Annotated in this window: 112 protein-coding genes, 2 tRNA genes, 1 other RNA gene and 2 pseudogenes (2 of these 117 only partly in view); 61 read left to right on the top strand and 56 right to left on the bottom strand. The window is 52.6% G+C overall.

What is annotated here, in order from left to right:
* Window positions 1-461, top strand: the end of a protein-coding gene (gene hpxD / locus ACS0RQ_RS12045) for a molybdenum cofactor-independent xanthine hydroxylase subunit HpxD (protein ID WP_271848907.1). Its footprint begins 577 nt before the window's first position; only the last 461 of its 1038 coding nucleotides appear in the window; its start codon lies off the left edge, out of view; its stop codon occupies window positions 459-461.
* A gap of 8 nt (window positions 462-469) precedes the next feature.
* Window positions 470-1435 (top strand): PDR/VanB family oxidoreductase, encoded by a 966-nt coding sequence (locus ACS0RQ_RS12040; RefSeq protein ID WP_271848908.1) that lies wholly within the window; start codon window positions 470-472, stop codon window positions 1433-1435.
* Window positions 1436-1540: 105 nt separating this feature from the next.
* Here ACS0RQ_RS12040 and ACS0RQ_RS12035 read toward each other — a convergent pair whose 3' ends face one another.
* The 6 genes and pseudogenes from ACS0RQ_RS12035 to argC all read right to left on the bottom strand — a co-directional run bounded on the left by ACS0RQ_RS12035 (window position 1541) and on the right by argC (window position 7776).
* Window positions 1541-3079, bottom strand: a complete 1539-nt coding sequence (locus ACS0RQ_RS12035; RefSeq protein WP_271848909.1) for a methyl-accepting chemotaxis protein — start codon at window positions 3077-3079, stop codon at window positions 1541-1543.
* Window positions 3080-3506: 427 nt separating this feature from the next.
* Window positions 3507-4055 (bottom strand): annotated as a pseudogene (locus tag ACS0RQ_RS12030) (uroporphyrinogen decarboxylase/cobalamine-independent methonine synthase family protein); the annotation flags it as partial.
* Between the two features lie 57 nt (window positions 4056-4112).
* Window positions 4113-5081, bottom strand: a complete 969-nt coding sequence (locus ACS0RQ_RS12025) for an IS5 family transposase (protein WP_023279773.1) — start codon at window positions 5079-5081, stop codon at window positions 4113-4115.
* 31 nt (window positions 5082-5112) lie between these two features.
* Window positions 5113-5604, bottom strand: a pseudogene (locus ACS0RQ_RS12020) (uroporphyrinogen decarboxylase/cobalamine-independent methonine synthase family protein); the annotation flags it as partial.
* 27 nt (window positions 5605-5631) lie between these two features.
* Window positions 5632-6618: a DUF1852 domain-containing protein gene (locus ACS0RQ_RS12015; protein ID WP_271848910.1), complete on the bottom strand. Its 987-nt coding sequence runs from the start codon at window positions 6616-6618 to the stop codon at window positions 5632-5634.
* Between the two features lie 234 nt (window positions 6619-6852).
* Window positions 6853-7776, bottom strand: a complete 924-nt coding sequence (argC, locus tag ACS0RQ_RS12010; RefSeq protein WP_271848911.1) for an N-acetyl-gamma-glutamyl-phosphate reductase — start codon at window positions 7774-7776, stop codon at window positions 6853-6855.
* A 112-nt stretch (window positions 7777-7888) separates the two neighbouring features.
* Here argC and ACS0RQ_RS12005 point away from each other — a divergent pair, with 112 nt between their 5' ends.
* Window positions 7889-8776: a LysR family transcriptional regulator gene (locus ACS0RQ_RS12005; RefSeq protein ID WP_041851507.1), complete on the top strand. Its 888-nt coding sequence runs from the start codon at window positions 7889-7891 to the stop codon at window positions 8774-8776.
* Window positions 8777-8902: 126 nt separating this feature from the next.
* Here the strand turns inward: ACS0RQ_RS12005 and tcp are convergent, their stop codons facing one another.
* Window positions 8903-10567 carry a methyl-accepting chemotaxis citrate transducer gene (tcp, locus tag ACS0RQ_RS12000; protein WP_271848912.1) on the bottom strand — a complete coding sequence of 555 codons (1665 nt, stop codon included), beginning with the start codon at window positions 10565-10567 and terminating at the stop codon, window positions 8903-8905.
* A 439-nt stretch (window positions 10568-11006) separates the two neighbouring features.
* On the opposite strand from tcp, the gene umuC reads away from it, so the two are divergent.
* Window positions 11007-12260 (top strand): translesion error-prone DNA polymerase V subunit UmuC, encoded by a 1254-nt coding sequence (gene umuC / locus ACS0RQ_RS11995; protein WP_271848913.1) that lies wholly within the window; start codon window positions 11007-11009, stop codon window positions 12258-12260.
* A 7-nt stretch (window positions 12261-12267) separates the two neighbouring features.
* Here the strand turns inward: umuC and smrA are convergent, their stop codons facing one another.
* Window positions 12268-12831: a DNA endonuclease SmrA gene (smrA, locus tag ACS0RQ_RS11990; RefSeq protein WP_334633024.1), complete on the bottom strand. Its 564-nt coding sequence runs from the start codon at window positions 12829-12831 to the stop codon at window positions 12268-12270.
* 556 nt (window positions 12832-13387) lie between these two features.
* Between smrA and ogt the strand changes: the two genes are divergently transcribed.
* The 3 genes from ogt to uspE all read left to right on the top strand — a co-directional run bounded on the left by ogt (window position 13388) and on the right by uspE (window position 15959).
* The gene (gene ogt / locus ACS0RQ_RS11985; protein ID WP_271848915.1) at window positions 13388-13903 is read left to right on the top strand and encodes a methylated-DNA--[protein]-cysteine S-methyltransferase; all 516 of its coding nucleotides are present in this window, start codon (window positions 13388-13390) and stop codon (window positions 13901-13903) included.
* Between the two features lie 208 nt (window positions 13904-14111).
* Window positions 14112-14864 (top strand): fumarate/nitrate reduction transcriptional regulator Fnr, encoded by a 753-nt coding sequence (gene fnr / locus ACS0RQ_RS11980; protein WP_061495443.1) that lies wholly within the window; start codon window positions 14112-14114, stop codon window positions 14862-14864.
* A gap of 144 nt (window positions 14865-15008) precedes the next feature.
* On the top strand, window positions 15009-15959 hold the full coding sequence (gene uspE, locus ACS0RQ_RS11975) for a universal stress protein UspE (protein WP_071195317.1): 951 nt from the start codon (window positions 15009-15011) through the stop codon (window positions 15957-15959).
* A gap of 45 nt (window positions 15960-16004) precedes the next feature.
* Here uspE and ACS0RQ_RS11970 read toward each other — a convergent pair whose 3' ends face one another.
* Window positions 16005-16880 (bottom strand): LysR family transcriptional regulator, encoded by an 876-nt coding sequence (locus ACS0RQ_RS11970; RefSeq protein ID WP_041851513.1) that lies wholly within the window; start codon window positions 16878-16880, stop codon window positions 16005-16007.
* A gap of 102 nt (window positions 16881-16982) precedes the next feature.
* Here ACS0RQ_RS11970 and ACS0RQ_RS11965 point away from each other — a divergent pair, with 102 nt between their 5' ends.
* Window positions 16983-17438 carry a multidrug/biocide efflux PACE transporter gene (locus ACS0RQ_RS11965; protein WP_271848916.1) on the top strand — a complete coding sequence of 152 codons (456 nt, stop codon included), beginning with the start codon at window positions 16983-16985 and terminating at the stop codon, window positions 17436-17438.
* A 21-nt stretch (window positions 17439-17459) separates the two neighbouring features.
* Here the strand turns inward: ACS0RQ_RS11965 and ACS0RQ_RS11960 are convergent, their stop codons facing one another.
* From ACS0RQ_RS11960 to pntA, 3 genes are all read right to left on the bottom strand, one after another.
* Complete coding sequence (locus tag ACS0RQ_RS11960; RefSeq protein WP_271848917.1) at window positions 17460-18581, bottom strand: mechanosensitive ion channel family protein; 1122 nt, start codon at window positions 18579-18581, stop codon at window positions 17460-17462.
* Between the two features lie 90 nt (window positions 18582-18671).
* Window positions 18672-20060, bottom strand: coding sequence for a Re/Si-specific NAD(P)(+) transhydrogenase subunit beta (gene pntB, locus ACS0RQ_RS11955; protein ID WP_271848918.1), 1389 nt, complete (start codon window positions 20058-20060; stop codon window positions 18672-18674).
* Between the two features lie 10 nt (window positions 20061-20070).
* The gene (pntA, locus tag ACS0RQ_RS11950; RefSeq protein WP_071195322.1) at window positions 20071-21603 is read right to left on the bottom strand and encodes a Re/Si-specific NAD(P)(+) transhydrogenase subunit alpha; all 1533 of its coding nucleotides are present in this window, start codon (window positions 21601-21603) and stop codon (window positions 20071-20073) included.
* A gap of 527 nt (window positions 21604-22130) precedes the next feature.
* Between pntA and ydgH the strand changes: the two genes are divergently transcribed.
* From ydgH to folM, 3 genes are all read left to right on the top strand, one after another.
* On the top strand, window positions 22131-23075 hold the full coding sequence (ydgH, locus tag ACS0RQ_RS11945) for a DUF1471 family protein YdgH (RefSeq protein ID WP_041851518.1): 945 nt from the start codon (window positions 22131-22133) through the stop codon (window positions 23073-23075).
* Window positions 23076-23259: 184 nt separating this feature from the next.
* Window positions 23260-24642 (top strand): amino acid permease, encoded by a 1383-nt coding sequence (locus ACS0RQ_RS11940; protein WP_271848919.1) that lies wholly within the window; start codon window positions 23260-23262, stop codon window positions 24640-24642.
* Between the two features lie 38 nt (window positions 24643-24680).
* The gene (folM, locus tag ACS0RQ_RS11935) at window positions 24681-25403 is read left to right on the top strand and encodes a dihydromonapterin reductase (protein WP_271848920.1); all 723 of its coding nucleotides are present in this window, start codon (window positions 24681-24683) and stop codon (window positions 25401-25403) included.
* Here the strand turns inward: folM and ACS0RQ_RS11930 are convergent.
* Window positions 25400-25735, bottom strand: coding sequence for a GlpM family protein (locus ACS0RQ_RS11930; protein ID WP_271848921.1), 336 nt, complete (start codon window positions 25733-25735; stop codon window positions 25400-25402). The two genes, folM and ACS0RQ_RS11930, sit on opposite strands and share 4 nt — an antisense overlap.
* Window positions 25736-25864: 129 nt before the next feature.
* Here ACS0RQ_RS11930 and rstA point away from each other — a divergent pair, with 129 nt between their 5' ends.
* The 3 genes from rstA (at window position 25865) to tus (ending at window position 28908) form a co-directional block, all read left to right on the top strand.
* The gene (rstA, locus tag ACS0RQ_RS11925; RefSeq protein WP_271848922.1) at window positions 25865-26584 is read left to right on the top strand and encodes a two-component system response regulator RstA; all 720 of its coding nucleotides are present in this window, start codon (window positions 25865-25867) and stop codon (window positions 26582-26584) included.
* Window positions 26585-26610: 26 nt separating this feature from the next.
* Window positions 26611-27900, top strand: coding sequence for a two-component system sensor histidine kinase RstB (gene rstB, locus ACS0RQ_RS11920; RefSeq protein ID WP_271848923.1), 1290 nt, complete (start codon window positions 26611-26613; stop codon window positions 27898-27900).
* Between the two features lie 78 nt (window positions 27901-27978).
* A complete protein-coding gene (gene tus, locus ACS0RQ_RS11915) occupies window positions 27979-28908 on the top strand; it encodes a DNA replication terminus site-binding protein (protein ID WP_271848924.1) in 930 nt (309 codons plus the stop codon).
* On the opposite strand, the gene fumC is transcribed toward tus, so the two are convergent.
* Window positions 28905-30305: a class II fumarate hydratase gene (gene fumC, locus ACS0RQ_RS11910; RefSeq protein ID WP_271848925.1), complete on the bottom strand. Its 1401-nt coding sequence runs from the start codon at window positions 30303-30305 to the stop codon at window positions 28905-28907. The two genes, tus and fumC, sit on opposite strands and share 4 nt — an antisense overlap.
* A 145-nt stretch (window positions 30306-30450) precedes the next feature.
* Window positions 30451-32097, bottom strand: a complete 1647-nt coding sequence (gene fumA / locus ACS0RQ_RS11905; protein WP_271848926.1) for a class I fumarate hydratase FumA — start codon at window positions 32095-32097, stop codon at window positions 30451-30453.
* A gap of 198 nt (window positions 32098-32295) precedes the next feature.
* Here fumA and manA point away from each other — a divergent pair, with 198 nt between their 5' ends.
* From manA to add, 4 genes are all read left to right on the top strand, one after another.
* Complete coding sequence (gene manA, locus ACS0RQ_RS11900) at window positions 32296-33474, top strand: mannose-6-phosphate isomerase (protein ID WP_271848927.1); 1179 nt, start codon at window positions 32296-32298, stop codon at window positions 33472-33474.
* A 98-nt stretch (window positions 33475-33572) separates the two neighbouring features.
* Complete coding sequence (locus ACS0RQ_RS11895; protein ID WP_271848928.1) at window positions 33573-35129, top strand: YdgA family protein; 1557 nt, start codon at window positions 33573-33575, stop codon at window positions 35127-35129.
* A 205-nt stretch (window positions 35130-35334) separates the two neighbouring features.
* Complete coding sequence (uspF, locus tag ACS0RQ_RS11890) at window positions 35335-35769, top strand: universal stress protein UspF (RefSeq protein WP_271848929.1); 435 nt, start codon at window positions 35335-35337, stop codon at window positions 35767-35769.
* Between the two features lie 205 nt (window positions 35770-35974).
* Window positions 35975-36976, top strand: coding sequence for an adenosine deaminase (gene add / locus ACS0RQ_RS11885; protein WP_334633031.1), 1002 nt, complete (start codon window positions 35975-35977; stop codon window positions 36974-36976).
* Window positions 36977-37007: 31 nt separating this feature from the next.
* Here the strand turns inward: add and ACS0RQ_RS11880 are convergent, their stop codons facing one another.
* On the bottom strand, window positions 37008-38048 hold the full coding sequence (locus ACS0RQ_RS11880) for an oxidoreductase (RefSeq protein ID WP_041851531.1): 1041 nt from the start codon (window positions 38046-38048) through the stop codon (window positions 37008-37010).
* 215 nt (window positions 38049-38263) lie between these two features.
* On the opposite strand from ACS0RQ_RS11880, the gene blr reads away from it, so the two are divergent.
* From blr to nth, 10 genes are all read left to right on the top strand, one after another.
* Window positions 38264-38401: a division septum protein Blr gene (gene blr, locus ACS0RQ_RS11875; RefSeq protein ID WP_041851532.1), complete on the top strand. Its 138-nt coding sequence runs from the start codon at window positions 38264-38266 to the stop codon at window positions 38399-38401.
* Window positions 38402-38641: 240 nt separating this feature from the next.
* Window positions 38642-38857, top strand: coding sequence for a transcription modulator YdgT (gene ydgT, locus ACS0RQ_RS11870; protein WP_041851533.1), 216 nt, complete (start codon window positions 38642-38644; stop codon window positions 38855-38857).
* A gap of 74 nt (window positions 38858-38931) precedes the next feature.
* Window positions 38932-39369 carry a DUF2569 domain-containing protein gene (locus ACS0RQ_RS11865; protein ID WP_271848931.1) on the top strand — a complete coding sequence of 146 codons (438 nt, stop codon included), beginning with the start codon at window positions 38932-38934 and terminating at the stop codon, window positions 39367-39369.
* Between the two features lie 77 nt (window positions 39370-39446).
* Window positions 39447-40028, top strand: coding sequence for an electron transport complex subunit RsxA (gene rsxA / locus ACS0RQ_RS11860; RefSeq protein WP_041851535.1), 582 nt, complete (start codon window positions 39447-39449; stop codon window positions 40026-40028).
* Window positions 40028-40606 carry an electron transport complex subunit RsxB gene (rsxB, locus tag ACS0RQ_RS11855; RefSeq protein WP_041851536.1) on the top strand — a complete coding sequence of 193 codons (579 nt, stop codon included), beginning with the start codon at window positions 40028-40030 and terminating at the stop codon, window positions 40604-40606. Before rsxA ends, rsxB begins: the two co-directional genes overlap by 1 nt.
* Entirely contained in the window at window positions 40599-42806 is a 2208-nt protein-coding gene (gene rsxC / locus ACS0RQ_RS11850; protein ID WP_271848932.1) for an electron transport complex subunit RsxC, read from the top strand. The genes rsxB and rsxC overlap by 8 nt, the downstream gene beginning before the upstream one ends.
* On the top strand, window positions 42807-43859 hold the full coding sequence (gene rsxD / locus ACS0RQ_RS11845; RefSeq protein WP_271848933.1) for an electron transport complex subunit RsxD: 1053 nt from the start codon (window positions 42807-42809) through the stop codon (window positions 43857-43859).
* A gap of 9 nt (window positions 43860-43868) precedes the next feature.
* Entirely contained in the window at window positions 43869-44489 is a 621-nt protein-coding gene (gene rsxG / locus ACS0RQ_RS11840; protein WP_271848934.1) for an electron transport complex subunit RsxG, read from the top strand.
* Between the two features lie 2 nt (window positions 44490-44491).
* Window positions 44492-45184 (top strand): electron transport complex subunit E, encoded by a 693-nt coding sequence (locus ACS0RQ_RS11835; protein ID WP_041851540.1) that lies wholly within the window; start codon window positions 44492-44494, stop codon window positions 45182-45184.
* A complete protein-coding gene (gene nth / locus ACS0RQ_RS11830; protein WP_041851541.1) occupies window positions 45184-45819 on the top strand; it encodes an endonuclease III in 636 nt (211 codons plus the stop codon). The genes ACS0RQ_RS11835 and nth overlap by 1 nt, the downstream gene beginning before the upstream one ends.
* A gap of 11 nt (window positions 45820-45830) precedes the next feature.
* On the opposite strand, the gene ACS0RQ_RS11825 is transcribed toward nth, so the two are convergent.
* Window positions 45831-46262, bottom strand: coding sequence for a HemJ family protein (locus tag ACS0RQ_RS11825; RefSeq protein WP_271848935.1), 432 nt, complete (start codon window positions 46260-46262; stop codon window positions 45831-45833).
* 742 nt (window positions 46263-47004) lie between these two features.
* Between ACS0RQ_RS11825 and dtpA the strand changes: the two genes are divergently transcribed.
* Window positions 47005-48513, top strand: coding sequence for a dipeptide/tripeptide permease DtpA (gene dtpA / locus ACS0RQ_RS11820; RefSeq protein WP_271848936.1), 1509 nt, complete (start codon window positions 47005-47007; stop codon window positions 48511-48513).
* A 104-nt stretch (window positions 48514-48617) separates the two neighbouring features.
* Window positions 48618-49220: a glutathione transferase GstA gene (gene gstA / locus ACS0RQ_RS11815; RefSeq protein WP_271848937.1), complete on the top strand. Its 603-nt coding sequence runs from the start codon at window positions 48618-48620 to the stop codon at window positions 49218-49220.
* A gap of 70 nt (window positions 49221-49290) precedes the next feature.
* Here the strand turns inward: gstA and tyrS are convergent, their stop codons facing one another.
* The 4 genes from tyrS to anmK form a co-directional block, all read right to left on the bottom strand.
* Window positions 49291-50565 (bottom strand): tyrosine--tRNA ligase, encoded by a 1275-nt coding sequence (tyrS, locus tag ACS0RQ_RS11810; RefSeq protein ID WP_041851545.1) that lies wholly within the window; start codon window positions 50563-50565, stop codon window positions 49291-49293.
* Window positions 50566-50689: 124 nt separating this feature from the next.
* Window positions 50690-51346 (bottom strand): pyridoxamine 5'-phosphate oxidase, encoded by a 657-nt coding sequence (pdxH, locus tag ACS0RQ_RS11805; protein WP_041851546.1) that lies wholly within the window; start codon window positions 51344-51346, stop codon window positions 50690-50692.
* Between the two features lie 57 nt (window positions 51347-51403).
* The gene (mliC, locus tag ACS0RQ_RS11800) at window positions 51404-51727 is read right to left on the bottom strand and encodes a C-type lysozyme inhibitor (RefSeq protein WP_041851547.1); all 324 of its coding nucleotides are present in this window, start codon (window positions 51725-51727) and stop codon (window positions 51404-51406) included.
* A gap of 95 nt (window positions 51728-51822) precedes the next feature.
* Window positions 51823-52947, bottom strand: a complete 1125-nt coding sequence (gene anmK / locus ACS0RQ_RS11795) for an anhydro-N-acetylmuramic acid kinase (RefSeq protein ID WP_271848938.1) — start codon at window positions 52945-52947, stop codon at window positions 51823-51825.
* Window positions 52948-53227: 280 nt separating this feature from the next.
* Between anmK and slyB the strand changes: the two genes are divergently transcribed.
* Complete coding sequence (gene slyB / locus ACS0RQ_RS11790; RefSeq protein ID WP_041851549.1) at window positions 53228-53695, top strand: outer membrane lipoprotein SlyB; 468 nt, start codon at window positions 53228-53230, stop codon at window positions 53693-53695.
* Between the two features lie 87 nt (window positions 53696-53782).
* Here slyB and slyA read toward each other — a convergent pair whose 3' ends face one another.
* Entirely contained in the window at window positions 53783-54223 is a 441-nt protein-coding gene (gene slyA, locus ACS0RQ_RS11785) for a transcriptional regulator SlyA (protein ID WP_041851550.1), read from the bottom strand.
* Between the two features lie 177 nt (window positions 54224-54400).
* Between slyA and ACS0RQ_RS11780 the strand changes: the two genes are divergently transcribed.
* The 3 genes from ACS0RQ_RS11780 to ACS0RQ_RS11770 are packed head-to-tail and all read left to right on the top strand — an operon-like array spanning window position 54401 to window position 57515.
* Complete coding sequence (locus ACS0RQ_RS11780) at window positions 54401-54637, top strand: DUF1656 domain-containing protein (RefSeq protein WP_041851551.1); 237 nt, start codon at window positions 54401-54403, stop codon at window positions 54635-54637.
* Between the two features lie 2 nt (window positions 54638-54639).
* A complete protein-coding gene (locus ACS0RQ_RS11775; protein WP_271848939.1) occupies window positions 54640-55503 on the top strand; it encodes an efflux RND transporter periplasmic adaptor subunit in 864 nt (287 codons plus the stop codon).
* Window positions 55500-57515 carry an FUSC family protein gene (locus tag ACS0RQ_RS11770; protein WP_271848940.1) on the top strand — a complete coding sequence of 672 codons (2016 nt, stop codon included), beginning with the start codon at window positions 55500-55502 and terminating at the stop codon, window positions 57513-57515. Before ACS0RQ_RS11775 ends, ACS0RQ_RS11770 begins: the two co-directional genes overlap by 4 nt.
* Here the strand turns inward: ACS0RQ_RS11770 and sodC are convergent.
* From sodC to ACS0RQ_RS11755, 3 genes are all read right to left on the bottom strand, one after another.
* Entirely contained in the window at window positions 57505-58026 is a 522-nt protein-coding gene (sodC, locus tag ACS0RQ_RS11765; protein WP_271848941.1) for a superoxide dismutase [Cu-Zn] SodC, read from the bottom strand. The two genes, ACS0RQ_RS11770 and sodC, sit on opposite strands and share 11 nt — an antisense overlap.
* Before the next feature lie 78 nt (window positions 58027-58104).
* A complete protein-coding gene (locus ACS0RQ_RS11760) occupies window positions 58105-59001 on the bottom strand; it encodes an aldo/keto reductase (protein ID WP_334633040.1) in 897 nt (298 codons plus the stop codon).
* A 48-nt stretch (window positions 59002-59049) separates the two neighbouring features.
* On the bottom strand, window positions 59050-59289 hold the full coding sequence (locus ACS0RQ_RS11755; protein WP_271848943.1) for a DUF1289 domain-containing protein: 240 nt from the start codon (window positions 59287-59289) through the stop codon (window positions 59050-59052).
* Between the two features lie 113 nt (window positions 59290-59402).
* Here ACS0RQ_RS11755 and ACS0RQ_RS11750 point away from each other — a divergent pair, with 113 nt between their 5' ends.
* The 4 genes from ACS0RQ_RS11750 to rnt all read left to right on the top strand — a co-directional run bounded on the left by ACS0RQ_RS11750 (window position 59403) and on the right by rnt (window position 62387).
* The gene (locus ACS0RQ_RS11750; protein ID WP_271848944.1) at window positions 59403-59999 is read left to right on the top strand and encodes a TetR/AcrR family transcriptional regulator; all 597 of its coding nucleotides are present in this window, start codon (window positions 59403-59405) and stop codon (window positions 59997-59999) included.
* Window positions 60000-60052: 53 nt separating this feature from the next.
* Complete coding sequence (locus ACS0RQ_RS11745; protein ID WP_041851558.1) at window positions 60053-61147, top strand: alkene reductase; 1095 nt, start codon at window positions 60053-60055, stop codon at window positions 61145-61147.
* Window positions 61148-61236: 89 nt separating this feature from the next.
* Entirely contained in the window at window positions 61237-61644 is a 408-nt protein-coding gene (gloA, locus tag ACS0RQ_RS11740; protein ID WP_041851559.1) for a lactoylglutathione lyase, read from the top strand.
* Window positions 61645-61736: 92 nt separating this feature from the next.
* On the top strand, window positions 61737-62387 hold the full coding sequence (gene rnt, locus ACS0RQ_RS11735) for a ribonuclease T (RefSeq protein ID WP_041851560.1): 651 nt from the start codon (window positions 61737-61739) through the stop codon (window positions 62385-62387).
* A 37-nt stretch (window positions 62388-62424) separates the two neighbouring features.
* Here the strand turns inward: rnt and grxD are convergent, their stop codons facing one another.
* Window positions 62425-62772, bottom strand: coding sequence for a monothiol glutaredoxin 4 (gene grxD, locus ACS0RQ_RS11730; RefSeq protein ID WP_041851561.1), 348 nt, complete (start codon window positions 62770-62772; stop codon window positions 62425-62427).
* A 341-nt stretch (window positions 62773-63113) separates the two neighbouring features.
* On the opposite strand from grxD, the gene ACS0RQ_RS11725 reads away from it, so the two are divergent.
* Window positions 63114-63950 (top strand): C40 family peptidase, encoded by an 837-nt coding sequence (locus ACS0RQ_RS11725; protein WP_041851562.1) that lies wholly within the window; start codon window positions 63114-63116, stop codon window positions 63948-63950.
* Window positions 63951-64070: 120 nt separating this feature from the next.
* Window positions 64071-64652: a superoxide dismutase [Fe] gene (gene sodB / locus ACS0RQ_RS11720; RefSeq protein WP_271848945.1), complete on the top strand. Its 582-nt coding sequence runs from the start codon at window positions 64071-64073 to the stop codon at window positions 64650-64652.
* A 28-nt stretch (window positions 64653-64680) separates the two neighbouring features.
* On the opposite strand, the gene ACS0RQ_RS11715 is transcribed toward sodB, so the two are convergent.
* Both ACS0RQ_RS11715 and cydH read right to left on the bottom strand, forming a co-directional pair.
* Window positions 64681-65850, bottom strand: coding sequence for an MFS transporter (locus ACS0RQ_RS11715; protein WP_271848946.1), 1170 nt, complete (start codon window positions 65848-65850; stop codon window positions 64681-64683).
* A gap of 166 nt (window positions 65851-66016) precedes the next feature.
* On the bottom strand, window positions 66017-66106 hold the full coding sequence (cydH, locus tag ACS0RQ_RS11710) for a cytochrome bd-I oxidase subunit CydH (protein ID WP_193793635.1): 90 nt from the start codon (window positions 66104-66106) through the stop codon (window positions 66017-66019).
* Window positions 66107-66404: 298 nt separating this feature from the next.
* Between cydH and purR the strand changes: the two genes are divergently transcribed.
* Window positions 66405-67430, top strand: a complete 1026-nt coding sequence (gene purR, locus ACS0RQ_RS11705; protein ID WP_041851565.1) for an HTH-type transcriptional repressor PurR — start codon at window positions 66405-66407, stop codon at window positions 67428-67430.
* Between the two features lie 16 nt (window positions 67431-67446).
* Here the strand turns inward: purR and punR are convergent, their stop codons facing one another.
* Window positions 67447-68358: a DNA-binding transcriptional activator PunR gene (gene punR, locus ACS0RQ_RS11700; protein ID WP_079498094.1), complete on the bottom strand. Its 912-nt coding sequence runs from the start codon at window positions 68356-68358 to the stop codon at window positions 67447-67449.
* 113 nt (window positions 68359-68471) lie between these two features.
* On the opposite strand from punR, the gene punC reads away from it, so the two are divergent.
* Complete coding sequence (punC, locus tag ACS0RQ_RS11695) at window positions 68472-69671, top strand: purine nucleoside transporter PunC (protein ID WP_271848947.1); 1200 nt, start codon at window positions 68472-68474, stop codon at window positions 69669-69671.
* 301 nt (window positions 69672-69972) lie between these two features.
* Window positions 69973-71121 carry a cyclopropane fatty acyl phospholipid synthase gene (gene cfa, locus ACS0RQ_RS11690; protein WP_271848948.1) on the top strand — a complete coding sequence of 383 codons (1149 nt, stop codon included), beginning with the start codon at window positions 69973-69975 and terminating at the stop codon, window positions 71119-71121.
* Between the two features lie 142 nt (window positions 71122-71263).
* On the opposite strand, the gene ACS0RQ_RS11685 is transcribed toward cfa, so the two are convergent.
* Both ACS0RQ_RS11685 and ACS0RQ_RS11680 read right to left on the bottom strand, forming a co-directional pair.
* Entirely contained in the window at window positions 71264-71905 is a 642-nt protein-coding gene (locus ACS0RQ_RS11685) for a riboflavin synthase subunit alpha (protein WP_271848949.1), read from the bottom strand.
* Window positions 71906-72034: 129 nt separating this feature from the next.
* Window positions 72035-72643, bottom strand: a complete 609-nt coding sequence (locus ACS0RQ_RS11680; protein WP_271848950.1) for a class I SAM-dependent DNA methyltransferase — start codon at window positions 72641-72643, stop codon at window positions 72035-72037.
* A gap of 482 nt (window positions 72644-73125) precedes the next feature.
* On the opposite strand from ACS0RQ_RS11680, the gene mdtK reads away from it, so the two are divergent.
* From mdtK to ACS0RQ_RS11640, 8 genes are all read left to right on the top strand, one after another.
* A complete protein-coding gene (gene mdtK, locus ACS0RQ_RS11675) occupies window positions 73126-74499 on the top strand; it encodes an MdtK family multidrug efflux MATE transporter (protein ID WP_271848951.1) in 1374 nt (457 codons plus the stop codon).
* 118 nt (window positions 74500-74617) lie between these two features.
* Window positions 74618-74902 carry a hypothetical protein gene (locus ACS0RQ_RS11670; RefSeq protein WP_271848952.1) on the top strand — a complete coding sequence of 95 codons (285 nt, stop codon included), beginning with the start codon at window positions 74618-74620 and terminating at the stop codon, window positions 74900-74902.
* 149 nt (window positions 74903-75051) lie between these two features.
* Complete coding sequence (locus ACS0RQ_RS11665; RefSeq protein ID WP_271848953.1) at window positions 75052-75993, top strand: 2-hydroxyacid dehydrogenase; 942 nt, start codon at window positions 75052-75054, stop codon at window positions 75991-75993.
* Window positions 75994-76259: 266 nt separating this feature from the next.
* Window positions 76260-76336: transfer RNA gene (locus ACS0RQ_RS11660), tRNA-Val, on the top strand.
* 10 nt (window positions 76337-76346) lie between these two features.
* Window positions 76347-76423, top strand: a tRNA-Val gene (locus tag ACS0RQ_RS11655).
* Between the two features lie 228 nt (window positions 76424-76651).
* The gene (locus ACS0RQ_RS11650) at window positions 76652-78157 is read left to right on the top strand and encodes a T6SS phospholipase effector Tle1-like catalytic domain-containing protein (RefSeq protein WP_271848954.1); all 1506 of its coding nucleotides are present in this window, start codon (window positions 76652-76654) and stop codon (window positions 78155-78157) included.
* Between the two features lie 23 nt (window positions 78158-78180).
* Window positions 78181-78783, top strand: a complete 603-nt coding sequence (locus tag ACS0RQ_RS11645) for a hypothetical protein (RefSeq protein ID WP_271848955.1) — start codon at window positions 78181-78183, stop codon at window positions 78781-78783.
* Window positions 78783-80225, top strand: a complete 1443-nt coding sequence (locus ACS0RQ_RS11640) for a S1 family peptidase (protein WP_271848956.1) — start codon at window positions 78783-78785, stop codon at window positions 80223-80225. The genes ACS0RQ_RS11645 and ACS0RQ_RS11640 overlap by 1 nt, the downstream gene beginning before the upstream one ends.
* 39 nt (window positions 80226-80264) lie before the next feature.
* On the opposite strand, the gene ACS0RQ_RS11635 is transcribed toward ACS0RQ_RS11640, so the two are convergent.
* Window positions 80265-81320, bottom strand: coding sequence for an NAD(P)-dependent alcohol dehydrogenase (locus ACS0RQ_RS11635; protein WP_271848957.1), 1056 nt, complete (start codon window positions 81318-81320; stop codon window positions 80265-80267).
* Between the two features lie 311 nt (window positions 81321-81631).
* Between ACS0RQ_RS11635 and ACS0RQ_RS11630 the strand changes: the two genes are divergently transcribed.
* The 4 genes from ACS0RQ_RS11630 to ACS0RQ_RS11615 all read left to right on the top strand — a co-directional run bounded on the left by ACS0RQ_RS11630 (window position 81632) and on the right by ACS0RQ_RS11615 (window position 84877).
* The gene (locus ACS0RQ_RS11630; RefSeq protein ID WP_271848958.1) at window positions 81632-82423 is read left to right on the top strand and encodes an inositol monophosphatase family protein; all 792 of its coding nucleotides are present in this window, start codon (window positions 81632-81634) and stop codon (window positions 82421-82423) included.
* 257 nt (window positions 82424-82680) lie between these two features.
* Window positions 82681-82905, top strand: a complete 225-nt coding sequence (ynhH, locus tag ACS0RQ_RS11625; protein ID WP_418904026.1) for a protein YnhH — start codon at window positions 82681-82683, stop codon at window positions 82903-82905.
* Between the two features lie 14 nt (window positions 82906-82919).
* Window positions 82920-84332 carry a pyruvate kinase PykF gene (gene pykF / locus ACS0RQ_RS11620; RefSeq protein ID WP_041851575.1) on the top strand — a complete coding sequence of 471 codons (1413 nt, stop codon included), beginning with the start codon at window positions 82920-82922 and terminating at the stop codon, window positions 84330-84332.
* Between the two features lie 308 nt (window positions 84333-84640).
* Window positions 84641-84877 carry a major outer membrane lipoprotein gene (locus tag ACS0RQ_RS11615; RefSeq protein ID WP_007374746.1) on the top strand — a complete coding sequence of 79 codons (237 nt, stop codon included), beginning with the start codon at window positions 84641-84643 and terminating at the stop codon, window positions 84875-84877.
* Window positions 84878-84945: 68 nt separating this feature from the next.
* Here the strand turns inward: ACS0RQ_RS11615 and ldtE are convergent, their stop codons facing one another.
* From ldtE to zinT, 10 genes are all read right to left on the bottom strand, one after another.
* Window positions 84946-85962 (bottom strand): L,D-transpeptidase LdtE, encoded by a 1017-nt coding sequence (gene ldtE, locus ACS0RQ_RS11610; RefSeq protein WP_271848959.1) that lies wholly within the window; start codon window positions 85960-85962, stop codon window positions 84946-84948.
* A 95-nt stretch (window positions 85963-86057) separates the two neighbouring features.
* Complete coding sequence (sufE, locus tag ACS0RQ_RS11605; RefSeq protein WP_271848960.1) at window positions 86058-86474, bottom strand: cysteine desulfuration protein SufE; 417 nt, start codon at window positions 86472-86474, stop codon at window positions 86058-86060.
* A gap of 13 nt (window positions 86475-86487) precedes the next feature.
* On the bottom strand, window positions 86488-87708 hold the full coding sequence (gene sufS / locus ACS0RQ_RS11600; protein ID WP_271848961.1) for a cysteine desulfurase SufS: 1221 nt from the start codon (window positions 87706-87708) through the stop codon (window positions 86488-86490).
* A complete protein-coding gene (gene sufD / locus ACS0RQ_RS11595; protein WP_271848962.1) occupies window positions 87705-88976 on the bottom strand; it encodes a Fe-S cluster assembly protein SufD in 1272 nt (423 codons plus the stop codon). The genes sufS and sufD overlap by 4 nt, the downstream gene beginning before the upstream one ends.
* A complete protein-coding gene (gene sufC / locus ACS0RQ_RS11590) occupies window positions 88951-89697 on the bottom strand; it encodes a Fe-S cluster assembly ATPase SufC (protein ID WP_271848963.1) in 747 nt (248 codons plus the stop codon). Before sufC ends, sufD begins: the two co-directional genes overlap by 26 nt.
* A 16-nt stretch (window positions 89698-89713) precedes the next feature.
* Window positions 89714-91198 carry a Fe-S cluster assembly protein SufB gene (gene sufB, locus ACS0RQ_RS11585; RefSeq protein ID WP_041851581.1) on the bottom strand — a complete coding sequence of 495 codons (1485 nt, stop codon included), beginning with the start codon at window positions 91196-91198 and terminating at the stop codon, window positions 89714-89716.
* Between the two features lie 8 nt (window positions 91199-91206).
* Window positions 91207-91575 (bottom strand): Fe-S cluster assembly scaffold SufA, encoded by a 369-nt coding sequence (gene sufA / locus ACS0RQ_RS11580; protein WP_271848964.1) that lies wholly within the window; start codon window positions 91573-91575, stop codon window positions 91207-91209.
* A 376-nt stretch (window positions 91576-91951) separates the two neighbouring features.
* Window positions 91952-92560 carry a histidine phosphatase family protein gene (locus ACS0RQ_RS11575; protein ID WP_271848965.1) on the bottom strand — a complete coding sequence of 203 codons (609 nt, stop codon included), beginning with the start codon at window positions 92558-92560 and terminating at the stop codon, window positions 91952-91954.
* Window positions 92561-93062: 502 nt separating this feature from the next.
* Window positions 93063-93701 (bottom strand): leucine efflux protein LeuE, encoded by a 639-nt coding sequence (leuE, locus tag ACS0RQ_RS11570; protein WP_271848966.1) that lies wholly within the window; start codon window positions 93699-93701, stop codon window positions 93063-93065.
* A gap of 116 nt (window positions 93702-93817) precedes the next feature.
* Entirely contained in the window at window positions 93818-94468 is a 651-nt protein-coding gene (zinT, locus tag ACS0RQ_RS11565; protein WP_271848967.1) for a metal-binding protein ZinT, read from the bottom strand.
* A gap of 229 nt (window positions 94469-94697) precedes the next feature.
* On the opposite strand from zinT, the gene ACS0RQ_RS11560 reads away from it, so the two are divergent.
* A complete protein-coding gene (locus tag ACS0RQ_RS11560) occupies window positions 94698-94865 on the top strand; it encodes a hypothetical protein (RefSeq protein WP_271848968.1) in 168 nt (55 codons plus the stop codon).
* Window positions 94866-95049: 184 nt separating this feature from the next.
* On the opposite strand, the gene lpxP is transcribed toward ACS0RQ_RS11560, so the two are convergent.
* From lpxP to ydiJ, 3 genes are all read right to left on the bottom strand, one after another.
* Entirely contained in the window at window positions 95050-95967 is a 918-nt protein-coding gene (lpxP, locus tag ACS0RQ_RS11555; RefSeq protein ID WP_041851587.1) for a kdo(2)-lipid IV(A) palmitoleoyltransferase, read from the bottom strand.
* Window positions 95968-96176: 209 nt separating this feature from the next.
* A complete protein-coding gene (gene menI / locus ACS0RQ_RS11550; protein ID WP_271848969.1) occupies window positions 96177-96587 on the bottom strand; it encodes a 1,4-dihydroxy-2-naphthoyl-CoA hydrolase in 411 nt (136 codons plus the stop codon).
* Window positions 96584-99640 carry a D-2-hydroxyglutarate dehydrogenase YdiJ gene (ydiJ, locus tag ACS0RQ_RS11545; protein ID WP_271848970.1) on the bottom strand — a complete coding sequence of 1019 codons (3057 nt, stop codon included), beginning with the start codon at window positions 99638-99640 and terminating at the stop codon, window positions 96584-96586. The genes menI and ydiJ overlap by 4 nt, the downstream gene beginning before the upstream one ends.
* A gap of 194 nt (window positions 99641-99834) precedes the next feature.
* On the opposite strand from ydiJ, the gene ydiK reads away from it, so the two are divergent.
* Window positions 99835-100947, top strand: a complete 1113-nt coding sequence (gene ydiK / locus ACS0RQ_RS11540; RefSeq protein WP_041851590.1) for an AI-2E family transporter YdiK — start codon at window positions 99835-99837, stop codon at window positions 100945-100947.
* A 174-nt stretch (window positions 100948-101121) separates the two neighbouring features.
* Window positions 101122-101229, top strand: an RNA gene (rprA, locus tag ACS0RQ_RS11535) — antisense sRNA RprA.
* Between the two features lie 136 nt (window positions 101230-101365).
* Here the strand turns inward: rprA and ACS0RQ_RS11530 are convergent.
* The 4 genes from ACS0RQ_RS11530 to ppsA all read right to left on the bottom strand — a co-directional run bounded on the left by ACS0RQ_RS11530 (window position 101366) and on the right by ppsA (window position 105037).
* Complete coding sequence (locus tag ACS0RQ_RS11530; protein WP_271848971.1) at window positions 101366-101749, bottom strand: hypothetical protein; 384 nt, start codon at window positions 101747-101749, stop codon at window positions 101366-101368.
* Complete coding sequence (locus tag ACS0RQ_RS11525) at window positions 101746-101949, bottom strand: hypothetical protein (RefSeq protein WP_271848972.1); 204 nt, start codon at window positions 101947-101949, stop codon at window positions 101746-101748. Before ACS0RQ_RS11525 ends, ACS0RQ_RS11530 begins: the two co-directional genes overlap by 4 nt.
* The gene (locus ACS0RQ_RS11520) at window positions 101946-102161 is read right to left on the bottom strand and encodes a hypothetical protein (RefSeq protein ID WP_271848973.1); all 216 of its coding nucleotides are present in this window, start codon (window positions 102159-102161) and stop codon (window positions 101946-101948) included. Before ACS0RQ_RS11520 ends, ACS0RQ_RS11525 begins: the two co-directional genes overlap by 4 nt.
* Before the next feature lie 497 nt (window positions 102162-102658).
* Complete coding sequence (gene ppsA / locus ACS0RQ_RS11515; protein WP_041851594.1) at window positions 102659-105037, bottom strand: phosphoenolpyruvate synthase; 2379 nt, start codon at window positions 105035-105037, stop codon at window positions 102659-102661.
* 332 nt (window positions 105038-105369) lie between these two features.
* On the opposite strand from ppsA, the gene ppsR reads away from it, so the two are divergent.
* From ppsR to hemP, 3 genes are all read left to right on the top strand, one after another.
* Window positions 105370-106203, top strand: a complete 834-nt coding sequence (gene ppsR / locus ACS0RQ_RS11510; RefSeq protein ID WP_041851595.1) for a posphoenolpyruvate synthetase regulatory kinase/phosphorylase PpsR — start codon at window positions 105370-105372, stop codon at window positions 106201-106203.
* Window positions 106204-106355: 152 nt separating this feature from the next.
* Complete coding sequence (aroH, locus tag ACS0RQ_RS11505; protein ID WP_271848974.1) at window positions 106356-107402, top strand: 3-deoxy-7-phosphoheptulonate synthase AroH; 1047 nt, start codon at window positions 106356-106358, stop codon at window positions 107400-107402.
* A gap of 134 nt (window positions 107403-107536) precedes the next feature.
* Window positions 107537-107728: a hemin uptake protein HemP gene (gene hemP / locus ACS0RQ_RS11500; protein ID WP_271848975.1), complete on the top strand. Its 192-nt coding sequence runs from the start codon at window positions 107537-107539 to the stop codon at window positions 107726-107728.
* A gap of 4 nt (window positions 107729-107732) precedes the next feature.
* Here the strand turns inward: hemP and selO are convergent, their stop codons facing one another.
* The 7 genes from selO to ihfA form a co-directional block, all read right to left on the bottom strand.
* Window positions 107733-109175, bottom strand: a complete 1443-nt coding sequence (selO, locus tag ACS0RQ_RS11495) for a protein adenylyltransferase SelO (RefSeq protein WP_271848976.1) — start codon at window positions 109173-109175, stop codon at window positions 107733-107735.
* A gap of 61 nt (window positions 109176-109236) precedes the next feature.
* Complete coding sequence (locus ACS0RQ_RS11490) at window positions 109237-109947, bottom strand: EAL domain-containing protein (RefSeq protein ID WP_271848977.1); 711 nt, start codon at window positions 109945-109947, stop codon at window positions 109237-109239.
* A gap of 323 nt (window positions 109948-110270) precedes the next feature.
* Window positions 110271-110732: a C40 family peptidase gene (locus tag ACS0RQ_RS11485; RefSeq protein WP_071195364.1), complete on the bottom strand. Its 462-nt coding sequence runs from the start codon at window positions 110730-110732 to the stop codon at window positions 110271-110273.
* Window positions 110733-110808: 76 nt separating this feature from the next.
* Window positions 110809-111555, bottom strand: a complete 747-nt coding sequence (gene btuD / locus ACS0RQ_RS11480; protein ID WP_420372474.1) for a vitamin B12 ABC transporter ATP-binding protein BtuD — start codon at window positions 111553-111555, stop codon at window positions 110809-110811.
* Window positions 111555-112106, bottom strand: a complete 552-nt coding sequence (locus ACS0RQ_RS11475) for a glutathione peroxidase (RefSeq protein ID WP_271848978.1) — start codon at window positions 112104-112106, stop codon at window positions 111555-111557. The genes btuD and ACS0RQ_RS11475 overlap by 1 nt, the downstream gene beginning before the upstream one ends.
* A gap of 219 nt (window positions 112107-112325) precedes the next feature.
* Window positions 112326-113306: a vitamin B12 ABC transporter permease BtuC gene (gene btuC, locus ACS0RQ_RS11470; RefSeq protein ID WP_041851602.1), complete on the bottom strand. Its 981-nt coding sequence runs from the start codon at window positions 113304-113306 to the stop codon at window positions 112326-112328.
* Window positions 113307-113405: 99 nt separating this feature from the next.
* A protein-coding gene (ihfA, locus tag ACS0RQ_RS11465; RefSeq protein WP_006820203.1) for an integration host factor subunit alpha crosses the window boundary here: on the bottom strand, window positions 113406-113512 show its end. 193 nt of this gene lie beyond the right edge of the window; only the last 107 of its 300 coding nucleotides appear in the window; its start codon lies off the right edge, out of view; its stop codon occupies window positions 113406-113408.

Genomic DNA, 113512 nt, shown 5'->3' with positions numbered 1-113512 from the left:
TCGTCCCCGATTATAACCCGCAGGAAACCGAGTTCGGGTTTGTCGCCGATTACTGGAGTTCGGTAGGCAATTATCCGGCAAGCTCCCAACATCAGGCGCCGGACGGCTTTCAGTGGCTGCGTCATTTCGAAATGCATCTGCCGTTTACCGCCACGCTGACGATCCATTTTCCCGGCGAGGCGCGGCTGGTGATCATGAATGCCGCATCGCCCGTCTCATCACGTGTGACTCGCATGTTCGCGCCTATCGCACGTAATTTCGATCTGCATGTCCCCGTTGAGGATGTCCATGCCTTTAACCTGCGCGTATTTGAAGAAGACCGTCTGATGGTCGAAACCCAACGCCCGGAAAGGCTGCCGCTGGATCTGACGCTGGAAGCCCATATTCCGGCAGACCGAAGTTCGATTGCCTATCGCCGTGGCCTGAAAAAAATGGGCTTTGGCGAGTTTTTCCTGGTTTGAGGTGCGCCATGAACGAGATGCTGAACGTGGTGGTTGACGGATTATGGTGTCAGGGTGACAGAAGTCTGGCCGTACGGCTGGTTAGCGCCAGTGGCGAGCCCCTGCCCGGCTGGGAGCCCGGTGCCCATATTGATGTGCATCTGCCCTGCGGCCTGATCCGCCAATATTCCCTGACTGGTGACAACAGAGCGGGGAGTTACCTTATCTGCGTGGCGCAGGAGCGCGCATCGCGTGGCGGTTCACGCTATATCCACCAGACGCTACGCCCCGGCCAGAGCTTACTGATTTCCGCACCGCGCAACCTGTTTGCCCTGCGCGATGATGGCCCGGTTCTGCTGCTGGCGGCAGGAATTGGCATCACTCCTCTGTATGCAATGCTGCTGCAACGGGAGACCACAGGCAGGCCATTTATATTGCACTATTTCGTCAAACGCCGTGAAGAAGCCGCATTTTTGCGCGAACTCTCCCGACCACTTAAACACGGTGTTTGCGTGGTGCACTGTTCTGCTGAGGGGGCGAGCCCACGTCAGTGGCTGGCAACCCTGCTTCCCGCCCCCGGCGACGAACAGCGTATTTACACCTGTGGACCCGAGGGGTTTATGGCGGCGGTCAGGGACGCTGCCCTGAAAAAAGGCTGGCCGGAGACGCACATCCACAGCGAGGCCTTTGCGCCTGCTGCCCCGACTGCGACTGCGCAAGATGCAGCGACCTTTACGATTACCCTGGCGTCCAGCGGGGAGAAATGGCCGGTACCGGCGAATAAGAGTATCGCGCAAGTGCTACAGGATAATGGCGTGGCGGTACCGCTTTCCTGCGAGATGGGGATCTGCGGGGCTTGCCTGACGCCGGTTATCGACGGCGTTGTCGATCACCGGGATACCGTGCAATCGGCAGCAGAGAAATCCGCCGCCGCGCAACATATCGCGCTGTGTTGCTCCCGTAGCCACTCCGGGGAACTGGTGATTGACTTATAGTTACCACTGAGTCGCAGCCTGATCTCCGGTAAACAGGCCTGCCCCATATTTTATTGATGTCTGAAACGAAACAGGGGCAGGTCTGTTGTGGCGATAAGGTGTACTTTACAGGTTGAACGCTTCAACTTCTTTCAAGAGCGTACTGGCCTGCTGACTCAACGAGTTTGCCGCAGTGGCCATCTGCTCTACCATCGCCGCGTTCTGTTGCAGGTTACTTTCCATTTGGCTTACTGCAATATTAACCTGTTCGATGCCATAACTCTGCTCGCCGGAAGAGTGGTTTACCTGATTAATAAGCTGTGTCGTTTCATCTACCATTCCCAGCGCATTATTCATCTTCGTTGTCACACTTGCCGCATACACGACGCCTTTGTTGATATTTTTCAGCGCCTCTTCAATTAAGTCGCGAATATCGCGTGCAGCAACGGAGGAGCGCTGGGATAAAGAGCGCACTTCTCCTGCCACTACGGCGAACCCTTTACCCTGCTCACCGGCACGCGCGGCTTCCACCGCAGCATTGAGCGCAAGAATATTGGTTTGAAAAGCGATACCGTCAATGATGGATGTAATTTCTGCAATCTTGCTTGAGGATAACGAAATATCGTCAATAGACCCTTTCAGCGCACCGAGTTCCTGGTGGCTTTCATTGACTATCGACTGGACCTGCCCAATATACGCATTCGCTTGTTTGGCATTATCCATGTTGTGACTGACGGTAACTGACAACTCATTCATGCTTGCCGCCGTCTCCTCCAGAGAAGAGGCCTGAGATTCAGTCCGTGAAGAAAGGTCGTCGTTACTGACCGCAATTTCATTCGCAGCGGTATCGACTTCTTTACTTGCATCTTTTACGCTTGATAATGCCCCTCTGATTTTTTCAACCAGACCGTTAAAACTTTTAGCAGTAATACCCAGCTCATCGTTTTTATCAATATTTAATCGCAGGGTGAGATTCAGGGTATCGCTGATGGTTGCCATGCTTTCCTGAAGAGTACGCAACCCTTTTTTCAGATAGGTCAGGATTTGCCATGAGAAAAGGGCAATAAGGGCCACCGCAACAATAATGATGATACTCAAAAACCACACTGTTTCGTGATATTGATTGTGGTTCTCTTCGGCATAATTAACAGCGATTTTATAGTTATATTCCAGCATTTCTTGTATCGCCGCGCTAAGCGCCACAGAAGCGGTGGCCGTAACTCCTCCATCGGAGACCATTAATCTCGCCGCATCAATACCTTCTTTCTCATAGACACTTTTCATGTCCATCACTTTTACTTTATAGTCTTCAAACGCGCGGATGGTTTTTTTAATTAATTCACCATCATGTTGGTCTGAAATCAGATTTGACTGGTATTCATTTAATATGCTTTGAACTTTATTTAACTCACTGGTTGCTGTACCTATGTGTTTTTCAAATACATCTATCTGGTTTACCAGCAACGACATAAGAATCTGACGCCTCGCCTCTTCCCTGTGTAGCAACCCCTCACTGAGTTTACTGATACTCGGCATACTATTTGTTGTCACATATTCGAATCTGTTTTGTGCGTTGTTGAGCGCTTTCAGACTAAGTCCACCCAGGGTGATCATTATCACAATTGAAAAAATAAATATTAAGGTCAGTTTTTTAAGAATGGTCATGTTCAGCCTCATCAGCGCATATACAGTTTTATTTTTATCGGCGCCGGTGGGCTTATCTTTATATCTGCAATAGATAAAATTTTAGTTAAGGAACCCTTACTTAGTATTAAGCAAGGTTAAATAGTTTTGAATGTTATTTATTTCATAAAGAAAAATCACATATAAAACAGGTTATTATCGAAAAGGGAGGCATTAAATAAATTATCGCCCGGTGAGCGAGCACAACAATCACAACGGGATAACAAAAATATATTATATAAATACTGCTTGCAGATTTAAGCAATCAAAAAGTGATAGAGTAGCCGTGCTACATCTTTTAGCGCGGCCACCACAGATATTGCATAGTCCGGTTATTCAGTCAAGGACGATATTTATCCCCTCCCCTGACCCGGACTGCATTCTTTAAATTCACCAATAACGGGTGACATTATTTTCCCGCAAGTTCCCGGCGGATAATTTCCGCACCCGCACTTAATGCGTTGAGCTTACCATTGGCGACCCGACGCGATAACGGCGTCATGCCACAGTTAGTCGAAGGATAAAGCTTATCGGCATCAACAAACTGGAGAGCTTTACGCAGCGTACTGGCGACCTCTTCAGGCGTTTCGATGGTCGAAGTCGCCACGTCAATCGCCCCTACCATCACTTTCTTACCGCGAATCAGTTCCAGCAGATCCATGGGAACACGCGAGTTATGGCATTCCAGTGAAATGATATCGATATTCGATGTTTGCAGTTTGGGAAACGCCTCTTCGTATTGCCGCCACTCAGAGCCCAGTGTCTTTTTCCAGTCGGTATTGGCCTTAATGCCATAGCCGTAACAGATGTGTACCGCCGTTTCGCATTTCAGCCCTTCAATGGCTCTTTCTAATGCGGCAACACCCCAGTCGTTCACCTCGTCGAAGAAGACATTAAAAGCCGGTTCATCAAACTGGATAATATCAACACCCGCAGCCTCTAGTTCTTTGGCTTCCTGAGGCTTTGTTGAATAAATCAGATTTCGGGTAAGTCTCCCCCGTAGCGGGTTGTGTTTTCAGGCAATACGCACGCTTTCAGGCATACCTGCTTTCGTCATTTTGTTCAGCGCTCGTACCAGGGCCATAGCCTCCGCAACCTGACCATCGTAGTCACGCAGCGTCAGTGACCCCCCGAACAGCTGTTTTACCCGGTACATTGCCGTTTCCGCTATCGAGCGACGGTTGTAATCTGTTGTCCATTTCCACCGCGCATTACTCCCGGTCATTCGCTGATTAGCCACTGCACGGTTACGGTCTGCATATTCACCGGGCCAGTAACCCGCACCTTTTCGGGGAGGGATAAGCGCGCTGATTTTCTTACGCCGCAGTTCATCGTGACAGAGCCGGGTGTCGTAAGCGCCGTCTGCCGATGCTGCCCTGATTTTTCTGTGAGTCTGCCGGATAAGACCCGGGAAGGCTTCTGAGTCCGTCACATTGTTCAGCGACAGGTCTGCACAGATGATTTCATGTGTGTTGCTGTCAACGGCTAGATGCAACTTTCGCCATATACGACGGCGTTCTTTGCCGTGTTTTTTGACTTTCCATTCGCCTTCACCAAAGACCTTCAGCCCGGTGGAATCAATCACCAGATGCGCGATTTCACCCCGGGTGAACGTTTTGAAACTGACATTAACCGACTTTGCGCGCTTGCTGACACTGGTGTAATCCGGGCAGCGCAACGGAACATTCATCAGTGTAAAAATGGAATCAATAAAACCCTGTGCAGCCCGCAGGGTCAACCTGAACACGCGTTTAATGACCAGCACAGTCGTGATGGCAAGGTCAGAATAGCGCTGAGGTCTGCCTCGTGAAGAAGGTGTTGCTGACTCATACCAGGCCTGAATAGCTTCATCATCCAGCCAGAAAGTTATGGAGCCACGGTTGATGAGGGCTTTATTGTAGGTGGGCCAGTTGGTGATTTTGAACTTTTGCTTTGCCACGGAACGGTCTGCGTTGTCGGGAAGATGCGTGATCTGATCCTTCAACTCAGCAAAAGTTCGATTTATTCAACAAAGCCGCTTCCTGATTGAGAATTTTTGCAAATTCCCAGGCGAGTTTTTCACGGCTTTTGTAATGGGCATCATAGAGCGTATCGATCATTGTCATCGGCCCGGGCAACGCCCATTTAATGGGCTGTTTAGTCAGTTGCCGCAAAAATTTGGCATCGTCAACAAAAACCGGTTTTTGACGCGCCACCGCACCTACCACGGTCGGAACACTCGCATCGTAGCGATTGCGAATTCTGACGGTCTCGCGTTTTTCAAAATCAACGCCGCTGAGGTGTTCAATAAAGGTCGTGACAAAATGTTGGCGCGTTTGTTCGCCATCGCTGACAATATCAATCCCTGCCCGCAGTTGATCGTAGAGAGATAAACTCAGGGCATCTTTTTTCCCCTCAATTAACTCTTCATTTTGTAATTTCCAGGGCGACCACAGTTTTTCGGGCTCTGCAAGCCAGGACGGTTTGGGTAAACTGCCAGCCGTTGAGGTGGGAAGCAATGTTTTCATAATAAATGACCTTTTAATCCTGGTTAATTAAAGAGCGAAGTTAGCGGACCATTGTTCAAGAATATTTTTGTAGGGTTTAATAAAGTGTTCTTCAGTAAATTTGCCCTGCTCAATAGCCAGTTGGCTGCGCTCTTCACGGTCATACACAATTTTGGTTAATGAATGATCCTGGTGGTTCAGGTCTGGCTGATAATAGTGACCGGCGACAGCGTTGGCATTATAGATTTCAGGTCGATAAATCTTCTGGAACGTCTCCATCGTGCTGATAGTACTGATAAGCTCAAGGCTGGTGTAATCGCGCAGTAAATCACCAGAGAAATAAAAAGCCAGCGGCGCAACGCTATTTTGCGGCATAAAATAGCGAACTCGCAGGCCCATTTTGTTGAAATACTGCTCCGTCAGCGACGTGCCGTTGGGCTGGTATTCAATGCCTAATACAGGGTGCTGATTGCCGGTGCGATGATAGATATCTTTACTGGACACGCTCAGGCAGATCACCGGTGACTTTTTGAAGTTTTCTTTGTAGGCACGGGAATTGACGAAATGCTTAAATAACTTGCCATGCAAGTCGCCGAAATCATCCGGAATACTGAATTCCTCCTGGCCTTTGTTGTGTTCTAAAAGCAACACGCTAAAGTCATAATCCCGCACATAGGATGAGAAATTATTCCCGACAATGCCCTCTATACGTTCGTTTGTTTCTTTATCAACGATATTCGTTTTCAATATCTCAATTGCCGGAAACGCAATATCATCATTGCCTTCATCGCCAACATTCAGTTCAGCGGAGATAATGTCAAGTTCAACAGAATAACGATTGGCGCGCGGGTTATCCCAGTAGGCCAGAGCATTGAAACGGTTATTAATCATCACTAGCGTATTACGCAGATTCTCCTGACGATTGTCGCCTCTGGCTAAATTAGCGAAGTTAGTGGTGATACGGGTATTTTCTGAGGGGTTATAATTTTCGTCGAAGCGACTGCTTTTGATGGTAAATGTGAAATCTTTATTCATTGTAATTTTGCACCCTGAGTTCTGACATAAAAACTGGCTTATTTTATTAAGCAACCGGGTGTCTCATTCCGCAGTTTTCATGTTATCAATAAGTTAATAATACATATTTATGCCAGAGCCTCTGGATGAGAGAAAGCGAGTTAATTTCATTGCAACATGAGACATCGTCATGTTCGGCTTAGCGTCCGCTCGGGGGCTGGCGCCGGGCGTAAAGCCCGACACCCTGGCCGCGTGTTAATAGGTATCGATGAGCAGATTGAGGTTTTGCACGGCAGCGCCCGATGCCCCTTTGCCCAGGTTATCGAAGACGGCAGTCAGCAGTATTTGTCCATTTTCGGGGTTTGAGAAAACGCCAAGCTCCATGTCATTAGTACCGTTCAGGCGCTCCGGGTTGATGCGCTCTGCATCACCCGCTGTAATATGGGGCAGCACCTTTACATGTTGGCTATGACTGTAATGCTCTGTAAGGCAGGCATGGATTGCCACGGCACTGGCATTTTTGGGCAGCAGGCGTTGCTGGAGCGGCACACTCAGCACAATCCCCTGACGGTACGCGCCGTAGGCAGGCATAAAGACGGGCGGCACAGAGAGCCCTGCGTAGCGCGCAATCTCCGGAACATGTTTGTGCCTGAGACCCAAACCATAGACCTGAAACGCGGGCGCCAAATCGGTCTGCTTGCCTTCGAACTGTTCTATCGCAGCCCTTCCCCCGCCCGAATAGCCGGAAATAGCATGGATAGAAAGGGGGTAATCGGCAGGCAACAGTCCGGCATTGACCAGCGGGAGCAGAAGACCAATCGCGCCCGTTGGGTAACAGCCAGGGTTCGTAATGCGCGTTGACGCCCGGATGCGTTCGGGCTGGTCGGCACTCATTTCAGGAAAACCATATGTCCAGCCTGGCGTAACCCTGTGGGCTGAACTGGCATCGATAATCCGCACGTGCGGGTTTTCCACCAAAGTTACCGCTTCACGAGCGGCCTCATCGGGCAAACACAGAATTGCAATATCGCAGTTGTTGAGCATCCCGGCCCGCAGGCGCGTGTCTTTGCGCTGCGAAACAGGCAGCGTCATCAGGGTAATGTCTGAGCGGCCGCGCAGTCGGTCATGGATCTGTAAGCCTGTGGTGCCCTGCTCGCCATCGATAAATACGTTAGTCATTGTGTTTTCCCGGTCACGGATAAATTTTTATGACGTTGATGTTGTGCCAGGTTTTAGTGTGGGTAAAGTTGAATTATCTTTACGTCAAATTCAGTTTTTCTGAGGTATGTTGATGCGTGAGATTAACCTTGATCAGTTACGCACACTGATAACGATTGCCGATACCCGCTCTTTCAATGAGGCTGCCGGACGACTGCACTTATCGCCTCCAACGGTCAGCCTGCATATTTCAGAACTTGAAAACCGGGTGGGAGCGACATTGCTTTCCCGTACCCGGGGCAACGTCAGACCGACGGCGATTGGCGAAAAGCTGGTTACCCATGCGCGCCGCTTACTCGCTGATGCCGCGTATGTCCTTGACGATATCTCACGCCAGGCGCAGGGCCTGACCGGACAGGTAAGACTGGGTGCGTCTACAGGGGCTATCGCCAATCTGTTGCCACAGGCTATTGAAAAAATGGCGCGGCTTCATCCGAATATCGATGTACAGATTACCGTACTCACGTCTCAACAAACGCTTGAGCAACTGAAATCCGGTTCACTCGATATTGGTATTGTTGCGCTCCCACAACTGCGGGGTAATGGCCTGGAAATAGATGCCTGGCGGCGGGATCCTGTTGTCGCTTTTCTGCCTGCAAACTGGGATCTGCCGGATGTGGTATCGCCTCAATGGTTGATTGAAAAGCCGCTGATTCTGAATGGTTCTGGTACCCACTTATCACAACTGACAAATCAGTGGCTTGCAAAAACGGGACACCGGCCTGTACCGCGAATCAAACTTGACTACAACGATGCGATAAAAAGTCTGGTGGGCGCAGGTTATGGCGCCACGCTGTTGCCGCTTGAATCGGGCACGCCCGTCTCCGCTGATAAGCGCGTCGCGGTTCGTCCTTTAAAGCCCGCATTGTGGCGGGAGTTAGGATTAGCCTGGCGAGAGGGAGAAAATGAGATGTCGACCGCGCACCTGTTGTCGGTTTTGCGGGAATTAAAACAGGAGTGAGTGTGGGGATGGCGCGGTTTGTTCCCTCTCTCCTATGGAGAGAGGGGGCCAGAACGGTGCGGTTTACTGCCATGCCCTCTCCTTTAAGGGATAGGGCATGACAACAGGTTACCCGCCGGGATAAATTTAGAAGGTTTCCCAGTTACCATCGCCAACAGCAGGTGCGGCGGAAGCAACGGCCGTGCGCGGGGCAATGGTCGGTTTCCCGGGTTTGCTTTGCAACAGCGTGTTGTGACCATTGACGCGAAAGACCGCGACGGCCTGACGCAGTTGTTCAGCCTGCTCTTCCAGTGCGGCTGAGGCCGCAGCGGACTCCTGCACCAGCGAGGCGTTCTGCTGGGTAACGCTGTCCATTTGCGATACCGCGAGGCTCACCTGCTCAATACCTTTACTCTGCTCGTCCGAGGCAGATGCGATTTCGCCCATAATATCGGTTACGCGCGTTACGGCATTAACGATCTCTTGCATGGTATTACCCGCCTCGGCCACCAGCGTGGTGCCGGAATTGACGCGGTTAACGGAGTTTTCAATCAGCGTTTTGATCTCTTTTGCCGCCTGCGCACTGCGGCTGGCCAGTGTGCGAACTTCCCCGGCAACCACGGCAAACCCACGCCCCTGCTCACCCGCTCGCGCGGCTTCAACGGCGGCGTTCAGGGCGAGGATATTGGTCTGGAAGGCAATGGCGTCGATCACGCTGGTTATCTGGGCTATCTGCTGCGAACTGCTGGAGATCTCGCTCATGGTGCGTACCACATCGCTTACCACACGGCCACCGCGTGCTGCGGTGTCGGAGGCATTTTTCGCCAGGTTTGAAGCCTGACGGGCGTTATCGGTGTTCTGTTTCACCGTCGCGGTCAACTGCTCCATACTGGCGGCGGTCTCTTCGAGTGACGAGGCCTGCTGTTCGGTACGGGAAGAGAGATCGTTGTTGCCGGTAGAGATTTCACTCGCACCGGTATAAATCGAATCGGAACTGTTACGCACCGCGCTCACGGTTTTGACCAGCGAAGATTGCATCTCGTGCAGGCCACTGGCCAGTTGGCTCATCTCATTGCGGCCTTCGGCGGAGATGGTCTGCGTCAGGTCACCGTCGGCGATAGCGCGAATATGTCCCATCACGCTGTGCAGAGGTTGAAGCAGCAGATGTTGCAGCCCCAGCCAGATCACCGTCATGACCGCGATCACTACCAGCAGAATTACGCCCAGGGTCCATTGCATACTGGTAAAGCTGCTCTGGTTTTCCTGTGCGGCGGCCTGCAGGAAGGTGTTGTTTTCTGTGCGCCATTTCGCATAGCTGGCGTCCATATCATCCTGCGCCTGTTGGGCATCCAGGTTGCCATAGGCTTCGTAGTTGTTTGCCTTCAGGAAGGTGATGGACTGTTGCAGCACGTCATGCATTTTGGTGATATTTTGCGAAACTTCATTGGCTAACCCGGCATCCTGCCCTGCGACACGCGGTGTATTTTTATAGTTGTTAAAGTACCCCTCGGCTTTATTGAGGGATTCAGTGGCGGTAGTGAGTAGCTTATCGATGCTGGCAAGCGATGCCGGATCGCGTTGATTTTTCAGAAAGCGGATCGCCACACGGGTAACGGTGACGCGTGTTTTAATGAGCGTATTGACGCTATCGCCAAGATTTTCCTGCTGTGCGCTAAGGATGCCCGTGTTCTGAAAGTTCACTCTGTCATTATTGACAGCAGAGTAGAAAAGCCCGCCGGTAACTAGCTGAAGCAGACAAAATACCGACAAGGCAATAATGATGCCGGTGATGACGCGTATATTTTTGAGCATATTATGGTCCAGGGAAGAGGCAAAGTTGCTCAATATATATCGACACGACAGGCATTAACTTTATGGTGGCACACGCCAGACCAGTTAATTTTCGGGGTTGACAAGAGGGCTCATGCGTCAGCTTCCCCCTGCCCTTAATTACAATTTCACACTGACAGCGCCCTCTCTTGTCATGCTCCCTCAAGAGAGGCGATCTGCTGTAACGCATCGTCATGAAGATGTTGAACTGCCCGTTGAGCGCGGGCACATGATCTTCGTATACCGTACCCGCCCCGTTACGCCGGTAAGCGGATCACCTGGCGCGTAGGGCTGATAGACGTACCACCGATAGTCGTTTTATTTTCTGGTCTTCCTACCCTGGCACATAAGCCACTTGATCATTTCAAATGCCAGAAGTACTGTATATAAAAACAGTATTTATAGAAGAGGCCAGATCATCATGTTCGCACTTGTTGACGTGAACTCGTTCTACACCAGTTGTGAAACCGTCTGGCGGCCCGATCTGAGCGGTAAACCGGTGGTAGTGCTCTCAAATAACGATGGCTGTATTGTGTCCCGCTCAGCCGAAGCTAAAGCTCTGGGCATTGGTATGGCGGAGCCTTATTTCAAACAAAAAGATCTGTTGCAGCGGCATGGCGTGGCGGTCTTCAGCAGCAATTACGCATTATATGGCGATATGAGCCAGCGGGTAATGACGACGCTGGAGGAAATTTGCCCGCGGGTAGATCAGTACAGTATTGATGAAGCGTTTGTGGATCTTTCCGGTATTCCCAATCTCAAACGCTTCGGTAAATATATTCGTGATACCGTTTATCAACGCACCATGCTGACCGTAGGAGTGGGCATCGCACCGACAAAGACGCTGGCAAAACTGGCAAATTACGCGGCCAAAAGGTGGCCAGCGCAGAGCGGTGGTGTGGTGGATATCTCAACGCCCGCCAGGCAACACCGGTTGATGGCAGCCATCCCCGTAGAAGAGGTTTGGGGCATTGGTCGGCGGCTGACGAAAAAGCTGAACACCATGAATATCACCACCGTGCTGGATCTGGCGAAATGTGATTTATGGTTTATCCGCAAAAACTTCAGCGTGGTACTCGAAAGAACCGTTCGCGAACTGCGTGGCGAACCCTGTCTCGGTTTTCAGGAATTCTCTCCGGCAAAGCATGAAATTATTAGTTCGCGATCTTTTGGTCAGCGAATTAGCGATTATTCCTCAGTCCGTGAAGGTATCAGTACCTGGGCGGCCAGAGCAGCAGAAAAATTACGTGCCCAACATCAATATTGCCGATATATCGGCGCGTTTATAAAAAGTAGCCCTCACGACCCCGATGAACCCTATTACAGCAATAGTGCAGGTATTACGCTACTCACACCCACCCAGGACACCAGAGATATTATTGCCGCAGCAACGCGTAGCCTGGATATTATCTGGAAGCAAGGTCCGCGATATCAAAAAGCGGGTGTTATATTAGGAGACTTCTTTAGTCAAGGCGTTGCACAACTTAATTTATTCGATGAGTATGCCCCCCGGCCAAATAGCCAGACACTGATGTGCGTAATGGATCTCATGAACAAGAAAGGTAATAAAATGTGGTTTGCCGGCCAGGGCGTGACCCCGGCCTGGTCAATGAAACGACACCTGCTCTCCCCGGCCTGGACCACCCGAATTGAAGATATCCCGCTGGCACAGTAGCCGCCAGTTAGCGGCTACGCTTGGCGTGGCGCTCCCAGTTTTGCTGCTTCGCCTCTGCCGATTTGCGTAATGACACATAGCATGCGCCGTTGCCGCCATGACGGGGTTGTGCAGCGCAAAATGCCTGAACATCGTCAAATTCGGTTAACCAGCGTGCAAGATAGCTGCGAATAATATTGGCATGGGCGTTATCGTCGCGCCCTTTCCCATGAATTATCAGGAGATTACGCAATCCGTCTTGCCGCGCCTGATGCACAAAGCTAAACAGCAGTTGTCGACACTGCTCCACGGGCTGGCGCAACAGGCTGAGGCTGGCCTGCTGGGAGTACTTGCCGGTGCGAAGCTTATCAATCACCCCGGTTTGCAACCCTTCGCGGCGGAATTCCAGCGGAGTATCAAGGGGTAAGACATCAAGGAACCCGGTGGTCAGGAAGTTATCAAGTTGCAATGTGTCGATATGCTGTGGTGCACGCGTGTTTCGGGCCGGATGCCAGTGAACATCGGCACAGCGCTTAAGTGGCTGGACATCCTCCATGGCGTCAAGAAACAGTGATTTGTCATCAGGGTTCATGGTTTAGTCCTCCCGCTACATCTGAGGGACTTACTATAGCGGTCGCGGCAGCCCGCCACAATGCCTGATATTCAATTAATGGCTGACAATTAGTGAGGTATTTGAAGCAATTATCGAAAATTAATTTCGCGTGCTATTTAACCCCACTTAACTACAAGTTTACTGTCATTAACCTCCAACATTTAAGTTAAATTATCGTGAAACTAATCACCATTTCCTGGTGGAAATATCTGAAACGAGAACTATAACTATATTTACCGCGCAAGGATGAAGTTTAAAATAATTACCGAACGGACGCGTTGCTGTGTGTACTGTAGAGCCTGACGGATGTCGGCAGGCTCTATTTTTTTATTTCCGCAACAATAAAGAATATATCATCTATTCACGCATCCCACATTTACTATCGCAGAAACCATTCACCCCATGAATAATTAATAACCTTTCTCGATTCTCTTTGATTTATTGCGCCTCTAATGGGGTATAGAGTCACTTTCTTGATCGTGCTAGATTGCGCCACTCCCCCTGTGCTATTGCGATGTTTGAGAAAGGATTGCCGATGCTTACGCTACTTGAGGATAAAATTGCCACTCCGCTGGGTCCACTGTGGGTACTGTGCGACGAAACATTCCATTTGCGCGCGGTTGAGTGGGAAGAACATAGTGACCGCATGAATGAACTGCTGGATATTCATTATCGCAAGGAAGGTTACACGCGCATTCCTGCCTCGAATCCCGGTGGATTAAGCCGCAAGCTTCTGGAGTATTTCGAGGGTGATCTGGCGGTGATAGATACCCTGCCAACCGCCACGGCGGGTACCCCCTTTCAACGTGAAGTCTGGAAAGCGTTACGCGAGATCCCGTGTGGCCATGTCATGCACTATGGTCAGTTAGCGGAGAGGCTCGGTCGCGTCGGAGCCGCGCGGGCGGTAGGTGCCGCGAACGGTTCAAATCCGGTCAGTATTGTGGTTCCCTGCCATCGGGTGATTGGCCGCAACGGCACCATGACCGGCTATGCAGGTGGCGTGCAACGTAAAGAGTGGTTGTTGCGGCACGAAGGTTACTTACTATTGTGAAAAAAAGAGGCTCTTTGTGCTCTTTTTCGCGGGATTCTGTGGTAAAAGCCTTACTGAAACGATGGAATATCAATGAGATGGTCTACTCCCCTGTTTCATCGTTTTTCACACCTGTTTTAATTCTACTGAATTGACGTTTCGCCAGGCTTACGTGTTCAAGAAAAAGATGATAAAATTGACTAAAATCAATTACGGCTTGAGCAGACCTATGATCCCGGAAAAGCGAATTATACGACGCATTCAGTCTGGCGGTTGTGCAATCCATTGCCAGGATTGCAGTATTAGCCAGCTCTGCATCCCCTTCACACTCAATGAACACGAGCTCGATCAGCTCGACAACATCATTGAGCGCAAAAAGCCCATCCAGAAAGGTCAAACTCTGTTCAAAGCTGGGGATGAACTGAAATCGCTTTACGCTATTCGTTCCGGCACGATCAAGAGCTACACCATTACTGAACAGGGTGACGAGCAAATCACCGGTTTCCATCTGGCGGGCGATCTGGTCGGCTTTGACGCCATCGGCACAGGCCACCATCCGAGCTTTGCTCAGGCGCTGGAAACGTCAATGGTTTGTGAAATCCCGTTCGAAACGCTGGATGACCTGTCAGGCAAAATGCCGAACCTGCGTCAGCAGATGATGCGCCTGATGAGCGGCGAAATCAAAGGCGATCAGGACATGATCCTGTTGCTGTCGAAAAAGAACGCCGAGGAGCGCCTGGCCGCGTTTATCTATAATCTGTCCCGTCGTTTCGCTCAGCGTGGTTTCTCTCCGCGTGAGTTCCGCCTGACCATGACACGTGGCGATATCGGTAACTATTTAGGCCTGACCGTAGAAACCATCAGCCGTCTGCTGGGTCGTTTCCAGAAGAGCGGTATGCTGGCGGTGAAAGGCAAATATATCACCATCGAGAACAGCGATATCCTGGCTCAGCTTGCCGGACATTCGCGTAACGTCGCCTGATTTTACCCCCTCCTTTTGACCTTTTGCCGGACGCTTAAATTTTTCTGATTTATTGATCTGGCAAAAGGTTTTCCCTGTTTCATTCAGTACTTATAGGTTATCTTGTATTTACAGACTGTGGTGACAGATGTAAGGAGACCCTGTATGGCTAAGTATCAAAATATGCTGGTCGCCATCGATCCTAACCAGGACGATCAGCCCGCATTACGACGTGCCGTGTATTTACATCAACGGATTGGCGGCCGGATTAAAGCTTTCCTGCCGATCTATGATTTCTCTTACGAGATGACCACCCTTCTGTCCCCTGACGAACGCACAGCCATGAGACAAGGCGTGATCAGCCAGCGTACGGCCTGGATTCGTGAACAGGCAAAGTACTATATAGACGCTGGCGTCCCTATTGATATTAAAGTGGTGTGGCATAACCGTCCCTTCGAAGCCATCATTCAGGAAGTGATGTCCGGCGGTCATGATTTGCTGCTGAAAATGGCCCACCAGCATGACAAACTGGAATCTGTTATCTTCACCCCCACCGACTGGCATCTGTTGCGTAAATGCCCTTGCCCGGTCTGGATGGTCAAAGATCAGCCCTGGCCGGAAGGCGGGAAAGCGCTGGTGGCGGTGAACCTTGCCAGCGAAGAGCTCTATCACAACGCGCTGAACGAAAAGCTGGTGAAAGAGACGCTGCAACTGGCAGAACAGGTCAACCACACCGAAGTTCATCTGGTTGGCGCCTATCCGGTAACCCCAATTAACATTGCCATTGAACTGCCGGAATTTGACCCGAGCGTCTATAACGACGCAATTCGCGGCCAACATCTTATTGCCATGAAAGCCTTACGGCAGAAATTCGGTATTGATGAAAAAGTGACCCATGTGAATAAAGGCCTGCCGGAAGAGGTCATTCCGGATCTGGCGGAACATTTACAGGCCGGGATCGTCGTACTGGGCACCGTCGGGCGCACCGGGATCTCCGCCGCGTTCCTCGGGAATACCGCTGAACAGGTGATTGACCACCTGCGCTGCGACTTGCTGGTCATCAAACCGGACGACTACCAGAGCCCGATTGAACTGGATGACGAAGAAGACGATTAACCCTAACACGTAGCAAAACGCCCGCCACTCGCGGGCGTTTTCTTTTTATTGCTGACCACGCCAGTGCTGCAAATAGTGCCGTAGCCAGCTTCCGGCAACACCTGGCGGCTGTTTTTTGTTCCACAACATGTCGACAGGGATGCTTTGCGGCCAGCCAGGCACATCGACCCGCGTCAATTTTTTTGCCCCGGAAAACTCATCCACCAGCGCGCAGGGTAATGCGCACCAGCCAAACCCCTGTTCTGCCATGCTGAGCAACAACAGATAGCTCGGCGCTGACCAGACCGGGCCACGCGCGGGCGTATTACGGTTTTCCAGATAGGTATTAAGCCGCAGCTCACGCCAGGTACGTAATTGCTCCTCAGAGACGCTCCCCTGCTGCGCCAGCGGATGCCCGTGCGCCACATAGATATCCATCTGACTCTGCATTGGCAGGCGCATCGCGCTGATGTCCGTCGGATAGGCATTGCGGGCTTCCGTTAAGCCTAACTGTGCCCGCCCTTTTTGCAGGAGATCGATGACATCCTCGTTTTCGCCAATCAGACACTCAAATTCGGTATGGGGATAGCGCTTGTCGAACTCCCCCAACAGATCTGCCAGCGTATCCGGGTTCAACGTATCGGAAAGGATGAACGTCAGCCGCGTTTCCGTTTCCCCCGCCAGCCAGACCGCCAGCTCATCCAGTTTATCGCTGGCTGCGAGAATGGCCTGCACATAGCTGAGTGCTCTCACACCTTCCGGCGTCAGCACCGGATGACGCGCTGAGCGATCAAAGAGCGCCACGCCTAAATCTGCTTCCAGATTAGCGATGGCAGTACTGATGGTGGACTGGCTTTTGCGCAGTTTCCGCGCGGCAGCAGAGAAGGAGCCAGAGGCAACGGTTTCAACAAAGGCAGTCAGAGCTTCAGGAGAGTAGCGCATAATGTATCTATTTTATCGATGGTATCCATCTTTAATTTATCTTATAAAACGATAAAAATCCTCTCAGCTAAACCCGTCAAACGACAAAGAGGACCAAAAATCATGCAACAACCTGCCGTACAGCGTCGCACTCTGGCCGAGCGTATCTTTCACGCAGTGAGTTTCGAAGTGATCGCCACCGCCATTTGCGCCCCGGCCAGCGCCTGGATAATGCAGCGCCCGGTGCTGGAGATGGGTGGACTGACATTATTGCTGGCCACCGCGGCGATGATCTGGAACGTGATTTACAACGCGCTATTTGACAGGCTTTGGCCGGTTCATCGTCTGGCCCGTACTGCGAAGGTACGCGCCTGCCATGCGCTGGGGTTTGAAGGGGGGTTTATCGTGATTGGCGTGACCATAGCCTCGCTGACGCTTGGCATCGGGCTGGTAGAAGCGTTCTTACTGGAGATCGGCTTTTTCCTCTTCTTCCTTCCCTACACCATGGCGTTTAACTGGATCTACGACATAGTACGCGCCCGGGTAGTCCACCGTCAGACGGCGCGCCTGTGTCAGTAAGGTGTTTCGGATTCGCCTGTGTTAACTGCGCGTTCCCGTCATCGTCTCTTGCTGGCTGTCGGCATCCGGCACACCAGAGGGCCAGGGGCCTTTGACCACGGTAGTAGGCAGCGCCAGTTGCACGTCGTTCGCCGCCAGTTGCTCCATAATGCGGATATTAATCTCCTGCTGAATATCCATATATTTGTTGTAATCCGCTGTATTGACGATATAGACAACTTCAAAGTTGAGTCGATCGGTGCCGAAACCGAGGAAATGAGCGCGGTCGAATTTGGTTTCCCCGACGTCATTAATGATGGTTTTTATCATCTCGCCAATCTGACGGAGTTTATCCGGCGGCGTTGACAAGGCGACACCGAAAGTAAAAACGATACGCCGGGTTTGCATACGTTTATAGTTATGCAGCGTCTGCTGCAGAAGAATGGCGTTACCACAGACAATCTGCTCTCCGCTCAAACTGCGTATGCGCGTGGTTTTGAGACCAATATGCTCAACCGTCCCGGCGACATCGTTAAACACCACGAAATCACCAATTTCAAAAGGCTTATCAAAACCAATCGACAGCGAGGCAAAGACATCGCTGAGGATGGTTTGTACCGCCAGGGCGATGGCAATACCGCCGACGCCGAGGCTTGCCACCAGCGCGGTAATATTCACCCCGACATTCGCCAGAATAGACAGCAGCATCACGGTCCATACCAGCATCCGTAGCAGCAGTCCGGTGATGACCAGCGTCACCGGATTTTTATGCATACCGGGTTCATAACGCAACTGATGCAGCCAGGAGATAATCCCCTGATCAAGCCAGAGCGCCATTTGAATAGCGAGCACCAAAAACCAGGCATGACTGATTGTCGCAGAGAGATTCGTGGGGAGTTCAACAAAACGCAGACTAAAAAGAAACGCGACGATAAAGAGCAGCACCTTGCTGGTTCTGACTAACATATCATTCAGCACCAAACGCATTTTCTGCGTGCTTTGATGCTTATCGCCCCAGCTCTGCACACCTTTACCAACGATACGCAGTAAACGGTTAAGCAACCAGTAAGCCAATATCGTAATGATGACGACCGTGAAGACAGCAATCCAGAACGATGGCGTCATCATTAAAGATATCAAATCGAAACGTGATAAAAATTCCATTCTTTCCCTCATCAAAACCGTGAAGAGAAAAAGTATAGACGCAGACAAAAAAAAACCGCTCCGAAGAGCGGTTGAGATACGCACAGAGAATTACAGCGCTTTCAGAATCGCATCGACGCTGGCTTTGGCATCGCCAAACAGCATCTGGGTATTCTCTTTAAAGAACAGCGGGTTCTGTACGCCAGCATAGCCGGTATTCATGGAGCGTTTGAACACGATAACGTTTTGCGCTTTCCACACTTCCAGCACAGGCATGCCTGCGATAGGACTCTTCGGATCGTCCTGCGCCGCCGGGTTAACGGTGTCATTCGCACCAATAACCAGTACGGTATCGGTATCGGCGAAGTCATCGTTGATTTCGTCCATTTCCAGCACGATGTCATACGGTACTTTCGCTTCTGCCAGCAGGACGTTCATGTGGCCAGGCAAACGCCCCGCAACCGGGTGAATACCGAAGCGCACTTTGACGCCGCGCGCACGCAGTTTCTCGGTAATTTCTGCAACCGGATATTGCGCCTGTGCGACCGCCATGCCGTAGCCTGGGGTGATGATGACAGAGTGTGAGTTTTTCAGCATCTCAGCCGTCTCTTCGGCGTTGATCTCACGGTGCTCGCCCACTTCTTCATCGGACCCTGTAGAGGAACCGTCGGTACCGAAGCCGCCAGCAATTACGCTGATAAAGGAGCGGTTCATCGCCTTACACATGATGTAAGAGAGGATCGCACCGGAAGAACCCACCAGCGCACCGGTGACGATCAGCAGGTCGTTGCTCAGCATAAAGCCCGCCGCCGCTGCCGCCCAACCGGAATAGGAGTTCAGCATCGAGACCACAACCGGCATGTCAGCACCGCCGATTGAGGCCACCAGATGCCAGCCAAACACCAACGCAATCGCCGTCATCACCAGCAGCGCCAGCGCCTGCAGGCCTATGCTTTCCGTACGAACAAAAATCACCAGCAGGACGAAAGAAACCACCAGCGCCGCAAGGTTCAATTTGTGACGGTTTGGCAGCATCAACGGTTTTGAGGAGATCTTGCCGCACAGCTTGCCGAACGCCACGATAGAACCGGTGAAGGTGACGGCGCCGATAAAGATGCCAAGGAACACTTCGGTCAGGTGAATATTGACCAGGATCGGTTCCATGCCCGGCTCGTGGTAAAGGTAGCTGTTAAAGCCAACCAGCACCGCGGCCAGACCCACAAAGCTGTGCAGTACAGCAACCAGCTCAGGCATCTCGGTCATTTCAACTTTACGCGCCAGGCGAATACCGATAGCACCACCGATGATCATCGCAACGATAATCCACGCTACGTTGCCAGTGTCAGGCCCGAAAATCGTGGCGATCAGCGCAATCGCCATCCCGGCAACGCCGAAACGGTTACCCTGTTGGGACGTTTCGTGTTTCGATAGCCCTGCCAGACTGAAAATAAACAGGATCGCGGCAACAATGTATGCAGCTGTAACTAATCCTCCAGACATGTGCTACCCCTTAGTTCTTCCGGAACATTTTCAGCATGCGCTGAGTGACGGTGAAACCACCAAAAATATTAATGCTGGCAATCAGTACAGCGATAAAGCTTAAGAAGCTGACCCAACCACCATGGCCGATTTGTAAGAGTGCGCCAACAACGATAATGCCGGAGATTGCGTTGGTAACCGACATCAGCGGAGTATGCAAGGCGTGGGAGACGTTCCACACCACGTAGTAACCGACTACGCAGGCCAGCGCAAAGACGGTGAAGTGACCAAGAAACTCTTTAGGTGCAACGTCGGCCAGCCAGCCGAAGAGAATAATCACCAGCGCCATGATGCCGTATTTCAGCCATGGCGATGTGGGCTTAGCCTCTTCTTTCGCGGCGGCTGGTGCCGCTTTTGCCGCAGCCTGCGGTTGCGCGGAAACCTGAATCGGCGGAGCCGGCCAGGTCACTTCGCCCTCGCGAATGACGGTCACGCCGCGCACGACCACATCTTCGAAATCGACTGTCACATTGCCGTCTTTTTCTTTGCACAGCAATTTCAGCAGGTTGACCAGGTTGGTGCCGTAAAGTTGGGAAGACTGCGCGGCCAGACGGCCTGGCAGGTCGGTATAACCGATGATTTTCACGCCGTTTGGCGTGGTGACGACTTCGTTCGCCACGGTGTATTCGCAGTTACCGCCGTTTTGCGCCGCCAGGTCAACCACCACGCTGCCGGATTTCATGGAATCCACCATCTCGCGGGTGATCAGTTTCGGTGCCGGTTTACCCGGAATCAATGCGGTGGTGACGATGATATCAACGTCTTTCGCCTGGGCGGCAAAGAGTTCCATTTCCGCTTTGATAAACGCTTCGGACATCACTTTCGCGTAGCCGTCGCCGCTACCGGCTTCTTCTTTGAAATCCAGCTCAAGGAACTCAGCGCCCATACTCTGGACCTGTTCCTTAACTTCCGGGCGGGTATCAAACGCGCGGACAATTGCCCCGAGGCTGTTGGCGGCACCAATAGCCGCCAGACCGGCAACGCCTGCGCCAATGACCATCACTTTCGCCGGCGGGACTTTACCTGCGGCGGTGATCTGCCCGGTAAAGAAACGGCCAAATTCGTGGGCTGCTTCCACAATGGCGCGATAGCCAGCAATGTTGGCCATGGAGCTCAATGCATCCAGCGCCTGGGCACGGGAAATACGCGGCACAGAATCCATCGCCATGACGGTAATATTACGGGCAGCCAGTTTTTCCATCAGCGGCGCATTCTGCGCAGGCCAGATAAAGCTGACTAATGTCGTGCCCGGATTAAGCAAGGCTATTTCGTCATCCGTCGGTGCATTCACCTTGAGGATAACGTCAGAGTGCCAGACGTTATTTTCGTCCACCACGGTTGCGCCAGCCTGGGTAAACGCGTTGTCATCGAAGCTTGCCAGTTTGCCCGCGCCGCTTTCAATCGCGACGGTGAAACCCAATTTAAGCAATTGCTCTACCGTTTTCGGCGTCGCCGCAACGCGGGTTTCATTGGCCAACCGTTCTTTTGGTACACCAATACGCATAGTTTTCCCTTCCATCGATTTTAGATGATGGTTTGTCAGTGATGCCCGGGCATGACATTGCCTGCCAGAGAAAAATAAACAGACTGCATCCCGGAAAATAAAACAGTAACAAACTTTCTATAACCTACTGAAAATAACGCCTGTGATCTACCGCCAGAAAACAGAAATTCTCTTTTTATCTGTGAAAACCGGGCGGGTAGCAGGGCTGGCAGGGTTATTTCCCTTTAATTCATTTAAACAAGCCGATATTCCGCTCAGACGAAGCGGCAAAACACGATTAATCTCCGCTACAGATTGCTCTTTTAACAATGTATTAACTTAAAAAACTCATATGCTTTATGACTTTTGCTGGTCAACAGCCCGTTTTTTCAACATATCACTAAAGGTTATCGTAAAACGTCTGGCGTGTAGCACACTCAGTGAAAAATGACGCAGACAGTCGTGTTGATTAAATGCAATAATCAGCGACGTTTTTAAGTCAACAACAACACCAGTATCTGGTTTGCGCAAGGCGAAGGATCATTTTTATGAAGCTTAAGTACACCCTCCTGGCGTCAGCACTTTTGTCCGTTACGACCCTGTCAGTCAACGCAGCGACAGAGTTAACGCCGGAGCAAGCGTCAGCATTGAAGCCCTACGATCGCGTTGTTATCACCGGTCGCTTTAACTCTATTGGCGATGCCGTTAAAGCCGCTTCAAGCCGTGCTGATAAAGAAGGCGCGGCCTCGTTTTATGTTGTAGACACCTCCGATTATGGTGAGAGCGGCAACCAGCGTGTCACCACGGACCTGTATAAAGCCGATGCGCCGAAAGCCGATGCGCCAAAACTGCGCGTCATCAATGGCGTTACTGAGCTGCCGAAGACCGATGCTATTGAGCTGGAACCGTTCGATACCGTTACGGTACAGGGTTTCTATCGCTCACAGCCGGAAGTAAACGATGCCATCACTAAAGCCGCGAAAGCGAAAGGGGCTGCCTCTTTCTATATCGTCCGTCAGGTCGATGCCAACGAAGGTGGCAATCAGCGGATTACGGCATATATCTATAAAGCTGATGCCAAAAAACGCGTACTGCAGAGCCCGGATGCCATTCCACGTGATTCTGAAGCAGGCCGTGCTGCCTTAGCGAAAGGCGGTGAAGAAGCCAAGAAAGTAGAAATTCCGGGCGTTGCAACTACCGCTGCACCGAGCGCCGAAGTGGGGCGTTTCTTTGAAACACAATCCTCCACCTCAAACCGTTACACTGTCACGTTACCTGACGGAAAAAAAATCGAAGAAGTGAATAAAATCACGGCTGCGCAGATGGTTCCGTTCGACAGCATTAAGTTCACTGGTAACTACGGCAACATGACCGAGATCTCTTATCAGGTTGCGAAACGTGCCGCGGCGAAAGGTGCCAAGTACTACCACATCACCCGCCAGTGGCAGGAAAATGGTAGCAACATCACCATCAGTGCCGATTTGTACAAATAAGTAACCCTTCATCTTAAAGGCGGCCCTGGGTCGCCTTTTTTATTTTTTTCGTGAAATTAAGCCGTCACGCATTGCATGCCATTACGACTCTCCGTAAAATCCCGCGCCTCAGTGATATCCACCATTTTTATGCGCATAAGCAAAATAATTATTCTGGATTGAGCCCGTTCATAACAGGATACCCATGGAAAAGAAACTTGGCCTGAGCGCTTTAACTGCGCTGGTATTAAGCTCAATGCTCGGTGCGGGCGTTTTCAGCCTGCCGCAAAATATGGCAGAAATCGCCAGCCCCGCGGCCTTATTGATTGGTTGGGCGATTACCGGCGCGGGGATATTACTGCTCGCCTTCGCCATGCTTATCCTGACGCGTCTTCGCCCGGACCTGGACGGCGGTATTTTTACCTACGCCCGGGAAGGTTTTGGCGAACTTATCGGTTTTTGTTCGGCCTGGGGGTACTGGCTGTGCGCCGTTATCGCCAACGTCTCCTACTTAGTGATTGTCTTCTCTGCGCTGAGTTTCTTTACCGATACACCAGAACTGCGCTTTTTTGGCGACGGTAATACCTGGCAGGCGATGGTGGGTGCATCCCTGCTGCTGTGGTTTGTTCACGCATTAGTGCTGCGCGGCGTGCAAACGGCGGCGAGTATTAATCTCGCGGCGACGCTCGCCAAGCTGGTGCCGCTGGGCCTGTTTATTGTGCTGGCGGCCATGGCCTTCCATTACGATACCTTTAGTCTGGATTTCTCCGGTATCGCCCTGGGTGTCCCGGTATGGGAACAGGTGAAAAATACTATGCTTATCACCCTGTGGGTGTTTATCGGGGTTGAAGGCGCAGTGGTCGTTTCCGCCCGCGCGCGCAACAAGCACGATGTGGGACGCGCCACTTTGCTGGCAGTACTGGCTGCCCTCGGCGTCTATTTGTTGGTTACACTGCTGTCGCTGGGAGTGGTGCCACGCCCGGAACTGGCGGCGATGCGTAATCCGTCAATGGCAGGCCTGATGGTCAGGCTGATGGGCTCCTGGGGCGATGTGGTCATTGCCGCCGGGCTGATTGTCTCGGTCTGTGGCGCTTACCTGAGCTGGACGATCATGGCAGCGGAAGTGCCGCTACTGGCCGCCACCCATCGGGCGTTTCCACGTATTTTTGCCCGACAGAACAAGAATAATGCGCCAGCGGCGTCGCTGTGGTTAACCAATATCAGCGTGCAGGTTTCGCTGGTGCTGATCTGGCTCACAGGTTCCGATTACAATACGCTGTTGACCATTGCGTCAGAGATGATTCTGGTTCCTTATTTCCTTGTCGGGGCATTTTTACTGAAGATCTCTCGTCGTCCGTTGCACCGCGTCGTCGCTATCGGCGCCAGCCTCTATGGCTTATGGTTACTGTATGCATCCGGTCCGATGCATTTGCTGTTGTCGGTTGTGCTTTATGCGCCGGGGCTGCTGGTCTTTATCTACGCACGCCGCACGCATGACATAGCCAGTCTGCTTAAGCGCCGGGAAAGAGTGCTGATTGGTCTGTTACTGATCGCCGCCGTTCCCGCCACGTGGAAGTTGATGGGGTAAGCAGCGTATGCGCCCCGTTGAGAAGGAGAACGCATTCGATGGGAAACTCGAAGACACGCCCGATATTGATTACCGGAGGAGGCCGTCGCATCGGTCTCGCCCTCGCCCACCATTTTCTCAGCCAACAGCAGCCGATTATCGTCAGTTACCGGACGCACTATCCGGCGATTGAACAGTTAACCGCCGCGGGCGCATTGTGCATTCAGGCAGACTTCAGCAGCGATGAAGGAGTGCTGGCCTTTGCCGATATCGTGAAGCAGAAAACCGAGGGGCTGCGGGCAATTATTCACAATGCGGGCGACTGGGCGGGTGAAAAACCCGGCGTTGCGCTGCCCGATGTGCTTTCACGGATGCTGCAGATCCACGTCCATGCCCCCTACTTACTTAACCATGCGCTGGAAAGATTATTGCGCGGATTCGGGCATGCCGCTGGCGATATTATTCACTTTACCGATTATGTTGTTGAGTGCGGAAGCGACAAACATATCGCCTATGCCGCCAGTAAAGCCGCGCTGGATAATATGACCCGCTCTTTTGCCAAAAAGCTGGCTCCAGAAGTGAAAGTCAACGCCATTGCCCCGGCGCTGATCCTGTTTAATGACGATGATGACGCGGAATACCGTCAGCAGGCACTCAACAAATCGCTGATGAAAATCGCCCCTGGCGAAAAAGAGATAATCGATCTGGTCGACTATCTGCTGACCAGTTGCTACGTCACGGGACGGACGTTTGGCGTCGATGGCGGCCGCCCGCTGCGCTAGCGGAAGCGGCTCCAGATAAAAATGAGCACCCAGGCGCTGAGGCACCAGCAGAGTACCGCTGCGCCCAGCGCGTATCCCACCCGCATAAATCCGGTGAAATACCACAGCGATAGCAGGTATAGAAAATAGGGGATAATGGACCACATACCAAAAACGATAGTGGTGCGTAGCGCTTCCACGCCCCGCTCGGTCGCCACGATATAATGGGCGATTAAAGCAAAGGTCGGAAATAACGGTATTAGCCCGGCGATATAGTAATTTTTCGTTTTTGACAGCAATCCAATTAATAACACCACCAGCGCGCCAATTGCCGCTTTTATCACCAGCGCCATCACATTCCCTTTATCTTAATACCAACAAAGGCCTACAGCATAGCGGATGGGGAGCTTGTTTAGAAAAGATTAATGGCAGGATCAATAAAGGCAGTGTATGTTCATCTTTTTGACTCATCACGATGATATATGAATAAAATCGTTTTTGTGGAAGACGACCCGGAAGTGGGCGCACTTATTGCGGCATATCTGGGCAAACACGATATGGATGTGATAGTTGAACCGCGTGGTGACCGAGCAGAAGAGGTCATCGCCCGTGAAAAACCAGATCTGATTCTTCTGGATATCATGCTCCCCGGCAAAGATGGGATGACACTGTGCCGCGATTTACGCCAGCAGTGGACCGGCCCTATCGTCCTTCTCACCTCTCTTGACAGTGACATGAACCATATTCTGTCTCTGGAGATGGGCGCGAACGACTACATTCTCAAAACCACCCCACCTGCGGTTTTACTGGCGCGTCTGCGACTGCATTTACGCCAGCAGGCAGGAACCACACAGCAAGAGTCCGCGCCGTCATCGCTAAAACAGCATAAGACGCTGCAATTTGGCACGCTGACCATCGATCCGGTCAACAGGCAGGTGCTGCTGGCTGGCGAGCAGGTTGTTCTCTCAACCGCCGATTTCGATCTGCTGTGGGAACTGGCCACCCACGCAGGGCAAATCATGGACCGCGATGCGTTACTGAAAAATCTGCGCGGTGTGACCTATGACGGAATGGATCGCAGTGTTGATGTGGCAATTTCGCGCCTGCGCAAAAAATTGCTCGATAACGCCACCGAGCCTTTCCGTATTAAAACCGTGCGCAACAAAGGCTATCTTTTCGCCCCACACGCCTGGGATAACTGAGTCCGGTCCTCTTCGCGGGTGTCGCCATGAAAAAACTTTTCGTCCAGTTTTACCTGTTACTGTTTGTCTGCTTTCTGGTGATGACCATGCTGGTCGGGCTGGTTTACAAATTCACCGCTGAGCGCGCAGGGCGACAGTCGCTGGACGATTTGATGAAAAGCTCGCTGTACCTGATGCGCAGCGAACTACGTGAAATCCCACCGCACCAGTGGAACAAAACGCTCAAAGAGCTGGACCTGAACCTGTCCTTTAACATGCGCGTGGAACCGATGAGCAAGTTCACGCTGGAAGCCCCCGCGCAACAGCGGCTACAGGAAGGCGATATCGTCGCGCTGGATTCGCAATACACCTTTATCCAGCGTATTCCACGCAGCCACTATGTCCTGGCTGTCGGCCCGGTCCCCTACCTCTTTTATCTGCATGAAATGCGTCTGCTCGATATGGCGCTGATGGCGTTTATTGCTATCTCACTGGCTTTCCCGGTGTTTATCTGGATGCGCCCCCACTGGCAGGAGATGCTGCGGCTGGAATCCGCCGCCCAGCGCTTTGGCGAAGGTCATCTGGAAGAGCGCATTCATTTTGACAGCACCTCCAGCTTTGAACGACTGGGGATCGCTTTTAACCAGATGGCGGATAACATCAACGCCCTGATCGCCAGTAAGAAAATGTTGATTGATGGCGTGGCCCACGAGCTGCGTACGCCGCTGGTCAGGCTGCGTTATCGCCTGGAGATGAGCGATAACCTGAGCGATAGCGAACGTAGCGCGCTGAACCGCGATATCGGGCAACTCGAAGGACTCATTCAGGAGCTACTCACCTACGCACGTCTTGACCGTCCGCAGACAGAACTGAAACTGACCACGCCCGATCTCAACGCGTGGCTGGACGGTTATATGCTGGATGCCCGCAACGTCAACCCCGACCACCAGCTAGAACTCCATAATCAGCCCGGCGACTATGGTTCGCTGGATATGCGCCTGATGGAGCGCGTGCTGGATAACCTCATCAATAATGCCCTGCGCTACTGCCAGAAAACGGTCAAAGTGACATTACAGCTTGAAGGCTCGCAGGCAAGCCTGATTGTCGAAGATGACGGCCCGGGGATTGCCCCGGATGAGCGTAGCCGTGTGTTTGAGCCTTTTGTGCGCCTCGACCCCAGCAGAGACCGTGCGACGGGCGGTTGTGGCCTGGGGCTTGCCATCGTGCACTCCATCGCCCAAGCGATGAGTGGCGAAGTGAAGTGTGAAGAGAGCGCTGCGGGCGGCGCCCGTTTTTGTTTTCAGTGGCCGGTCTGGCACGACACCTCCCTCACCTGAAAAGCGTGACGTGCACGGTGTTAAGGTGTGGAAGGTTGTGCTACAACATAAGTATGTTGTAACTAAAGGAATGATAAAATGGCCGCATACGACCTGATAGAACGCCTTAACACCACTTTTCGCCAGCTCGAACAGGAACTGGCCGTCCTAAAAGGGCAACTCTCCGATTGCCGTTTACTGGCGGGCCGCGTCTTCACCCTGCCGGACGTCGCCAAAGGCGCGGAGCACGAGCCGCTGCCTACCATTCAGGTAAAGCAGCGGGTGGGCAAGCGTGCCGCCGACGCGGCCCTGCGCCACTATACCCATCTGTTTATTCAGCAGCAGTCGGAAAATCGCAGCAGTAAAGCCGCCGTGCGTTTGCCGGGGGTTATTTGTTATCAGGTGGATATGGCGACCCGTGCCCGACTGGAGCAGAGCATTAACACCATCAATGCCCTGAAAATGACCTTTGAACGCATCGTGACCGTCGACTCCGGGCTGGCACCGACCGCCCGCTTCGAGTGGGTGCATCGCCATTTACCTGGTCTGATTACCCTGAATGCCTACCGCACGTTAACCGCCATTCGCGATCCCGCCACCCTGCGCTTTGGCTGGGCTAACAAGCATATCATCAAGAATTTCACCCGCGATGAGGTGCTTGCACTGCTTGATAAAAGCCGTAAATCGCCGCGCGCCGTCGCGCCGTGGACCCGCGAGCAGTGGCAGGAGCGTCTTGAGCAGGAGTACGCCGCGATTGCCTCTTTGCCGCAGCAGGCACGCCTGAAAATCAAACGTCCGGTAAAGGTGCAGCCGATTGCGCGCGTCTGGTATGCGGATTCGCAAAAGCAGGTGCAGTACGCCTGCCCGACGCCGCTGATTGCGCTGGTGAGTGAAGAACATGGCGGAAAAGTGCCGGACATCGGCGAGCTGTTGAATTACCAGGAGGACAATATCCAGCACCGTTTTAAACCGCAGGCACAGCCGTTGACGCTAATTATCCCCCGGCTGCACCTCTATCTTGCTGATTAAACAGGCTTCATACTGCCCACCATCGATTCCGGACGCACCCAGCTGTCAAACTCGGCTTCCGTCAGGTAGCCGAGCGCCAGCGCCGAGGCCTTGAGCGTCAGCCCCTCTTTATGCGCTTTTTTGGCTATTTCTGCCGCTTTGTCATAGCCGATATGGATATTCAGAGCGGTCACCAGCATCAGCGACTCATTGAGCAACTGGTCGATACGTTCACGGTTCGGCTCAATCCCCACCGCACAGTGCTCGTTAAAGCTTTCCATACCGTCGGCCAGCAGACGCACCGACTGCAGGAAGTTATGAATGACCATCGGGCGAAAGACATTGAGCTCAAAGTTGCCGGACGCGCCGCCCATATTGACCGCCACGTCGTTGCCTAACACCTGACAGCAGAGCATGGTCATGGCTTCACATTGGGTGGGGTTAACTTTACCCGGCATGATGGAGCTGCCCGGCTCATTTTCCGGAATAGAAATTTCACCAATCCCACAGCGCGGGCCGGAAGCCAGCCAGCGCACATCATTAGAAATTTTCATCAGTGATGCCGCCAGCCCTTTCAGCGCACCGTGGGCGTGGACTAATGCATCACAGGTGGCCAGCGCCTCAAACTTGTTCGGTGCGGTAATAAACGGCTGCCGGGTAAAGGCGGCCAGCTCTTCTGCCACTCGTCTGGCATATTCCGGGTGGGTATTCAGCCCGGTACCCACCGCCGTACCACCGAGCGCCAGTTCACCCAGGTGCGGCAGGCTCAGTTCGATATGTTTGAGGTTATGTTCCAGCATCGCCACCCAGCCGGAAATCTCCTGGCCGAGCGTTAGCGGCGTGGCATCCTGCAAGTGAGTGCGACCAATTTTGACAATATCGGCGAAGGCAATCGCTTTTTCGTTGAGCGTTTTTTTCAGCACCAGAAGCTGAGGCAGCAGGTGTTCGCGCACGGCAATCACCGCCGCCACGTGCATCGCCGTCGGGAAAACGTCATTCGAGCTTTGGCTCTTGTTGACGTCGTCGTTCGGGTGCACTTTACGCCCCATGCCACGTTCGCCGCCCAGCAGCTCACTGGCACGGTTCGCCAGCACCTCGTTCATGTTCATGTTGCTCTGGGTGCCGGAGCCTGTTTGCCAGATAGCCAGCGGGAATTCATCCGGGTGTTTTCCGGCAAGCACTTCATCCGCCGCCTCGATAATGGCCTGCGCTTTTTCCGCCGCCAGCAGCCCTAAATCCTGATTGACCTTTGCCGCCGCACGTTTGGTCAGTGCCAGTGCGTGGATAAGCGAGACCGGCATTTTTTCCGTCGAGATGCGGAAATGCTCAAGCGACCGTTGGGTTTGCGCCCCCCACAGCTTGTCTGCCGGGACGTCAATCGCGCCCATCGAATCTTTCTCACTACGATGCGTTGTCATTACTTTCTCCCTGTTACGAAGTGATGTTGAGTACCGACATTGCTCACCTGCAAACAAAGCTTAAGTATTGATGCTTGTTATGACGACGTTTATTGCTTCGTGCGCTTAACCGGCGCAAAAAAACCGCCCCGAAGGGCGGCGGTTCTTATTTTACACAGCGGGCGCACTGGCCCGACTGGATTTGCTGGAAGAAATCGTTACCTTTGTCATCCACCAGGATAAAGGCCGGGAAATCTTCAACATCGATTTTCCAGATAGCCTCCATCCCCAGTTCCGGGTAGGCCACACATTCAAGGCTCTTGATACTGTTTTGCGCCAGAATCGCCGCCGGCCCACCAATACTGCCAAGGTAAAAACCGCCATGTTTATGGCAGGCATCGGTCACCTGCTGGCTGCGGTTGCCTTTTGCCAGCATGATCATGCTGCCACCTTGTGATTGCAACTGGTCAACGTACGAGTCCATACGCCCGGCGGTGGTTGGGCCTAGTGAACCCGAAGCATACCCCTCAGGGGTCTTCGCAGGTCCCGCGTAGTAGATGGGGTGATCTTTCACATACTGCGGCAGCGGCTTGCCTTCATCCATCAGCTCTTTGAGTTTCGCATGCGCAATATCACGCGCCACGATGATCGTCCCGGTTAGCGACAGGCGTGTGGAAACCGGATACTGTTTGAGCTGGCCGAGGATCTCTTCCATCGGACGGTTAAGGTTGACCTTCACCGCTTCGCCCTCACCTGCCTGGCGCAGCGATTCCGGAATGTATTTGCCGGGGTTCTGCTCCAGTTTTTCCAGCCAGATGCCTTCGCGGTTAATTTTGGCTTTGATGTTACGGTCCGCCGAACAGGAAACCCCCATCCCCACCGGACAAGAGGCACCGTGGCGCGGCAGACGAATCACGCGGATATCATGTGCAAAGTATTTGCCGCCGAACTGTGCGCCAAGGCCAAGCTGCTGGGCTTCAAGCAGCAGTTCCTTTTCCAGTTGCACATCACGGAACGCCTGGCCGTGCTCATTACCTTCGGTTGGCAGGCCGTCGTAATACTTCGTCGAGGCCAGTTTGACCGTTTTGAGCGTGGCCTCTGCGCTGGTACCGCCAATCACAAACGCGATGTGGTAAGGCGGACAGGCAGCGGTGCCCAGGGTACGCATTTTGTCGACCAGATAACCTTTCAGTTTCGCCGGGGTGATCAGCGCTTTCGTTTCCTGATACAGATAGGTTTTGTTGGCGGAACCGCCTCCTTTGGCGATGCAAAGGAACTTATATTCGTCGCCATCAACACTATACAAATCGATCTGTGCCGGCAGGTTAGTCCCGGTATTGACCTCTTTGTACATATCCAGCGGGGCGTTTTGCGAATAACGCAGGTTATCTTCGATAAAGGTGTTATAGACGCCGCGTGCTAAGGCCGCCTCATCGCCGCCCCCCGTCCACACACGCTGCCCTTTTTTACCCATAATGATCGCCGTGCCGGTATCCTGGCAGGTGGGCAAAATACCTTTTGCGGCAATCTCGGAGTTACGCAGGAATTGCAGCGCGACGTATTTGTCATTTTCGCTGGCATCCGGATCACTGAGGATATCGGCAACCTGTTGCTGATGCGCCGGGCGCAGCAGGAAAGAGGCATCGTGGAAGGCATGTTGCGCCAGAAGGGTCAGCGCCTGAGGATCGACTTTAAGCACTTCCTGACCATCAAAATCGGCGACGGAAACGTAATCGCTACTGAGTAAATAATATTCGGTCTCGTCCTTTTTCAGCGGAAAAGGTTCTTGATAATAAAAAGGTTTATTCGACATTGTTCTCTCACTTACAGCACGAACTGGTTATTGTTTCGGCAGGACATCCATCTGCCACAAAAAAGCGAGTCCGCATATCCTACACAATTATTTAACAAAAACTGAGACTAGTACGACTTTTTGCCTGCTCTGATTACTTCGAACAAATTTATTGCTTTAATACGTGCAATTAAGTTGACCATGATGAAGGGCGGGATAATGCAAAAACTCATTAACTCAGTGCAGCACTATGCCTGGGGAAGTAAAAACGCGTTAACGGAACTCTATGGCGTCGCGAACCCTGACAACCAGCCAATGGCCGAGTTGTGGATGGGCGCACACCCCAGGAGCAGCTCAAAAGTGCAGGACGCGCAGGGCAACCTTCACTCGCTTCGCGAGGTGATTGAACAGGACAAAGCAGGCTTGCTGGGCAGTGCAGTCGCCGAACGTTTTGGCGAGTTGCCCTTTTTGTTTAAAGTGCTGTGTGCCGCCCAGCCGCTGTCCATTCAGGTGCATCCGAACAAAAAGGCCTCTGAAATCGGTTTTGCGAAAGAGAATGCCGCCGGTATTCCACTCGATGCGGCCGAGCGTAACTACAAAGACCCGAACCATAAACCGGAACTGGTCTTTGCACTGACGCCCTTCCTGGCGATGAACGCCTTCCGTCCGTTCTCCGAAATCGTCTCTCTGCTACAACCTGTGGCGGGCGCCAACCAGGCTATTGCTCATTTTCTGCAAGAACCCGGCGCGGAACGCCTGAGCCAACTCTTCGCCAGCCTGTTGAATTTAAAGGGCGATGAAAAATCGCGGGCGCTGGCGGTTCTGAAAGCGGCACTCAATAGCCAGCAGGGTGAACCGTGGGAAACCATTCGTGTCATTTCCGAGTTTTATCCTGATGACAGCGGCCTGTTCTCCCCGCTGCTGCTCAATGTGGTGAAACTGAATCCCGGTGAAGCGATGTTTCTGTTCGCCGAAACCCCGCATGCCTATCTTCAGGGGGTGGCGCTGGAGGTCATGGCCAACTCTGATAACGTACTGCGCGCAGGGCTGACGCCGAAATACATCGACATTCCGGAACTGGTCGCAAATGTAAAATTCACCCCCAAACCTGCCAGTGAATTACTGACCCAACCCGTAAAACAGGCTTCCTGCCTGGAATTCCCTATCCCGGTTGATGATTTTGCATTTTCGCTGCATGACCTCTCTACCACCGGTAGCGATGTGGCGCAGCAGAGCGCGGCTATCCTGTTCTGTGTGGAAGGCGAAGCCGTACTCAGCAAAGGGGGTGAGACACTGGTGCTCAAACCCGGTGAGTCGGCATTTATAAGTGCCAGCGAATCTCCTGTGACAGTAAGCGGCGTGGGTAGACTGGCGCGGGTCTACAATAAGCTCAACTAGTTACTGAACTTTTTAGCAAGGATTGCTAAGCTCTACAGAGCCTTTTCACATACCCAGGCGGATGATCCCGCCTGGTTTTATTTTTAGGGATAATAACGATGAAAAAAACGCTGGTTGCTGCCGGAGTTGTTATTGCGCTCGGGATCATCTGGACAGGTGGTGCCTGGTACACGGGGAAACAGCTTGAAAACCGTCTGGGGGAGATGATCAGCCAGGCGAATGAACAGATTAAACGCACCGCGCCTGAGGCCAGCGTGGAGTTATCTTCTCAAAACTACCATCGGGGTCTGTTCAGCAGCCAGATGGAACTGGTGGTAAAACCGGTCGAGGGTAAGGTAAACCCATGGTTTAAACCGGGCCAGACCATCGTACTGCATGAAAACATTGATCATGGTCCTTTCCCACTGGCGCAACTTAAAAAGCTGAACGTCATCCCATCGATGGCATCGGTACATTCCACGCTCGTCAACAATGAGATGACGAAGCCGCTGTTTGATATCGCCAAAGGGCAATCGCCGTTCGTCGCAGAGACCCGCATCGCTTACAGTGGCGATACCCGTACGGATCTCACGCTGCACCCGCTTAACTCGGAAAAAGAGGGCGAGAAAGTTGCCTTTAGCGGCGGCGAATTCCGCATCAGTTCCGATAAAGACGGCAATGCGATTACCGTCAGCGGCGAGGCGCAGAGCGCTCTGGTTGATACGGTTAACGAATACGGTCAGAAAATTCAGCTCTCCCTCAATAACCTGAAAACGGAAGGCTCGACCCAACTTGCCAGCTTTAACGAGCGCGTTGGCAGCCAGAAAGTGACGCTGGACAAGCTGGCCATCTCTATTGAAAACAAAGAGATGGCAGTCATTGAAGGGATGAATCTGAACGGCAAATCTGAGGTCGCGAAAGATAACAAAACCATTAATAGCCAGCTCGACTACACCATCCAGAGCCTGAAAATCCAGAATCAGGAGATGGGCAGTGGCAACCTGACGCTGAAGATTGGCCAGATTGACGGCGAAGCCTGGCACCAGTTTAGCCAGCAGTATAACGCTCAGACACAGGCGTTGATGGCACAGCCAGATGTCATGAAGGACCCGGCGCTCTATCAGCAAAAGGCGGCGGAAGCCTTCTTTAATGCCTTCCCGCTGCTGTTAAAAGGTGAGCCTGTCATCACCATTGCTCCGCTGAGCTGGAAGAACAGCAAAGGCGAAACGGCACTCAACCTCTCCCTGTTCCTGAAAAATCCTGCCGCCGATACGGCTGTGAGCGCGCCGCCGCAGACGCTGGCCCAGGAAGTGGACAAAAATGTGAAGTCGCTGGACAGCAAGCTAACTATCCCGATGGATATGGCCGTTGAGTTTATGACTCAGGTTGCGAAGCTGGAAGGCTATCAACAGGATGAAGCAGCCAAACTGGCAAGCCAGCAGGTAAAAGGCCTGGCGGCAATGGGTCAGATGTTCCGTATTACGACCCTCGAAAACAACACCATTGGCACCAGCCTGCAATACGCTAACGGTCAGGTGACACTGAACGGCGAGAAAATGCCGCTGGACGAATTTGTCGGCATGTTTGGCCTGCCCTCAATGCCACAGCAGGAAGATTCACCGGAAACGCCGGATGATCCGACCGCTCCTGTCGAACCTGCGGTGCCGCAGCAGTAACCCAAAAGCCCCTTACCCAAGGGGCTTTTTTTTCAGCTATACACGCCCCCAATGAGGTCTGGTCCGTTACGCTTGAAAAATAAAATCGATGCTACGACAAAAGTCGTAATTGCTGTTATTTACCGGGAACTGAAACCAATCACACACTTTTTTTATGGTTAATAGCGTACTATTTAACCTGTATGAAATCATACAGGAGGTCTATATGTATCGCTCCATATTAGTACCCATCGATATTGCCGAAAGCGAACTGACCCGACAGGTCATCCCTTATGTTCAGGCTCATGCCGTTATCAATATTGCGAAAGTCCATTTTTTGACGGTTATCCCTTCTCATCCTTATTATTCGACGCTGGGACTGGCGTATTCAGCTTCTTTACCGAAATTAAAAGACCTGCAAGAAGAGGCGTTATCGCGGCTGAATGAAATCGTCAAAACGTTTAAAATTCCAATGGAAAAAGTGCAGACGCATGCTGTAACCGGGACGCCTAAGGATCAGATCCTCAAACTCGCGGACTCCATTCAAGCGGATCTCATCATCATTGCTTCACACCGGCCAGATATGACTACCTATTTGTTAGGTTCAAATGCCGCAGCGGTGGTCCGCCACGCAAAATGCCCGGTGCTTGTTGTTCGTTAGTCTGCTGAATGGATAGAAATATAACGACATGACTCCCCCTGTAATCGCTGCAGGGGGAGATAAATAAAGTGCCAACAGCCCACGGCCATTCTGACGTTTTCACGCGTAAAACTTCATCATAAATTCAATCTATTACCACTAATGCTGATGCGCTGCTGACATGTGGTATAATGTATCGCACTTTACTTAAAATAAGAGTGCGACCATGATTGATACCAACTTGCCATTAACTGATATTCATCGCCACCTGGACGGCAACATTCGGGCACAAACCATTCTCGATCTTGGCCGTGAGTTTAATCTTCCCCTTCCCGCGCAAACGCTTGAAACATTGCTGCCGCACGTACAGGTTACTGCCAACGAACCCGATCTGGTGAGTTTCCTTGCGAAGCTGGACTGGGGCGTAAAAGTGCTGGCCTCCCTTGATGCCTGCCGTCGCGTGGCTTATGAGAATATGGAAGACGCCGCGCGCCAGGGTCTGCATTACGTTGAGCTGCGTTTCTCCCCTGGCTACATGGCGATGACGCACAATCTGCCTGTCGCTGGCGTGGTTGAAGCGGTTATTGCTGACGTGCGCGAAGGCAGCCAGGCGTTCGGCGTCGAGGCACGCCTGATTGGCATCATGAGCCGCACCTTTGGCGAAGCCGCGTGTTTACAGGAACTTGAAGCGTTGCTGGCGCATCGCGAGAGCATCACAGCGCTGGATCTGGCGGGTGATGAGCTGGGCTTTCCCGGTAGTCTGTTCCTGCCCCATTTTAACCGTGCGCGCGACGCAGGCTGGCATATCACCGTGCATGCGGGCGAAGCCGCTGGCCCGGAAAGCATCTGGCAGGCGATTCGCGAACTGGGCGCAGAGCGTATTGGTCACGGGGTCAAAGCGATTGAAGATCCGGCACTGATGGCATTTCTGGCCGAACAGCGTATCGGTATCGAATCCTGCCTGACGTCCAATATCCAGACCAGCACCGTGCCGTCACTGGCACGACATCCGCTGAAAACCTTCCTGGAGCATGGCGTGCTGGCCTCGATTAACACTGACGATCCGGCCGTGCAGGGTGTGGAGATTGGTCATGAGTATCAGATTGCCGCCCCAGCCGCCGGACTGAGCCGCGAACAGATTCGCCAGGCGCAAATCAACGGTCTGGAAATCGCGTTTCTCTCTGCGGCTGAGAAACAGGCTCTCAAAGATAAGGTGTTACAGGGGTAAAAAAAGCCGCTCATCTGAGCGGCTTTTTTATTCAGGTCAGATTGAGCGTTGAACGATGTTTTGCCGACTCAATACCCAATTCGATTAGTTCCATTATCTGGATGGCCTGGCTTGCCGGAACCGGGTTTTCTCCCGCACCGTTTAACGCGTCACGAATAGCCGCATAATAGGCGGGATAGTTACCCGGCACCGTGAGCCAGGTTTCTTCAATACGGGCATCGCCATTGACTCGGGTTAATACCCCGTCGCGCATATCGTATCCCCAGTCTTCCTGCGGCAGTTTTGCACCCGATTTCAGGCGCTCTTCCTGCGGATCGAGGCCAAACTTCACGTAGCTACCACGGGTACCGTGCACGATATAACGCGCTGATTCAGCCGCGGCCAGCATCGTGCCATGCAGGATAACTCTGCGCTGCGGGTAAGAGAGCACCGCATGGAAATAATCTGTCGCCTGTGCACCTGGACGCAGTTGCGCCAGATCCACCGTCAGCGAGACAGGCAGACCAAACAGATTGACGGCCTGATCCAGTAAATGCGGGGCCAGATCGTACCAGATACCGCTTCCCGGACCCGCCTGTTCACGCCAGCGGTTACGAATTTCCGGGCGATAACGGTCAAAGTGTGATTCGAAAAAGGTCACCTCGCCTAACGCACCATCGGCCAGCAAGGCTTTCAGCGTCAGGAAGTCACTATCCCAGCGCCGGTTATGAAACACAGACAGCACGCGGCCACAACTTTTCGCCAGCGCATCCAGTTCCCTTGCTTGTGACAACGTCACTGTAAAGGGTTTATCCACGACGACGTGCTTGCCCGCTTCCAGCGCGGCTTTAGCGAGCGGAAAATGGGTGTCGTTAGGCGTGGGGATGACGATTAAGTCGATTTTCGGATCATTAAATAGATGTTTCGGTTCTGATACGACCGACACAGCCGGCCAGTCCGCCTTCACTTTCGACTCATCGCTACTGGAGATTGCCGCCAGCTCCATTCCCGGCGTGCCGTCAATCAGCGGCGCATGGAAAGTTTTACTGGCATAGCCGTAACCAATTAGTCCGACACGGATATTGTCATTCATAAAGCGGCCTCTCGTTATTGGAACGTGTATTTCACACCATCTCTCTTTCAGGGACAACAGCGACATATGCGCTTAAGGAATTTAACCGTGAAAACAGGGTTCTTCATGCAATTACTTTAATGATACGGAATTTTCCAAAAACAGGGAGCGGTCCCTTGTCGTCCGCTGTTCGCCCAGGTAACATCCCAAATCAGACCTAAGGGAGTTGTAGAGTTATGGCCACTATCATCAATCGGATTATTGAATTAACAGGCTGGGTTGTATTGGGTGTTTCGACCGTTCTTCTGGTGTTCGCCAGTCATATCGATAATTACCAGCCGCCGGAACAGAGTATCGTCGCGCAGAAAAAATAAAATACGAAGCGAACGCAGGTATGCCTAATTATGGTACTGCGTTGTGTATTGCCAGGCGTGGCGAAGAGCGCTAATCTTCATGACGGATGCCGTTCTGGCATCCATTTAACCTTAAAGAAAATTCCTAATTTCATGGCGATACATTCAGAGACAATTTACGTCCTGATAAGCCCGACTATTATTCGAACGAAATACCCGCGAATGTATTAATGCCTTTTTATAACATGGATAACGCTTAAAATGACCGTTCAGGATTATTTATTAAAATTCCGCAAAATCAGTTCACTTGAAAGTCTGGAAAAATTGTTCGATCACCTTAACTACACACTGACCGACAACGAAGAAATCATTAACATGTATCGCGCCGCCGATCATCGCCGGGCTGAACTGGTATCCGGTGGTCGCTTGTTCGATATTGGCCGTGTACCAAAGTCCGTGTGGCATTACGTGCAATAACGCCACTGGCATCTGGCGCATAATGCTTTATACTCCTCGGCCGATAAATCAGTGACCGCCTGTGAGGAACAAGCATGATAACAACACCTGCAGAAAGAATCGGCGGCTGGCTGCTTGCGCCATTAGCCTGGCTGCTGGTCGCGTTATTGGGCCAGACGTTACGTCTCCTGGATGTCGCTAAAACTCAGGTTCCGCTGGTCATTGCCGCCGTCGGTGTACGGCCACTGGCGGAATTGTTGACCTGGTTTGCCTCTTTTGCCCTGGCGGCAGGCGTCTGGTATTACACGCTATGGCTGATTATCGCCTTTTTTAAACGCCGCCATAGCGTCCTGAAACATATGATTATCTGGTTACTGATTAGCGTGCTGCTGGCGCTAAAAGCTTTTGCCTTCTCTCCTGTTTCTGACGATGTGGCGGTACGCGGGCTTTTATCGGCATTACTCGCAGCCGCGCTGATCGTGCCCTATTTCAAGCGATCGCGACGGGTCAAAGCGACCTTTGTGAACCCGTAATAACCTTACAGTTATCCTGTTGTCGCCCGGTGCTGTTTGACCGATAATAGGCGGCTTTTTTTATTTCAGGCCAAATAATGACAGACTATCTGCTGCTATTTATCGGAACCGTTCTGGTCAATAATTTCGTACTGGTGAAATTTCTTGGCCTGTGCCCGTTCATGGGGGTTTCGAAAAAGCTCGAAGCCGCGATGGGCATGGGGCTTGCCACAACGTTCGTTATTACGCTGGCGTCTATCTGCGCGTGGATTATCGATACCTGGCTGCTCATTCCGCTGGATCTCATCTATCTGCGTACGCTGGCGTTTATCCTGGTTATTGCCGTGGTGGTACAGTTCACCGAAATGGTGGTGCGCAAAACCAGCCCGGCGCTGTATCGCCTGCTGGGGATTTTTCTGCCGCTTATCACCACTAACTGTGCGGTGCTGGGCGTGCCATTGCTGAATATCAATCTCGGGCATAATTTCCTGCAATCCGCGCTGTACGGTTTTTCCGCTGCCGTCGGGTTTTCTCTGGTCATGGTGCTGTTTGCCGCCATCCGTGAACGTCTTGTCGTCGCCGATGTGCCCGCACCGTTTCGCGGTAATGCGATTGCCCTCATTACCGCCGGTTTGATGTCTCTGGCCTTTATGGGCTTTAGTGGTCTGGTGAAGTTGTAATGAATGCAATCTGGATTGCCATCGCGGCCCTGAGCGTGCTCGGGTTGTTGTTTGGTGTCGTACTGGGATATGCCTCGCGTCGTTTCGCGGTGGAAGACGATCCCGTCGTTGAGAAAATTGACGATCTTTTGCCGCAGAGCCAGTGTGGGCAGTGCGGTTACCCTGGGTGCCGCCCTTATGCCGAGGCCGTTGGCCTGCAGGGCGAGAAAATTAACCGCTGCGCACCCGGCGGTGAAGCGGTGATGCTGAAAATCGCCGAAATGTTAAATGTGGAGCCGCAGCCTATCGACGGTGACGTCGTCGTGCCCGAACCGGTACGCATGCTCGCCATTATTGATGAAGCGAACTGCATCGGCTGCACCAAATGTATTCAGGCCTGTCCGGTCGACGCCATTGTCGGCGCGACCCGTGCCATGCACACGGTAATGAGTGATCTCTGTACCGGCTGTAACCTCTGTGTGGATCCGTGCCCGACGCAGTGTATTGAACTGCGCCCAGTAGAGACGACCACCGCCAGTTGGAAATGGGACCTGCAGGCCATTCCCGTGCGCATCATTCCCGTGGAACAACATGCTTAAGTTATTTTCTGCTTTTCGCAAAGACAAACTGTGGGATTTCCATGGCGGTATCCATCCGCCGGAGATGAAAACACAGTCCAGTGGTACGCCTCTGCGCCAGCTTCCGCTGGCGACGCGATTTGTTATACCGTTAAAACAGCATATCGGCGCTGAGGGTGAACTGTGCGTCAACGTAGGCGACAGCGTGCTACGTGGTCAACCGCTGACCCATGGTCGCGGGCGGATGTTGCCAGTCCACGCGCCAACCTCCGGTAATATTGTCGCCATTGCCCCCCACTCTACCGCGCATCCCTCTGCCCTACCCGAGCTGAGCGTCATTATTGAGGCTGATGGCGAAGATCGCTGGATTGAACGTGACGGCTGGAGCGATTATCGCTCTCGCGATCGCGACGCGCTGATTGAGCGTATACACCAGTTTGGCGTTGCCGGGCTGGGCGGTGCGGGTTTCCCGACCGGCGCGAAGCTGAAAAGTGGCGGCGATCTTATCGAGACCTTGATTATCAATGCCGCCGAGTGCGAACCCTATATCACCGCTGATGACCGCCTGATGCAGGACTGCGCCGCGCAGATAGTCGAAGGCGTGCGCATCCTGATGCATATTCTGCAACCGCGCCAGGTACTGATCGGTATTGAAGATAACAAACCGCAGGCCATTTCCATGCTGCGTGCGGTACTGGCTGGTGCGCATGACATCCAGCTACGCGTCATCCCGACTAAATACCCGTCCGGCGGTGCAAAACAACTGACTCAGATTCTGACCGGCAAGCAGGTTCCCCACGGCGGTCGTTCATCCGATATTGGTGTGCTGATGCAAAACGTCGGCACCGCTTATGCCATTAAGCGCGCCATTATCGACGGCGAACCTCTCACCGAACGTGTGGTAACACTGACCGGGGAGAGCGTCAGCAAACCAGGAAACGTCTGGGCACGTCTGGGGACACCGGTGCGTCACTTGCTGGAACATGCCGGTTTTTGTCCCTCCGCTGAACAACTGGTCATCATGGGTGGGCCACTGATGGGCTTTACCCTGCCCTGGCTTGATGTTCCGGTGGTGAAAATTACCAACTGCCTGTTGGCGCCCTCGGCCAGTGAAATGGGTGAGCAGCAGGAAGAAAAAGGCTGTATTCGCTGTAGCGCCTGTGCCGATGCCTGCCCGGCGGATCTGCTGCCGCAGCAGCTTTACTGGTTCAGTAAAGGCCAGCAGCATGACAAAGCTACTGCGCACAATTTATCCGATTGCATTGAGTGCGGAGCCTGTGCGTGGGTCTGCCCAAGTAATATCCCGCTGGTCCAGTATTTCCGTCAGGAAAAAGCCGAGATTTACGCCATTGCGCAGGAAGAAAAGCGCAACGCCGAAGCTAAAGCGCGCTTTGAGGCGCGTCAGGCGCGCCTGGAGCGGGAAAAAGCCGCTCGCGCTGAACGCCACAAAAAAGCCGCCGTCCAGCCTGCCGCAAAAGATCAGCAGGCAATTGACGCAGCCCTCGCCCGCGTGCGTGAAAAACAGGCCACCAGCGCGCAACCCATCGTGGTTCAGGCCGGAAGCGTACCGGATAATAGCGAGGTGATTGCCGCCCGCGAGGCGCGTAAGGCGCAGGCGCGCGCACGTCAGGCAGAAAAAGCGCAGCAACAAGATGTGCCGGAAAGTAACGCTGTCGCCAGCGAAGCTGTCGATCCGCGTAAAGCTGCCGTCGAAGCGGCGATTGCACGCGCTAAAGCCCGTAAAGCCGGAGCCACAGACACGCAAGCGGCTCCTGTCGCCGCTGAACCTGTCGACCCGCGCAAGGCAGCCGTCGAAGCGGCGATTGCACGGGCAAAAGCCAAAAAATTGCAGCAGCAAAGGGCCAGCGACGTCGTCGTGCCGGTGGAAATCCCGGCTCCTGTCGCCGCTGAACCTGTCGACCCGCGTAAGGCAGCCGTTGAAGCCGCTATCGCACGGGCAAAAGCCAAAAAATTACAACAGCAAGGCGCCAGCGACGTCGTCGTGCCGGTGGAAACCCCGGCACCCGTTGCCGCTGAACCTGTCGACCCGCGTAAGGCAGCCGTTGAAGCCGCTATCGCACGGGCAAAAGCCAAAAAATTACAACAGCAGGCCGCACCAGCCCCTGCCGCCAATGACGATCCCCGAAAGGCGGCCGTAGCGGCAGCTATCGCCCGGGTTCAGGCAAAAAAAGCCGCACAGCAAGCAGTTAACGAGGATTAAATGGTTTTTAGAATTGCCAGTTCCCCCTATACCCATAATCAGCGCCAGACATCGCGCATTATGCTGCTGGTCGTGCTTGCGACCCTGCCCGGTATTGCAGCACAACTTTGGTTCTTCGGCTGGGGAACGTTGTTGCAGATTATCCTTGCCTGCATGAGTGCGCTGGCGGCAGAAGCGCTGGTATTACGGCTGCGTAAACAGCAAATCGGGGCCATCCTCGGGGACAACTCTGCCCTGTTGACTGGTTTACTGCTGGCGGTCAGCGTTCCGCCATTTACCCCCTGGTGGATGGTGGTGCTGGGCACGGTGTTCGCGGTTATCATTGCTAAGCAACTCTATGGCGGCCTTGGGCATAACCCGTTTAACCCGGCAATGATCGGGTATGTGGTCCTGCTGATCTCCTTCCCGGTACAGATGACCAGTTGGTTACCGCCTTTTGAGATAGCCAAAACGGTTCCAGGCCTGATGGATGCCGTACAAATCATCTTCACTGGACATGCAACCACCGGCCATACGATGGATAGCCTGCGGATGGGGATTGATGGCATCAGCCAGGCAACACCGCTGGATACCTTTAAAACATCGCTTCATGCCGGTCATCCGGTCGATGAGATCCTCAAATCGGCCATTTACAGCGGCGTGCTGGCGGGTGCGGGCTGGCAGTGGGTCAATCTGGGGTATCTGCTGGGCGGTATCTTCCTGCTGTGGCAGAAAACCATTCGCTGGCATATCCCGGTAGCCTTCCTGGTTTCGCTGACTGTCTGTTCAACGCTGGGCTGGGTTTTCTCACCACAAAGTCTGGCGTCGCCGCAACTGCATCTGCTCTCGGGTGCCACCATGTTGGGCGCGTTTTTTATTCTGACCGACCCGGTTACCGCTTCGACAACCAATAAAGGCCGCCTGATTTTCGGCGCCCTTGCGGGATTGCTGGTCTGGCTTATCCGTAGTTTTGGCGGTTATCCGGATGGCGTGGCCTTCGCCGTGCTGCTGGCAAACATTACCGTGCCATTAATTGATTACTTCACACGCCCACGCGTGTACGGCCATCGTTAAGGAGTCGCCATGCTAGATACCATGCGTAAATACGGCATGACGTTAACGCTGTTCGCGGCGGCCTCAACCGGAATGACAGCAGCAATTCACCAGTTGACCAAATCCACCATTGCCGACCAGGCGGTGCAGCAGCAAAAGGCATTGTTTGGTCAGGTATTGCCTGGCGACATCTATAATAACGCCTTGCAGGAGAGTTGTTACGTGGTCAATGACCCGGCACTGGGGAAAGGCAAACATAAAGTCTATATAGCCCATAGAGACGATACGCCAGTCGCTGCGGTCATTGAAGCGACGGCACCCGACGGCTATTCCGGCGTTATTCAACTGCTGGTAGGCGCCGATTTTAACGGTACCATTCTTGGCACCCGCGTGACCGAGCATCACGAAACGCCGGGGTTGGGTGACAAAATAGAGTTGCGCATTTCTGACTGGATCACCCATTTCACGGGCAAGAAAATCGCAGGGGCCAATGACCCGCACTGGGCAGTGAAGAAAGACGGTGGCGATTTTGATCAGTTCACCGGAGCGACCATCACCCCGCGAGCGGTGGTCAATGCGGTGAAACGCGCCGGACTGTACGCGCCGACGTTGCCCGCGCAACTTTCCAGTTTACCGACCTGTGGAGAGTAACCATGAGCGAAATTAAAGACATTATTGTCCAGGGGTTGTGGAAGAATAACTCCGCGCTGGTTCAGTTATTAGGCATGTGCCCGCTGTTGGCGGTGACCTCCACCGCGACCAATGCGCTGGGCCTTGGCCTTGCCACTACGCTTGTGCTGACGCTGACCAACTTTACGATTTCACTGGTACGTCACTGGACGCCGTCTGAAATCCGTATTCCTATTTACGTAATGATCATCGCCTCCGTGGTGAGCATCGTACAGATGCTGATTAACGCTTATGCCTACGGTTTGTATCAGTCGCTCGGTATCTTTATTCCGTTGATTGTCACCAACTGTATCGTGGTGGGGCGCGCGGAAGCGTTTGCTGCCAAAAAAAGCCCGGGATTATCTGCCCTTGATGGCTTTGCCATCGGCATGGGGGCGACCTGCACCATGTTTACACTGGGTTCGATTCGTGAAATCCTCGGCAACGGAACCTTATTTGACGGCGCGGATGGCTTGCTGGGCAACTGGGCGAAAGTTTTGCGTATTGAAGTGTTCCATACCGACTCGTCCTTTCTGCTGGCCATGCTGCCGCCGGGGGCATTTATCGGCCTTGGCATGCTGCTGGCTATTAAATATCTGATTGACGAGAGAACAAAGAAACGTCGCGCAGCGACCGTTGCCGACGAAACTGCCCACACGGTGCCCGGGAAGGCCTGATGAACAAAACAAAGCGACGGGAGATCCTCACCCGCCTGCGGGATGCCAATCCGCACCCGACGACAGAACTTAATTTCAACTCACCTTTTGAGCTGCTGATTGCGGTACTGCTTTCTGCGCAGGCAACCGACGTCAGCGTGAACAAGGCAACTGCCCTGCTTTACCCGGTTGCCAATACCCCGCACGCCATGCTGGAGCTGGGTGTTGAGGGGGTCAAATCCTATATTAAGACCATTGGTCTGTTTAATACCAAAGCAGAAAACGTCATTAAGACCTGCCGTATTCTGGTGGAAAAACACGGCGGCGAAGTGCCGGAAGATCGTGCCGCGCTGGAAGCGCTACCGGGTGTCGGGCGGAAAACGGCTAATGTGGTACTCAATACGGCCTTTGGCTGGCCGACCATTGCTGTTGATACGCATATTTTTCGCGTCTGTAACCGCACCCACTTTGCGCCGGGGAAAAACGTTGAGCAGGTTGAAGAAAAGCTGCTGAGCGTTGTCCCGGCGGAATTTAAGGTCGATTGTCATCACTGGCTGATTTTACATGGCCGCTATACCTGCATCGCCCGTAAGCCACGCTGCGGCTCCTGCATTATCGAAGATTTATGCGAATTCGAGAGCAAAACCGAGCTCTGAATTCGCTTTACTCAGAACGGTCTAAAAACAACCAGCAAAATGATGACCGCCACGGCCACAATGACGATGGTCGTGGCGCGTGGCACCATCCCAGGCGCCTTCGTGATTTCACCGCCAGCAAGGCGACGTAAGGTTGCGGATAACATTCCGTGAATACCTGACAGCAACACCACCAGCACCAGTTTGAGAATCAGCCACAGATGCGGCATCTGCCCGTGTGCCAACACCATCGCCAGCCCCATCACCCACAGCACGATCATCGCCGGGGTGGTGACTTTACGACTCCAGTTGCGCACAAATGCCGCCAGCGCTGTCGCCGTCGGCGCATTTTTGCCCACCGCCTGTGCACACCAGGCCGCAGCCGTGGCCATGACAAAAATTCCACCAATCCAGATTATCGCCGCGATGATATGTAGTGCGTTAAGCCACGAATGCACGTTCATGAAATGACTCCAAAGAATTGCGAAAAAAGGAATTTGACAGTATCACGTGACACTGTCATCGACTTGCTCATTTATAGGAAAAAATTCGTGAAAACATTGATCTACTGCATTCTGATGAACAAGGCAATAGGCGTGAGTAATGGGTTCTACTCGTCATACTTTGCTATAAGCAAACAGGCATACCTGTAATGTTTTCATGTTAACGCGCTTTATACCGTACAACCCGCATTTTCATCATATTATCTTTTGCTTATTAGGTTTTTATCAGAGCCAATGTTTTTTTATGACAAAAAAATTCTACAGATGTGTGATTTTTATCACATTGATGCAAGCGTGTTAAAAAAAGGATCTTTAGCTGAATGAAAACAAGGCCAGAGAGTGTTATGCAGGGATTAAACCAACACATAAGACCATTAATTATAATCAGACCAGGCTGATAAACTGCCATTACCGCTTAACAGCAGAAGATATCACCTTTGACCAATTTTTAGCGGCCTTCATTAGTGAAAAAAACTGCCATTAATTACACTGCAAAATTTAACTCTGAATAACATTTCCGCCGCTGGATTATAATATCGCTAAAGATAAATGTAACAGATCATTACAAAAGCCTTGCCTCGAATCCCAGGATCAGGAACATTAGCCGCCGTTTTCCCTCCCGCAATAATTATAAGCGCGATGAATACTGGGCATCGCGTCTCGAATCACCCCATTAATATGGGATGTAAAAAAAGAGGTCTATGTGTCAACTGCAAACAAACCAACCGAAAGTGTGAGTCTGAACGCTTTCAAACAACCTAAAGCGTTCTATTTGATCTTCTCCATTGAGCTGTGGGAGCGTTTCGGCTTCTATGGTCTGCAGGGGATCATGGCTGTCTATCTGGTTAAACAACTGGGTATGTCCGAAGCGGACTCCATTACCCTGTTTTCCTCTTTTAGCGCGCTGGTTTACGGTCTTGTCGCTATTGGCGGCTGGCTGGGCGATAAAGTTCTGGGGACAAAGCGCGTTATCATGCTGGGGGCCATTGTGCTGGCCATCGGTTACGCACTGGTAGCGTGGTCTGGTCACGATGCCAATATCGTGTATATGGGTATGGCGGCGATCGCCGTCGGTAATGGCCTGTTTAAAGCCAACCCGTCTTCCCTGCTCTCCACCTGCTACGCAAAAGATGACCCGCGTCTCGATGGTGCATTCACCATGTATTACATGGCAATTAACGCAGGTTCTTTCTTTTCTATGCTGGCTACCCCGTGGCTGGCTGCAGAATTTGGCTGGAGCACTGCGTTTGCCCTGAGCGTCGTCGGTCTGCTGATCACCATCGTGAACTTCGCGTTCTGCAAGCGTTGGGTCAAAAACTACGGTTCTAAACCTGACTTCGAGCCGGTTCGTATGGGTTACCTGCTGGCGACCATCGTAGGCGTTGCTATCCTGATTGCCATCGCCACATGGCTGCTGCATAACCAGGGCATCGCACGCATGGTGCTGGGTGTGGTTGCGCTGTGCATCGTGTGCATTTTCGCAAAAGAGACATTTGCTCTGCAGGGCGCGGCGCGTCGTAAAATGATCGTCGCTTTCATTCTGATGCTGCAGGCCATTGTCTTCTTCGTCCTGTACAGCCAGATGCCGACATCGCTGAACTTCTTCGCCATTCGTAACGTTGAACATACGCTGCTGGGTATCACGTTCGAACCGGAGCAGTTCCAGGCGCTGAACCCGTTCTGGATTATCATTGGTAGCCCGATCCTGGCTGCTATCTATAACAAAATGGGCGATACCCTGCCGATGCCGCATAAGTTTGCCATCGGTATGGTGCTGTGTTCAGGTGCATTCCTGATTCTGCCGCTGGGTGCGAAGTTCGCCTCTGATGCCGGCATCGTCTCCGTAAACTGGCTGGTTGCGAGCTACGGGCTGCAGAGTATCGGTGAGCTGATGATTTCCGGTCTGGGCCTCGCCATGGTGGCACAGCTCGTTCCACAGCGTCTGATGGGCTTTATCATGGGTAGTTGGTTCCTGACGACCGCCAGTGCGAACATCATCGCAGGCTACGTCGCAAACCAGATGGCTATCCCGGAAAACGTCACCGACCCACTGATGTCACTTGATGTCTATGGTCACGTCTTCCTGCAAATCGGTATTGTGACTGCTGTTATCGCCGCGCTGATGATCCTCGCCGCGCCGAAACTGAACCGCATGACCCAGAGTGATGATAGCGATAAAGCCGCGAAAGCGTCAGAAACCGCGACAGCATAAGACTGCACAGAGTTTCAGCAGAAAGCCGTTAACGCACGTTAACGGCTTTTTTTTTATACCTGCAGGTAATAACCTATGCCCGAATTCAACCACCGGAGTGAAGAATGAAACTGTTTTATAAACCAGGCGCCTGCTCATTGGCTTCCCATATTGTTCTGCGTGAAGCAGGTAAAGAGTTTGAACTGGCACGCGTGGATTTAGCAAAAAAATGCCTGGAAAATGGTGATGACTTTTTGGCCATCAACCCGAAAGGACAGATCCCGGCACTGGCCATTAATGCCAACACCCTGTTAACCGAAGGCGTGGCGATTATGCAGTATGTGGCTGACAGCGCGCCGAAAAGCGACCTGCTGCCGCCGGTGGGGTTCCTGAGCCGTTACAAGACGCTGGAGTGGCTGAATTTCGTGGCAACTGAGCTGCACAAAGGGTTTACTCCCCTGTTTCGTCCGGATACGCCAGAAGCGTTCAAACCGACCGCTCGCGCTCTGCTGGAAAAGAAACTGGAGTATGTTGACGCGGCGCTGGCAGACCAGCAGTGGATTAACGGCGAAAACTTCTCCATTGCCGATGCATACCTGTTCACGGTACTGCGGTGGGCGGTAGCGGTGAAACTGAACTTCCCGCAGGCCGGGAATATTGCCAACTATATGCAACGCGTGGCCTCTCGTCCGGCGGTTGCCGCCGCTATGGCCGCAGAAGGGATTTAATCTTCCACGCTTTTGCCATAAAAAAAGGAGTGGTTTCCCACTCCTTTTTCATGTTTCGCGTATCTGCCGGTTATTTCCAGCACACCAAACAGTAGTTCTTCTTACCGCGACGTAACAGCGTATAACGACCGAAGAGAATGTCCGTTTCCTGGAAGAAATATTCCGGGTCAGACTGTTTCTCACCGTTGATGGTGACTGCGTTGGAGGCGATGGTTTTACGCGCCTGACCACGAGATGGCTGTAGCTCCGAGTCTACCAGCGCCTGCATCAGGTCTGCGCCTTTCTCCATTTCGATCATCGGTACGCCGTCCTGCGCCAACTGCTCGAAGTCTGCCTCGCTGAGATCGCTCAGGTTGCCGTTAAAAAGGCTTTCGGTAATACGTTTTGCCGCCACCAGACCTTCTTCGCCATGAACCAGTTTGGTCACCTGCTCGGCCAGCACATACTGGGCACGCGGGGCTTTGCCGCTGTTCTTGTCTTCTTCTTCCAGAGCATTAATCTCTTCAATGTCCATAAAGGTGAAGAATTTCAGGAAGCGATAAACGTCAGCATCCGCGGTATTGATCCAGAACTGGTAGAATTTGTACGGGCTGGTTTTCTTCGGATCGAGCCAGACTGCGCCACCTTCGGTTTTGCCGAACTTCGTGCCATCAGCTTTCGTGATCAGCGGAACGGTCAGACCAAAGACCTGATTCTGGTGCAGGCGACGGGTCAGATCGATACCGGAGGTGATGTTCCCCCACTGGTCGGAACCGCCAATCTGCAGCGCCACACCGTGCAGTTTGTTCAGGCAGGCAAAGTCGTAACCCTGCAGCAGGTTGTAGGAAAACTCAGTAAACGAGATACCCTGATCGTCACGGTTCAGACGCTGCTTCACCGCTTCTTTGTTGATCATCTGGTTAACGGAGAAGTGCTTGCCGATATCGCGCAGGAAAGTCAGCACGTTCATATTGCCGAACCAGTCGTAGTTGTTAGCCGCAATCGCCGCGTTTTCACCACAGTTGAAATCGAGGAACGGCGCAACCTGTTTGCGGATTTTATCCACCCACTCCTGCACCGTGTCTTCGGTATTCAGTTTACGCTCAGCGGCTTTGAAACTCGGGTCGCCAATCAGCCCCGTAGCGCCGCCCACCAGCGCGACAGGTTTGTGCCCGGCCTGCTGGAAGCGTTTCAGGCATAACAATGGAACAAGATGCCCCAAATGCAAGCTGTCGGCGGTAGGGTCGAAGCCGCAATAGAGCGCGATCGGGCCTTGCGCCAGTCGCTCTGCTAACGCTTCCTCGTCCGTCACCTGGGCTACCAGCCCGCGCTCTTGCAATTGTTTAATCAAGTTACTGCTTGCCATCAAATTCTCCATTTAAAACGACTGCACCTCTGCCGGTACACGACTTTTCGCCAGTTACGAAAGTTACATAGAATAAAGCGCCGGATGCAGGAGCACCAGCGCTTAGCGCAACATTTTTCAGGGTTTACGGCGCGAGGCGATCAATTTTCCATGCGTCATTTTCACGCTGGTATAAAAAACGATCGTGGAGACGGTGCGCGCCTCCCTGCCAGAACTCCATTTGCTCAATACTGACGCGATAACCGCCCCAGAAGCTGGGTAACGGAACTTCGCCCTGCTGGAACTTCTGCTTGAGCTCAAGGAATTTGCTTTCGAGAATGCCACGCGCGGAGATCCGGCTGGATTGCTGCGAGACCCACGCGCCAATCTGGCTGTCGCGTGGACGGCTGTGGAAATACTTCACCACTTCCAGGGTAGAAAGGCGCTCAGCTTTACCGATCACCATGACCTGGCGCTCCAGCATGTGCCACGGAAACAGCAGGCTGATAGCCGGGTTTTTCTCGATCTGGTGGGCTTTGCGGCTGCCCAGGTTAGTATAAAACACCAGGCCTTTCTCGTCATAGTGTTTGAGCAGCACAATACGCTGGTAAGGTTGACCGGTTTCATCAACAGTCGCAACGACCATCGCGGTCGGGTCGGCGAGTTTGGCTTCACACGCCTGACCAAGCCAGCGTTCAAACAGCGGCAACGGTTCGGAGGGAAGATCGGCGCGGCGCAAGCCGCCTTTGGTGTACTCACGGCGCAAATGCGCGATTTGCTGCAATTGATCGTTATCAGACATGGCGTTAGCAAGATGAATTATCAGGTGGGGCTATTGTGCCCCCCCCTTGCGAAAATCTCAACGCCGCGGATTTTGTAACTGGCAGTTATTCAGTACGATGCGATCGCGCTTGTAGACCGTGGCGCCATCACCCTTCGACCAGAAAACATAAATACCGTCAGTGTAGCGTGCCCCCGACGCCGACAGACCTTGCTTGAGGATCAGCGGCGTATTGTCATAAATAAAGCTCACTTCCTGGCGGGGATGGTTCAATTTCACCGTAAGCGGCTTTTCATCACACTGATAGTTAAGCGTATCCGTATTCATGCGCTCAACAAACTGGTTGTAGTAACTACACCCGGCGAGAAGCGCGGGCAGGCAGGCGATTAACACTCTTTTCATTAGGTTTTCCCGAGACTGTCCTGGTCATGGAGGACGCGAATAACGTCCTCCGTAAACCCCGGAGTCTAACGGTACGCAGCCTGGGTGAAAGTCAGTTAACTCTGATTCTGTCGCGGATTAGCCGGATAGATAGCCCCCAGCACGCTGGCCTGCGATGCCCCCGTTACCGAAGGTAAGTTGCCGGGTAAACCGGCCAGCGTACGCCAGGCAAGCCAGGCAAAGGCCAGGGCTTCCATATCATCGCCGCTGATTCCCGCCTCATCCGTCGTGGTGACCTCAGTACCCGGCAGCAGCGCAGAAAGGCGCGCCATCAACAACGGATTACGGCTCCCCCCGCCACAGACCAGCAACCGTTCGCAGCCGCCGCACAACAATACCTGTTCGGAAATCGTCACCGCCGTCAGTTCTACCAGCGTGGTTTCGACATCGCGCGGATCCAGCGCCGGGAAAATAGCCAACTGACGCTCAAGCCAGCCATAGTTAAAATATTCACGTCCGGTGCTTTTCGGCGCGGGTGCAGCAAAATAGGGATCGCTGAGCATGTTTTGCAGCAGCGGCAGGACGACTTTCCCACCACTCGCCCACTGGGCGTCTTTATCGTAGGGCTTGCCAAGTTGACGCCAAATCCAGGCATCCATCAGCATATTTCCTGGCCCGGTGTCATAACCGCGGACTGGCTTGTCCGGGAAAAGTAGCGAGATATTGGCGATGCCGCCGATGTTCAGCACTATCCGGCGCTCGATGGGATGTGCCAGTAACGCATGATGAAACGCCGGGACCAGCGGTGCCCCCTGCCCGCCAAGGGCAATATCGCGGCGGCGGAAATCCCCGACCACGGTCACACCGGTTAACGCGGCGATTTGATTGTTATCGCCAATTTGCAGCGTATGAGGTGCATCGCCGGTGGGCTCATGCCAGATGGTTTGACCGTGGCAACCAATAGCCACGATATCTTTTGCGCTGAGATGTTCTCGCGCCATCAGTGCAAGGACGGCTTCGGCAAAGAGTTTGCCCAGACGCGTATCCAGTTGTCCCAGTTGCGACAGGGTGAGCGGTTGGCCCTGGCAGATGCTCAGGACAGCCTCTTTCAGCGGTATCGGCATCGGCCAGGTGAGACTGGCCTGTTGGGCTACCATCTTGTCATCAATAGCGGCAAGCACAACATCCACACCATCAAGGCTTGTTCCCGACATTACGCCAATATAGCGACCCGATTTCATACGCCTTCCTCGTTATAGGGCTTTAGACGCTCACTCCATCATAAAGTGTTTTGTAAAGCTATCGATTACAAATACTTTTTAACAATCGAATCAGAGCTGACTGAAGGAAAAAAAGCGGCAGACGCTTATAATCGGCTTGTTTAGGACCAGTTAAATCCATCCTTGTTATTATTTTTGCTATGTTTTGGCAGAAGATGTGACCTGGTGTGACTAAATGCCATATAATTTAACCATGACGGATGCTCAACTGAGCATGTTTTGGTGAACAGGAGATTCATAGATGATGTTACGTGCACTGGCAGTTACGCTGGTTGGATTTACTCTGGCGGGTTGTGTTAATGACAGTACTCTTTCCGGAGATGTCTATTCCGCCTCAGAAGCCAAACAAGTACAAAATGTCACTTACGGCACCATTGTCAACGTTCGTCAGGTACAGATCCAGGGCGGTGACGACAGCAACGTTGTCGGCGCTCTGGGTGGCGCGGTACTGGGTGGCTTCCTGGGCAACACCGTGGGTGGTGGTGCCGGGCGTTCTCTTGCAACAGCGGCGGGTGCTGTGGCGGGTGGCGTAGCCGGTCAGAGCGTGCAGGGTGCGATGAATAAATCACAGGGTGTGGAGCTGGAAATTCGTAAAGACGATGGCAGCAGCATTATGGTTGTGCAGAAACAGGGCAACTCCCGTTTCGTCGCAGGCCAGCGTGTTGCACTGGCAAGCAATGGTCGCCAGGTTACCGTATCCCCGCGTTAATGGCATCAGTGCCTTCGCAGGCAACGACCTGAACATAGGGATAAAAAAAGCCTCGCAGATGCGAGGCTTTTTCATTACAACTGAGCGTTAGTCTCGCGACTGCAACTCAATGATGTTCTGTTCCAGCCTGGCAATCAGGCTAATCAACAAATCCAGCTCTTCCGGTGAAATACCCGAAAGAATTTCGCCCCGCGTTTGCTTAATCACCGTTTCCATTTCTTCGATGATCGGGTCAGCTTTTTCTGTCAATTTGATCCGTTTTGCACGGCGGTCATTGGCACAGGTCTGGCGAGAAATAAGCCCTTTCTCTTCCAGTTGGTCCAACGTACGCACCAGCGAAGGCTGCTCGATGCCGATCGCTTTTGCCAGTTGAATTTGCGACTGATCGGGAGGCAGCTGATGAATGTTATGCAGCGTGACCCAATGCGTTTGCGTCAATTCCAGAGGTTTCAGGCGATGGTCAATCAGAGCACGCCAGATGCGCACTAAGCGTGCCAGATCAGAACCTAATGGCGATTCCAATTTCATCTCCTTATAATTAGCTTGCTAACTTATTATACTCATTTTAGAATAGTGTGCAGCATTTATATTGCTAAAACAAATGCATTGCTGCCTTCACCGTGTTCGCCCATTCTTAATATCTCCGTCTGGCGGTCTTCGCCGTCAAAACGAACCGGTGAACATTTCTGTAAAGGACTAACGCTTTTGACGCTGACAATTCGCTCCCCGGAATTTCCCCTGCAGGACCTGATCTTCGGCGCTTCGGTCTACTTTCCCCCTATCTTTAAAGCAGTCCTGCTGGGGTTTATGGTGTGGCTGGTTTTGCATCGCTTACTGCGTGACTGGATGTACGCAGGGGATATCTGGCATCCCATCCTGATGGATCTCTCACTTTTCGTGATCGCTATCAGTCTGTCTCTCGGCTTTTTGATCATGTGGTAACTATGCGCCTGAAATCACTTAAATACTTTTCGACGTTACTGGTTCTGGCCGTGGCGCTCGCCGCTGGCTGGTGGTTATGGAACTTCTATATGCAGGCCCCCTGGACACGCGACGGTAAAGTCCGCGCCGAGCAAGTCAGCATCACCCCGCAAGTGTCAGGAAGCATTACTGAGCTGAATATAAAGGATAATCAGTTGGTTAAAGCGGGCGATATTTTGCTTCGAATCGACGACACACCGTACAAAATCGCCGTGCTGAATGCCCAGGCGCAACTGGCGCGCGCGCAAACCGATCTGTCCAAAGCCAACAATGAAGCCAACCGTCGCCGCCATTTGTTGAAAAATTATATTTCAGCAGAAGATCTCGATACCGCGAATATCAATGTGAAGGCGATGCAGGCGAGCGTCAATGCGGCCGAGGCCGCCCTGCAACAGGCACAATGGCAACTTTCACAAACGCAGGTAAAAGCCCCCGTAGACGGCTGGATAACCAATCTTTCCACCCGCACCGGCAACTACGCCACCGCCGGCCAACCGCTGTTTGCACTCATCGACAGCCACTCTTTTTATGTGGTGGGGTATTTCGAAGAGACTAAATTGCGTCATATTCGTCAAGGTGCCGCGGCGCAAATCGTTCTCTATAGCGGCAATATCACGTTACAGGGTCACGTTTCCAGTATCGGACGGGCAATTTATGACCAGAGCGTTGAAACCGACAGCGGGCTGGTGGCAGACATCAAGCCGAATGTACCCTGGGTGCGTCTGGCCCAGCGCGTGCCTGTTCGGATTCAGTTCGATTCCCTGCCCGCCGATGTGACGCTGGTGTCCGGCACCACCTGCACGGTATCGATCGGCGGGGCGAAGTGAAAATCGCGATTCCCCTGCCCTGGCTTACCGCGACGCGCCCTCAGTGGCGGTACGCCATGCGCAACAGTATTGCGATGTGCCTGGCCCTGACGGTCGCCTATTACCTCAATCTGGATGAGCCTTACTGGGCAATGACTTCTGCCGCCGTCGTAAGTTTTCCGACCGTGGGCGGGGTGATCAGTAAAAGTCTCGGTCGTGTCGCGGGCAGCCTGCTGGGAGCGACAGCGGCGATGATCATTGCCGGACATACGCTTAACGATCCGTGGTTGTTTCTGTTCGCCATGGCCGCATGGATAGGTTTCTGTACCTGGGCCTGCGCGCAGTTCAGTAATAACGTCGCTTACGCCTTCCAGCTTGCGGGGTATACCGCCGCGATTATTGCCTTTCCGGTGGTCAATATTACCGACACCACCGAACTGTGGGACATCGCCCAGGCCCGCGTCTGTGAAGTGCTGCTGGGGATTGGCTGTGGCGGCATGATGATGATGATCATGCCGAGCACGTCTGACGGTACCGCGCTGCTGAGCGCGCTGAAAAAAATGCACGCCCGCCTGCTCGAACATGCCAGCCTGCTCTGGCAACAGGAGATAACCGACGCCATCCGCACCGCCCATGAAAATGTGATTGGGCAGATATTGACCATGAATTTGCTGCGCATCCAGGCTTTCTGGAGCCACTATCGTTTTCGTCGTCAGAACCGGCTTCTCAACCACCTGCTCCATCAGCAATTACGTCTGACCAGCGTTATCTCCAGCCTGCGCCGACTGCTATTGAACTGGCCGCATCCGCCTGAGAATACGCGAGCAATACTCGAAACGTTGCTGGTGGAGCTCGCCCGGCCTGGCGCGCACTTTTATACCATAGCGCGCATTATTGCCCCTCTCGCGCCAATGAATGACGATGACTATCGGCACAGCGCCTTCTGGCACCGTTTGCGATACTTCTGCCGACTGTACCTGGCCAGTAGCCGTTGGCTGGCGCGCCTTGAAAATGCCACCCCGATAACCGAATTTACGCTGCCCAGAAGCCGTGCTCTGGCGCGCTTTACCGATAACGCCGAGGCGCTATGGAGCGGGATACGCACCTTCTGTGCACTGAGTCTGGTGGGCGCCTGGACGATCACCAGCCAGTGGGAGTACGGCGATGCAGCGCTGACCCTTGCCGCCATCAGTTGCGTACTCTATTCGGTCTCTCCCGCCCCGTTTAATTCATTGACGCTACTTCTACGCACGCTTGCGTTGCTGACATTATTCAGTTTCGTCGTGAAGTTTGGTCTGATGGTACAGATCAGCGATTTATGGGTGTTCTTGTTATTTTTGCTGCCACTGTTGACCACAATGCAGTTGCTCAAGCTCCAAATGCCTAAACTGGCTGGGCTGTGGGGGCAATTGATTGTTTTTATGGGATCGTTTATTTCGGTGACCAATCCCCCGGTCTATGACCTGGCGGATTTTTTAAATGACGATCTGGCGAAAATTCTCGGCGTGGCGCTGGCGTGGCTCTCGTTTGCCATTTTGCGCCCTGGGTCAGATGCGCGCAAAAGCCGCCGTCATATTCGTGCGCTTCGGCGAGGCTTTGTCGACCAGCTCAGCCGAATGCCGACGATGAGCGAGCATGAATTTGAGTCGGTGGTTTATCACCATATTAGTCAGTTGAGTAACAGCAAAGATGCGCCCGCTCGCCGCTGGTTGTTACGCTGGGGGGTGGTTTTGCTCAACTGTTCGCATGTGGTCTGGCAACTGCGCGACTGGGAGGCACGCTCAGATCCCTTGTCGAAAGTCAGGGATCTCTGTCTTAGCCTGTTACGCGATGTGATGAGTGAACGAGGCGTGCAACAGCGCCCACTGGCAGTAACGCTTAGCGAACTGCAACGGATTTGTGATGCGCTGGCACGCCATCATCAACCTGCCGCACGGGAACTGGCATCGCTTATCTGGCGATTGTATTGCTCGTTATCGCAACTGGAGCAAGCCCCGGCAGCAGGCACACTGGCCGATTCCGCTAGCGGATAACGCCACAAGCGTAACGTGCCCCGCCACCGCCGAGCGGTTTCGGCGAATCAGACATGTTATCGCCGCCAACATGAACCATCAGGGCTTTGTCTTTCACGTCACTGAGTTTTTTCAGGCGCGGCGCAACCACCGCATCGGTCGCCTTACCGTCGTTGTTAACCACCAGCACTGGTAAATCCCCTAAATGCCCCATACCATCGGGGCCTTCGTGTTTACCGGTTTTATCGGGGTCGAGGTGACCACCTGCCGCCTCGGCAGCGGAGGGTTTTCCGTCTTTCATCGCAGGCTCACACGACCCTTTTGCATGAACATGAAAACCATGTTCACCGGGCGGGAGTCCTTTGAGATCGGGCGTAAATTTCAGCCCCTTATCGGTTTCGCTGATGTTCACCGTGCCGACGGACTGCCCCGTCCCCTCGGCAGTGACGAGGTTCATCTTCACTTCGGTACTGGCCGCCTGCGCACCGGCGCAGACGAACAGTGTCAACATTGCCAGACTAAAACGCTTCATATGACCTCCGTTTTTGGCTTTTGCCCTGTAAGTTTAAACCAGGGAAAAAGATTTGGCGGAAAGTCACCTTAGTGCTTATCAGGGAACATCGTAACCCAGAGCCGCTTTGCGGATGCGGAACCACTGCTGGCGCGTCATCTCAAGGCTTGCCGCTCCCAGCGCCGAACGGACGCGTTCAATTTTTCCGGAACCGATAATCGGCAGCGGTTGCGACGGCAGAAGCATCACCCATGCATACACCACTTGTTCAATACTCAGGGCATTCAGCTCTTGCGCCACTTTCGCCAGTTCATCACGCAGTGGCTGGAAGGCCTCGTCGTTGAACAGACGTCCACCGCCAAGGCAGGACCAGGCCATCGGGCGAATGCGCAATTGCTGGAGTTGATCGAGGGTACCGTCCAGTAATAGCGGCTGGTGAACCGGAGAAATCTCAACCTGGTTGGTCGCTAGGGTAAACGGCAGGCGCGACTGGAGCAGCGAGAACTGCGCCGGGGTGAAGTTTGACACGCCAAAATGGCTCACTTTGCCGCTCTGGTGGAGATGCAAAAACGCCTCAGCCACCTCATCGGCATCCATCAGCGGATCCGGGCGATGAATGAGCAGCAGGTCCAGACGTTCGGTCGCCAGATTCACCAATGACTGTTCGGCACTGGCGATGATGTGATCGCGGCTGGTGATGTAGTGGCCCAGCGCATTCCCGGCACGGGCAGTGGTGGCGATGCCGCATTTAGAAACAATCTCCATGCGTTGACGCAGATGGGGAGCCAGCTTGAGCGCCTCACCAAAAGCCGCTTCGCACTGATAACCACCGTAGATGTCCGCATGGTCGACGGTGGTGACACCGAGATCCAGGTGCTCCTCAATAAAACTCACCAACTGACGGGCAGACATATTCCAGTCCATCAGTCGCCAGTAGCCCATCACAAAACGGGAGAACTCCGGTCCCTGCGGCGCAAGGGTAATTCTCTGAACCATAACCACTTCCTCAGCAATAATTTGCCATGAGTATACGCAATTATGGCGTCAAAACAGTGAAGGTTGCTCAGGTTCTTCAGGCGGGAGGGCTTTATTCGCCCGTAATTTGCGCAGAAAACGCTGACGACACAGGCGCAGGACATCCTGTTTTTGTGCGTCGCTCATGGTTTGCCAGTTGAACCGTTCATCGCGGCTGCGCATACACCCACGGCAAAATCCCCGCTCATCTGACTGGCATATTCCCCGGCACGGACTCTGGACGGGGAAAAACTCCAGTTGTTCTGGCACGCATCGCCTCCTGTAGTATTCGTCTCTCTTTATTGAAGACTGCGCACGCGGAACCTGCAAGATCGCATGTATTGCTACTTGCAATAGACCAATCGGTCTAGTAGATTGTGTCCATGAGCAGAAATACTGAACACGATACCCGCGAACATCTGCTGGAAACCGGCGAGCGCTTGTGCATGCATCGCGGTTTTACGGGCATGGGGTTAAGCGAATTACTGAAAACAGCGGAAGTGCCGAAAGGCTCTTTCTACCACTATTTTCGCTCGAAAGAGGCGTTCGGGGTTGCGATGCTCGAACGTCATTATGCCGGGTATCACCAGCGTCTGACGGATCATTTTGCCACAGGTGCAGGAAACTATCGCGATCGCCTGCTCGCGTATTATCAGCAGACACTCATCCAGTTTTGTGATCAGGGCATTATCAGCGGCTGCCTGACCGTCAAGCTTTCGGCAGAGGTGTGTGACCTGTCAGAAACGATGCGTGAAGCCATGGACAAAGGTGCCAGTGGCATTATCAGCTTACTGGCACAGGCGCTGGAAAGCGGCCGCCGTGATCAGTGTCTGACTTTTACTGGTGATGCGCTGACCCAGGCACAGGTGCTCTATTCGCTGTGGCTGGGTGCCAATCTGCAGGCTAAGATTTCACGCAGTGCCGTGCCACTGGAAAGTGCGCTGGCCCATGCGAAAACGATTATTGCAGCGCCTCTTTAACAGGCGTTTTTATTTCCCACTTTACTAGTCGACCGGTCTATTCAGGAGAATTTATGTCCAGCAATTTGTTTACGCCGCTGAAAATTGGCGCGATTACCATCCCAAACCGTGTGCTGATGGCTCCGTTGACACGTCTGCGCAGCATTGAGCCTGGCGATATTCCGACCCCGCTGATGGGCGAATACTACCGCCAGCGCGCCAGCTCTGGCCTTATCATCAGTGAAGCGACCCAAATCTCTGCACAGGCGAAAGGCTATGCAGGCGCGCCGGGTCTTCACAGCCCGGAACAAATTGCCGCATGGAAGAAAATCACCGCCGGTGTACACGCTGAAAACGGTCATATGGCGGTTCAGCTCTGGCACACCGGGCGCATTTCTCACACCAGCCTGCAGCCTGGCGGCCAGGCGCCTGTTGCCCCTTCGGCGATCAGTTCCGGTACCCGTACCTCCCTGCGTGACGCCAACGGCAACGCAACCCGTGAAGACACGTCGATGCCGCGTGCGCTGGAAACCAGCGAAATTCCCGGCATCGTCAATGATTTCCGTCAGGCCGTCATCAACGCACGTGAAGCCGGTTTTGATTTAGTCGAACTGCACTCTGCCCACGGCTATCTGTTGCACCAGTTCCTGTCACCGTCTGCCAACCAGCGTACCGACCAGTATGGCGGCAGCATCGAAAACCGCGCCCGCCTGGTGCTGGAAGTTGTCGATGCCGTCAGCGCTGCCTGGAGTGCGGATCGCATCGGTATTCGCGTCTCCCCTATCGGTTCCTTCCAGAACACCGATAACGGCCCGAATGAAGAAGAAGACGCACTGTACTTTATCGAGGAACTGGGTAAACGCGGGATTGCCTATCTGCATATGTCCGAGCCGGACTGGGCAGGCGGCCAGCCATACACTGAGGAGTTCCGTCGTAAAGTGCGTGAGCGTTTCCACGGCCCCATCATCGGTGCTGGCGCCTACACAGTAGAAAAAGCAGAAGATCTGATTGCGAAAGGTTTAATTGACGCCGTGGCCTTTGGTCGTGCTTACATCGCTAACCCGGATCTGGTTGAACGCCTGCAGCGCAAAGCAGAACTGAACCCGCAACGCCCGGAAAGCTTCTATGGCGGTGGCGCGGAAGGCTATACCGACTACCCTTCTTTATAATCACTTCGTTGATTTGATAGCGGCAGGGATCCGCCGCTATACTAAAACTCTGTTTCGAATGACAATTCATTGACGCTTAAGAGGACATTATGCGCTTACTTCACACCATGCTGCGCGTTGGCGACCTGCAACGCTCCATCGATTTCTACACCAAAGTGCTGGGCATGCAGTTGCTGCGAACCAGTGAAAACCCGGAATACAAATACTCACTGGCCTTTGTGGGTTATGGTCCGGAAACAGAAACGGCAGTTATCGAACTGACCTATAACTGGGGCGTAGATAAATATGACCTGGGCAGCGCTTACGGTCATATCGCGCTGGAAGTGGATAATGCGGCAGAAGCCTGTGAGCGTATTCGTCAAAATGGCGGCAACGTAACGCGTGAAGCAGGTCCGGTAAAAGGCGGCACCACCGTTATCGCTTTTATTGAAGATCCGGACGGCTATAAAGTCGAACTGATTGAAGCCAAAGACGCGGGACGCGGTTTGGGCAATTAATGCTTTACGGGCGCCTCTGGCGCCCGCTGTTTTACATCCCTTCGCAAAATTTGCCATAATGCGCTGCCATTTTCCCTTAGCAAGAGACTCCAATGTCCGATAACGCCCAACTTACCGGTCTGTGCGACCGTTTTCGCGGTTTTTACCCTGTCGTGATTGATGTTGAAACCGCCGGGTTTAACGCCAAAACCGATGCACTGCTGGAGGTCGCTGCCATCACGCTGAAAATGGACGACCAGGGTTGGTTAATGCCTGACAGCACCCTGCATTTTCATGTTGAACCGTTTGAGGGAGCGAACCTGCAGCCGGAAGCGCTGGCATTTAACGGTATCGACCCGAATAACCCGCTGCGGGGTGCCGTGAGCGAGCACGACGCGCTCCACGCTATTTTCAAGATGGTGCGTAAAGGTATTAAAGATCAGAACTGTAATCGCGCCATTATGGTGGCTCACAACGCCACCTTCGACCACAGCTTTATGATGGCTGCCGCTGAGCGTGCATCCCTTAAGCGTAATCCGTTCCATCCGTTCGTCACTTTTGATACCGCATCGTTGAGCGGGCTGGCGCTGGGGCAAACGGTGCTTTCAAAAGCCTGCGCCACCGCCGGCATTAATTTTGACGCAACCCAGGCGCACTCCGCGCTGTACGACACTGAGCAGACTGCGCTGCTGTTTTGCGAGATAGTTAACCGCTGGAAACGGCTGGGCGGCTGGCCGCTACCCATCGCAGATAGCGAGGCATAAAAAAAGCGACCCGAAGGTCGCTTTTTTATTGCGATGATTATTCCGCGTCCGGCTCTTCGGATTTGTACTTCGCCGCTGTCTCTTTGATCAGCTGCTGCAATTCGCCGCGCTGGTACATTTCGATTACGATGTCGCACCCGCCAACCAGCTCGCCATCAACCCACAGTTGCGGGAAGGTCGGCCAGTTTGCATATTTCGGCAGCTCGGCGCGAATGTCCGGGTTTTGCAGAATATCAACGTAAGCAAAACGTTCGCCACAGGCGGAGAGCGCTTGCACTGCCTGTGCGGAAAAGCCGCAGCTTGGCAGCTTCGGAGAACCTTTCATATACAGGAGAATCGGGTTTTCAGCGATCTGGCGCTGGATTTTTTCAAGGGTAGAGCTCATTGTCTTGCTTCCTTCAACTTCTTTTCGGCAGATAGTCGTCATTGTAACGGTTAAGGTGCGTAACCGAAAATAACATTTTGTTCACCACTCATTATTTTATCGTCTGTCGCGATAAGTTGCTTTTAAAATATCACTTATCTTACGTTTCACCGCACGTCAATAGTTCAACATTTGAGCTTCTTCCAGAGTCAATTGGTGATTTTTTTTGCGCTTGCTAACGAAACACAGTTTTAGATGCAAAAACCCTATTAACTTTTGTGCTTTTTTTAGATTAGAATCGACGCGGTTCTAAATCATACGCAAGCATTATTGAATGCCTGCACTTATCAGGGGATTGCTCAGTGGCGCGAATTCATACAGCTTCGATCACGCTCTGTGCTTTGTTGTTCACCACGTTGACTTTCACGCCATTAGCGAATGCTTCCGAGCAGACGCGAGGTTCGGCCGTGCATAAGACAACGCATCTGGCGAAAGCATCCGAGAGTAAGAAAAAAACCACCACAGAAAAAACATCAAAGAAAAGCAGTCGCACCGAAACAAAAACAACGGCTAAAGCCGGAAATAAAAAAGTGGCAGTGACGAAAAAATCGTCAACCAGCAGCAAAAACACCACCAGTAAGAATTCCTCCCGTCACAGCAAAACCAGCACGAAACCCATCGCCGCTACCGCTATGACGGAAAAATGCACAAAGCGTAAAGGTCATAAACCGCACTGTGTAAAAGTGAAAAACAGTAAACTTGTTGCGCTTTCCGATGCGCACAAAGTCCGCATCCAAAAAGTACAGAAAACTGCCATGTCCAAACTGATGAATCAGATTGGCAAACCTTACCATTGGGGCGGCACCTCCCCTATGACCGGCTTTGATTGCAGTGGTCTGGTCTATTACGCCTATAAAGATCTGGTGAAATTCCGCATTCCTCGCACCGCGAACGAAATGTATCACCTGCGTGATGCCTCTCCGGTCAACGTTGCGGAACTGGAAAGCGGCGATCTGGTGTTCTTCCGTACACAAGGTCGTGGTACCGCCGACCACGTGGGTGTGTATGTCGGCAACGGCAAATTCATTCAGTCACCACGCAGCGGCCAGGATATTCAGATTACCTCATTAAGCGAAGATTACTGGCAGCGTCATTATGTGGGTGCCCGCAGAGTGGTTACGCCAAAAACCATCCGCTAATCTCGTACCTGCTGCTAATGCGGCAGGTAACTCTCTCTTTTTTCTCCCCTTTCGATTTGCTACCCTATCCTTACACTCAATAAGGTTATTGAGTGCATTACAACAATAAGGAGTGAAGCAATGTCGTTCGAATTACCTGCATTACCGTATGCAAAAGACGCCCTGGCTCCGCACATTTCTGCGGAAACACTGGAGTACCATCACGGCAAACATCATCAGGCTTATGTCACCAACCTGAACAACCTGATTAAAGGCAGCCCACTGGAAGGCAAAACGCTGGAAGAGATTATTCGTAGCTCTGAGGGCGGCGTGTTTAACAATGCAGCCCAGGTCTGGAACCACACCTTCTACTGGCATTGTCTGGCCCCGAACGCAGGCGGTGAACCTACCGGTGCTGTGGCGGCTGCGATTACCGAAGCCTTTGGCAGCTTTGCTGAGTTTAAAGCGAAATTCACGGATGCCGCAGTGAAGAACTTTGGTTCAGGCTGGACGTGGCTTGTGAAAAACGCCGATGGCAAACTGGCCATTGTTTCGACATCAAACGCCGGAACACCGCTGACCACCGACGCCACGCCGCTGCTGACTGTGGATGTGTGGGAACACGCTTACTACATTGACTATCGTAACGCCCGTCCAAACTATCTGGAGCATTTCTGGACGCTGGTCAACTGGGAGTTTGTCGCGAAGAACCTCGCCGCGTAATCATCAGGAGGGGAAACCCTCCTGTTTTTTACTCTGCTGCTGTGCAGGTGCGTTCTGTGCTGGCTCTGCCGGAAAACAGCACCAACAGTAACGCCATCCCTGCAATAATCGCCCCTGTAACCGGCACAACGGTATACCCCAGACCACCCGAAATCACCGCACCCCCTGCCGCTGCCCCCAGCGCATTACCCAGGTTAAACGCGCCAATATTGACTGACGACGACAATCCGGGCGCTTCATGTGCCACACGCATAACACGCATCTGCAACGGAGGCACTACCGCAAAGGTTGCCGCGCCCCAGATAACCATGCTGATTGCCGCACCGATCTCACTGCGCGCCAGCCAGGGGATCGCAACCATAATCACGATCAATAACAGCAAGAAGCCTTTCAGGGTCGCTGTGACCGAGCGGTCAGCCAGCTTGCCGCCAAGGTAGTTGCCGATGGAGAATCCAACGCCCACCAGCACCAGCATCACGGTGATAAAGGCCGGGGTGGCATCGGTAATACGGTGCAGGACCGGTGAAATGTAGGTGTAGAGCGTGAACATCGCCCCTGCCCCCAGTACCGTCGTCAGTAACGCGGAAACCACCTGAGGTCGCATTAAGACCGCCAGCTCTTTGCGCACATCAGGACGTTCGCCGGCACTGCCTTTCGGCAAGGAAAAATAGAGACTGATCATGGCGATAACCCCCAGCCCCGCCGTAGCAAGGAACGACATGCGCCAGCCAATCGCCCCGCCCAGCCAGGTTGCTGCGGGCACACCGCCAATATTGGCGATAGTCAGCCCCATAAACATGGTCGCCACTGCGCTTGCCTGTTTTTCTTTTGCCACCACGCTTGCAGCCACCACAGAACCCAACCCAAAGAAAGCGCCATGGTTAAGACTTGTGATAATGCGGGAGAGCATCAGTGTTGTGTAATCCGGTGAAAGTGCCGAGAGCACATTGCCGAGGGTAAAAATCGCCATCAGGAATACCAGCGCATTACGTCGCGCCCGGTGTGAAAGCAGCAACGTCATTAACGGTGCTCCAACCATCACGCCAATGGCATAAGCGCTAATAAGCATACCCGCCGCCGGGATCGAGACATCCACGCCCTGGGCGATAACAGGGAGTAACCCCATGGGGGAAAATTCGGTCGTACCGATGCCGAAAGCGCCAATCGCCAGGGCAAGCAGTGGGAAATTAATCTTCATAAATAGACTCCGGAATTGCCGTGTCGACACGCGACACCGTCACAGAAGTCAAAAGTATGACATTAATCACAAAAAACAGAAGTTAGCGAAATGGGAAAAGACTATTGCTAATTTGATGACAATCGAGGGGTGAAACGAGGGAGAGAAGCCTCTCCCTCGGGATAAATCAATGCAGTGCGGCAGTCAGCCCGGCAGCAACAATCAGGGCAAGTACAATCACGGTAGTCATTAAAGAAAACTTCAGGTCGGTGCTCATCAATTTTTCTCCTTATTAATTTCCACACAAAAAGTGATGTAACGCATTTTTGCACAAATAAACGTAAAAATCTTGCAGGATTTAGGGTGATACACGTTTTAGCACTTCCCCTTTTGGTCAAGATCAGACAAAATTCGACGCTAAATTTATTAGCGTACCGGCCATTGACTCCCCTCCTGACGTCCAGTGTCTTTTTCCCGGCGTATTGCAATCCCTTCTATGGGTACAGGGTGATGGAAGGCAAACGTTTACCTTATGTATTATCAGGAGTTTACGATATGGTCTGGAGTAAGATCTGATGGCAACGATTAAAGACGTAGCGAAGCGAGCAAACGTTTCCACCACAACCGTATCACACGTAATTAACAAGACGCGTTTCGTTGCAGAAGAGACGCGTAACGCCGTCTGGGCGGCGATTAAAGAATTACATTACTCCCCCAGCGCGGTTGCCCGCAGCCTGAAAGTCAATCACACCAAATCTATTGGCTTGCTGGCGACCAGTAGCGAGGCGGCTTATTTCGCTGAGATCATCGAGGCGGTTGAGAAAAATTGTTTCCAGAAAGGCTATACCCTTATTCTCGGTAACGCCTGGAATAACCTGGAAAAACAGCGCGCCTATCTGTCCATGATGGCGCAAAAACGTGTGGATGGCCTGCTGGTCATGTGTTCTGAATATCCGGAATCGTTACTCAGTATGCTGGAAGAGTATCGCCACATTCCCATGGTGGTCATGGACTGGGGCGAAGCAAAAGCCGATTTTACCGATACAGTCATCGATAATGCCTTTGCCGGCGGCTATATGGCTGGCCGTTACCTGATTGAACGCGGCCATCGCGAAATTGGCGTTATCCCAGGCCCCCTTGAGCGCAATACGGGCGCAGGCCGCCTGAGCGGGTTTATGAAAGCGATGGAAGAGGCCCATATCACCGTGCCGGAAAACTGGATCGTGCAGGGTGACTTTGAGCCGGAGTCCGGCTATCGCGCCATGCAACAGATCCTGACCCAGTCCTCTCGCCCGACCGCGGTGTTCTGCGGCGGCGATATTATGGCAATGGGCGCGTTGTGTGCGGCAGACGAAATGGGCCTGCGCGTGCCGCAGGATATTTCGGTGATCGGTTATGATAACGTGCGTAATTCGCGTTTCTTTACCCCTTCACTAACGACCATTCACCAGCCGAAAGACTCGCTGGGGGAAACCGCGTTTAACATGCTGCTTGACCGTATCGTGAACAAACGTGAAGAGTCACAGTCGATTGAAGTGCATCCGCGCCTGATTGAACGCCGCTCGGTTGCCGATGGTCCGTTCCGCGACTATCGCCGTTAATCCTGCCGGGAGCAGCTCACTCCTGCTCCCGCAGCCATTCCCTGTTCAGCGTTTCGCTGTCGCCCAGATAACTCAGTAACCAACTCAGCGCCGGTGAGGCATCATTCTGCTGCCAGGTCAGACAACAGGCGGCGTCCGGAAAGGGGTTTTCCAGTGCCAGCGCAACCCACTCACCGCGATCGATCCACGGGCGGGCGAAATGCGCAGGCACCATCCCAATACACAGTCCGGCTGACAAACAGGCCGCAGATGACTCCCAGTCCGGGGCGACAACCCGTTTCTGATTATCCAAAAGCCAGGTGATGCGTTTAGGCAGCGAGCGGGAAGTATCTTCGCGTACCAGTGAGGGCCAGTTGCGCAACGTATCATCACTGAGCGGTGATACCATTGTCGCCAGCGGATGATGGCGGGCAACCACGCATTTCCAGCTCAGCATGCCCATATCGCGGAAGGTATATCGGCCACCGACCGGAATCGCCTGGGTCGCACCGATAGCCAGTTCGACACGCCCGTCGGCCAGCGCATCCCACACGCCGTTAAACACCTCCTGGGAGACCAGCAGTTCGACATCGCTAAAATGGCGATAGAAATCGACAATCATCTGGCGCGTACGTTCCGGTTTGACGATGTTATCGACCGCGATAGATAACTGCCCCCGCCAGCCGTTGGCGATTTGCTGGCATTGTTGACGGGTGATCTGCATTTTTTTGATAACAGAACGCCCCTCTTTCAAAAACCACACGCCAGCCGGCGTCAACTCCACATCCCGGTGACGACGTTCAAACAACGGCACCGCCAGCCACTCTTCAAGCTGACGCACGGTATAGCTGACCGCAGAAGGCACGCGATGTAACTCCTGTGCCGCACCGCTAAAGCTGCCGTTTCGCGCCACGGCATCAACCACTTCGAGAGAATATTCTGACCACATAATCTGCCTGCAAAAATTTTGAAACCAATGTGCAAATATTAGCGTTTCACAAGCCGACTTGCACTCCTTAGACTCTGGAGCCCTGTTAACCTGCCATAAAAAAGAGATCTGCCATGCAACCTGGAAAAGGATTTTTAGTCTGGCTCGCGGGCTTAAGCGTACTGGGCTTTCTGGCCACCGATATGTACCTGCCAGCGTTCGCCGATATTCAGCAAGATTTAAATACCTCTGCCGCAGCGGTCAGCGCGACGCTGAGCCTTTTCCTTGCGGGCTTTGCCGTTGCTCAACTGGTCTGGGGGCCGCTGTCGGATCGCTATGGCCGTAAACCCATTTTGCTAAGCGGCCTGGCCATTTTCGCCGTCGGCTGCCTTGGTATGTTGTGGGTTCAGGATGCTGTCTGGTTGCTGGTGTTGCGTTTTGTCCAGGCGGTCGGGGTCTGTGCTGCTGCCGTGACCTGGCAGGCGCTGGTGACAGATCACTATCCGGCGCAGCGTACAAACCGTATTTTTGCCACCATCATGCCGCTGGTAGGGTTATCGCCTGCCCTTGCGCCGCTGCTTGGTAGCTGGATTCTGGCGCACTTCTCCTGGCAGGCCATCTTCGCCACATTGTTTTTCATCACCGTCATATTGATGCTTCCGGCACTGCGTCTGCGCCCTGGCGCGCAGAAACCGGCAACAACCGCTCAGCCGCTGACCTTCGCCGCGCTGTTGCGTGATAAAGCCTATCGTGGCAACGTGCTGATTTATGCCGCCTGCTCAGCCAGCTTTTTTGCCTGGCTTACCGGTTCACCGTTTATTCTTCATGAAATGGGCTACGGCCCGGCGATTATCGGCCTGAGTTATGTGCCGCAAACTATCGCCTTTCTGGTCGGGGGCTACGGCTGTCGCGCCGCATTGCAGAAATGGTCTGGTGCCCGTTTATTACCGTGGTTGCTGCTGGCCTTCGCATTGAGCGTTGCGGCAACCTGGGGCGTGGGGTTAATGCCTGGCGCCTCTCTGACCGCCCTGCTGATCCCTTTCTGTCTGATGGCGATGGCAAATGGCGCAATCTATCCGATTGTCGTAGCTCAGGCGTTGCGCCCCTTCCCGCAGGCTACCGGACGGGCTGCCGCCTTGCAGAATACACTGCAACTGGGGCTGTGTTTTATCGCAAGCCTGGTGGTATCGGCTCTGATTACCCATCCGCTGCTCGCCACCACCAGCGTGATGCTATCAACGGTCATTCTGGTCGCTTTTGGCTACCGAATGCAGCGCCAGGAAAGTGAGAGTTTTCATGCGGATGAAGCCAGTGAGTCGTCCTCGCACGCGTAATTTCATGAGCGACTATGTTACAGTCTAGTGATTAGCTTGCTAACAGTTTTCTGTTGTATCAGCGGATTTTGAGGCCTATACTCTTTTCCGGCTAGTTACAAATACGATAAATATTAGGTATTAACGGGAGCCGGAGTGCTCCCGTTTGTCCATGGAAGGCCTTTCTGGCAAGGGTCATCTCCCTTCCTCTGTTCTACGTCGGATATCAGCCTCACGGCGCAAACCGTGAGATTTCTCACATACCTCAAAAAGCGTCTACGCTCTTTTAAGGTTCTGATCACTTGCTGGTGGTGGAGAAGTTATGAGTTCATCGTGTATAGAAGAGGTTAGCGTACGGGATGATAACTGGTTCCGTATCGCAAACGAGTTGCTGAGCCGCGCCGGTATCCAGGTTAATGGACCGTCGGCATCTGATATTCAGGTTAAAAACCCTGATTTTTTTAAACGTGTTTTGCAGGAGGGGTCGCTCGGACTGGGAGAAAGTTATATGGACGGCTGGTGGGAATGTGACCGGCTGGATGTGTTTTTTACGAAAGTCTTGCGTGCCGGGTTGGAAAAACAGCTTCCGCGCCATTTGAAAGATACCCTTCGTATCGCCGGGGCAAGATTATTTAATCTGCAATCCAAAAAACGCGCATGGATCGTCGGGAAAGAGCATTACGACCTGGGTAACGATCTTTTTACCCGCATGCTGGACCCGCAGATGCAATACTCTTGCGCCTACTGGAAAGATGCTGAGCACCTTGAAGACGCGCAGATCGCAAAATTACGCCTGATTTGCGAAAAACTTCAGCTCAAGCCAGGGATGCGCGTGCTGGACATTGGCTGCGGTTGGGGCGGTCTGGCGCAATTTATGGCGCAAAACTACGCGGTCAGCGTCGTGGGTGTCACTATTTCTGCCGAGCAACAAAAACACGCGCAACAGCGTTGTCTGGGGCTGGATGTCGATATTCGCCTGCAGGATTATCGCGATCTGAATGATCAGTTCGACCGCATCGTCTCTGTCGGTATGTTCGAACATGTCGGACCTAAAAATTACGACACCTACTTTACCGTCGTTGATCGTAACCTCAAACCGGATGGTCTTTTCCTGCTGCATACCATTGGTTCACGGCGAACCGATCATAATGTGGATCCCTGGATTGACCGTTACATCTTCCCCAATGGCTGCCTTCCGTCAGTGCGGCAGATAGCGAATGCCAGTGAGTCCCATTTCGTGATGGAAGACTGGCACAATTTCGGCGCAGACTACGATAAAACCTTAATAGCCTGGTATGAACGATTCCTCGCCAGTTGGCCAGAAATCGCCGATAACTATTCCGAACGGTTTAAACGTATGTTCAGTTACTACCTGAACGCCTGCGCCGGCGCTTTCCGTGCGCGGGATATTCAACTCTGGCAGGTGGTATTCAGCCGGGGTATTGAACACGGACTTCGCGTAGCACGCTAACAGCCCACCCCGCTTTTGCGGGGTTTTTTCTTTCTGTCAGACCGTACAGCTTGTCAACCAACGCCCCGCCCTTTTCTGCTGGCAAAAAAAAGGAGAATACTTTTCATATTCTCCCTTATTAGCTCACTCTTTTTTCGCGGGATTATTCGTCGTTACTGACAACAGCGGCCGCGGCCTCTTTGGCCGCCAGAACGCGTTCAACCGTGTCGACAACCGCCTGCGTTTGCGGATCAATTTCGATGTTCACGCGATGACCCAATTTTTTATTGCCAAGCGTGGTGCGCTGCAACGTTTCCGGGATCAGATGCACGCAGAAACGGCTTGGCGTCACTTCGCCCACCGTCAGGCTGATGCCATCAATCCCAATAAAGCCTTTATAAAGGATGTATTTCATCAGCGCCGGATCCTGTACCTTGAACCAGATCTGACGGTTATTTTCGGAGGTCAGGATTTTAACGATTTCCGCGGTGGTCATAATATGGCCCGACATTAAATGCCCGCCAATTTCATCGCTGAATTTTGCCGCGCGCTCAACGTTTACCGCATCGCCGACCGCCAGCTCACCCAGATTGGTGATGCGCAGCGTCTCTTTCATCAAATCAAAACTGATATGGTTGCCATTAATCTCCGTGACCGTCAGGCAGCAACCGTTGTTTGCCACCGACGCCCCGGTTTCAAGCCCTTCCAGCATATGATCCGGTAGCTCGACGACGTGAGTTCGGAAATTGGGCTTATCATCGATGGACACCAGTTTTGCTGTGCCCTGTACAATACCAGTAAACATGCTAACCACTCCTGTATGTCATTTACGGCACCGCCGTTTTCTAAAACGCACAATAACAGGAGGAAAATCATGTTGCCAGCCTCGCAGGGCGCGATGATGGCAAGGGAGGTATAAAACCACACGATAATATCAATTCACCTTCTTACACAGCCAGATAGAGTGATAACCGCACTCCGGATCCTCAAACTGTACATCGACAACGATGAACCCGTGCTGTGCCAGGATCTTCCGGTATTCCTCGGGTGCGAGGCTCGCGTGATACAGCGGCTCGCCGGCGAATGTCCCCATCGCTGTGCCATTCGACGTACCGCTGGTAAACATTAATGCGCTTCCCGGGTGGCTAAGTGCTGCAAAAAGGGGAAACATGGCGCGTTGATCGTTCTGTGTCAGATGAAAAAAGCTGTCCCAGGCTATCAGACCATCAAAGGTCTCATCCATCGCCAGATGCCGCATGTCCCGATGGATCCAGCGTTGCGTCGGGAAATCCGCCTGCGCCTGTGCAATCATCGCCGCTGAACCGTCCACACCCGTGAGCGTAAAGCCGCTGCTAATAAAATACTCAGCAATGGGTTTTCCGTTTCCGCAGCCTATATCCAGAATATGCCCGCCCGGCCGGAGTAGCTGTATAAATTTGTCGAGCCATTTTTTTTCAAATAGCTGACGAGAGCGCTGCCTGGCGAACTCATCAGCATGCTTTTCGTAGAGCGAAAGTATTTGCTTCGCCGCGTCAGATTCCATGATGTTCAGCCTCTCTTGTTAATGTCAGACACACAGATAAGGGAACTGACGTACAGTACTCCCCTGCCAAAAACAGTGGGACTGATAACGTTCACTTATCGTTAACGTGGCAAAAATGTGCAACAAGCTGTAAGATTTGCCTGTAACTCTGATAATAGAATAAAGAAACAACCGCTTCGCGTTAACATCCCGGCACTAACGGGAGACGACGATACTTTTCGGGCACGCGTTACCGTACCCCGACGCTTTTTCGTGCTGGTTTTCCCCGGCGCCTTTCCTTTATTCACAACCGACCCGATGGGCATGATCGCCTGACTGGTTTACTCAAACTGAAAAGCAGGATGAACAAGGATTTGATCGCAATGCTTAACCCTATGCTGGATTTCTGACCATCCCCGCAGTGTCCCGGACCAGAAGACACATCTATATTTTTAATGAATTAAACATTCATCGCATATAACAACTATACCAAGGTGTTTTCAGTGCAGAAGTACTTTACAGAAGCGCGCCAGCTGCTAGCCCTGGCTATCCCGGTGATCCTCGCGCAGGTCGCCCAAACCGCAATGGGGTTCGTTGATACGGTTATGGCTGGCGGTTACAGCGCCACCGATATGGCCGCAGTCGCCATTGGGACTTCTATCTGGCTGCCCGCCATCCTTTTTGGTCATGGACTGTTGCTGGCACTGACCCCGACGGTGGCACAACTTAACGGCTCCGGTCGTCGCGAGCGTATTGCGCATCAGGTACGTCAGGGCTTCTGGCTGGCCGCTGCGGTGTCGATTCTGATAATGATCGTGTTGTGGAATGCCGGTTATATCATTCACGCCATGCATGACATCGATCCGCAACTGGCGGATAAAGCCGTGGGCTATTTGCGCGCCCTGCTATGGGGAGCGCCGGGCTACCTGTTCTTTCAGGTTGCACGTAATCAGTGCGAGGGGCTGGCGAAAACCAAACCCGGCATGGTGATGGGTTTCCTCGGCCTGCTGGTGAATATTCCCGTTAACTACATCTTTATTTATGGTCATTTCGGCATGCCGGAGCTGGGCGGTGTGGGTTGCGGCGTGGCAACGGCATCGGTCTACTGGGTGATGTTTGTCGCCATGCTCTCGTACGTTAAACGGGCGGGGTCCATGCGTGACATTCGCAATGAAACGCATTCTGGCAAACCGGATCTGAGCGTTCTGAAACGTCTGGTACAGCTTGGTCTGCCTATCGCGCTGGCGCTCTTTTTTGAAGTGACCCTGTTTGCTGTTGTCGCCCTGCTGGTATCGCCGCTGGGCATTGTGGATGTCGCAGGTCATCAGATCGCCCTGAATTTTAGTTCGCTGATGTTCGTGTTGCCGATGTCGCTTGCCGCCGCCGTCACAATCCGTGTCGGCTTTCGCCTGGGGCAAGGGTCCACGCTTGACGCGCAAACAGCCGCACATACCGGTCTTGGCGTGGGGGTGTGCATGGCGGTACTGACCGCTATATTTACCGTTGCGCTGCGTGAACATATCGCGCTGCTTTATAACGACAATCCTGAGGTCGTCACGCTGGCCTCGCAATTGATGCTACTGGCCGGTTTGTACCAGATTTCCGATTCGATTCAGGTTATCGGCAGCGGGATTCTGCGTGGTTATAAAGATACACGTTCTATCTTCTTTATTACGTTTACCGCCTACTGGGTACTGGGTTTACCTGCTGGTTATATACTGGCGTTAACCGACCTGGTGGTTGATCGGATGGGCCCGGCGGGATTCTGGATGGGCTTTATCATTGGGCTAACGTCGGCAGCTATTCTGATGATGCTCAGAATGCGTTTCCTGCAGCGTCAGCCGTCGTCCATCATTTTGCAGCGCGCGGCGCGTTAATATCGACGTAGCCGTCATCGGGCGGCTACGTTTTCTTGCCAGGCGACCGGTTTTCAATGCGCGAAGATATGCAAAACATCCTGGTGAAACGAGAGAGATTCAGCAAAAGGAGTGCCTGATGGCTGGCATTGTTGCGTTAGTTTACTTTGTTGTAGGTTGCGTGGCTTTCACGCGAAAAATCAAGCTTTTTACCATTGCCTCCACCCTGCTTCTGTTTGCCGCCTTGAAGATTATTGCCGTCAGCCAGCCAGTCACACTCGTCTTTATCGCGCTACTGGTCATCGCATTTGCGGTGTTGCTCGTCATGAAAAGTGAACGTGACAATAAAAGCGTCTTTTATTTCTCGCTTCCCTGCTGGCTGCTGATTGGCGCGGTTCTGATTCATCTGTTTTATCTCACCTGATTTTTTGTCACACAATTGCCTTGCGACAGCCCCGGCCGTCGCTTGCTTTTGTGCAGCATGAGGATCATTCTCAGGCTATATATCTCCCGCAGATTCCTGAATGCGTTAACCCTCCCCTTGAAGTCAATTGAGTATACGAAGGCACCGTTATGTCGATCCCTTTACTTGTTACGATTGAACTTGCATCAGAGCACCTTTCCCGGCTTGCCGCTGCGGGCTTTGAAATACACTATGCCCCCACAGCGTCGGACCGCGCGAAGGTTGTAGAACACGACGGCGAGCGCATCCGCGCCGTCCTCACCAACGGTTCAACCGGACTCAATGCCTCCGCGATAACGGCACTCCCGAAACTCGACATCATCTGCGCGCTGGGTGCCGGGTATGAAAATATCGATCTATCGGCTGCAAAAGCGCGAAATATCACCATCACCCATGGACCGGGGACCAATGATACCTCCGTCGCCGATCATGCGATGGCACTGCTGATGGCAATCGCGCGGGGAATTGTTCAATCTGATGCGGCGGCCAGGCGCGGTGAATGGGCAGCGTCCCGGCAATTGCGACCGATGGTCTCCGGCAAGAGATTGGGGATTTTAGGTCTGGGGAATATCGGTGAGCAGATAGCACGCCGCGGTTCTGCCGGTTTTGGTATGTCGGTGGCATATCACAGCCGTACACCGCGTGCCGATTCCGCCTGGCATTATCTCCCGTCGCCTGTCACACTCGCGCAGTGGGCAGACTTTCTGGTGATCGCCACTCCTGGCGGCGCTATGACCAGGCACCTCGTGGATGATACGGTGCTAAATGCGCTTGGGCCGGAGGGTTTTCTCATCAATATCGCCAGAGGCAGCGTGGTCGATACGGCTGCGCTCATTGATGCCCTGAAAAAGGGACGTATTGGCGGTGCCGCACTGGATGTTGTGGAGGGTGAGCCGAACGTCCCTGCAGAGCTAAGCGCACAGGAGAATGTGATTATCACTCCACACATTGCCGGGCGCTCACCTGAGGCGGCAGAAGCCACAATCAAGTTAGTGTTAGATAACCTGCAGGCCTATTTTACAGGTCAACCGGTGCTTACCCCTGTCCGTTAAGCGAAGGGCATGGTGCATTGCGGTTTTTTGCGCCATAAAATGCAGGCCAGAGGGAAGACGCAAAATCACGCACTGTGCGAATAATCGTCAAAGCAATGCTTCGGAAATGCATTCTGCTCAATCATTATCCTTTAACATCAGTGAAATATGCCGTTCATGTATAAAAGTTCCGCAGTCGGGCGCATTCCGGTAGAAAATAGCGATTTTCTTCTTGCCACATTACAAGGCTGCCGCTAATATTCGTCCCCGTTGTCAGGCACAACAATGCGTTCATAGCTCAGTTGGTTAGAGCACCACCTTGACATGGTGGGGGTCGTTGGTTCGAGTCCAATTGAACGCACCATCTCTTTAGTGCGTCCGTAGCTCAGTTGGTTAGAGCACCACCTTGACATGGTGGGGGTCGGTGGTTCGAGTCCACTCGGACGCACCATTCTCAGTAGTACTCCATTTTCTTCTTTCGTCTATCCAGTATTTCCATTTGCGCAACGTCAGCATTTACCGTTTCGCTTACCACGCATTCCCGTTGATTCACCTTTGAAAATGCAAATTATCCACAGCATAACGTCTTCTTTTAAAGATATACGCGAAAAAGCCCGCAATACACTATTACTGGATCGTCATTAGCCGCACTTTTTTTCCGGTTAACTGGAGATCCAAAATGCACCTGATCGTATTCTGCGACGGCACATGGAACACGCCAGATCAAATGGATAACGGAATTCCATCCCCCACCAACGTCGTAAAAATGCGTAATGCGCTGTCCGTCATACCTGAACAACAGGTTTATTACCACCCTGGTGTCGGCACCGATGGCGGATGGTGGAATCGAGTCGTCGGTGGAGGAACCGGTGAAGGACTCGATAATAACATTATGAGCGCCTATAACTGGCTGGCGCGCAATTACCAGCCAGATGCAACCATCTGGTTATTTGGATTCAGCCGTGGGGCCTATACCGTACGCAGCTTGTCCGGGATGATCTCCCGCTGTGGGTTACTGAATCCTGCAGGAATGAGTGAGAGCGATATCTGGTCTGCCGTCAGCGATATTTTTGCCCACTACCGCGACCCGAAAACAAAAGCCCCGGCATGGCCCTTACACAAAGATGGAACAGCTCTTCCTGTCCATTTTATCGGCGTCTGGGATACCGTCGGGGCGCTGGGCGTGCCGGATGATATGGTCATACTGAATCTTATCGACAACGCCAATAACTACCGTTTTCATGACACCGCGCTGAGCCACAATATCCGGCACGCCCGTCATGCAATTGCGATTGATGAAAAAAGGCAAAGTTTTATCCCCACGTTGTGGACCGATGTACCTGCCGATGCGGATGTTGTCCAGCTGTGGTTTCCCGGCGTCCATTCCGATGTCGGCGGCGGCTACTCACGTTGCGGCCTCTCCGACGGAGCGCTGGAGTGGATGATAGAAGAAGCGAAGGCGCTGGGTTTGCAGTTCCGGGACGATGTGCTGAAACAACTTAACCCCGACCCGCTCGACCAATTGCATGATTCTGTCACCGGCGTCTTCGCATCACTGAAAACCCGTCCACGTAATGTGCCCTGTTTTGAGTTACCCGCATCTCCCTTCCATGCGTCTGCTATGACTCGCCACACCTGCCCTTCTATCCTCCAGGGCATTTATTGGCCTGGCATTATCTTAAAAAAACCAGGCGAAGCCGCCACCCGGAAGATTTATGCCCGCGAGCACTGGAACGCCACCGGAATCTATCTGGAAGGTGGCGTGGCTTATCGTCTGAGCGCCACCGGTGAGTGGAAAGACAGCAGCATTATTTGTGGCCCACAGGGAACTAATGACGGGAAATTTCAGCCGGGTGAAGCGGTGCAAATGGCCGCCTCGCTGTTAGGAAAAGCCGAAGCGCTGTATCAAAAGCTGACACATAATCACCAGGCGGATTTCTGGTATACAAAGCGTGAAGAAGACGCGCCCTGGTTTGCACTGATGGGAATGATAGCCAATGACGTCTTACCCGAGTCCCCACCCCAAAACGCCACTAACTTTCTGCCTCATGAAGTGTTCCGCATTGGTTCAGAGTGTACTTTTACACCGCAAAAGAGCGGCTATTTGTATGCCTTTGCCAATGATGCCTGGCAGATGTATGGCAACAACAATGGCAGCGTGGAACTGACGGTAACGCGCATCTAGTTTTAGACGTCCTGGAGGCAAGCATGGCAAGGCAGATGCTGGCGGATATCGCTGCGGGTCTGACGTTAGGTGTTCTCACCGGACTTCTCACTGGGTTAACGACAGCCAGTGTGACGTCAACGGTATTAACTACGGTCCTGGCAGTGGCTACCGCCTTCTTTGGTCTTGCTGGCTCAACAAAACTGACGGAAGGTACGCTTAATCAGACACGAGTTATATCCTTTGCCGCCGCCATGATTGTCACACTACCCGGGAGTATTTGGGTACGCACTCATGACACCCTTTCTCCAACCTCGAGACAGCTTGCCTCCGAACTAGAATCGCTGGGTTTCGACACAACCCAGATCCAGCAGGTCGTCATGCGGATGAAATACGGGCTCGTGGCCGAGGGTGTAAAAATAACCGATATCCACAATCATACGGATTCGACCTTATTTGCCGACATTCCCGATTTTTGCAGCGACTTTGCCCGGCATCGCAACGAAACAGTTGATGCCCAAATGGCATGGCTGGCAAAACAAGGGTCAATCGGTCAGATGTGGGCAGAAAAGCTCAAACATGTGCCGTCAGAAAGGCGTGAACAAATAGGCCAGGCTGCGCTCTTTTATCTTTGCGGGGTCGATTAATGATGAGCAAATACCACTATTACACACTGCTGGCAGCGGTTACCCCAGTTTTTAGCCTTTTAGCGACAGTTCCAGCGAGCACCACTCAGCAAGTTCAACAATCGGTAATGTTGGTTCAGGCCAGATCCTGTAATGGCAGCACGCCAGCGCGCAATGGCACTGGTTTCGCCTGGCTCGATGCTAAACATGTGGTTACCGCCTGGCATGTGGTTGGGGGGTGCAGCAGCATTGAGCTCTGGTATGAAAATGCCCCAGGACAGCCGTTCGCAACGGCCAAACTGGCGCGGGTGCTGAAACGTAACGATCTGGCGCTATTAATCGTGAACGCCCCACCCACAAAAAGCAGTTTGTCACAAACCTCGCCGGGTAATCCGGATAGCGATTATCAGGCGCTGGGGTATGGGCTGGGAATGCTTTCCATCGGTGAACAGGATGTGCGAATGGGCGTCGCGGGCAGCTCGGTTCTGGGGCAATGGTTACCGATTGCAAACACCCAAAGCCTCTCCGGTACGGACATCGACACTCAGCAATCGGTGATCCGTTTTTCATCGCAACTGCTCCCCGGCATGTCCGGCGGGCCGGTTTATGATGATCAAGGCAGGGTTATTGCTATTGTTGCCGGAGGGCTGAAAAACGGGACGGTGCCCGCCAGTTGGGGATGGCCAGCCACTCTGCTCAATGACCTTGCGCAGTCAAACGAACCGCTAAATGGCAACGTGAGTCTCTCGAATAGCACTTATGCGTTTGTCACAAACCCGGCATCGAGTGTCACGGTTACCTGCGGCGGTCTGACGTTCAATAAAGGCAATACCGTAACGTTTGAGGAAGCGGCCAAAACTTCGGATGATGTGAACCGGCTTTACAGCACCGCCAGCGTATCCGCTGTACCGATCAATGTTCTGCAAGGCTTTCGTTTTCAACTGTGGACGCATCTGGAAAGTGGCGCCACTCTTGCCGTACCGGATGATGTGACGCTCGCGCAGCAGGGCAATGTCTGTGTGGCCGCGACGACGAACGGAACATTTGAACAGGTTATCTCCGCCAGCCCCGCAGCCAACCAGTATGAGGTCAATCAGGTTTCCATCGCCTTTGAACAGCAGATTATTACCCCCAAAATTTCTCCCAACCTCGGTAGCTATCCCGATCCGGTGTTAACAACCTGGGGCCCCCAGCAACGCTCTGACGGTCTTGTCGTTAACCGTAAGGCCTATTTTTTCGGCCGTCAGCAGTTGGGACCAGGGAGATTCAAAGCCACGCATCAGTTCGAAACATTGATGGCCCGCGACGGCACTTTCGTTGGGATTTCGACATTTAATAATGATGTGGAACAGTGTGTGAACCCTGTCGGGCAGTATGTTTTGTGTAATCGCAGCCAGCAGTATTTGCAACAGTGGGCGAAATTTGTCCTCGCAACACAGATGTCCACCTACCCGGTGCATTAATAAGAGACGGCAGGATTTTCCTGCCGTCAAATGCGCTATTTATTCCACCAGCGTCTGCATATCGATCACGAAGCGGTATTTCACATCGCTTTTCAGCAAACGTTCAAAGGCATCGTTGATCTGGTCCATGCGAATCACCTCTGAATCCGCCGTGATATTGTGCTTACCGCAGAAATCGAGCATCTCCTGCGTTTCGGCAATGCCGCCGATACACGAACCGGATACAGAACGACGCCCCAGAATCATCGGCAATGTGCTGACCGCCGGTTCAATATCGCCCAACAGACCAACGAACACCAGTGTGCCATCCAGTGTCAGTGTTGGCATATACGGATTGATATCATGGGCATAAGGTACGGTGTCGATAATCAGCTCAAACTGCCCTTTCACGGCGTCCATCTGTTGCGGATCGGTCGAGAGCACCACGTGTTGCGCACCCAGTTGCCGCGCATCCGCCTCTTTGTCCGGTGAGCGGGTGAACAATGTGACTTCCGCCCCCATCGCATGCGCCAGTTTCAGCGCCATATGCCCTAACCCGCCCAGACCAATGACGGCGACCTTGCTGCCAGCTTTTACGCCCCAACGACGCAGCGGCGACCAGGTGGTAATGCCCGCGCAAAGTAACGGCGCAACAGCCTGTACATCCAGGTTTTCCGGGATGCGCAACACGAAATCTTCACTACAAATAATAGAGCGAGAATAACCACCGTAGGTCGGCATGTGGTCATGGCGGTCAATGCCGTTGTACGTCTGAATGTTGCCCTCTTCGCAATATTGTTCAAGCCCCTGCTTACAGGAGGAACACTCACGGCAGGAGTCCACCATGCAACCGATCCCCACTAAATCTCCGGCCTTAAATTTACTCACGCCCGGACCTACGCGGGTGACGCGGCCGACGATCTCATGCCCCGGTACCAGAGGATACTGGCTAAACCCCCAGTCGTTGCGCGCCTGGTGTAAGTCTGAGTGGCACACGCCGCAATACAGAATATCGATAACCACATCATCCGCTCTGGGATCCCGACGCTCAAAATAGTGCGGAGCAAGGGGAGCTTTACTCGATTGTGCGGCATAGCCAAGTACTTTTATCGTCATCTTTATCACTCCGGGTTCTGACATAATTGACCAGGATTCGTCCTGAGACAGTACATACGTCCACGACGTCTGGTGTTTGAGTATCCATTGCCTGTATGTCTTGTGCTTTGCATTTTCTGTCATCCGGTAACGGGGAGACCGTAAGAACCGATACGCTCGTTCATGTTCACTTCATTTCGAGCAACTCCATGATTCTATTGATTGCGCAACAACCCCATCAGAATAATTTGAAGAAAAATCAATAAAAATGCAAAATCGAGCAATAACGAGCATGGAAGACTGACGCTAATTTCGTTGATGAGGACTCAATCATGAACCACGCTGTTCCCGACATCGCTTTTTTGCATGAGCTTGCTGATGCGGCAGACAAACAGACACTGCCGCGTTTTCGCTCGCAGTTAAATCTGCATGTAGACTCAAAACCGAAAGAGGGTTATCGCTTTGATCCTGTGACCGATGCAGACCGCGAAGCTGAACGCGCCATTCGCGCCATCATTGACGCCCGCTATCCTGACCATTCAATTATGGGCGAAGAATTCGGGATTACCGGAAGCGGGCCGTTGCAGTGGGTGCTGGACCCCGTTGACGGCACCCGGCCGTTCCTATGTGGTATTCCGGTATGGGGAACGCTCATTGGCCTGACCGTTGAAGGCCATGGGCATCTGGGTATGATGAGCCAACCGTTTACCGGTGAACGTTTTTGGGCAGATGGCAGGCAGGCCTGGCGCAGTGGTCCACAGGGAACCGCTCCACTGAACACCCGAAAAGGACTCTCTGTGGATCAGGCAATTTTGCATATCACCTCGCCTGAGCCTGTTTCCCGTTTCCCGGAAGTTAATTTTGCTGCGCTGGATGATGCCGCGCTCATGACACGTTACGGCGGGGAGTGCTATGCCATGGCGATGCTGGCTACCGGACAGATTGATCTCTGTCTGGAATATTCCCTGCAACCCTATGATATTGTGGCGTTAATCCCCATTATTGAGCAGGCAGGCGGCGTTGTAAGCACTTTAAGCGGTGGTCGTCCTGAGGCGGGCGGGCATATTCTGGCGGCGGGCTGTCCGGAGGTTCATGCTCACGCGCTGAAACTGCTCCATAGCTAAATCGGTTAAGCTGTGGTCATCGTATGCCGAACGCCCGAGTGTTTGTTACAGTTTTGTTAGCATAACTCGATAATCGCATTATCCGTATCCCTTGCTGAACCTTTGCCTTTTTGTGGGCAAAGGTTTTAGTTTCACGTCAACAAGGCAAATTCAATTTTGTGATAACTTAACACGTTGATAACACTTCGTTGTGAAACTGCCCAGATGATTTTTGAAACAGCGTTTTCATTTTCCTTTTGCCCGATTTTCATCGTATAATGGCATTCTATTCACTCTTGAATGGTTTCAGCTCATTGAACTGTAAAACTCAACCATTACATTATGACTTTCCCGGCTGGGCTGAAACACAGGCACACATTACTCTGCACGCTTTTTTGATGTCACCTATCCTTAGGCTGTGGCATCGCAACTTTCGCAACACAGGTTTGACTCCGAAGCTTCGTACTAACCGGAGCGTGATTTCCATATCCTTCTCAACTTAAAGACTAAGACTGTCATGAAAAAGACCAAAATTGTTTGCACCATCGGTCCGAAAACCGAATCCGAAGAGATGTTAGCAAAAATGCTGGACGCAGGAATGAACGTAATGCGTCTGAACTTCTCTCACGGTGACTATGCTGAGCACGGCCAGCGCATCCAGAACTTGCGCAACGTAATGAGCAAAACCGGTAAAAAAGCGGCGATTCTGCTGGACACTAAAGGTCCGGAAATCCGCACAATCAAACTCGAAGGCGGTAATGATGTTTCGCTGAAAGCGGGCCAGACTTTCACCTTCACCACCGACAAAACGGTTATCGGCAACACGGAAACCGTTGCAGTAACCTACGAAGGTTTCACCAGCGATCTGCAGGTTGGTAACACGGTACTGGTTGACGACGGCCTGATCGGCATGGAAGTCACCGCCATCGAAGGCAACAAAGTCATCTGTAAAGTACTGAACAACGGTGACCTGGGCGAAAACAAAGGCGTTAACCTGCCAGGCGTTTCCATCGCTCTGCCAGCGCTGGCTGAAAAAGATAAACAAGACCTGATCTTCGGTTGCGAACAAGGCGTTGACTTTGTTGCTGCCTCTTTCATTCGTAAGCGTTCTGATGTGGAAGAAATTCGTCAGCACCTGAAAGCGCACGGCGGCGAGAACATCCAGATCATCTCCAAAATCGAAAACCAGGAAGGCCTGAATAACTTCGACGAAATCCTCGAAGCTTCTGACGGCATCATGGTTGCGCGTGGTGACCTGGGCGTAGAAATTCCGGTTGAAGAAGTGATCTTCGCGCAGAAGATGATGATCGAGAAATGTATCCGCGCGCGTAAAGTGGTTATCACCGCGACCCAGATGCTGGACTCTATGATCAAGAACCCGCGTCCGACCCGTGCGGAAGCAGGCGACGTGGCGAACGCCATCCTCGACGGCACCGACGCAGTCATGCTGTCTGGTGAATCCGCAAAAGGTAAGTACCCGCTGGAAGCTGTGACCATCATGGCGACCATCTGCGAACGTACCGATCGCGTCATGACCAGCCGTCTGGATTTCAACAACGACAGCCGTAAACTGCGTATCACCGAAGCGGTGTGCCGTGGTGCGGTTGAAACGGCTGAAAAACTGGATGCTCCGCTGATCGTGGTTGCAACCCAGGGCGGTAAATCTGCACGTGCAGTACGTAAATACTTCCCGGATGCCACCATCCTGGCGCTGACCACTAACGAAACCACCGCACGTCAGTTGGTACTGAGCAAAGGCGTTGTCGCGCAACTGGTTGAAGAAATCGCCTCTACTGATGATTTCTACCGCCTGGGCAAAGAGCTGGCCGTACAGAGCGGTCTGGCGCAGAAAGGTGATGTTGTGGTCATGGTTTCCGGCGCACTGGTCTCCAGCGGCACCACCAACACGGCATCTGTACACGTCCTGTAATAATACCTGGACGAATATTCGTGTTTAAAAAAGCGCCTTCGGGCGCTTTTTTTATATATCAGAAGTCACCCCGAATAAAAAAGCAAATCGGATTTCACTATTTAAACTGCTTATTATCTAAGATGAATCCGATGGAAGCTTGCTGTTTTATCACACTTTTTTTAACGTTTTATTCAAAGTCGGTGTTTCTTTGAGCGAACGATCAAATTTAAGTGGATTCCCATCAAAAAAATATTCTCAACATAAAAAACTTTGTGTAATACTTGTAACGCTACATGGAGATTAACTCAATCTAGAGGGTATTTATAATGAATCGTACTAAACTGGTACTGGGCGCGGTAATCCTGGGTTCTACTCTGCTGGCTGGTTGCTCCAGCAACGCTAAAATCGATCAGCTGTCTTCTGACGTTCAGACTCTGAACGCTAAAGTTGACCAGCTGAGCAACGACGTGAACGCAATCCGTTCCGACGTTCAGGCTGCTAAAGACGACGCAGCTCGCGCTAACCAGCGTCTGGATAACCAGGCTCATTCTTACCGTAAGTAAGAGTACCTGTGATGAAATGGCGCACATTGTGCGCCATTTTTTTTGTCTGCGATTTACCCTTCCCTGTTTTACTGCGTCACGGTCTTCCCGCTTTCTTCCGTATTTACATCTGCGCTGGCATCACGATTCTGTGCCGACACAACGCTTTCCGTTGTTACCTTGCCGCTTTTGTTCGCCGGAATGGCGACGGGATAACCCGCACGCCGGTATAACGCTTTGTCTATCAGCGTCCTGTCACCACCGCCCTGCTCGATAGTACTCGCCAGGTTTGCCGAGAACGAGATAGGCAGCGTCTGCGTATTATCCCCGACGTTCTGCGACAGAGGTCGGTGTACCTCGATATAGTGGCGTCCATCGGGTTCTACGGCATATTTGACCGGCTCGTTAAGGATGGTGACCCGCGTACCGGTATTCACCTGTGAGAACAGTGACTGAATATCCGCAGCGTTCATCCGCATGCACCCTGAACTGACACGCAGCCCTACGCTGTCAGGCGCGCTGGTGCCATGGATGAGGTATTCGCCGTTGCCTATTCCCAGACGCAGCGCATAGCGTCCCAGCGGGTTATTTGGCCCGGCGGGAACCACAGCGGGTAATTCAATGCCTTGCGCCAGTGAACGCGCGCGGATGCCTGCGGTAGGCGTCCAGGTCGGGTTGGGGATCTTCTGGCTGATACGGGTGGTTGTAACCGGCGTTTCAAGCCCCTGCTGACCAATCCCCAGCGGGAAGACCTGAACGATATCTTTACCGGGGGGATAATAGTAAAGCCGCAATTCAGCAAGGTTAACGACGATCCCGTCCCGTGGCGTATCTGGCAGCAGCATTTGCGACGGAATAGTGACGACCGTACCCGCTCTGGGTACCGGTGCGATAGTGTTGTTTGCTTCGATAATCAGCATTGCCGCCGTATCAAAGTGCCGGGCAATGGCCTGCAGGTTTTTATCGCTCTCCTGAACGGTATAAGTCTGGTTTTGACCGATAAGACGACTTCCGGCCGGAGGGAGCGGATAATCCACAGCCCAGGCCATCTGGATAGCGCTAAAAGCGCCAATAAGAGACAATGTTATAGTAGACGCGCGTTTCATACTGGATGTCCTGTATCACGGCAGAGGCCGAAAGCTGAATAACCAACGAGGCGCGGATGCACCTCGCGTAACAGGATGAAAGCTGTCTATTTAGTTTAGCTAATGTTGGCGGCTTTGGAGCGAATTGCGCGAATCATCGCTTCCAGCCCCTGGGAACGTGACGGAGTAAGATGTTGAGTCAAAGACATCTTTTCAAACCACGGGCGCACATCGAACGCCAGGATGTCCTGCGCGGTCATCTGCTGGTAAAGAATGAACACAATGGCAATAAGCCCTTTGACGATGGCTGCATCGCTATCGCCAGCCAGCTCAATCACGCCTTCGTTATTACGGTGCATGATAATCCAGACCTGGCTCTGGCAACCCTGAATAATGTTTTCCGGATTGTGCGCCTCGTCGCTGAGCGCAGGCAACCGCTGCCCCAGCTCAATGATGTACAGATACTTCTCTTCCCAGTTGGCACAGCGCCCAAAATTGCGCAGTAGTTTGTCTCTGTCGGGTAAAACGGCCATGTATGCCTCTCTGTTAGCCCAGCAACTGATGAATACGTTTCAGGCCAGCCACCAGACGATCCACCTCTTCTTGCGTGTTATACATCACCAGTGACGCACGACACATTGCCGGAACATTATAAAAAGCCATCAACGGCATGGCGCAATGATGCCCTGTTCGCACGGCCACACCATAATTATCAAGGAAGCTCCCCACATCATAGGCATGATGTTTGCCGAGGTTAAAGGCAATGACCCCCAGACGATCCTGCGGGCCATAGAGCGTTAAATCGGGCACATCCGCCAGCGCATTCAGGGCATAGCGCATTAGCGTCTGTTCATAGTGAGCAATCGCGTCCAGCCCAAGGCCGCTGACATAATCGAGAGCGGCCCCCAGACCAATAATTCCCCCGGTATTGGGTGTACCCGCTTCGAAACGCCACGGCGCTTTGGCATAGGTTGTCCCTTCGGTCAGACTCACGGTGGCAATCATAGAGCCGCCCCCTTCCCACGGCGGCATGGCCTGTAAGATGTCCTCTTTGACATACAGCACGCCGATCCCCGTCGGACCGTAGATCTTATGGCCTGAGAAAACGTAGAAATCACAATCCAGCGCCTGCACATCGACCGTGTGATGCATGATGGCCTGCGCGCCATCAATCAGCACTTTCGTGCCATGTTGATGGGCCAGCGCTATCATTTCCGCTACCGGATTTTCGGTTCCCAATACATTGGAGACCTGTGTGACCGCCAGGAGTCGCGTACGCGCATCAAACAAGCCAGGCAGCGCCTCAAGTTGTAATGTTCCGTCGATATTGAGCGGTATGACGCGCAGCTCAGCACCGACGCGCTCACACAGCATCTGCCACGGCACGATATTCGCGTGATGCTCCATGGCGCTGATGATGATATTGTCGCCCGCCCGCACCTGACTGTTGCCCCAACTGTTGGCTACCAGATTGATGCCTTCGGTGGTACCACGCACGAAAACCAACTCTTCTGGTAGCCGGGCGTTCAGAAAACCGGCGACTTGGGTGCGAACCTGTTCCATGCGCTGCGTGGCTTCGGCACTCAGGGTATGGATCCCCCGGTGCACCGCCGCATAGCCGTGGCGAAAAAACTCCGCTTCGGCATCAATAACCTGATTCGGTTTTTGCGCGCTGGCTGCACTGTCCAGATACGCCAGCGGCACCCCGTTAACTTCACGCGTCAGGACCGGGAAATCGGCGCGTACGCTGTGAACGGAAAAACTCATGCTAAGCCTCCCGCAAGGCGTTGGCCAATGCGCGCCAGCACCTGCTGCCTGAGCGCTTCGTCGCTGATCGCTTCGGTGAGCTCAGCGGCGAAGGCGTAAATGATCATCTTCTGTGCCGCCTGCTGATCAATGCCACGCGAGCGCAGGTAAAACATCTGTTCATCGTCAATACGACCGACCGTCGCACCGTGGCTACATTTCACGTCATCAGCATAGATTTCCAGCTGCGGTTTGGTGTCCACCTCAGCCAGTCGTCCCAGCAACAGGTTGTTGTTGGTCATCTGTCCATCAGTTTTGATGGCGTGTTGCGCAACGTTGATCAGCCCGTTGAACACCGCACGACCTTTGTCGCTGACAATGGTTTTGTGCAACTGGCGGCTGTTGCAATAACCTTTATTGTGCTCAAGCCAGGTGCGGGTATCACACACTTCTGATTTCACCGGCATCGCCAGGCTGTTCATGCGCAGCGTGGTATTTTCACCGTTGAGTTGAGTACTGGTATTGTGGCGTAACACCGCGCCGCCCAGCAGGAAGCTATGACTGTGCGCCGCTGCATCCGCGCCAAGACGCATGTCGTTATGCGCAAAGTGGTAGCTTTCCGGGTTTTCAAAGGCCAGTTTGACATGATGCAGTTGGGCATTCGCCGCCACGTCCATGGTCAGCCGCGCGCCGGTGAAATGGCGATGCGTATTCAGGCTGACATAATGCTCGTAGACTGTCGCTTCGGCCCCTTCGGCCAGTGAGATATGGTGGCGGTAATGAGCGGTGTTCATCTCAGACCCGCCCAGCCCCTGGGTGATATGCATCAGCAGAAGCGGCCTGGTCGCCCGCTGATTACGACCGACGCTAATATGAGTGATGCTTTGCGCCAGGCTTTCTGTTAAGTGTAAAAACACCTCCGGCTGCACCGGGGCCTGCAAAGTCTGACGGTCATCGTTAATGGTCACAGTGAAGCCAGAACCGGCAATATCGTCACTGAGCGTCGCGTTGTAATACCCATCCATAAACACCAGTCGTAGTGCATCAACCGGCAATGCGAGAGCATCACACTCTTGTGCGCTCAACGCACCCGCCGTGCTGACAAACTGGCTATTTAGCAAACCGTCGAGCGGTGTATATTTCCAGTTTTCGTGTTTGCGCGTCGGCAGCCCTAAACGCAGCATTTGTTGCAGATGCTGTTGCGCCTGCTCTGAACGTGCCCCACCCTGTTGCTCAAACAGATGATGCCACTGTTGCAGCGCGTTACTGCTGTTCTGTAAGCCAGCCATAACCTTGCTCCTCCAGTTGCTTAACCAGTGTGAAATCACCGGATTTCACAATGCGCCCCTGATACAGCACGTGGACATAGTCCGGCTTGATGTAATCCAGGATCCGCTGATAGTGCGTCACAATAATGAAAGAGCGCTTATCATCACGCAGCGCGTTAACGCCATCGGCAACGATTTTTAGCGCGTCAATATCAAGCCCGGAATCGGTTTCATCGAGGATGCACAAATCAGGCTCCAGCACCGCCATCTGCAGAATATCGTTACGCTTCTTCTCGCCACCGGAGAAACCAACGTTAACCGAGCGCGTCAGCAGGTCTTCCGGCATTTTGAGCAACTTGATTTTGTCTTCCATCAGGTCCTGGAAATCAAAGCGGTCCAGCTCGTCCTGCTCACGGTATTTGCGCACGGCGTTAAGCGCCGTTTGCAGGAAGAATTGATTACTGACGCCAGGAATTTCTACCGGATACTGGAAGGCCATAAACACCCCTTCTCCGGCGCGATCTTCCGGGGAGAGCTCCAGTAAATTCTTACCTTTGTACTCGACGCTGCCGCCGGTAACTTCATAATCTTCACGTCCTGCCAGCGTTGCGGATAGCGTACTTTTGCCGGAACCGTTGGGTCCCATAATCGCGTGCACTTCCCCCGGACGCACATCCAGGCTCAGGCCACGCAGAATCTCTTTATCTTCAACGCTTACCTGCAGGTCTTTAATACTTAACATGTGTATTCCTTAATTCTTAACCGACGCTGTGTTCAAGACTAATAGCCAGCAATTTTTGTGCTTCAACGGCAAACTCCAGCGGCAACTCGGAGAACACGTCTTTACAGAATCCATTGACGATCATTGAAATGGCATCATCTTCGCTGATACCGCGCTGCAGGCAGTAGAACAGTTGATCTTCCCCAATGCGTGAAGTGGTGGCTTCATGCTCCAGTTGCGCACTGTTATTGCGACACTCCACATACGGGAAAGTATGCGCCCCGCAATCCGGGCCAATCAGCATAGAGTCGCACTGGGTGAAGTTACGGGCGTTGGTGGCGCTCGGCATAATCTTCACCAACCCGCGATAGCTGTTCTGGCTATGACCCGCAGAGATCCCTTTCGAGATAATGGTCGATTTGGTGTTTTTGCCGATGTGAATCATCTTGGTGCCCGTATCCGCCTGCTGGTGGCCACTGGTGAGTGCCACGGAGAAGAACTCACCGATGGAGTTATCGCCGCGCAGGATGCAACTCGGGTATTTCCAGGTGATGGCTGAACCGGTCTCCGACTGTGTCCAGGACATTTTGCTGTTCTCGCCTTCGCACAGCGCACGCTTGGTCACGAAGTTGAGGATACCGCCAGTGTTGTTATCGCCGGGGAACCAGTTCTGCACAGTAGAATATTTCACTTCCGCATCTTTATGGATGATGACTTCTACCACGGCCGCATGAAGCTGGTAACTGTCGCGCACGGGTGCGGAGCAACCTTCGATATAGCTAACATAGCTGCCTTCATCCGCGATCAGAATGGTGCGTTCGAACTGCCCGGTTTTTTCGGCATTGATGCGGAAATAGGTCGACAATTCCATCGGGCAGCGTACCCCTTTCGGGATGTAGATAAACGTACCGTCAGAGGCGACCGCCGCATTCAACGCTGCAAAGAAGTTATCATTGGAGGGCACGACGGTACCCAGGTATTTTTTCACCAGCTCAGGATGGTCATGTATGGCCTCACCAAACGAGCAAAAAATAATACCCTGTTCGGAGAGTTTTTCCCGGTAGGTGGTGGCAACAGAGACGGAGTCAAAAATGGCATCGACCGCCACTTCGCGCCCTTCACGGACCGGCACACCCAGTTGGTTGAATGCCGCTTCCACTTCATCCGTCAGGAAAGAATTTGCGCCAGTTTGCTGAACGGCCCCTGGCTGCGAGGCACAGGTATCATCACAACTTCCGCAGGAAGGCGCGGAATAGTAGCTGTAATCCTGATAATCGAGTTTCGCGTAATGGGCTTTCAGCCAGTGCGGCTCTTCCATCTCGAGCCAGGCGCGAAATGCGCTCAGGCGAAACTCCAGCATCCATTCAGGCTCGTTACGTTTGGCTGAGATCGCCCGCACGACATCTTCATTAATGCCTTTCGCCAGTTCGTCAGTGGTTAGCCGGGTAAAAAAACCCTCTTTATAATTGAGGTTCCCGGTCCAGGTTTTGACATCATCTGTTGCTTCAGTATTACGAGACATAGTACCGCCTATACCCCAAAGCTTTCGCCACAGCCACATTCATTCTGGGCTTTCGGGTTATGAAATTTGAATAACTGGTTTAAACCTTCGCGCACATAGTCCACTTCGGTGCCGTCAATAAATGGCATCGCCGCGAGCGGCACGTAGAGTCGTGCACCCTCACATTCAAAAAGCAGGTCGTCTTTATCCGGCTGCGTGACGGTGTCCATCACATAACCAAAACCTGCGCATCCTGTCTTTTTAATGCCCAGCCGGACACCCAGCAGGTCAGGTTGCTTACGGGTTAATCCGCGAATATGTTCTGCGGCGGCGGGTGTCATCGTTAGCCCACGCCAGGAAAAGTCTGCCGGGTCGAACGTCTCTGATTGCAATTCCATAGTTCTACCTCACATCATAAATCATGAAGGACATAACACTATGTTAGTGATAATGATTATCACTTCAACCTCTATTCCGAAGGGTTATTCGTGTACTGCCCGTTTTTTAAGCTCATGGTATAAGCATAGACTCTGTGTGAAGGCTTTACAGATAAGTGAAAAATTGTTTAATGATTTGATAAATAATAGCTATTTTCAGCAGCAAGGAAGGCGCGTCTGCGTCACTAAAAGATGTATAGGTAATACCTATTTTTGAGATAGGGAGCTAAAAAAGGGATCTTCGAAAACTTTTCCTGATATCAGAAAGTTAACTGCATCACAAAACGGATTATCAACGAGATACGGCACATTTAACCGCCAGCAGAACAAATGCTCATTACCTACTTCGGGAAAAAAGATGGGTCGATATGCCCCATTTCTCTACGGTGAGTCCTTTGTCCGGGCAGGCCAGAACTGAATAAGCGCCATTTAAATGCGCATACCGCTCAAAATGGTCGGCATTATTCCCCACCAGGGTATTGATAACTGACTGGATAACGTGCCCGTGGGAAACAACGCACACATTGCCTTGCCGGGCTGACAAGTCTGACAGCGCGCCAAGGACTCTTTGGGTGGCATCCTGTAGTGCTTCCCCATTTTGCGGCCCGATAGCCAAACTGCCGGAAAGCATCGCCTCAGCCTGTGCGCGCTCTTTCTCTGTCAGTTCGCTAATGCGTTTGCCTTCTAACTCGCCGAAATGACGTTCGACAAGGGCAGGATTGAGATGCAACGGGCAATCTAAGTGCGAGGCAATTTGCCTGGCTGCGGTCACTGAACGGCCCAAAGGCGAAGCGATGATAGAGGTAATGGATTTGTCTGTCAGATCCCGACACAGTGCAGAGATCTGCCTGATACCGACCTCTGTAACCGGGCTATCAAGGTGCCCCTGAATTCTGTTTTCAACATTCCAGACGGTTTCGCCGTGGCGGACCAGATAGATTTTCATCACGCACCATAAAAAGTGAGGGTTGGGAAAACGACGTTATTTAATCAATGCTCGCTGTTAGTGCAGCAAATATGATACTCAGCAAGTTTTTTTAAAGCCGCTGTTGTTTTACACAGCAAAACAGCACCGGGACGGCGCGCCAGATAGCAAAATCAGACGCAGAATAGTGATGCGCCGACTACAGGTCAACGGTTTGCCCTTCCGTCTTGCGAAATGACAAGACACAGTTATGCATAGTTTTCATACGCGAAATGAATGCATTACGCAGGTCTTATAATATAAGATGCCCGAACAGTATCTCTACCCAAAGTGGCCGTCATCATGCGTTGGTTCCTGGGCATTCTTGCCATTGTCATTATCTTTGCTGTCCTTGTTATCCGCTCCCGATTAAAAGATACCGATGACGACTATTAATAATCCTCGCTCTGGCAGCAAAAAAGTGGACTCGGGAGCCTGCCTGGACAGTGCAATAAGGCCCGTTAAACACAGGCCTTAATGCTATTCAGGATTGCAGCGTTGCCAGCCGGGCGGCAAAACCGACAAAAATAAGACCAATTAATGAGTTGCCGAGTTTTGCGAGACGTTTTTTCGTTTTCACAAACTGTGTCACATAGGTCCCGGAGATAATCAGGAAGCTGAAATAACAGACGCTAATTAATTCCAGCGTACTGGCCAGGATAAAGAACGCCATTCCCGTGTTGGTATAATGGATGTCGATAAACTGCACAAAAAACGACACATAAAACAAAATCGCTTTCGGGTTGGTCAGGCTCAGTACCAGCGAACGCTTGAAGATATCGCCCTTATGTACCTCATGCTCACTCACGCTTTTGCCCTTACGAGAAAGCGCACTGTAGAGCATTTTCACCCCCAGCCAGAGCAGGTAAAACGCGCCAAGATAGCGGACCAGATTGAACAATACTGGCGTTGTTTTGATAAGCGTTGCCACCCCCATATAGGCGAGGAACATCAACACCGCATCGCCGATAAACACGCCCGCAGCAGCGACATAGCCATTTTTCAGCCCACCCGCCACGCTGGTTTTGAGCACAAAGAAGGTGTTCGGACCAGGCACTAAGATAATGAAAATCGCCCCAATAAAATAAGACCAAAAACTGATAACACCATATTCGGCAAACACTTTGCCTCCTGCAAATACCGTTAAAGCCGATGAGCGGCCTATGCTACAAGAGCCGACAGAGAAACTAAAGCGCAGGAAGACACAAAAGGCCCGCCGAAGCGGGCATAAATACTCCGTTAATGGTGAAGCATCTCATCAACAATCCGATCTTTTTTAAGCTGATAAGGGTAATAAGTTGGCCAGTTGTCCATCTCTTTTAGCAGCGCCTCCTGAGAGGTATTACCCATAAAGATATGGAAATGCGTGGAAGTGCGCGGTGCAATAATGTGATCGCTAAATTGCACAAACTTTGGGGCCTTACTGCTGGCATCTTTACATTCGAATAGATAACGCACGCCCTTCTTACCGGAGGTATACATCAGGATTTTATGCCCGGCGTAATCATATTTACAGGCACTCACCTTGTCGCCGACATGGAATTCCATCACCCCATTTTCAATACCGATTGTATCGATGTCGGTGACATATCCCTTGCGGTAGTACGCTTTCAGTTCATCGAACGATTTACTCTTGTCTTTCTCTGCCTTTTTCCGCAACACCGGATCCAGATCGCCGCTTTGCAGGTAAGGATAGAGAGACTGCCACATACCGTCCCAGTCGGTCAGCTTTCTGTCTCTGACATCGCTATCGTTAAATTCACCGTTCGCCGCTTTTTCCTCTACTTCACTCAACGGTTTCCCGTGCGAATGGTGATCATGAGAAAAGGCAGTAGCGCTTACTAAAAGCGTCCCCAGAACTATCGTTGTTTTTGCAAAATGGCTAACCAAAATCCGTCCCTCGGTTTACGAAAATATGTTATGCTATGTTATAACATAACATTATTCAAGATGTAAAATTTCCCTGTTAACGTTACGTGCTGCCTCCTGCTTATCGGATGGAAATTTCGCCATTGCCTGCTATAAAGCAATGGTCAGGTTTTAACCACTTCGTCATCACTTCTGAGGTTCTTTTATCATGTCGATAGCCAAAGCACACAGCTTAAAGCAAGTTTATCAAATGCTTAACTCAGGGAAGTACAGTGAAATCGAACTGGCGTTCGATGTTGACGCGGATGCGTTTTTCCAGCTCTCAACCGAATATTGTGACGACGGCGCGAAAATTACCCGTCATGAAAATCACTTCGTCATTAAGCTCAAAAAAGTGGCGATTCCGGAGCTCGATTAATACGCCATCGAAGCGAAAACTTAACGTTTCGTGAAAGGCGCAGTGCACCGCTCCGTAAGCAATATCGGCAGGTCCACCGTGGATGGATGGGGTTGATATCGCCTTTTGTCAGGAGAAAAAAACTGGCGGAGTCCGTTCTTGCGAGCCAGTAACTGGCCGGCTGTGCGCCGACCTGGGGCAGGAATTACAGGTAAAGCGAAGCTTCTCCTGGCGGGCGGGTTTTGAAGCGACGATGGATCCACAGATACTGTTCCGGCGCGCGCAGAATCTCACGTTCAATGACTTTATTGATATAGCTTGCGGCTTCGTGTTCATCTTTCGCCGGGTAATCGGTCATCGCCTTGCCGATATGCAGCGAATAACCTGAGCGATCCGCCTTACGCACCATGGTCACCGTCAACATTGAAGCTCCGGAAAGACGGGACAACACATAAGTGCCGTTGGTGGTTGCCGCGTTTTCAACTGAGAAAAATGGCGCGAAGGTGCTGCCCTTGCTGCCGTAATCCTGATCGGGGGCAAACCAGACGGCCTCGCCTTTTTTCAGTTCGCTCACCAGACCTTTCAGATTACGTCTGTCGATCATCGATTTATTGGAACGCATACGGCCTCGCGTCTGCACCCACTCCATCAATTCACTATTATGCGGACGGTAGGTCGCCATCATCGGCTGACACAGCCCCATCACGCGACCACCGAGCTCCAGCGACATAAAATGGACACCGACGACCATCACGCCACGCTGGCTTGCCTGTGCGGCAACAAGGTTCTGGTAACCTTCTACGTCGAACCAGCGGCGCACCCGGCTATCAGACCAGAACCAGGCCATACCGGTTTCAAATAGCGCCATGCCGAGCGACATGAAGTTTTTCTCAATCATTGCTTCGCGGAGTTCATCGCTCATATTTGGAAAGCAAAGTTCCAGATTGCGGCGGGCAATACGTTCGCGACGTTTAAGAAAAGGACGGGCTAATTTCCCGAGGGTTTCTCCCAAACGGGAGAGAAGAGGATAAGGCAGTTGAACGAGCAACCAAAGCAGGCCAAGCCCTGCCCATGTGCCCCAGTGGCGTGGATGTAAAAACGCCCTTTTAAACGATGAATGCATTATTGTTACCTGTAAGCCTGTAGGGAGTAGCGCTTAAGGAAACAACGAATCACTTCATTAGGTCTTTATGCGTTACAAAGTCTGGCTTCGACAGCCATCGAAGCGGTTTTCAAACCCGCCCAATATAGCACGAATGGACAAGTCTGAATGTGAAAATGGATGAAGAAAATATGAATTTTTGCGACAGGTTTCCCTGTCGCAAATTTATCTCAGATGACCGCGGTGGTGAGGCGCGAAGTGCAGCATAATTTATCCTGCTCATCGTAAATATCAATTTGCCATACCTGATGGCGGCCACCGGTATGCAGTGCACGACAGACGCCACGCACACGCCCGCTCCGTGCGGAACGAATATGGTTGGCATTAACCTCAAGCCCAACCACTTTCTTCTCGCCTTCGGTACATAAATATCCGGCAACAGAACCCAGCGACTCCGCCAGTACCACAGAAGCGCCACCATGCAGCAAACCAAACGGCTGATGCGTGCGGCTATCAACCGGCATTGTTGCTTCAAGCGAGTCGTCATGAATTGCAATAAAACGGATATCGAGCAGTCCTACCATATTGCCCTCGCCCATCGCATTGAGCGCGTCAAGGGTTACCTCACGTTTCCAGATCATCCTATTATCTCCAGTAGCGCCTGCAACGGATGGCGTACGCCATTTCCCTCCACGCGTTTCACCTGGCTGCGACAGGAGTAGCCTGTCGCCAGGCAGCGGCTACGCGGTAAACGTTGCAGCGCCTGATGCCAGGACAACTCGTAAATCCCCAACGAGTTGGCGTGGTTCTTGACTTCATGTCCATAGGTTCCTGCCATGCCGCAGCACCCTACGCTGACGTTTTCCAGCTTCGCGCCCAGACGGGCAAAAATGGACGTCCATTGCGAAACGGAAGCAGGCAGCGCCGTCACCTCAGTACAGTGGCCAAACAGGTACCAGGATTCACCGCTGATGGCGCGATTCTCACGCCCTTCCAGTGCAGAAGGCAACCATTCGTGCACCAGCATGACGTGAAAATCGCCACGCTTCTCACCGAGCGTCTGCTTGTATTCATCGCGGTAGCAGAGCACCAGCGCCGGGTCGACGCCCACCATCGGCATGCCCAGTTGCGCAACTCGGTTGAGAAAATCCGAGGTTTTCTGTGCGGTTTTCGCAAAACGCTGCAAGAAGCCTTTGATATGCTGCGCTTTGCCATTCGGCGAAAAGGGCAGGACAACGGGCTGGTAGCCCAGTTTTTCCACCAGACGAACGAAATCGGCCACCACTTGCGCATCGTAGTAACTGGTGAACGGATCCTGCACCACCAGCACCGTAGTGGCTTTTTCCGCATCGCTCAATGTTTCAAGCTGTTCCAGCGTCAGGTTCGCCGAAAGGTGGCCGATCATCTGCCGTTGTAATGAGGGAACAGACAACAGTGGCAAATCCACCATGCCAATATGTTTTTGTGAAAGCGAACGCACCCACGGCTGGCTCATAAAGAAATTGAACGTTTTCGGCGCCTGGGCCATCAGCGGCGCGTAGCTTTCCACGGTCGCAACCAGGTGATCGCGCAGCGGACGCAAATAGCGTGTGTGGTAAAGTTGCAGGAAGCGCGAGCGGAACTCCGGCACGTCTATCTTGATCGGGCATTGGGTCGAGCAGGCCTTACAGGCCAGACAACCCGACATAGCCTCTTTCACTTCATGCGAAAAATCATACTCGCCGTGACGCGCATGCCAGCTATTACGGGTACGCTCAATCAGCGAACGCAGGCTGGCGCGTTTTTCGGGCATCTCTTTTTCCAGCTTCACCGGGTCGATACCGCGATCGGCCAGCAGACGCAGCCATTCGCGCACCAGCGTGGCGCGACCTTTCGGCGAATGGATACGATCGCCGGAAATTTTCATCGACGGGCACATGGGGCTTTTGGCATCGAAGTTGAAGCACAGACCGTTGCCGTTGCACTCCATCGCCCCACGCCAGGATGAGCGCACGGCAATCGGGATTTGTCGGTCGAAGCTACCGCGCTTCACGTCATCTACCTGCTTCATCGGCGCATCAATCCCCTCAGGGGGACAAATTTTACCCGGGTTGAGACGGTTTGCCGGGTCAAATGCCGCCTTCACTTTGCGCAGCTCTGCATACAGTTCCGCACCAAAGAACGCCGGGCTGTATTCGGCACGGAAACCTTTACCGTGCTCACCCCACAGCAAGCCACCGTATTTGGCCGTTAACGCCACCACATCATCGGAGATTTTCTTCATCAAAACCTCCTGTTGCGGGTCGCACATGTCGAGCGCCGGACGCACATGCAATACGCCTGCATCCACATGACCGAACATGCCGTAGCTCAAGCCATGGCTGTCAAGCAATGCGCGAAACTCGACGATGTAGTCCGCAAGGTGTTCCGGTGGCACACAGGTATCTTCTGCGAACGGAATCGGTTTTGCCGCCCCTTTCGCATTGCCCAGCAGGCCGACGGCTTTTTTACGCATCGCGTAGATACGCTCAATGCCCGCCAGGTCGTCACAAATTTGCCAGCCAATCACCCCGCCCGCCCCTTCCGCCATCAGGGAATCCAGGCGAGCGCACAGAGAGGTAACCTGCTCATTAATTAGCGCTTCATCATCACCGGCAAACTCGACAATATTCAGACCCAGCATGGTCTTATCCGGCACATCGGTGATGAGTTCATTTACGGAGTGCCAGATGATGTCTTCGCGCGCCAGATTGAGGACTTTTGAATCGACCGTTTCGACCGACAGTGCGCGCGCTTCCACCATAAACGGGGCATTACGCAGCGCGGAGTCGAACGAATCGTATTTCACATTCACCAGACGGCGCACTTTCGGCAGGCGGGTGATATCCAGCCGCGCTTCGGTAATGAATGCCAGCGTTCCCTCCGAGCCCGTCAACACGCGGGTCAGGTCAAACTCGGTCATCTCATCATTGAAGACATGGCGCAGGTCGTATCCCGTGAGGAAACGGTTGAGTTTGGGGAATTTATCGATAATCAGTTGACGATTGTCCCGGCAACGTTCGAACACGGTGCGGTAAATGCGCCCCACTGCGGTATTTGCTTTACCCAACGTCTGCGCCAGTTCAACGGGCACCGGTTGGGTGTCCAGAATATCGCCGCCGAGCAATACGGCGCGCACGCCGAGGACATGGTCGGACGTTTTTCCGTAGACCAGCGATCCCTGACCGGAAGCATCGGTATTGATCATGCCCCCCAGCGTCGCACGGTTACTGGTGGACAGTTCCGGCGCGAAGAAATAGCCGTAGGGTTTAAGAAACTGGTTGAGTTGATCTTTGATGACGCCCGCTTCAACCCGCACCCATCCTTCCTCAGGATTAATTTCCATAATGCGGTTCATATAGCGGGACATATCAACGATGATGCCCTGGTTCAGCGCCTGACCGTTTGTACCGGTGCCACCGCCGCGCGGTGTGAATACCAGCGACTGAAAACGCGCTTCCGCCGCGATGCGTGAAATTAAGGCGACATCAGAAGTAGAACGGGGAAAGACAACGGCATCGGGTAGCAATTGGTAGATACTGTTATCGGTCGCCATGGTCAGCCTGTCGGCATAACTTGTGGCGGTATCGCCGGTAAAACCTTGTTGCTCCAGTGCCTGTAAAAAATTCAGCACCAATTGAACGACACCCGGTGCCTGAGAAATCTGTGGGATCATTACTCTTGACCCTGCCTGACTGTTAGTAGTTGTGAATAGTTAATCGTTTGCTTGCAGCATCCATCGTTGTATCACATTTTTTTCTTATGCGCCCACCAGAATTACGGGCAGAATCAGACTGTCAAAAACCGCTGAAATCATTAATCATTATCTTTACTGATTTCGCATCCTCTCACTTAAGGTGATTACGTTTTATGGCCTTTCAATCGCAGTCCCGGGATGTACCGCAGGTGATGCTGTCGGTACTGTTTTTAGCCCTTATGATCATCGCCTGTTTGTGGATCGTTCAGCCTTTTATTCTTGGTTTCGCCTGGGCAGGTACCGTGGTTATTGCCACCTGGCCGGTGCTTCTGCGCGTACAGCGCGCGCTGTTTGGTCGCCGCTCACTGGCAGTCATCGTGATGACATTATTATTAATTTTGCTGTTTATTCTTCCGGTCGCGCTACTGGTTAATAGCCTCGTGGATAACAGCGGTCCGGTCATTCAGGCCATTACATCGGGTGAAATGACACCGCCGACCCTGGAGTGGCTGAACAGTATTCCGCTGATCGGCGACAAGCTGTATAGCGGCTGGCACAACCTGTTGGATATGGGCGGCAGCGCGATACTTGCCAAAGTACGCCCTTATGTCGGCACTACCACCACATGGTTTGTCGGTCAGGCGGCACATATCGGTCGTTTCATGCTGCATTGTGCCTTGATGTTGCTATTTAGCGCCCTGCTGTACTGGCGCGGCGAGCAGGTCGCACAGGGGATTCGTCATTTTGCCTATCGTCTGGCGGCCAGGCGCGGCGATGCTGCCGTTCTGTTGGCAGGGCAAGCCATTCGTGCTGTCGCGCTCGGCGTGGTTGTCACCGCGCTGGTGCAGGCGGTTCTCGGAGGGATTGGCCTGGCGGTGACAGGAGTGCCATACGCCACGCTGTTTACGGTCATTATGTTGATGACGTGTCTGGTACAACTGGGCCCGCTGGTTGTGCTGGTGCCTGCGATTATCTGGCTCTACTGGAGCGGCGACTCAACATGGGGCACGGTGTTGCTGGTCTGGAGTTGCGTGGTCGGCACGCTGGATAACTTTATCCGTCCCATGCTGATTCGTATGGGTGCCGATCTGCCGATGATACTGATACTTTCCGGCGTTATTGGCGGCCTGGTGGCATTTGGGATGATCGGGCTGTTTATTGGTCCGGTGTTACTGGCCGTTTCATGGCGACTCTTTTCCGCCTGGGTTAACGAAGCTCCGATGCCAGGGCCGGAGGAAAATGACGCGCTGGAAGAGATACACGATGCAGATGACACCCGCATCTGATACGCCAGCTTCGATGATTATGAAGCACTGCTAATCATTTATTTACTGTCCCTCCCGTGCGCAAGCCTCCTGACCGGAGGTTTGCGCCGTTTTCCCCGCAAAATCTTAACCGCCGTTTAACTAATGAGACGAATCTGATCGACGCTAAAATCCCGGATGGCCTACTATAAGGTCACGGTTATAAATCAACACCTTGATTTATAAGCATGGAAATCCCCTGAGTGAAACAACGAATTGCTGTGTGTAGTCTTTGCCCATCTCCCACGATGGGCTTTTTTTTATTCCTCAAACAGGCGCTGAGGCAGCTTAACCTCCGGGGAAAACCTCTGTGCGGCGGTTACGTCTGTCACGCCTCATCGGGGGGCATCCTGAATTGTCCATACGGCAAATAGTAAGAAGCCGATAATGATAAGCCACCTCATACATTAGCGCCTGTCATGACAGCACAGTCTACGGCGGGGCTGGTGTAGTCAAAATGCATGATGCCTTCCCCTTTGCTGTCCTGGATATAGATGTTGTACGCCTTCCCGTCATATTTAAAATGGACAAATTCGACGGCATCCAATGTGCTGTCCCAATGGTCAAAGACATTCAGGCCTTTTATCGTACGAACCGTTTTGCCATTCACTGCTATATCCAGTGTGGTATTGGCTAATTCAGCATGAGTGTAATCATATTTTATTACACTCATACCGTTAATACAGATAACGGATTCCTTCGTCAGCCAATTCCCATTAACCGGACCAGCCATAACTGCGCAGGAATAAATACAGGCGGTTAACAATAATAACAATCGCGTCATAGTTCTACCTTAATTGCCGCCAGTGTTGAACCACATTCAGACATAAAATTGTTATACGCATCTTCGCTATGTATTCTGAGGGCCTTTTCTCCCTCATCACATAACTGCGCCAGCGTATTTTCATAAGCATGATATTCGCGGGTAAGCTCTTTCAGGCGTGCAATGACAGCCGTTAACGTATCCGTTTGGTAGAAATTCATTTTGCGCCATCCGTGTTGCTAAAGTGCGCACCGTTGCCGGTAACAGCACAGGTTCCGTTATCGAGTAGCGCGCCAAGCGGCAGATAATCAAAGGCCAGATGTGCGGTACTTACATCCTCTCCGTCGCACGCTTTAATATGTTCGTTATACGATGCGCAGCCGTTAAGCGCGATGCAGGAGAGCACGGTCGCAATCAGCAATAAACGTTTCATGGCATTTACCTTAATTGAAATGAGATCATTGGGATGCGCCAATATCAGATTCACGCACCTCGATATAAATAACCTGGCAGAGTCTGCTGACTGACCGATAGCGAAATGCATCCGTAGTCATCAGCAGGCAGGCTGTCGTTATTTTTTTGCAGTTCTGGTAGCCAACTAAAATAAAAGCGCAAGGCGTAAACCTGGCAATGCAGCCACATTCATATAGCTATACGCAGTCGCGTAAATTCCCTGAAAAAACGAAAAGAAAAATATATCTGACGCAGCACATGCGATCAGAGGCATCTGCAAAGGATGGGCTGGAGTATTTGAATCGTGCAGATGTGTTAAAACGAGGCCAGTGTAATTCGATTGATGACACATCTCTAAGGTAAGCGTGCGCAAACACATTTTGTTTCAGCTAAGAATTTACTTATTCCAGCCGGATTTCCGCCATAAAAAAACCCCACGTCCGAAGAAGTGAGGTTTTATCGTAAGGGAGTAATGGATTATTTGTTCAGTTCAGCCAGCGTCAGCCAGGTTTGAACCACGGTGTCCGGGTTCAGGGAGAGGCTATCGATCCCCTCTTCCATCAGCCAGGCCGCGAAGTCTTCATGGTCCGACGGGCCCTGCCCACAGATACCGACATATTTGCCGTGTTTTTTGGCAGCGCGAATGGCCATCGACAACAGGGCTTTAACCGCGTCATTACGCTCATCAAATAGCTCAGAGACAACACCGGAGTCGCGGTCCAGCCCCAACGCCAGTTGCGTCATGTCGTTTGAACCGATAGAGAAACCGTCAAAGTGCTCCAGGAACTGGTCAGCGAGCAACGCATTTGACGGGATCTCGCACATCATGATGATCTTGAGTCCGTTTTCACCACGTTTGAGCCCCTGACGTGCCAGCTCTTCCACCACCGCTTTCGCCTGCTCCACGGTACGGACAAAGGGGACCATGATTTCCACGTTGGTCAGCCCCATCTCGTTGCGCACACGCTTCACCGCCTCACATTCCAGCGCGAAACAGTCACGGAAGCTGTCGGAAACATAGCGACCGGCACCACGGAAGCCGAGCATCGGGTTCTCTTCGTCCGGTTCGTAACGTTCACCGCCGACGAGGTTGGCATACTCGTTGGATTTAAAGTCTGACAAACGCACGATCACCCGTTTTGGATAAAATGCCGCCCCCAGCGTTGCGATGCCTTCGGTCAGACGCCCAACATAAAACTCTTTCGGCGAATCATAACCTTTCATGATTTCGCGGATTTCGTTTTGCAGCTTCACGTCCTGATCATCAAATTCCAGCAATGCACGCGGGTGCACGCCGATCATACGGTTGATAATAAATTCCAGGCGAGCCAGGCCGACACCTTCATTCGGCAGACAGGCAAAATCAAACGCTCTGTCCGGGTTGCCCACGTTCATCATGATTTTGAGCGGCAGCGCAGGCATTTCATCAATGCTTGAGCTTTTCACGCTAAAGTCGAGCATCTCGGCGTAAACATAGCCCGTGTCGCCTTCGGCGCAGGAGACGGTCACTTTATCGCCATCTTTCATGCGCTCAGTTGCATCGCCACAACCGACGACCGCCGGGATCCCCAGCTCACGAGCGATGATGGCCGCATGGCAGGTACGACCGCCACGGTTGGTGACAATCGCTGCCGCTTTTTTCATGATCGGTTCCCAGTCCGGGTCGGTCATGTCAGTCACCAGCACATCGCCTGCTTCGATGCGATTCATTTCGCTGATATCGTGAATCACTTTCACCGGGCCTGCGCCAATGCGCTGGCCAATCGCACGCCCTTCGGCGATGATTTTGCCCTGCGCATGCAGCGTATAACGCTCCATCACTTTACCGCGAGATCGCACGGTCTCCGGGCGCGCCTGCACAATAAACAATTTGCCAGTATGGCCGTCTTTCGCCCATTCAATGTCCATCGGCCGGCCATAGTGTTTTTCAATCTGCACAGCCTGTTTCGCCAGTTCCTGCACTTCCTCGTTGGTCAGCGAGAAACGATCGCGGTTAGCCTGTTCGACGTCCTCGATACGCACCTGTTTGCCATGCTCCTGGGTTGGCGCATAGACCATGCGAATTTTCTTCGACCCCATCGTGCGGCGCACGATAGCCGGACGCCCAGCCGCCAGTGTTGGCTTGTGGACATAAAATTCATCCGGGTTAACTGCGCCCTGTACCACCATTTCACCCAGCCCCCAGGCCGCGGTGACAAATACCACCTGATCAAAGCCGGATTCCGTGTCGATAGAGAACATCACGCCGGAAGAACCGATGTCTGAACGCACCATCCGTTGCACCCCGGCAGAGAGCGCAACACCGCGATGATCGTAGCCCTGATGCACGCGGTAAGAGATCGCACGGTCATTGAACAGGGAGGCGAAGACGTGCTTCACCGCCACCAGCACGGCGTCATACCCCTGCACGTTCAGGAAGGTTTCCTGTTGGCCCGCAAAGGAGGCGTCTGGCATATCTTCTGCCGTTGCGGAAGAACGCACCGCAAAGGATGCCTGCTCGTCATCAGCAGACAGTTTGGCATATGCCTGATGGATCGCATCTTCGAACGCCGGCTGGAACGGAGTATCGACTATCCACTGGCGAATCTGCGCGCCAGCTTTCGCCAGCTCGGAAACGTCGTCAATGTCCGTTTTATCCAGCAGGTCATAGATGCGCTGATTCAGGCCACTTTGATCGAGAAACTGGTTAAACGCATCGGCAGTGGTAGCAAACCCATTGGGTACGCTTACGCCCATACCGGACAGATTAGTAATCATCTCACCAAGGGAGGCATTTTTGCCCCCAACTCTGTCTACATCATTCATGCCGAGTTGGTCATACCAAAGCACCAGCGGAGACGAGCCATTGTTGGACATCTAAACAATCCTTTTGTGATATTTGAATGGGGTAATAAAGCATTTACTACCTTTTCATCCTGGCATAATTATTCCGGCTGAAAAAACGGTGAATCGTTCAAGCAATTTAAATTTTTGTCTTTTCGGACACTTTCCCGTCAACGATTCAGTATTCGATAATCGGAAAATCCTCAAAGTCATTCTTTTTTTAAGCGCATAATAAAAATGAACCATACTTTTCATTAAAAACAAAAATACCGTTTCATTTTAAAAATTCAGAAAAGACGCTACGCAGATGGGTGACTTTAATTTATGCTTTCAGATAATTACGCATGACAATCAGGAAGGGTAAAATGGACAGCGCTGTGGATCGCCAGGTTTTTTATATTTCCGATGGTACCGCTATCACCGCAGAGGTATTAGGCCATGCGGTGATGTCGCAATTCCCTGTTGCTATCAATAGCATCACGCTGCCGTTCGTGGAGAATGAAAGCCGCGCCAGAGCAGTGAAGGACCAGATTGACGCTATCTATCAGCAGACAGGCGTACGTCCATTAGTGTTTTATTCCATCGTACTGCCTGAAATCCGCACCATTATTTTACAAAGTGAAGGATTCTGTCAGGACATTGTTCAGGCACTGGTGGCACCATTACAGCAAGAATTAAAACTCGACCCGACACCTATTGCGCATCGTACCCATGGGTTAAATCCAGGCAACCTGACGAAATATGATGCGCGGATTGCCGCTATTGATTACACGCTGGCTCACGATGATGGTATTTCGTTGCGCAACCTGGATCAGGCCCAGGTGATTTTGTTAGGTGTCTCCCGTTGCGGTAAAACGCCAACCAGCCTTTATCTGGCCATGCAATTCGGTATCCGTGCAGCTAATTATCCTTTTATTGCGGATGACATGGATAATCTCGTTCTGCCTGTTTCATTGAAGCCGCTCCAGCATAAATTATTTGGTCTGACCATTAATCCTGAGCGCCTGGCTGCAATTCGCGAAGAGCGTCGTGAAAATAGCCGTTACGCTTCATTACGCCAGTGCCGCATGGAAGTGGCAGAGGTGGAAGCGCTTTACCGTAAAAATCAGATCCCCTGGTTAAACAGTACCAACTACTCGGTAGAAGAGATCGCCACCAAAATTCTCGACATGATGGGGCTTAACCGCCGCATGTACTAAGACACTAGTACATGGATGACAATTTTGCTATCATGCTGGCCTTCGATGTGATGCGCATCACAACCTGCTATTGAATTAAGCAAGGATTGGTTTAAGGTGTGCGCATCGCCTCCGGCATTTGGCCGTTTGAGCACAAAATTTTGAGAATTCTGATGAACAAAACCGATGAACTTCGCACTGCGCGCATCGAGAGTCTGGTCACTCCGGCAGAGCTCGCGCAGCGGCATCCCGTTTCCCTTGCAGTTGCGGAACATGTCACACAATCCCGTCGCCGTATTGAGAAAATCCTCAACGGTGAAGATAAACGGCTATTAGTGATTATTGGCCCCTGCTCCATTCACGATCTGGACGCAGCAATGGATTATGCCCGTCGCCTACAGGGGTTAAGGCAAAAGCACAGTGCGCAACTGGAAATTGTGATGCGCACCTATTTTGAAAAGCCGCGAACCGTAGTGGGCTGGAAAGGGTTGATTTCCGATCCCGACCTGAACGGCAGCTACCGCGTTAACCATGGCATCGAACTGGCACGCAAACTCCTGCTCGAAGTGAATGAACTGGGCGTACCGACAGCAACCGAATTTCTGGATATGGTGACAGGACAGTTTATTGCTGATCTGATCAGTTGGGGGGCGATTGGCGCGCGTACCACAGAAAGCCAGATCCACCGCGAGATGGCGTCGGCGCTCTCCTGTCCGGTAGGCTTCAAAAACGGTACTGACGGTAACACCCGAATTGCGGTAGACGCGATTCGCGCTTCGCGAACCAGCCATATGTTCCTCTCGCCGGACAAAACCGGACAGATGACCATTTACCAGACCAGCGGTAACCCTTACGGGCATATCATTATGCGTGGCGGAAAAAAACCGAATTTCTATGCCGACGATATTGCCGCTGCCTGCGCAACTCTGCGCGAGTTTGATCTGCCGGAACAACTGGTCGTCGATTTCAGTCACGGCAACTGCCAGAAACAGCATCGTCGCCAGCTTGACGTATGCGATGACATCTGTCAGCAGATTCGTGATGGCTCCACGGCAATTGCGGGGGTGATGGCGGAGAGTTTCCTGCAAGAGGGTACGCAAAAGATCGTCAGCGGCCAACCGCTGGTATACGGGCAGTCCATCACTGACCCGTGCCTGAGCTGGGAAGACAGCGAAGTATTGCTCGAAAAGCTCGCTGCGGCAGTCTCCTCACGTTTGTAATCTTTTTTCCCGTCGGGTCTCCCGGCGGGACGCTCCCCCTACCCCAAATGATTGGTTTTCCAAATATTACTTGCAGCCAGCACGGCAGGTATTAATAATAATTATCATTGTCATATCCAAACAGTTAGCATGAAATGTCGAACAAGGATAAGCCGACCACTCCGGCAGAGAAACTGCCTGCCAGCCCAGCCACTATTCATCCTGGGGATCGCCGCATCAGCAGCAAAACATTGTTGGGGGATTCGGCGCGCGTTGTCATTGAACATCAGGGACAAGAATATCTGTTGCGACAGACGCACGCCGGGAAACTGATACTAACGAAATAGAGGCTCAGCTTGAACAGCTAACCTCCAGTCTTTTCCCCCAGTCCGGTGGGCGACGGCTATAGTCATCGTTGCGCTCTGTATAAGGCTCCCGCAAGACGGCATGCAGACGCTCCAACTCTTCGGTATTTCCCTGCTCTGCCTGTTCAATCGCCCGCTGTGCGAGCCAGTTACGCAGAACAACCGCCGGGTTTACGTTTTGCATCTGCTGCTGACGCTGCGCATCCGCAATAGTCTCCTGCGCCAGACGCGCACGGTAGCGGCTAAACCAACTGTCAAACGCCTCGCGATCGATAAACTCGTCACGCAGCGCGCTGCTGGCGCTCATCTGCTCGGTATGGCTTAACATGCGGAAAGTGCGGGTATAGTCGCTGCCTTCACGCTCCATCAGAGCGAAGAGCTCGCTTAACAGCACATTGTCATCCTTTTGCTGGCTAAAAAAGCCCAGTTTCTGGCGCATCAATATGCCATATTCGCTCAGCAATACTGGCTGATAACTGTCCAGCGCCGCATTGAGCACATCGGCACTCATAAACGGCGACAGAGTTTGCGCCAGCCGTTGCAGATTCCACAGGGCAATTGTTGGCTGGTTATCGAAGCTATAACGTCCCTGGTAGTCCGAGTGATTGCAGATAAAACCGGGCTGATAGTCATCAAGAAAACCGTAGGGGCCGTAATCAATCGTCAGTCCCAGAATCGACATGTTGTCCGTATTCATCACCCCATGGGCGAAGCCGACCGCCTGCCAGCGAGCCATCAGCGCAGCGGTACGGGCAATGACATCCCGAAACCAGACTTCATATTTGTTGGCATCATCCTGCAGATGCGGCCAGTAATGGCGAATCACAAAGTCCGCCAGTTGGCGTACCTTTTCGGGTTCGCGCCGATAATAGAAGTGCTCGAAGTGGCCAAAACGGATATGACTTTGCGCAATGCGCATCATCATCGCCCCCAGCTCAACGCTTTCGCGGTAAACAGGCGTGTCACTGGTGACAATGGAAAGCGCACGTGTCGTCGCAATCCCCAGATGATGCATGGCCTCAGAGGCCAGGCTTTCACGAATGGTTGAGCGCAGCACCGCGCGGCCATCACCCATACGGGAATACGGCGTAAGCCCGGCACCTTTCAGGTGCCAGTCCAGCGTTGTACCATCAGGCAGTCGCTGTTCGCCGAGCAGGATACCGCGCCCGTCGCCCAGTTGCCCCGCCCAGACGCCAAACTGATGTCCGCTGTAGACCTGCGAAAGCGGTGACATTCCGGGAAGCAGCGTTTCGCCCCCCCACACGCCAGCCCCCTCGTTCGGCGTAAACAGGGCGGGATCGATGCCCATGGTTTTCGCCAGAGAGGCATTATGCCAAAGCAAGCGGGCATTACTCAGCGGTGTCGGGGAAAGGGCAGTATAAAAACCAGGCAGCTCATCGCGCCAGCGGGTAATAAAAGACAGGGTCATAGTACCTCCTGTCTTTATTGTAGTGGGTTTAGAGGATGTTAAACACGGGTTAAAGGCAAGGTTATCCCTGAACCAGGCTGGTGATCTGAGCAGCGGGGACCGCTGGCCATAAATTCCCCTGCATGGCACTGAACTGATACGGCTTCACCCGCTTTAAAGTTTTTTCATCGTCAATACCGTCAATCATTACCGAACGGCAATAGGGGGAGATTTGTGAGACGATTGCGCGCATAAAGGGTTCGAACGAACGCGAGGCCAGCCGCTGGTGGATGAAGTTTTTATCCAACACCACCCGCTTAAACAGCCCATCAAAAATGGCGCGAGTGGAAGCAGCCCCGGCGCCAAAATTTCCCAGGATTAAAGGATACCGTTCGCTAAACAAGACGAGAGAATTATTTTCATTACCTTTCGTCAGGTTGGGATAATTCTCATTCACAGTAAATTCAAGAAAAGGATATTTCGCTACCGTTTCGGCAAGTTCAACATTAGAGATCAATGAATCGACAATAAGCGGTGAAATATGTATCCAGGCGAGAAGTTGATGCTGAATAAAGAATAGTTTACAGGATTCGAGTAATTCTAATTGCTCAGTAAAAAGCGTCAGCGTTTCGTCTGGGCTAAGGCGTGGCACTATCCGCTCTGCAGATGCCCGCACAGAACCCGCCCCAACGAAATTAACCACGATTTCAATCCCGACAAGCGTGCCGTAACCGTTGCGCGCAGGCTGTAGTAAAAACTCTGAGCGATAGGTGTCATCAAACGATACGATCATGGCGCCAACCCCGCATTAAGGTTGATATCCTGCATCGAAAAACCAATGCGCACATGCATCAACGTAGTTGAACTTAACAAAACTGACTTCATCATTTCCCATTATATTGTCGAAAATTCCTTATTTTCGTGCGCAAGCTTATCCTGGTTAAATTGCTCACACCAGCGTATGCCACGATACTGACACCCCTTTAAGGTAACGAATAGTTAAATAATAAATATTGAAGAAAAAATGAATGAATGGTGAGGAAAATAACAAAATTTGCGTTTAGTTCACAAAAGCAGCGAGCCGGTTAGCTATCGCTGCTTGCGATCGGAAGGGGATTAGATACGACGCGCCTGCCAGAAATTCTTCCGCCAGTAGACATTGTTTAACGAAGAACGCACGACTCCCTGGCTGGTGGATGCATGGATAAAGGCATTATCGGTGTCGTAGATGCCCACATGCAGACCGTTATCACCGGAGCCTGTTTTGAAGAACACCAGATCGCCCGGCAGCAATTCATCCTTATCGATTTTCGTTCCCACTTCCGCCTGTTTACGCGTATCGCGGGGAAGCTCAAGGTTAAATTTATCGCGGAAGGTCATCATCACGAATGCCGAACAATCAACGCCATTACGGCTCATGCCGCCATAGCGGTAAGGCGTACCGCGCCAGTCGCGCAGTTGATCATTCAGCCCGGCAATGACGGTGATGGAATCAGAAAGGCGTGCGTTAGGTGGCGGTGCCCGATGACTGCTGCACCCTGAAAGAATTAATGCCGCCAGAAGAAACCAGATGCGCATCCAGCAAAACCTCTATTTTTGTTATGCTGGAATAATTTAGCGTGTGAATTGCAATTCTTGCAAGTTCCGTTTACTGCTATACCTCGGGAATGAGCATCCTGTGACCAGCCAGGTCGAGGCGGCGGAATGGCATACCGTATGCGGTCGCCAGATTTTGCGGCGTTAACACCTCATCACGTGGGCCACTGGCAATCAGTTTACCCTGGCGTAATAGCCACACCTGATGCGCACGACGCAGCGAATGGTTAAGATCGTGGCTGCTCATCACAACGGTGGTCCCTGCCGCCACCAGTTCGCTTAACATGCCATCCAGCGCGGCCTGCTGAGCAACATCAAGACTGTTCATCGGCTCGTCTAATAACAGGAGTTGCCCATCCGCATTCGCTGCCGGATGAATTTGCGCAATCACCGCTGCCAGCCGCACCCGCTGCCATTCGCCACCGGAGAGGTGATTGACAGTGCGCCCCAGCTTATCCGCCAGCCCAAGTTTATGCGTAATCTCTTCAACCACGCTGTCGTTGAGGTGGTGATGCTGATGCAGTGCCAGATAATGCCAGACCGGCATGGCGAAGGGCGGTGTCTGCTGCTGGGACAGATAAGCACGATGACGAGCCAGTTGCGGCGCATGCCATTGCTCAAGCGGACGGCCATTTAACTGCACACTGCCCTTTCCCTGCGTCAAACCGGCGAGACGTGCCAGAAGCGTGCTTTTCCCCGCGCCATTCGGCCCAACAAGATGCAGCATTTGCGCTTTGTCGACCAGGGCCGTAATTGGCCCCAGTCTGCCTGCATCCTCAAGGTCATGAAGTTGCAGCAACGGCATTATTTTGCCAGCGCCAGCTTAATCGCTTCCATCAGGATAGGATCTTCGGGCGTCATATCCGGTGAGAAACGCTGAACAACCTGACCATCACGACCAATCAGGAATTTTTCAAAGTTCCACAGGATATCATCCGGATAGAGCGGTGCCCGCCCTTTGCTGGCCATGCGCTCATAAAAACCGCTGCCCTCCGGGGCGACTGCTTTTGGTGCCGCGGCAATCAATTTGCGATACAAAGGATGGCGGTTTTCACCGTTAACATCGACTTTGGCTGCCATTGGGAAAGTCACCCCATAGGTCGTGCTGCAGAAGGTTTTGATCTCTTCTTCACTGCCCGGCTCCTGCCCGGCAAACTGATTACACGGGAAGCCGAGAACGATAAAGCCGTCTTTCTCCCAGGCTTTCTGAATGTTCTCCAGCTGTTCATATTGTGGCGTCAGGCCACATTTTGAGGCCACATTCACCACCAGAATAACCTTGCCCTGGTATTTTTCCAGCGCGATGTGTTCGCCATCAATCGTTGTAATCTCGGTGTTCAAAATATCCTGGTGCATAGCATCCCCTTAGTCGGTTCATTCGTACGCCGGATCTCTCGCCCGGCCAGTCATTAATAATAGCCAGATAATGCGCGATAATCCTTTTCCTGTCATTTACCAAAAAAAGACATAAAACCAACGAATTAGGCAATTTTTCTTTTTTTGACGTGCTGTTGTTACACACTTTTACGTAATTATTGTCTGCGGGTGAATCCGGGCAGTACGTCCTCCGGCCTTTTAGCGTCTTGCCGTTAGCAAGAGCCAGATGAACACCGGTGCTCCCAGTGTTGCCGTCACGACGCCGATAGGTAATTCCGCGGCGCTCAGCGCCATTCGGGCAACAATATCGGCAAAAAGCAGTGCCGTCGCCCCCGCAAGCGCGCAGGCGGGCAGAAGCACACGATGATCGGTGAGGCCGCAAAGACGCAGAATATGGGGGATAACCAGCCCTATAAAGCCAATGGAACCAGCCAGCGCGACGCTGACGCCTACCATCCAGCCAGTTGCCACCACCAGCACATTGCGCCAGAACCACAAGGGTAGCCCGAGTTGACGGGCCGATGTCTCCCCCAGCGCCAGTACGTTAAGTGGCTGCGACTGAAAGCAGGTCCAGCCCATTACTGGTAACAGTGCGACCATCAGCCAGCTTTGTTGCCAGTCTACGCCACCAAAACCGCCCATCATCCAGTACATGAGCTGGCGCAGGTCGAATGAAGTGGAAAAATAGATGGCCCAGGTCATCAGCGCGCTACAAATGATCCCCAACGCGACGCCGGCTAACAGCAGACGACTGGTCGACATATGCCGTCGGGCAAAGCGCAGAAGAATAAGTGTGATGACCAGCGCCCCGGCGATGGCGCATAACCCTAACGCCCAGCCAGGCAACAGACCTTTTCCCAGCAGTACGGCGGCTATTAACCCGACACCCGCGCCGTTAGACACACCCAGAAGTCCCGGCTCGGCCAGTGGGTTTTCAAACAACGCCTGCATAATCGCGCCGCTTAATGCCAGCGCCGCCCCCACCAGCAAAACCGCTAACGTACGGGGTAGACGTATTTGCCAGACAAAAAGTTGCCCACGAGCATCAAGCCAGTTTGCAGGACCAATCCACTGATCGCCCGCACACAGGCTAATAAACAGCGCGATAAGCAAAAGCAGCGCAAGGCCGCAGAGCCACTGGCCATTACGACGCTGTTGGAGTTTTGCGTAATTCAGCATGCAGTTCAATTAATGCGTTATTGAGTGAGTTGATTTTAAAGATGATATTCAGTATTGAAAGAAAAAGGCCGCGATTGCGGCCTTTTTAATTAGTCCAGATTACTCTGCTTTGGGCGAAGCGTTTTCGACGCGGCTTTTTAACTTCTGGCCGGGTCTGAAGGTCACCACGCGCCGGGCTGTAATGGGAATATCTTCGCCCGTTTTCG

The organism is Phytobacter diazotrophicus (assembly GCF_052061655.1).
Lineage (GTDB): Bacteria > Pseudomonadota > Gammaproteobacteria > Enterobacterales > Enterobacteriaceae > Phytobacter > Phytobacter diazotrophicus.
The sequence above is the reverse complement of the archived record's forward strand: the minus strand, read 5'-3'. Positions and strand labels throughout refer to the sequence as shown.

What these genes read in the sequence shown, in the direction of transcription:
- ACS0RQ_RS12040 (WP_271848908.1), top strand. Translation starts at nt 470, where the DNA reads ATGAACGAGATGCTGAACGTGGTGGTTGACGGATTATGGTGTCAGGGT.
- ACS0RQ_RS12035 (WP_271848909.1), bottom strand. Translation starts at nt 3,079, where the DNA reads ATGACCATTCTTAAAAAACTGACCTTAATATTTATTTTTTCAATTGTG.
- ACS0RQ_RS12015 (WP_271848910.1), bottom strand. Translation starts at nt 6,618, where the DNA reads ATGAATAAAGATTTCACATTTACCATCAAAAGCAGTCGCTTCGACGAA.
- argC (WP_271848911.1), bottom strand. Translation starts at nt 7,776, where the DNA reads ATGACTAACGTATTTATCGATGGCGAGCAGGGCACCACAGGCTTACAG.
- ACS0RQ_RS12005 (WP_041851507.1), top strand. Translation starts at nt 7,889, where the DNA reads ATGCGTGAGATTAACCTTGATCAGTTACGCACACTGATAACGATTGCC.
- tcp (WP_271848912.1), bottom strand. Translation starts at nt 10,567, where the DNA reads ATGCTCAAAAATATACGCGTCATCACCGGCATCATTATTGCCTTGTCG.
- umuC (WP_271848913.1), top strand. Translation starts at nt 11,007, where the DNA reads ATGTTCGCACTTGTTGACGTGAACTCGTTCTACACCAGTTGTGAAACC.
- smrA (WP_334633024.1), bottom strand. Translation starts at nt 12,831, where the DNA reads ATGAACCCTGATGACAAATCACTGTTTCTTGACGCCATGGAGGATGTC.
- ogt (WP_271848915.1), top strand. Translation starts at nt 13,388, where the DNA reads ATGCTTACGCTACTTGAGGATAAAATTGCCACTCCGCTGGGTCCACTG.
- fnr (WP_061495443.1), top strand. Translation starts at nt 14,112, where the DNA reads ATGATCCCGGAAAAGCGAATTATACGACGCATTCAGTCTGGCGGTTGT.
- uspE (WP_071195317.1), top strand. Translation starts at nt 15,009, where the DNA reads ATGGCTAAGTATCAAAATATGCTGGTCGCCATCGATCCTAACCAGGAC.
- ACS0RQ_RS11970 (WP_041851513.1), bottom strand. Translation starts at nt 16,880, where the DNA reads ATGCGCTACTCTCCTGAAGCTCTGACTGCCTTTGTTGAAACCGTTGCC.
- ACS0RQ_RS11965 (WP_271848916.1), top strand. Translation starts at nt 16,983, where the DNA reads ATGCAACAACCTGCCGTACAGCGTCGCACTCTGGCCGAGCGTATCTTT.
- ACS0RQ_RS11960 (WP_271848917.1), bottom strand. Translation starts at nt 18,581, where the DNA reads ATGGAATTTTTATCACGTTTCGATTTGATATCTTTAATGATGACGCCA.
- pntB (WP_271848918.1), bottom strand. Translation starts at nt 20,060, where the DNA reads ATGTCTGGAGGATTAGTTACAGCTGCATACATTGTTGCCGCGATCCTG.
- pntA (WP_071195322.1), bottom strand. Translation starts at nt 21,603, where the DNA reads ATGCGTATTGGTGTACCAAAAGAACGGTTGGCCAATGAAACCCGCGTT.
- ydgH (WP_041851518.1), top strand. Translation starts at nt 22,131, where the DNA reads ATGAAGCTTAAGTACACCCTCCTGGCGTCAGCACTTTTGTCCGTTACG.
- ACS0RQ_RS11940 (WP_271848919.1), top strand. Translation starts at nt 23,260, where the DNA reads ATGGAAAAGAAACTTGGCCTGAGCGCTTTAACTGCGCTGGTATTAAGC.
- folM (WP_271848920.1), top strand. Translation starts at nt 24,681, where the DNA reads ATGGGAAACTCGAAGACACGCCCGATATTGATTACCGGAGGAGGCCGT.
- ACS0RQ_RS11930 (WP_271848921.1), bottom strand. Translation starts at nt 25,735, where the DNA reads ATGGCGCTGGTGATAAAAGCGGCAATTGGCGCGCTGGTGGTGTTATTA.
- rstA (WP_271848922.1), top strand. Translation starts at nt 25,865, where the DNA reads ATGAATAAAATCGTTTTTGTGGAAGACGACCCGGAAGTGGGCGCACTT.
- rstB (WP_271848923.1), top strand. Translation starts at nt 26,611, where the DNA reads ATGAAAAAACTTTTCGTCCAGTTTTACCTGTTACTGTTTGTCTGCTTT.
- tus (WP_271848924.1), top strand. Translation starts at nt 27,979, where the DNA reads ATGGCCGCATACGACCTGATAGAACGCCTTAACACCACTTTTCGCCAG.
- fumC (WP_271848925.1), bottom strand. Translation starts at nt 30,305, where the DNA reads ATGACAACGCATCGTAGTGAGAAAGATTCGATGGGCGCGATTGACGTC.
- fumA (WP_271848926.1), bottom strand. Translation starts at nt 32,097, where the DNA reads ATGTCGAATAAACCTTTTTATTATCAAGAACCTTTTCCGCTGAAAAAG.
- manA (WP_271848927.1), top strand. Translation starts at nt 32,296, where the DNA reads ATGCAAAAACTCATTAACTCAGTGCAGCACTATGCCTGGGGAAGTAAA.
- ACS0RQ_RS11895 (WP_271848928.1), top strand. Translation starts at nt 33,573, where the DNA reads ATGAAAAAAACGCTGGTTGCTGCCGGAGTTGTTATTGCGCTCGGGATC.
- uspF (WP_271848929.1), top strand. Translation starts at nt 35,335, where the DNA reads ATGTATCGCTCCATATTAGTACCCATCGATATTGCCGAAAGCGAACTG.
- add (WP_334633031.1), top strand. Translation starts at nt 35,975, where the DNA reads ATGATTGATACCAACTTGCCATTAACTGATATTCATCGCCACCTGGAC.
- ACS0RQ_RS11880 (WP_041851531.1), bottom strand. Translation starts at nt 38,048, where the DNA reads ATGAATGACAATATCCGTGTCGGACTAATTGGTTACGGCTATGCCAGT.
- blr (WP_041851532.1), top strand. Translation starts at nt 38,264, where the DNA reads ATGGCCACTATCATCAATCGGATTATTGAATTAACAGGCTGGGTTGTA.
- ydgT (WP_041851533.1), top strand. Translation starts at nt 38,642, where the DNA reads ATGACCGTTCAGGATTATTTATTAAAATTCCGCAAAATCAGTTCACTT.
- ACS0RQ_RS11865 (WP_271848931.1), top strand. Translation starts at nt 38,932, where the DNA reads ATGATAACAACACCTGCAGAAAGAATCGGCGGCTGGCTGCTTGCGCCA.
- rsxA (WP_041851535.1), top strand. Translation starts at nt 39,447, where the DNA reads ATGACAGACTATCTGCTGCTATTTATCGGAACCGTTCTGGTCAATAAT.
- rsxB (WP_041851536.1), top strand. Translation starts at nt 40,028, where the DNA reads ATGAATGCAATCTGGATTGCCATCGCGGCCCTGAGCGTGCTCGGGTTG.
- rsxC (WP_271848932.1), top strand. Translation starts at nt 40,599, where the DNA reads ATGCTTAAGTTATTTTCTGCTTTTCGCAAAGACAAACTGTGGGATTTC.
- rsxD (WP_271848933.1), top strand. Translation starts at nt 42,807, where the DNA reads ATGGTTTTTAGAATTGCCAGTTCCCCCTATACCCATAATCAGCGCCAG.
- rsxG (WP_271848934.1), top strand. Translation starts at nt 43,869, where the DNA reads ATGCTAGATACCATGCGTAAATACGGCATGACGTTAACGCTGTTCGCG.
- ACS0RQ_RS11835 (WP_041851540.1), top strand. Translation starts at nt 44,492, where the DNA reads ATGAGCGAAATTAAAGACATTATTGTCCAGGGGTTGTGGAAGAATAAC.
- nth (WP_041851541.1), top strand. Translation starts at nt 45,184, where the DNA reads ATGAACAAAACAAAGCGACGGGAGATCCTCACCCGCCTGCGGGATGCC.
- ACS0RQ_RS11825 (WP_271848935.1), bottom strand. Translation starts at nt 46,262, where the DNA reads ATGAACGTGCATTCGTGGCTTAACGCACTACATATCATCGCGGCGATA.
- gstA (WP_271848937.1), top strand. Translation starts at nt 48,618, where the DNA reads ATGAAACTGTTTTATAAACCAGGCGCCTGCTCATTGGCTTCCCATATT.
- tyrS (WP_041851545.1), bottom strand. Translation starts at nt 50,565, where the DNA reads ATGGCAAGCAGTAACTTGATTAAACAATTGCAAGAGCGCGGGCTGGTA.
- pdxH (WP_041851546.1), bottom strand. Translation starts at nt 51,346, where the DNA reads ATGTCTGATAACGATCAATTGCAGCAAATCGCGCATTTGCGCCGTGAG.
- mliC (WP_041851547.1), bottom strand. Translation starts at nt 51,727, where the DNA reads ATGAAAAGAGTGTTAATCGCCTGCCTGCCCGCGCTTCTCGCCGGGTGT.
- anmK (WP_271848938.1), bottom strand. Translation starts at nt 52,947, where the DNA reads ATGAAATCGGGTCGCTATATTGGCGTAATGTCGGGAACAAGCCTTGAT.
- slyB (WP_041851549.1), top strand. Translation starts at nt 53,228, where the DNA reads ATGATGTTACGTGCACTGGCAGTTACGCTGGTTGGATTTACTCTGGCG.
- slyA (WP_041851550.1), bottom strand. Translation starts at nt 54,223, where the DNA reads ATGAAATTGGAATCGCCATTAGGTTCTGATCTGGCACGCTTAGTGCGC.
- ACS0RQ_RS11775 (WP_271848939.1), top strand. Translation starts at nt 54,640, where the DNA reads ATGCGCCTGAAATCACTTAAATACTTTTCGACGTTACTGGTTCTGGCC.
- sodC (WP_271848941.1), bottom strand. Translation starts at nt 58,026, where the DNA reads ATGAAGCGTTTTAGTCTGGCAATGTTGACACTGTTCGTCTGCGCCGGT.
- ACS0RQ_RS11760 (WP_334633040.1), bottom strand. Translation starts at nt 59,001, where the DNA reads ATGGTTCAGAGAATTACCCTTGCGCCGCAGGGACCGGAGTTCTCCCGT.
- ACS0RQ_RS11750 (WP_271848944.1), top strand. Translation starts at nt 59,403, where the DNA reads ATGAGCAGAAATACTGAACACGATACCCGCGAACATCTGCTGGAAACC.
- ACS0RQ_RS11745 (WP_041851558.1), top strand. Translation starts at nt 60,053, where the DNA reads ATGTCCAGCAATTTGTTTACGCCGCTGAAAATTGGCGCGATTACCATC.
- gloA (WP_041851559.1), top strand. Translation starts at nt 61,237, where the DNA reads ATGCGCTTACTTCACACCATGCTGCGCGTTGGCGACCTGCAACGCTCC.
- rnt (WP_041851560.1), top strand. Translation starts at nt 61,737, where the DNA reads ATGTCCGATAACGCCCAACTTACCGGTCTGTGCGACCGTTTTCGCGGT.
- grxD (WP_041851561.1), bottom strand. Translation starts at nt 62,772, where the DNA reads ATGAGCTCTACCCTTGAAAAAATCCAGCGCCAGATCGCTGAAAACCCG.
- sodB (WP_271848945.1), top strand. Translation starts at nt 64,071, where the DNA reads ATGTCGTTCGAATTACCTGCATTACCGTATGCAAAAGACGCCCTGGCT.
- ACS0RQ_RS11715 (WP_271848946.1), bottom strand. Translation starts at nt 65,850, where the DNA reads ATGAAGATTAATTTCCCACTGCTTGCCCTGGCGATTGGCGCTTTCGGC.
- cydH (WP_193793635.1), bottom strand. Translation starts at nt 66,106, where the DNA reads ATGAGCACCGACCTGAAGTTTTCTTTAATGACTACCGTGATTGTACTT.
- purR (WP_041851565.1), top strand. Translation starts at nt 66,405, where the DNA reads ATGGCAACGATTAAAGACGTAGCGAAGCGAGCAAACGTTTCCACCACA.
- punR (WP_079498094.1), bottom strand. Translation starts at nt 68,358, where the DNA reads ATGTGGTCAGAATATTCTCTCGAAGTGGTTGATGCCGTGGCGCGAAAC.
- punC (WP_271848947.1), top strand. Translation starts at nt 68,472, where the DNA reads ATGCAACCTGGAAAAGGATTTTTAGTCTGGCTCGCGGGCTTAAGCGTA.
- cfa (WP_271848948.1), top strand. Translation starts at nt 69,973, where the DNA reads ATGAGTTCATCGTGTATAGAAGAGGTTAGCGTACGGGATGATAACTGG.
- ACS0RQ_RS11685 (WP_271848949.1), bottom strand. Translation starts at nt 71,905, where the DNA reads ATGTTTACTGGTATTGTACAGGGCACAGCAAAACTGGTGTCCATCGAT.
- ACS0RQ_RS11680 (WP_271848950.1), bottom strand. Translation starts at nt 72,643, where the DNA reads ATGGAATCTGACGCGGCGAAGCAAATACTTTCGCTCTACGAAAAGCAT.
- ACS0RQ_RS11670 (WP_271848952.1), top strand. Translation starts at nt 74,618, where the DNA reads ATGGCTGGCATTGTTGCGTTAGTTTACTTTGTTGTAGGTTGCGTGGCT.
- ACS0RQ_RS11665 (WP_271848953.1), top strand. Translation starts at nt 75,052, where the DNA reads ATGTCGATCCCTTTACTTGTTACGATTGAACTTGCATCAGAGCACCTT.
- ACS0RQ_RS11650 (WP_271848954.1), top strand. Translation starts at nt 76,652, where the DNA reads ATGCACCTGATCGTATTCTGCGACGGCACATGGAACACGCCAGATCAA.
- ACS0RQ_RS11645 (WP_271848955.1), top strand. Translation starts at nt 78,181, where the DNA reads ATGGCAAGGCAGATGCTGGCGGATATCGCTGCGGGTCTGACGTTAGGT.
- ACS0RQ_RS11640 (WP_271848956.1), top strand. Translation starts at nt 78,783, where the DNA reads ATGATGAGCAAATACCACTATTACACACTGCTGGCAGCGGTTACCCCA.
- ACS0RQ_RS11635 (WP_271848957.1), bottom strand. Translation starts at nt 81,320, where the DNA reads ATGACGATAAAAGTACTTGGCTATGCCGCACAATCGAGTAAAGCTCCC.
- ACS0RQ_RS11630 (WP_271848958.1), top strand. Translation starts at nt 81,632, where the DNA reads ATGAACCACGCTGTTCCCGACATCGCTTTTTTGCATGAGCTTGCTGAT.
- ynhH (WP_418904026.1), top strand. Translation starts at nt 82,681, where the DNA reads ATGGCATTCTATTCACTCTTGAATGGTTTCAGCTCATTGAACTGTAAA.
- pykF (WP_041851575.1), top strand. Translation starts at nt 82,920, where the DNA reads ATGAAAAAGACCAAAATTGTTTGCACCATCGGTCCGAAAACCGAATCC.
- ACS0RQ_RS11615 (WP_007374746.1), top strand. Translation starts at nt 84,641, where the DNA reads ATGAATCGTACTAAACTGGTACTGGGCGCGGTAATCCTGGGTTCTACT.
- ldtE (WP_271848959.1), bottom strand. Translation starts at nt 85,962, where the DNA reads ATGAAACGCGCGTCTACTATAACATTGTCTCTTATTGGCGCTTTTAGC.
- sufE (WP_271848960.1), bottom strand. Translation starts at nt 86,474, where the DNA reads ATGGCCGTTTTACCCGACAGAGACAAACTACTGCGCAATTTTGGGCGC.
- sufS (WP_271848961.1), bottom strand. Translation starts at nt 87,708, where the DNA reads ATGAGTTTTTCCGTTCACAGCGTACGCGCCGATTTCCCGGTCCTGACG.
- sufD (WP_271848962.1), bottom strand. Translation starts at nt 88,976, where the DNA reads ATGGCTGGCTTACAGAACAGCAGTAACGCGCTGCAACAGTGGCATCAT.
- sufC (WP_271848963.1), bottom strand. Translation starts at nt 89,697, where the DNA reads ATGTTAAGTATTAAAGACCTGCAGGTAAGCGTTGAAGATAAAGAGATT.
- sufB (WP_041851581.1), bottom strand. Translation starts at nt 91,198, where the DNA reads ATGTCTCGTAATACTGAAGCAACAGATGATGTCAAAACCTGGACCGGG.
- sufA (WP_271848964.1), bottom strand. Translation starts at nt 91,575, where the DNA reads ATGGAATTGCAATCAGAGACGTTCGACCCGGCAGACTTTTCCTGGCGT.
- ACS0RQ_RS11575 (WP_271848965.1), bottom strand. Translation starts at nt 92,560, where the DNA reads ATGAAAATCTATCTGGTCCGCCACGGCGAAACCGTCTGGAATGTTGAA.
- ACS0RQ_RS11560 (WP_271848968.1), top strand. Translation starts at nt 94,698, where the DNA reads ATGCTTAACTCAGGGAAGTACAGTGAAATCGAACTGGCGTTCGATGTT.
- lpxP (WP_041851587.1), bottom strand. Translation starts at nt 95,967, where the DNA reads ATGCATTCATCGTTTAAAAGGGCGTTTTTACATCCACGCCACTGGGGC.
- menI (WP_271848969.1), bottom strand. Translation starts at nt 96,587, where the DNA reads ATGATCTGGAAACGTGAGGTAACCCTTGACGCGCTCAATGCGATGGGC.
- ydiJ (WP_271848970.1), bottom strand. Translation starts at nt 99,640, where the DNA reads ATGATCCCACAGATTTCTCAGGCACCGGGTGTCGTTCAATTGGTGCTG.
- ydiK (WP_041851590.1), top strand. Translation starts at nt 99,835, where the DNA reads ATGGCCTTTCAATCGCAGTCCCGGGATGTACCGCAGGTGATGCTGTCG.
- ACS0RQ_RS11530 (WP_271848971.1), bottom strand. Translation starts at nt 101,749, where the DNA reads ATGACGCGATTGTTATTATTGTTAACCGCCTGTATTTATTCCTGCGCA.
- ACS0RQ_RS11525 (WP_271848972.1), bottom strand. Translation starts at nt 101,949, where the DNA reads ATGAATTTCTACCAAACGGATACGTTAACGGCTGTCATTGCACGCCTG.
- ACS0RQ_RS11520 (WP_271848973.1), bottom strand. Translation starts at nt 102,161, where the DNA reads ATGAAACGTTTATTGCTGATTGCGACCGTGCTCTCCTGCATCGCGCTT.
- ppsA (WP_041851594.1), bottom strand. Translation starts at nt 105,037, where the DNA reads ATGTCCAACAATGGCTCGTCTCCGCTGGTGCTTTGGTATGACCAACTC.
- ppsR (WP_041851595.1), top strand. Translation starts at nt 105,370, where the DNA reads ATGGACAGCGCTGTGGATCGCCAGGTTTTTTATATTTCCGATGGTACC.
- aroH (WP_271848974.1), top strand. Translation starts at nt 106,356, where the DNA reads ATGAACAAAACCGATGAACTTCGCACTGCGCGCATCGAGAGTCTGGTC.
- hemP (WP_271848975.1), top strand. Translation starts at nt 107,537, where the DNA reads ATGTCGAACAAGGATAAGCCGACCACTCCGGCAGAGAAACTGCCTGCC.
- selO (WP_271848976.1), bottom strand. Translation starts at nt 109,175, where the DNA reads ATGACCCTGTCTTTTATTACCCGCTGGCGCGATGAGCTGCCTGGTTTT.
- ACS0RQ_RS11490 (WP_271848977.1), bottom strand. Translation starts at nt 109,947, where the DNA reads ATGATCGTATCGTTTGATGACACCTATCGCTCAGAGTTTTTACTACAG.
- ACS0RQ_RS11485 (WP_071195364.1), bottom strand. Translation starts at nt 110,732, where the DNA reads ATGCGCATCTGGTTTCTTCTGGCGGCATTAATTCTTTCAGGGTGCAGC.
- btuD (WP_420372474.1), bottom strand. Translation starts at nt 111,555, where the DNA reads ATGCCGTTGCTGCAACTTCATGACCTTGAGGATGCAGGCAGACTGGGG.
- ACS0RQ_RS11475 (WP_271848978.1), bottom strand. Translation starts at nt 112,106, where the DNA reads ATGCACCAGGATATTTTGAACACCGAGATTACAACGATTGATGGCGAA.
- btuC (WP_041851602.1), bottom strand. Translation starts at nt 113,306, where the DNA reads ATGCTGAATTACGCAAAACTCCAACAGCGTCGTAATGGCCAGTGGCTC.